The following is a 115,343-nucleotide window of genomic DNA, read 5'->3' as shown; positions in this document are numbered from 1 at the left end:
ACGACGCTGGCGAGGGGCGCGGAGGATGCCGCCAAAAAATCCGGCTACCGCCTCCTCTTCGGCAACAGCGACGAGAGCCTCGAGAAGGAAGCCGATTACGTGACGACGATTCTGACGGCGCGCGTCGACGGCGTGCTCGTCGCGCCCGCGGGCGACCCGTCGCTGCCGCATCTGGAATCGCTGCGGAGGCATCATGTGCCCTTCGTCCTGCTCGACCGCGAGGTGCCCGGCATCGAATGCGACATCGTGCTCGGCGACAGCAAGGACGGCGCGCGGCGGCTCGTCGAGTACCTGATCGAGCGCGGTCACCGCCGCATCGCGATGGTGAACGGCTCCTCGTCGATCTCCAGCGCGCGCCTCAGGCTGCAGGGCTACCAGGAGGGGCTCAAGCTGAACGATCTCCCCTGCGACGAGCGGTACGTGTATGAAACAAGCTTCGGGCCATTGAAGGATCTGACGGAGATGGAGCAGTGGATCGAGCGGATGGACCCGCTCCCGACCGCCATCGTCGCGGGCAATAACGTGCTGGCCATCGAGGCGATGAAGCTGCTGCGCGACCGCGGAATCGGCGTGCCGGACGATATGTCGATCGTCTGCTTCGACGATTTGGGGCCTTACTCGGAGTCCGAGCCGTTCCTGACGGTGGCCGCCCAGCAGGCGTACCAGTTCGGCTATATGGGGATGCAGATGCTCATCGAACGTATCGACGAGCGGGGCGCGGCGGCCGCGCTGCCCTGGAAGAAAATCGTCCTCCCCGCCGACCTGATCATCCGCCGGTCGGTCAAGGATTTGGCGCAATAAGACGCCGCGCGTTGGTCCGCCAAATGAAGAAGGCAGGCAGCCGTTGACCTCCCTACGGCAGCCTGCCTTCTTCTCTTCTTCCCTTGCGGAATTCGGTCGGCGACAGACCGCTCCACTTGTGAAATTGCTTGGTGAAGAACAACGGGTCGTTGTAGCCTACGGATGCCGCGATTTGCGCGATCGTCAGCTCGCCCCCGAGCAGCTCCTCCGCCTTCTTCATCCTTATCTTGAACAGAAACTGCATCGGCGACAAGCCCGTCGCTTCCTTGAACAGCTTCGTCAGATGCGCCCGGTGATAGCCGAGGGTATGGGCGATCCCCTCGATGGAAAGCTGTTGTCCGTACTGCAGCGACAGCAGGCGAATCGCCTGGTCGATTTGCCGGAACGAACGGGAAGGCGGCGCCTCCGCCTCCGTCTCCGCCGGCTGCCGCAGCAGCGCCAGCTCGCTCAGGATGAGCCTCAGCCAGCCCGAGGCTTCCATATTGCCCGCCTTAGGGAAGTCGGCTCTTTGCAAGCTTTTGCGCAAGCTTCGGAACATCCGCTTCATCGCAGGCAGCGAACAGCCTCGGATGACGGTCCGATCCGGCGCGATGCCGATCGAAGTGAGCGATTCCTCCACGATCTCCCCCGAGAAGGCGACCCACATGTATTTCCAAGGGTTGCTCTTGTCGGCTTCGTATTTGACCAAGATGTCCGGGAAGATGACGAATACATCCCCCGTTCCGAGCGTATGCGATTCGCCGAGCGTCTCGTATACGCCTTCTCCGTCCAGCACGAGATGGATCAAGTAGTAGCCGTGCACGGCCGGACCGATGAAATGTCCGCCTACCGGCGCGCCTTGGCCGCTGAATAAAACCGACATTTCTCCTTTTAGCGGCGCCGCGTTAATGCTCATCGATATGCTATGATGCGTCTTCACCACTCTCCCCCCGATCGGCTGCTTCCACCATCATACTAAAGGACGCAACAAATCTCCATATATTGATTCGTTCCTTCCATACCCATTTCCGAGGGGTGTCCTTATACTGAAGGTGTCAGAACAAAACCGAATGGAGGAAAGTGAATCATGTCCAAAATTACGTTTATTGGAGCAGGAAGCACCGTTTTTGCCAAAAACATTCTGGGCGACGTCATGCAGACGCCGGCGCTGCAAGGCTTTGAAATCGCTTTATTCGATATTGACGCGGAGCGTCTGAAGGACTCCGAGACGATGCTGCTTAACATCAGGAAGACCAGCGGAAGCACCTGCCAAATCAAGGCTTACTCCGACCGGAAGGAAGCGCTCCGGGGTGCCAAATACGTCGTGAACGCCATTCAGGTCGGCGGCTACGATCCGTGCACGATTACGGATTTCGAAGTGCCGAAGAAGTACGGCCTTCGTCAGACGATCGCCGACACGGTCGGCATCGGCGGCATTTTCCGCAACCTGCGCACCATCCCGGTCATGCTCGATTTCGCGAGGGACATTAACGAGGTCTGTCCGGACGCGCTGTTCCTGAACTACACGAATCCGATGGCCGTGCTGACGAACGTCATGAACACGCACGGCGGCGTGAACACGGTCGGCCTATGCCACAGCGTCCAAGTGTGCGTACCGCATCTGTTCAAGCATCTCGAAATCGATCCGGCTGGCGTCAAAACCAAAATCGCGGGCATTAACCATATGGCCTGGCTGCTGGAGGCGACGCGGGACGGCGTCGACCTTTATCCGGAAATCAAACGCCGGGCGGCCGAGAAGCAGAAGGAAAAGCATCACGACATGGTCCGCTACGAGCTGATGCTGAAGTTCGGCTACTACGTGACGGAATCGTCCGAGCATAACGCCGAGTATCACCCGTACTTCATCAAGCGCAGCTATCCGGAGCTCGTCGACCGCTTCAACATCCCGCTTGACGAATACCCGCGCCGCTGCGTGAACCAGATCGAAGGCTGGAAATCGATGCGCGAGTCGCTCGTGAACGACCGCAATCTCGAGCACAAACGGAGCCACGAGTATGCTTCGTATATTTTCGAAGCGATCGAGACGAACGTTCCTTTCAAAATCGGCGGCAACGTCATGAACACGGGGCTGATCACGAACCTGCCGAAGGAAGCGTGCGTCGAGGTCCCTTGCCTCGTCGACAGAAGCGGCGTTACGCCGACGTACGTCGGCGACCTGCCGCCTCAGCTGGCCGCGCTCAACCGCACGAACATCAACACCCAGCTGCTGACGATCGAAGCGGCGGTGACCGGCAAGCGCGAACATATTTACCACGCGGCGCTGCTCGATCCGCACACGTCCGCCGAGCTGTCGATGGACGACATCGTCTCGCTTTGCGACGACCTGATCGAGGCGCACGGCAGCTGGCTGCCGAAGTACAACTAATCGCATAGCAAAGAGCCGGGCGGCGCGCGCCCGGCTCTTTTTGCCGTTACAAGCAAGTTGTCTACCGGCCCGGCTCACGCCAACTTCGCCCAGCGGCTGTCGCCGGGGAGCGGGCAAGCGCGGTCCTTGAATTTCGCGGCGATTCTGACGAAGCAGCCGCAGACGGCGCAGGTCGTGCCGAATTGCAGCTTCGGGCAGCCGGCGCACTGACGCAGGCGGCTCTCGTATACCTCGTCCGGAACGCAAATGTCCGAGGCGAACATCGGCGCCGCAAGCATCCGGTCAATCTGTTCGTCCGTCACGCGGTAGTCGTCGCCGCAGCCCTTGCACCGGCCGTTGCCGCTCATGCCCGCGCCGCCTAGACCGCCGACAGCTCGAGAACGGTAACCGACATCGGCGACAGCTTGGCGCTTACCGAAGTGCCGTTCACGGCAAACTCGCGGAATGGCTTCGGCGATACCGCATCAGGCTGCTCGAACGTATTATGCGCGTCTTTCGCCGAAGCGGTCAGCTCGGTTCCCGTTACGGTCAGGCCGCTTGCCGCCAGCCCGCGCAGGTCGATCGCGACCTCCGCTCCGTTCGCGTTGTCGAGGTTGCAGAGGCTGACGTGAATCCGACCTTCGGCATCCTTCGAAGCGGATACGGAGACTTGCGGAATGCTTTGGCCGCCACGGACGTACGGCTCGCTCTCGAACTCCGCCTTAAGCTGCGTCGCGTCCTGATGCACCTTGTACATGTCGAACACGTGATACGTCGGCGTCAGCACCATCTTCTCGCCTTCGGTCAGAATGACCGACTGGAGCACGTTGATCGCCTGCGCGATGTTCGCCATCCGGACGCGGTCGCAATGCTCATGGAAAATATGCAGCGTAAGCCCGGCGACGAGCGCGTCGCGGATCGTGTTCTGCTGATACAGGAAGCCCGGATTCGTGCCCGGCTCCACGTCGAACCACGTTCCCCATTCGTCGACGACCAGCCCGACCCGCTTGTCCGGATCGTATTTGTCCATGATCGTGGAATGGCGCTTGATCAGCTCGTCCATATAGAGCGCCTTATGCAGCGTGACGAACCATTCGTCCTCGCTGAAGCCGGTCGCGGCGCCTTTGGCGTGCCATTCGCCCGGAACGGTGTAGTAATGCAGCGAGATCGAATCCATCATCCGGTGCGCCTCGCGCATGACGACCTCCATCCAGTTGTAATCGGCCACGTTCGGTCCGCAGGCGATTTTGTGGATCTTATTGCCCCCGTAATTGCGCACGTAGGTCTGGTATCTCCGGTACTCGTCCGCGTAATATTCCGGGCGCATGCTGCCGCCGCAGCCCCAGTTCTCGTTGCCGACGCCGAAATATTTCAGCTTCCACGGCTTCTCCCTGCCGTTCTCCTCGCGCCACTGCGCCATCGGCGACACGCCGTCGAACGTCATGTATTCCACCCATTCCGACATTTCCTGCACCGTGCCGCTGCCGACGTTGCCCGAGATGTAAGGCTCGCATTCGAGCATCTCGCACAGCATCAGAAACTCATGCGTGCCGAAATGGTTGTTCTCGACGACGCCGCCCCAGTGCGTGTTGATCATCCTCTTGCGGCTCTCGCGCGGGCCGACGCCGTCCTTCCAATGGTACTCGTCGGCGAAGCAGCCGCCCGGCCAGCGCAATACGGGAATGTTAATGTTCCTCAGCGCCGCCACGACGTCGTTGCGGATGCCGTTCGTGTTCGGAATCGGCGAATCCTCGCCCACCCAAATCCCTTCGTAAATACAGCGGCCCAAATGTTCGGAGAAGTGGCCGTAAATGTTGCGGTTAATCGTGCCTGCCGGCATGTCTGCGTTGATCGTCACGCGGTTTGCCATACTCGTATCGCCCTCGCTTTCGTTCCGTTTGGTCATTGGATTAATATAATTATTTATTCAGTAATAAAATCATTAATCCTATAACCCAAATCATAAAGCGAGCGCAATCATTTTGCAACAAAAAAATGCCCGTTACTCCTTCTCGAGCGGCAGCCAATTCAGAAAACGCTGAATATGCTCGTCCCAATACCCCCACTCGTGGCTCCCCGGCCCTTCCTCGTACGTAAGAAGCGAATAACCGGACTGCTCGCAGGCGGCGCGGAACGCCAAATTGTCGTTGTACAGAAAGTCTTCGGTCCCGCAGCATTGATACAGCGCCGGCTTCGGCGAATCCGACTCCCCGAGGCGCGCGATCGAATGGAGCAGATCGTCCGGCGTTCCGGTAAGCTCCCGGTCGCCGTATATCAGCTTGAAATAGTGCTTCATGTGCGGAAGGCTCGGATCCTTGATATGGTAGGCCATGTCGAGCGCCCCGGACAAGCTGCCCGCCGCGGCGAACCGTTCGGGATGCCGGATCGCCCATTTGAAGGCGCCGTAACCCCCCATCGACAGGCCGGCCACGAAATTGTCCTCTCGGGCTTCGGAGAGCGGGAAGAACGAGCGGGCAAGCAAGGGCAGCTCTTCGGTCAGAAACGTCCAATACTTATTGCCGTACGCCATGTCCGTATAGAAGCTTTGGTGCACGTTCGGCATGACGACCGCGAGGCCGAGCTCCGCCACGTATCGCTCGATCGACGTTCTTCTCGTCCAGATCGTATCGTCGTCGGAGAAGCCGTGCAGCAAATAAAGCGTCTTATGCTTCTTCTGCCCGCCGCGGCTCTCCATCCCGATTTGCGAGGCGGTCTGCTGCGGCAATATGACCGTCATCGACGTGCTGAGACCTAATGTTTCCGAGAAAAAATTGCATGTAAGCAAAGCCATCCTATTTTCCTCCCAGCTATTGTCGCTATCGCATTCCCTCTGTAATGTAGCACCAAAGGAGCATCGCTTGCAATCGATCGAATAGCGCGATTTTAAGAAAGATTTCAAACGCTCGGGTGTAGTTACTGAACTTTTTTTCAGTGCTTATCGCTGCCGGAAGGAACAAGGTATAATAGAGGCGTCAAATCTATTAAATAGGCGGAGGTTGATGCAATATGAAAATGATGCCGCTGGAGCGACGCGGACTATCAAGCAGCCGGCTGGCGCTGGGCTGTATGGGATTCGGCGGAAGCTGGAACGCCGAGGAGGCTTATACGTCCGAGCATGTTCTTCAAGCGGAACGCGCGATCGACGCGGCCTTGTCGGTAGGCATTACGTTCTTCGATCACGCGGATATTTACACGCGCGGCAAGGCGGAGTCCGTGTTCGGCCGCGTCCTGAAGCAGCGCCCCGGACTTCGGGAGCAGATCGTGCTGCAATCGAAGGCGGGCATTCAACTGGCGGAAGACGATCTGCCGGGCCGCTATAACTTCTCGAAAGAGCATATCCTGCCCGCGGTGGACGGCATTCTGGAGCGCCTCGGGACGGAATATATCGATATTCTCCTTCTTCACCGCCCGGACCCGCTCATGGAGCCGGACGAAATCGCCGAAGCGTTCACGCGGCTTAAGCTGTCGGGCAAGGTGCTCAACTTCGGCGTATCGAATATGAGCCCCGGCCAAATCCGGTTTCTGCAGCGCGCGCTGCCCGATCCGATCGTCGTCAATCAGATCGAGATGAGCCTGCTGCGCCACGACTGGATCGATCACGGCATGCACGTCAACCAGAAGGCCGGCCTGAACGACAGCTTCCCGGAAGGGCTTATGGAGTTCATGCAAATGGAGAACATCCAGATCCAGGCATGGGGACCGCTTGCGCAGGGCCGATTCTCCGGGCGAGTGTCCGAGAACGCTTCCGAGGCCGAGCTGAAGACGGCGGAGCTCGTGCAGGAGCTGGCGAAGCGGAACGAAACGACGCCGGAATCGATCGTGCTCGCATGGCTGATGAAGCACCCGGCTCTCGTCCAGCCGGTCATCGGAACGGTCAATCCGGAGAGAATCGTCGCGTGCAAGGATGCCGTACGCCAAGCCGAGCTCATGACCAGGGACGAATGGTATACGCTGCTCCATAACGCAAGGCCGGCCAACAAGCCGAAATAAACGCAGCCGGCAAGGTTGCATTAATTTTTTTTCATTTAATTCTCATAAATGCCCGCTTCCCGTGCGAAAGCTGCACCCGGGCTCTCATTGGCAATAATTGGCCATCCGCGGATATGGTATAGTCAAACACATAATACGAAACGCGGAGGGACATCATGACAGCATGAGAAAATCAAACCTTTTGAAATCGATTGCCAAAGCAGGCTTATGCAGCGCGATCGTCATGTCGGCCATAACGTTCGGAACTTTTGCGCAGAAGGCGCAGGCGGCAACGCCGGAAACGAGAGAGCTCATCGCCACGGGCAAGGAATACATCGGAACGCCTTATAAGTTCGGCGCGCCGGCCGGCGTTACATATGCCTTCGATTGCTCGTCGTTTACGCAATTTTTGTTCAAGGGCTTCGACGTTAAATTGCCCCGAACGTCGACGGCGCAGGCGCAGGTCGGCAAGAAGGTGGGCAAAGGCTCGCTAAGCATGGGCGATCTCGTGTTTTTCAAAACGAACGGCAAGTCCATAAGCCACGTAGCCGTCTACGCGGGCAACAATAAAATCATCCACAGCTCCTCCAGCAAAGGGGTTACCGTTACGAGCCTGGGCAGCAGCTATTGGGCGAAGCGGTACGTCACGGCAAGACGCGTGATCAACTAAGAGCGGCATAAAAGAAAAGAACGGTAACTGCAATCGCGGTTACCGTTCTTTTTTAAATATAAGATTCTATAAGTTTTGCACCTATAAATTAGCTTCTATTTCATCGCGAAACGAGCTTATGCCGCCAAAGGATGGCACCGAACCGAGCTGCGCTAGATGCAGCTTGCGGTTCGTGCGTAGCGTCAGCCGTTTACACTTGGCTTTCCCATACGTTCTGCCAGGGCAGCCCCTTCTCTTGCCGCGCAAGGTCGACGACCTGCTGGATGAAGGCGGTCTTCGCCCGCGTATATTGTTCGCCGTCCGATGGAAATTGTTCGGCCAGCCTTTGCTTAAGCTCGCCGTATTGCCTCACGAAATCCGGATGCGCCCGGAGATAATCGCGGAACAGCAGCTCGTTCCGCTCGTAGAATCCTTCCAGCGGAAGGATATGCAGATGGCCGGTCCGCACGCCTCCCCGCTTCTTCGCGAACAAGTAACGGCCCTCCATCCCCGTCTCGACGTAGGAGTAACCCGCAGGGCTCAGCTTATCCGCATAGACGGATGCTTCCGCGAACGGACGGACGGCCGCGAACATATCGATGATCGGCTTCGCCGCCTGGTTAGGAATGGCCGTGCTCCCCGTATGCTCGACCGCGGCAAGCGCCGGGCCCAGCGCTTCCGAGACGATCCCCCTCTCCCGCTCGAATTGCCGGGACCAGTCCGGATCGAACGGTACGACAACGATTTGCTGTACTTCCTGCTCGGTCATTTCGCATGCTCCTTCCAAAAAAGTTATCGAATTAGTCGCCGGTATGCCGCTGCCTGTATTTGAGCGGCGTCGTGCCCATAACCTTCCTGAACGTCGAAATGAAATAAGAGGGGGTCGCATACCCGACCTGCATCCCGATATGCTCCACCGATTGCGTCGTCGATTGCAGCAGCCTGCAGGCGTGCTTGATCCGGCGCGCGGTCAAATAATCGGATAGGTTGCTTCCCGTCTCCTCGCGAAACACGCGGGATACGTAATATTTGGACAAATGCAGGTCGGCAGCCAGCTGCTCGAGGCCGGCCTCCTCCGCGTAATGCGCCTCGATCCAGCGCATGATCCGCTCGGAATAGCGCAGAGGCCTGTTCCCGGACGCGCTTCCGCCTAGCTCCTTGTCCGCCGCTTGAATGCGGTCAGTCAGCTGCAGCATCAGAAGCGCGATCTCTTCCCGTTCCTGGCCTCTCCCCATGCGGTGCATCTCGTCGTACGCCGCCAGAATCGATTCCACCTGCGCCGCATCTCCGATCAAGTCATAAGCGGGCCCCGCTGTTCTCCCCTGCCAAAGCTTCATGAACAAGCCATGCCTAAGGGGAAATGACATGAGCCCTTCGGAAGCCGTCTCCGGGTCGAAGAAGGCGATGGACCGTTTATACGGCTTATCAGGGGTCACGCTCGCGAATATTTTATGCAGCTGGAACGGCTGGAACAAAAACAGCATTCCGCGCCGCAGCTCGTACGCGTTCTGATCCACGATAACCGAGCCTTCCCCCTCATGGACGAACAGCATTTCCATGCATTGATGCCAATGATAGAAGCCGGGATAAGACGAGATCGTACGGTGGCCGTGCGTCCATTGAAGCGACTGGCCGTCCATCTTGACGGGCTCGAACAAAAAATTCATGCTGCCTCCTGCTCATGGGCAATAAATACGATAGTGTGCGCTCCTCTTAGTATGGCAATTTTTGTCCGGTTTGTGAAGCCGCAGGAGATTTGGCCGCACCGACTGAAAGCGCTTTAGTTTTTTAGGGGGGAAAGACGTAACGATTGAGCGCCTTGAATAGAACGATTGCGGAGGGGCAACCTTATTTTATGCCCCTCCGTCTTACGCGCTGTAATCGGTCAAGCCGTCCGGATGCGGCCGGTTCTTTGCCGCCGCCTTCATGCTCGCGTATTCCGCATTCGGCACCTTCTGCCAGTCTCCGCCGCGTCCCTCGACGTAGAGGCTGTCCTTACGCTTGCAGGCGACGCCTTCAAGCCCCGACCGCTTCACGAGCTCGAACAGCTCCTCGCCCTTCCCGTCTACGAACATCAGCTTCTTGTAAAAGGCGTTATCCTCCAAAATGTCGCCCAGCAGCTTCCTGCGCTCCATGAGCGGCTTCTCCCTCAGATCCTCGCCGTTATAATGAAGAATATCGAATACGAAAAAGGTGACCGGAAACGTCTTCCTGGCGTCCCGTATCCGCGCATCCTTATTCAACCGGTACCGTTCAATCAGCGTATCGAATTCGATGGCGCCCGTACGCGGGTTGAAACAAGCGACCTCGCCGTCAAGGACGACATCGGCGGGCTCGCGCAAAGGAACGTTATGTAATTCCGGGTATTGCCGCGTCACGTCGTTGCGATGCCGCGTGTACAGCTTGGCTTTGTTCGCGAAGAAAGACAACTGCAGACGATGGCCGTCGACGATCGGTTCGAATAGATATCGTTCGTCGTTAAAAGGTTCGTAGCGCTCCGTCATAAGCATCGGATTCATAAACATAACGCCGCCTCCTTTGCGTGTACCCATTTTACCACGGACTTACGCATCGGAACGGCGGTAAATTAAGGTGCAACAAGGCGAATAATCCATTCCCGCGGGAAGCATAATAGGGTCAAAAGGAGGCGAAAACAGATGGCAAACCGATCCAATCAGCTCGTCATCCCGGGAGCTCGCGCCGCGCTTGAGCAAATGAAGTACGAAGTTGCCCAAGAGCTTGGCATCATGCTTCCGCAGGATGGTTACTACGGCAACATGACGACCCGCGAAATGGGCTCCATCGGCGGCTACATCACCCGTCGTCTTATTCAAATCGCGGAACAGCAGCTCGCTGGCCGCTACTAATTCGCTTACATAAATAAGCGCCGGGAAGGCCAGTGCCGCGTCCCGGCGCTTATTTGCGTTCCGATCGGCGAATAAATAATTGCCGGCGGACGCGCCGGGAACTTCCCTTTAAGGGCAAAAATCGGTAAAATGGGATAGAGTTGTCCCGCTACATAACAGGTTTCAAGCCGATTCCACCAGAGAAAGGAATATTCCGATATGATCATTCAACCGAAAACACGCGGCTTCATCTGCACGACGGCGCATCCGGAAGGCTGCGCGAAGCAAGTGACGCGCCAAATCGACTACGCGAAAGGAAAGCCGTCCATCGAAGGGCCGAAGAACGTGCTCGTCATCGGCGCTTCGACCGGATACGGTCTCGCATCCCGCATCGTATCGTCGTTCGCGGCCGGCGCGAACACGATCGGCGTCTACTTCGACAAGGCGGCCGAAGGCTCGCGCACCGCGTCCGCGGGCTGGTATAACTCGGCGGCGTTCGAGGAAGCCGCCGCGGCAGCCGGCCTGAAGTCGTACAGCATCGTCGGCGACGCGTTCTCCGACGAGATCAAGGCGAAGACGATCGACCTGATCCGCACCGAGCTCGGCAAGGTCGATCTCGTCGTGTACAGCGTAGCGTCTCCGCGCCGTACGCATCCGAAGACGGGAGAAACGTTCGCCTCCGTTATTAAGCCGCTCGGCGCAACGTACACGAACAAGACGGTCAACTTCCACAGCGGCGAAGTGACGCAGGCCACGATCGAGCCGGCCACCGAGGACGAGCTTCGCCAGACGATCGCCGTCATGGGCGGCGAGGACTGGCAGATGTGGATCGACGAGCTCCGCGGGGCCGGCGTGCTGGCCGAAGGGGCGACGACCGTCTCGTATTCCTATATCGGACCGGAAATTACGCACGCGGTCTACCGCGAGGGAACGATCGGCGCCGCGAAGAACGATCTGGAAGCGACGGCGCGCCGCCTGAACGATCAGCTTGGCGCGAACGGCGGTCGCGCGTACGTCTCGGTCAACAAGGCGCTCGTCACGCAGTCCAGCTCCGCGATTCCGGTCGTGCCGCTGTATATTTCCGCGCTGTACAAAGTGATGAAGGAACAAGGCATCCACGAGGGCTGCATCGAGCAGATGTACCGCTTGTTCTCCGAGCGTCTCTACGTCTCGGGCGAGACGCCGGTCGACGAGAAGGGACTCATCCGCATCGACGACTGGGAGATGCGGCCGGACATTCAAGCCGAGGTGGCGAAGCGCTGGGCCGACCTCACGACGGAGAACGTATTCGAGCTGTCCGATCTGGAAGGCTACCGCCGCGAGTTTTTCCAGCTGTTCGGCTTCGAAACCGACGGCGTCGATTACGAAGCCGACGTCGATCCGGAAGTAAGCATCCTGAATCAGCGTTAAATTTTCGCACGCAATGAGGCTCATATCGCCCGATAGACGCAATCGGGCGGTATGAGCCTTTCGTTTGCCCGGCTACATATTTCGGCGGTATTGTCCTCCCGCCTCGAACAGCGCGTTCGTCATCTGGCCGAGCGATGCCGATTTTACCGTCTCCATCAGCTCCGCGAAGACGTTGCCGCCGCCAAGCGCCACCCGCTTGAGCCTTTGGAGCGCTTCCGGGCACTCCTTCTCGTGCCGCTTGCGGAAGTCGCGCAGGTTCGCGATTTGGGTCTGCTTCTCCTCTTCCGTCGACCGCGCCAGTTCGATGTCGTAGACGGCTTCCCCCCCGTTCGGGTTAACGAACGTATTCACCCCGACGATCGGCAGCCGCCCCGAATGCTTTTTCTGCTCGTAATCGAGCGACTCCTCCTGGATTTTGCCGCGCTGGTACCCCGTCTCCATGGCCCCGAGCACGCCGCCGCGGTCGTTGATCCGCTCGAATTCCGCCAATACCGCTTCTTCGACGAGATCGGTCAGCTGCTCGATGATGAAGGCGCCCTGCAGCGGGTTTTCGTTTTTGGCGAGGCCGAGCTCCTTGTTAATGATCATCTGAATCGCCATCGCGCGCCGGACCGAATGCTCCGTCGGCGTCGTCAACGCTTCGTCGTAAGCGTTCGTATGCAACGAGTTGCAGTTGTCGTAGCTCGCCATAAGCGCCTGCAGCGTCGTGCGGATGTCGTTGAAATCCATTTCCTGCGCGTGCAGGGAGCGGCCGGACGTCTGGATATGGTATTTCAGCTTCTGGCTGCGCTCGTTGCCATTGTATTTGCGCTTCATGACGGTCGCCCAGATTCTGCGCGCCGCGCGGCCCATGACGGAATATTCGGCATCGAGCCCGTTGCTGAAGAAGAAGGAAAGATTCGGCGCAAAATCGTCGATCGCCATGCCGCGGCTCAAATAATATTCCACGTAGGTGAACCCGTTCGCCAGCGTGAACGCCAGCTGGGAGATCGGATTCGCCCCCGCTTCGGCGATATGGTAGCCGCTGATGCTGACGGAATAGTAATTGCGCACGCGATGATCGATGAAATACTGCTGGATGTCGCCCATCAGCTTCAAGGCGAATTCGGTCGAGAAGATGCACGTGTTCTGGCCTTGATCCTCCTTCAAAATATCGGCCTGCACCGTGCCGCGCACCGTTTGCAGCGTATTCGCCCTAATGCCGTCGTACTCCTCCTGATCCGGCTGACGCCCGCGCTTGCGTGCGAAGGCATCGGTCTGCTGCTCGATGGCGGCGTTTAAATACATGGCCAGCACGATCGGCGCCGGCCCGTTGATCGTCATGGAGACGCTGGTGGAAAAATCGCACAGGTCGAACCCGGCGAACAGCTTCTTCATATCGTCGAGCGTGCACACGCTTACGCCGCTGTTCCCGATTTTCCCGTAAATGTCGGGCCTCATGTCGGGATCCTGCCCATAGAGCGTCACGCTGTCGAAGGCGGTGGACAGCCGCTTGGCCTCGTCGTTCTGGCATAAAAAATGAAACCGGCGGTTCGTCCGCTCCGGCGTCCCTTCCCCCGCAAACTGGCGCTTCGGGTCTTCGTTCGTTCGCTTGAACGGGAATACGCCCGCCGTATAAGGAAAGAAGCCGGGCGCATTCTCCTTGAGCAGCCAGCGCAACAGCTCGCCGTCATCCTCCCAGCTTGGCAGGCTGACCTTCGGAATTTTACTGCCGGACAGCGTTTCCGCATAGAGCGCCGTGCGGATTTCTTTGCCGCGAACGTTCGTGACCAGCTGCTCCCGCCCATAAGCCTTCTTGATGCCCGGCCATTCCGCGAGCAGCTTCCGGCAGTCCGGATGCAGCCCGGATTCGTGGAACGCAATCATCTCGTCCAGCCGGTCCGCCAGACGCTTCGCCTCCTCCTCCGCCAACGGTCCATGGCCGGCTTCCGCCAGACGCTTCGCGCCTCTCAAATGAGCGAGGCGCCTCGCCGCTTCGACCTGCTCATCCGCAAAGCTCTTGTATTCCCGGACCGTTTGCGCGATTTCGCCCAAATAGCCGGTTCGGCTTTGCGGGATAATGTGGCCGCGTTTAGCCGCTCCGCCGATTGCGCCGATTGCGCCGACGACGCCCGCCGCCCAAGGACAGCCGGTCTTCTCCCCGATCCGACGCATCAGGCCGGCGAACAGGGCGTTCGTGCCGGAATCGTTGAACCGGCTCGCGATCGTCGCGTATACGGGCAGCTCCCCGTCCGGCGTCCCGAACAGGCTGCGGCTGCGCTTGTACTGCTTGCGTACGTCCCGCAGCGCATCCTCGGAGCCTCTGCGCTCGAATTTATTCAAGACGATCAGGTCGGCGTAGTCGATCATATCGATCTTCTCCAGCTGGGTCGCCGCGCCGAATTCGCTTGTCATGACGTACATCGACACATCGCACAGCCCGACGATGCCGGAATCGCCCTGCCCGATTCCGCTCGTCTCCACGATGACGAGAGCGTGACCGGCCGCTTTCACGATCTCGACCGCTTCGCGCACGGCCGCGCTCAGCTCGGACTTGGAGCCGCGCGTCGCCATGCTCCTCATATAAACGCGGGGGCTGTGGATCGCGTTCATCCGGATCCGATCGCCGAGCAGCGCGCCACCGGTCATCTGCTTGGTCGGGTCGATGGACAGAATCGCGACGGAGAGGTCCGGGAACTGCTCGAGGAAGCGGCGCACCAGCTCGTCGGTGAGCGAGCTTTTGCCCGCTCCTCCGGTGCCCGTAATGCCGAGTATCGGAACGGCTGTACCCGGGGTTGGGAACGCTTTCCTTAATGCGGCGCCGACGGTCCGGGCCGAGCCCTCCTTCGCCACCGCTTCCTCCGCAAGCGTGATCAGCCTGGCGGCGGCGCCCCAGCCGTCTCCGGTTCGCAGCTTTTCCAGCTCCCGCTCGAGCTGCTTCGGCGTCGCAAAATCGGCCGCCCGGAGCATTTCGTTGATCATGCCCTGCAAGCCCAGCACGCGGCCGTCGTCGGGCGTGAAAATTTTGGCGATGCCGTAGCCGATCAACGCCTTCGCTTCGGACGGCACGATGACGCCGCCCCCGCCGGCGAAGATGCGGATATGTCCCGCGCCGTAATTGACGAGCAGGTCGTGCATATATTTCAAATATTCGACATGGCCGCCCTGATACGAGCTGACCGCGATCCCCTGCGCGTCCTCCTGAATCGCCGCATGGACGACCTCCTCGGCGGACCGGTTATGCCCGAGATGAACGACCTCGGCTCCGGAAGCCAGCAAAATTCTTCGTATGATGTTAATCGTTGCGTCATGACCGTCGAATAAGGCAGCAGCCGTAACAAAACGCACAGGATGTGCCGTTCGGTAAGCTTGCGTTTCCAACGCGCATTCCACCTTTGTTTACCGTCTTGCTTAACTCTACGTGCCCTTCGGGGGGAATATGTGCCGCCGGCGGAATTGGACATTGTCCCGCACTCGGCCAATCTGATAGGATGGGAAATGAAGGGATGGAAAGTGTAATTCCTTACGTGGCGTAAAGGTGTGATTATGTGAAAATACGAAGCGTGAAGCTGTTGACCGATAAGCTCGAGCGGTTGAAAACCTTTTACTCGCAGGTGCTCGGCTTGCCTGCAATAGATGAAGGCGAGCGTGCCTTCACCGTAGGCGCCGGTTCCTCGCAGCTGATCTTTGAGCAGGCATCCGCGGCAGGTGCAAGCCCTTATTACCATCTTGCCTTCGATATTCCAGCGAACAAAACGGAAGAAGCCTTATCCTGGTTGCAATCGCGCGGCATCCCGCTAAACCGGCTGTCCGGTGGCGAGCTTGTCGCGCAGTTCGAAGCATGGAATGCCGAATCCGTCTACTTCTACGATCCTGCCGGCAATATCGTTGAATTCATCGCCAGGCGCAACTTGAACCGCGTGTCGCATGACCCGTTTGCGCCGGGCAGCCTTCTGAACATTAGCGAGATCGGGCTTGCCGTACATGATGTGCCGCAGGCGAAAGCGCTCCTGGCTTCCCGCTTCGCTATCGGCGAATACCGGGACGGAAGCGACGATTTCGCCGCGCTTGGCGACGAGGACGGCTTGCTTATATTGTCTTCGCATAACCGGGTATGGCTGGGTTCCGATAAAGCGGCGTATCGTTTCGGGACGGAAGTCGTCATCGAAGGGGCGGGTCGCAAAGGGGAATTCGAGATGGACGGTTATCCTTATCGGATTGTTTCATTGTGAACAAGACCATTCTATCACTGCTCGTTTTCGTCCTTTCGTGCGTTGCGATGATCTTCTTATATATGAAGCGCATCCCGGTATACGTAACCTTTGCGGCTCTCAACTCAATTGCGATCATGGCAGCGATGGCGTTCAAAAGGATTCGCTTGCTTGATCTCATCGTCATTCTCATTTCGGCGCTTGCTGCTTATCTCGTCTCGGATTGGTTCTGCGACCGGTGGGTTATGTTTCCGCTTTAAGCTTTCATTTTTGCATCAACGATAAAAAAAGCAGCCATTGAAGGAGGTCACGCATGGACACAGCGTTGCTTGAAAGAGGACTCGCCGTCATCTCGCGGTGCAAGGAGCGGACCGGCGATATTTGGGAGGCTCATATCGGAGCGGCGGGAATTGCCGCCTATTTCTTGGTCAAGGAGAACGGATTCGGCGGAGAGCTCGCCGCCCGTATCGTCGCGCAGGCCGGGAATATGCTGGATGCGTATGCAGCCCCGCCGCCGGCCGGGGCGGTGCCCGATACCTCTCCGGCCGACGCCGAGCGGCTCATACTGGAAGCGCTGGAGCGTACGATCGACGGGCTGCACTGGGTCGGGCATAACGTCATTTATTCCGCGGTAAGCCTGATGGCGCTCCGCGAACTCGGCAACACCCGATCAAGGGCCGAGATCGACGGCATCGCCCGGCTCATCCTCTCGTTCGAGAAAACGATTCCCGGACGCTCCTGGATAGGCTACACCGCCTCGCAAGTCAAGCGGTTTACGATCGAGGAGAGCGATCATTTTCCCGACATCCGGAATGCCGCCCGGCTATCGGCCTTTATTCTGGACGAAGTTGCCGCCTTCCCGGTCATTTATCGGGCGGAAGCCCATCATGATTTGATCGGGCATATGCTGACTTCCTCCCATGCGCTTAACATTTTGTCCGACCTCGGCCACGAGGCTTATTTCAGGCGGGGACTCCCTCCCCTCATGAAGCTGGTCAAAGCGCTGCGCGCCGCCAGACAGGTCGATCTCGAACAGCCGCCGCCGCTGCATTCGCCCGTCGACCGTCTGCCGCTCGTCCAGGCAAGCCGGTCGGGCTGCCTGCCGCATGAAACGGCGTACTGGACGGCCGACTATGCGGGCCACGACTGGGATTACGGGCATGTGTTCAAATTTCCGTTCAGCTTCTATAACCATCTCAACCGGCTTCCCGGACCGGCACGAGGCGGCGATCGAAAATTTCCGTTACGTCGTCGCCAACCCTTCCTAGTTTAAAAATAAGCTTCGCATCAATCAAATAAGGGACCGTCGCCCGGCAGCTTGCGCCTTCGGGTTACGATCCCTTCGCTTTATTTTGCCAGTTAACCTTCCATCGTCCGTTCAAGCAAAAAATCGATCATCGAGCGAACCCGAATGCCGCCCGGCGAGGCAGGCTTGCTCAGCGCCTCCCCGGCTTCGCGGCGGCGGAACTCGATCGTCTTCTCGACGCCTGGAATGAGGTCGAAGAAGTTGTCCGAGAAAATGCCCGGCTCTTCGGCGGTCAGCCATACCTGCTTCGCGAGCGCGTCGGACTTCAGCGTGAACTTCGTCCCGCCGCTTCCTTCCGCTTCCTCGATCCGAATCTCGCTGGCGCCTAGAGCAAGCTCCTTCGCTTTGACGAAGTAGAACGCCTTGCCGTCCACCAATAGACCGTCCGCCCATAGCTCCGCGTGCAGCACGACGCTTCCCGCGTCGCGGCCGTTCAGCCACTCCCGCTCGTCGAAGGAGAAGACGACGGACGAGCTGTTGCCTTCGACCGATACGGACGCGACCTCCCGCTTCAGCTCGGCACCGGCAAAATCATGCAAAACGACCCGCAGCTCGCCGGACAGCGCGCTCAGCTCGTCGCGCACGACATGCGCCTCGACCCGTCCGCCATCGGTCCGGTCGAAGGAAACCATCGTGTCCTTGAAGCTGTTCATCGCGTAATACTGCATCGCCTTCCACTTGCCGTAGTAATCCATCCCCGACCAAGAAGCGACCGGCCAGCAGTCGTTCATCTGCCAATAGAGCGTACCCATGCAGTACGGCATCTTCCGGCGATGCGCTTCGATCGCGATTTTCATCGCTTCGGCCTGCAGCACTTGGCTCATGTACAGGAAGGACGGGAAGTCCTTCGGCTCGCTCATGTAAATGTCCATATACTCCTTGATCAGCCGGTTGCCGTCGCCGTTCTTCTGATGGGCGCGCATGACCTTCGAATCGAGCGCCAAATCGCTCTCCGTCGCGAACGTCATGACCGTATCGTATTCGGGGAACGACTGGAAGCCGTATTCGCTCATGAAGCGTCCGATCTTCACGTTGTAATTCTCGAACGGCTCGACCGAGTGCCAGACGCCCCAGTAATGGATGTCGCCTTCCGAGGAAAGCGGATGGGCATGCTGGCTCCTGTCCCCGGTCAACGAGACGAGCGGGGACGAAGGCCAGTAAGCCATTCCCGGCGCGCAAGCATCGACGACTTCGGGCAAAATCCGGTGGAATACGGCTTCGTAATCGGCCCAAATCTTCTTGCGCTGCTCCGCCGTGTAATTTTTCTTCCAGCCCCACCCTCCGTTCTCCTCGTACTCGGACCACGCGGAGTCGATCTCGTTATTGCCGCACCAGAGCACGATGGACGGGTGGTTGCGCAGCCGCTTCACGTTCTCTTCCGCCTCGGCGCGGACGTTGCTTAGGAACGCTTCGTCGCCCGGGTACATGCTGCACGCGAACATGAAGTCCTGCCAGATTAGAATGCCGTATTCGTCGCATAGCTCGTAGAACGCCGGCTGCTCGTAAATGCCGCCGCCCCATACGCGCAGCATATTCATGTTCGACTCGGCCGCCGTCGCGATCTCGTGCCGGTAGCGCTCCTCGGTCACTTCCGTAAGGAAGCTGTCGTTCGGAATATGGTTCGCCCCTTTGGCGAACACGGGCACGCCGTTCAGCTCAAAGTAGAAGCTCGCTCCCGCCGCGTCCTTATCCCGGACAAGCCGTACCGAACGCAACCCTGTGCGAGCCGAACCGGCGGCAACCATCTCCGCCCCGCGGTACAGCTCCGCCTTGATGACGTACAAGTAAGCTTCCCCCAAGCCTCGGCTCCACCACAGCTTCGGCCCGATGATCGTCGCCGGAATTTGCACGACGTTCGTTCCGCGCTTCAAGCTGACCGCTTGTTCCCAACAATGTCCTTCCGCGCTCAGCCGGACGACGCTGTCGAAATCCCGATCGGCCTCGATCGTAACGCCGACCGTTAATGCGGCTTCCTCAACGGTGACGCGGTCCTGCCGCACGAAGACGTCGCTCACTTTGGCGTCCGACCAGCCTTCGAGCCTCGCTTCGCGCCAGATGCCGCTCGTCACGAACCGCGGGCCCCAATCCCAGCCGTAGTGGTACGGCGCTTTGCGGGCGAAGACGCTTATTTTGTCTTCCCCAAGCCCGCCAAGCTCGGATTGATCGTTAGACGCCGGCAAGTTGTAGCCGAGCTTCTTGATCTTGGGCAGGTCCTCGCTTACCGGCGAGCGGAACCGGACCGTCAGCACGTTGTCCTTCTCCGTTACGATCCCCAACACGTCCGCCTTCCACGTTCTGAACATGTTGTCCGCGGACAGCACATGCTTGCCGTTCAGGTAGACATCCGCATACGTGTCCAGACCGTCGAATACGAGCTGCAGGTTCGAAGAGGCGAGCATGCCTCCGTCCGCGTCGAAGCGGGTTTCATATTCCCAGTCAAGCTTGTCGATCCACTGCAAATCATGCTCGTTCGTCGCGCGGAACGGATCGGCGATCGTGCCGCAGCGAAGCAGATCGGTATGGACGCAGCCCGGCACGACCGCATCCATCCATTTTTCGTCCTTGCACGCTTTAAACTTCCAGTTGCCCAGTACTTGTTTGTTCTCTCCCATAGCTTCCTCCCGTGAGGCCCGCTCCGGCAGCCGGCCTGTCCTTGCTTCCAATTTGCTCCAACCGCGCTACACCTGTTTTGCATACCATTTGTTATTCACATCCTACCTTTTAACATAACAAACAATAGCATCAATCCATATTTCGGTCAATTGTTTTTCTTGTTAGGTACATTGAGAAAGAAGGCCAGTAGGAGATACTGTTTCCTATTCCAAATTACAATTCCTCTCAAAGAGTGCACCTTGCTCGAAGAGCACCCTGCTCGCAATATCATGAAATCCCTTTTTAACCTAACAAAATGTTAGGATATATTGAACGCATAACAACCTAACAAGACAAACAGACCCTATGAATTAAAAGTAATTGAAAATAAAGATAGAGGATGATCATCGTGCGAAGCAAAGTGACGATCCAGGAAATCGCGGATGCCCAAAGCTGCTACGAACGTTGGCTCGGCTTCGGCGCCGCCCTCCAAGCGCACAAAATAGCCCAGAAACAAATCCCTGAGCTTCTCGATCATGACCTGAACGATTATTACGTTTCCTACACGTCGATGCGTTCGCGCGGTTAGGCGTGAACGCATCCGACACATGCGTCTTCACCGGCTTCGACAACACGGACCCGTCGCTGCCGAGCAAAGCAACCGTGAACGTCGACAAGGAGCTGTTCGGACGCAGGTCGGTATACCAATTGCTGTGGCGGATTCTGAATCCGAATTCGTGCTACGAGAAAAAAATGATTTTGGGCGATGTGATAGTTAAAGACTTGTAGCAGCCGCTAGCCGGTCAAAGACCGAAAAATTCGCCGCCGTTGACATGAACGGTTTGCCCGACCATGTACGACGAATCGTTGGAAGCCAAATATAAGTATGCGGGCGCCAGCTCCATCGGCTGCGCCGAGCGTCCGATCGGCACATCCCTTCCGTACGTGGCGTACACTTCGGGAGGCAGCGTCGCAGGGATAAAAGGGGTCCACGTTCTTCCGGGCGCGACCGCGTTGACCCGGATCCCCCTTTCGATCAGCGTAACCGCCAGCGAGCGCGTAAAAGCGCATACCGCGCCTTTGCTGGCCGAATAATCGATGAGCCCCTTAAAGCCTTCGACCGCGGCGATCGAACTCGTATTGATGATCGCGCTTCCCGGCTTCAGATGGGGCACGGCCGCTTTGGCGAAATAGACGTAAGAAAACAGATTCGTTCTGAACGTACGTTCCAGCTGCGCCGCGGAAATCTGTTCGATGTCGAATTGAACGTGCTGTTCCGCCGCGTTGTTGACCAATAGGTCGATCCGTCCGAGCTCGGCCAGCACCCGCTGGACGGCGTGCCTGCAGAAGGCTTCGTCCCCCACGTCTCCGGCGATCGCGAGGCTTCTGCGGCCCAATTGCCGGATCCTTTCCGCCGTTTCCTCGGCATCCCCGTGCTCGTTCAAATAAACGAACGCGATATCCGCGCCTTCCTTGGCGAACAGATAAGCGACGGCGCGGCCGATCCCGCTGTCTCCGCCGGTAATGAGGGCCACCTTGTTCCATAATTTGCCGGTTCCGACCCATTCGGGGTTTTCCGACAACGGCCTGGGCACCATTATCGATTCGATGCCGGGCTGCCCGGGCTGGTATTGCGGCGGAAATTCAATGGGCATCTCATCGCACTTCGTAACGCTCCCGTAATACGGCTGCATGCTTTGTCCCCCATATCAAGGATTTACTTACATACTATTCCATATTAAAGGCAGTGTTACCAGAGAGTGATTCATTCCGTTCCATAAATCGCTCGATATCCTGGTCAGCCTTCGATTGGTTGCATGCGTTACAGGCGCATACGCAGTTATCGGGCGTCGTGTGCCCGCCCTTCGCCCTCGGCAGCATATGATCGATCGTATCGCCCGGCTCGCCGCAAAAGTAGCAGGTGTAGTTGTCCCTCTCCAAAATGTACCTGCGAAAGTCTTTGTTGCTGTATAATCGCCTGATCGTAGACCGATTCACGAGCACGGCCATGCGTTCCTTGACGAGCGTCATCGCGAGCTCCAAATCGATTTCTTGACGCCATCTCCGTCCTTTGTCCGTGCGGCCGTGCATCCAGACCGTACCTTTGCGCGTCGTATTCAGCATGGCCGCTTCTTCCGCCGCCTGCGCGCCAGAACGCAGCAGCGGCTTTGGCGCCTTCCTGGCCGCGCCGCGGGCACGCGCGCCCGCGCGAGGCGCGTGCCTGTGAGGGCGTTCCCGCTTCGCTTGAGCCGAAGGAGCGGTTTGGACGGGTTGAATGGTTCTCAGCGGAGGCTGTTTCAGCGGGGGCTCCCCGTTCTTGCGGCACTCCCGGCATGTGCCCCTGCGCGCGCCAGCGCCGGACCGCCTGCCGGTTCTGCGCAAAAAGGACGAAATCGGCTTGCTCTCGCCGCATATTCTGCATAATTTTGTTGATTTCTGTTCCGTTCCCTGTACCGGGGCGTCTTCTCCTTCAACGTTCACGCGCGTTTCCCCTCAACGTTTTTCTATCATTGTAGCATTAATTCGACGCGCAAGCGAAGCCTGGTTGTCTAATTTGCCGAATCCCCGCTCGCTTGCTTTGCGTAATATAGACACCCCGGCACGGTTCCCCTTCTTCGCCAACGTTTTTCTGCGGGATGGCTTGCTAATTTCAAAAAATGAAACTGTTTCGCTTTTTCAGCATTTTGAAACCGATTTAGTTCACTATTTGAATTTATACGGCGCCAATAGGCCCTCCTCGTTCGGTAAAAGCCAGATTGTTTCAATATTTGAAATTAAAAATCACTTTTTCCTCCTTCATTCGCTTTTAATTTCAAATTTTGATTCAAATCCCAATCGGCTACTGCCCCGGAAAAGGTGGATAACGACCTCATGCTAACCATTGAACGACAAAAAAATAGCGGTGCCGGGAGTTCATCCCTTGGCACCGCCATTTCTTTTTGTCGCGTCTTAGAATCCGACCGCCGCTTTCTCGGCTTGCGCTACGCCGTCCGCGATAATCGTTTCCGCTTTGTCTTGGAACTGGTTATGGCCTTCGACGATGATACTCTCCAGGTTTTTGACGCCGAAGAAGCCCATCACGTTGCGAATGAAGTTGTAGGACATTTCCGCCGCCACCATGGGGCCTTCGGAATAGACGCCGCCGCGCGCGCTGAGCAGCGCGACTTTTTTGTCCGGAATGAGCCCTACCGGACCTTCGGACGTATAGCTGAACGTTTTGCCGGCTTGGGTAAGGTAATCGATGTACGTATGAAGAACGGCCGGCACCGTGAAGTTCCACAGCGGGAAGGCAAATACGACCTTGTCGGCTGCCAGGAATTGATCGATGTACTTGCTGGAAACCGTAACCGCCGATTGCTCTTCCGGCGTCAGGTCATAGCCGCGCGCCGCCTTGAAATTGCCGTTGATCATGTCGGCGTTCATATAGGGCAGCTCCTCCTGGAATAAATCGAGCTCGATAATCGTATCCTGAGGATGACTCGCTTTGTAGCTGTCCAGGAAAGCGTGATATAGTTTGACGCTGACGGCTTGCTCGATCGCGCGATCGTTTGCTTTGACGAATAATACGGTACTCATAGTAGGTTTCCCTCCGCAAATTTAATTTACTTTTTGTAAGTACCTTTATTGTATTTAGTTTTGATGCGCGCGACATCGGCAATTAGACGGAAATATCGGCTTAAATCATCCGCCGAAGGCGGAGGACCGGTCTTACGTCCATCGTCTTACGACTCCTGCCCGTCCGAGCCCAGGGCATGCACCGCATAGAGAGCGGCCTGCGTCCGGTCCGACAAATTCAGCTTGCCGAGAATGCTGCTCACATGCGATTTCACCGTTTTCTCGGCGACGGTAAGCGCCCCGGCGATCTCTTTGTTGCTCATGCCTCTGGTCAGCAGGCGAAGCACCTCCATCTCCCGGGGGGTCAGCGATTCCGCGAGACCGCGGACAGGCTGCTCGGGCAGCGGCTTCGTCTCCGCCGCAGAGGCGGAGGAAGGCGTCAGAAGCGCGCTTGCAATATCCGGATGAAGCTGGATATTGCCCTTATAGGCGCTGCGGATCGCTTCGGCCAGCTGGTCCGGCTCGACGTCCTTCAGCATGTAGCCGATCGCTCCCGCCTGCAGCGCGGGCATGATATGGCTCCGGTCGGAGAAGCTCGTCAGAACGAGCACCTTAATGTCCGGATTCCGCTGGGCGATCAGGTTGCTCGCCTCGATGCCGTCCATGATCGGCATATTCAGATCCATCAATATAATGTCCGGCTGCAGCTCGGCCGCCTTCTCGACCGCTTCCTTGCCGTTATGCGCTTCGCCGACCAGCTCGAAGTCCGGCTGCATGGCCAGGAAGAACGATATGCCCTTCAATACGATTTGATGATCGTCCACAAGCAATATTTTTATTTTCATGCTGCTCCTCAATCCTCTTCCCATGCTTCCGGGCTGCTCCCGACCGGTATCGTCGCCTTGACGATAGTCGGTTTCCCGAAGCCGCTCGTAATCGTCAGTTCCCCGCCGAGCGTCTCTGCCCTCTCGCGCATCGTCAGCATGCCCATCGTCAGCCTGCCCTTCTGCGTCTCTTCGGCAAACCCTCTGCCTCTATCGGCAATTTCCAAGCTTGCGTACTCCTCGGTCCTCACCAAATGAATGAACACCGTATTCGTGCCCGCATGCTTCTTCACGTTGTTCAGCGCTTCTTGCCCGATGCGCCATAACGCCTCCTCGATCGCGCGCGGCAGCTCCCGCACGCCCGTCGCCTGCTCGAACACCGTCAGCTCCATGCTGCCCGCGTATTGCTTGAGCGCCGTGAGCAGCCCATGTTCGAGTCCGGCCGGGCGCAGCTGCCAGATGAGGGTTCGCATTTCCTTGAGCGCTTCCTGCGACAGAAGCCGGATCTCTTGCAGAGACCGCTCCACGACCGGTTCTTTGCCGGCGATCACCGTCTCCGCTCCTTTGGCGAGGAAGGACAGCGAGAATACTTTCTGAATGACCGAATCGTGCAAATCCCGCGCGACCCGGTTGCGTTCCTCCATCCGCGCAAGCTCGCGCCGCTGCTCGTAGACGCGCAGGTTCTCGACGCTCAGCGTGAAGTGGTCGCCAAGCGAATACATGAAATCCTCGTAGAAGTCGTCGAACTGATGCATCATGGGACTGCTGATGAACAGCACGCCGATCGAGCGGTTCCGGATGCGGAGCGGGACCGCGGCGGCCGACGCGAACGGCGGAATGCCGATCGGCGACAAGGAGCCGCACTGCTCCGAATGGTGGTCGGACAGGATGATCAGCCGATTTTCCCGAAAAGCCGCTCCGACCGGTCCCGCTTGATCGACCTCCATCGTCTTCCATTCCTTCTTCACTTGATGATCCGTATAATGCGCCCGGAGCGAGAGCTTCTGCTGCTCGTAAATAAAGAGCGCGACATGCTCCCAGCCGAACGTCTCGCCGATCAGCTTGACCGCGAGCAAGGGCAGCTGGTTAATGTCCTCGAAGGCGTTAAGCTGCTGAATGACGTCGCCGAGCTTGGCATAGAGACCCGCGTTCTTCTCCTGCGCCTGATAGAGTCGGACCCGCTTCATCGCCGTGCCGATCTGATACGCGACCGCTTCGAGCAGCGACAGCTCTTCCTCGGTGAAATGCTCCCTTCCGGCTTCCGCCACGTTAAGCAGGCCGAAGCGATCGCCCCCCGCTTTGAGCGGCACGGTGGCATGATGGGTAATCCCCCCGGTATCGCCAAGCCTCTGCTCGGCGGCATAGACGATGCGGGAGCACTCGACGATATTGACGGCCCGGTCCAGCTTGTCCTGAATAAACCGGGTGACGCACCAGCAGCCGGAGCCGCACATGACCGACCGGTTATCCGCGTTCAACGCCTCGGGAAGCTCATGCGCCACGACGCACCGGATATCGCATTTCTCGTCGTTCATGAAGATCCAGCCGGTGGAGAACCCCGTCACCTGCAGCAGCTTGGCAAGGACGTCGTTCAACATTTGCTCCATATCGTTCGTGCCGTTCAGCGTCTCGGCGATTTCCTTCAGCGCGATCAGCTCGTAGGCTCTTATTTCCCGCGACATGACGTCACTTCCCTTCCGTATTCCCATTATACACCTATCGGTTCCGTGCCATAAGGCGCGGCATGCCAAGTCCAAGGACAGCGGACCGATAGCCGATCAAATGCCGACCATCAAGCATTACGCCGACCGCGTTCGCGGCCTCGCTTGCTTCGAGGCCGCCCTCCGGCAGCGCTTCGATACGCCCCTTCCTGCCGCACGTTCTTATCGGTTGACGGATTCGTTTGTTCTCCAGGGCCAATTTTTGTTATGATGGTGTAAAGAATTGGTGCTAGGAGGCAATTATGCAAAAGGTAAAAATATTTTCGGGCTCGTCGAACCGGCCGCTCGCGGAGGCGCTCTGCCGGCAGCTTGAGCTCCCGTTGGGGGACGTAGCCATATCCAGACAGGAGAGCGGAGAAATCCACGTCTCCTACCGGGAAGCGATCCGAACCTGCGACGTGTTCATCGTGCAGTCGCTGTCCCACCCGGTCAACGAGCATCTGATCGAGCTGCTCGTTATGATCGACGCGGCCAAGCGGGCGTCGGCCAAGACGATCAACATCGTCATGCCTTATTACGGCTACGCCCGTCAAGAGAGAAAATCGGCGCCGCGCGAACCGATTTCGGCCAAGCTCGTCGCCGACGTGCTTACGACCGTCGGAGCGAACCGGATCATCACGGTCGATTTGCATGCGGATCCGATTCAAGGCTTCTTCGATATTCCGGTCGACCATCTGACGGCGCTTGACCTGATCATCGACTATTTAGGAAGCCAAAGCATCCATAACCCGGTCGTCGTCTCCCCCGACGCCGGACGCGCGACGACGGCCGAGAAGCTGGCCGGGCTGCTCGACTGCCCGTTCGCCATTATGATCAAGAACCGTCCGGCCCACAACCAATCGGAAATTACCCATATTATCGGCGACGTGGAAGGCATGACGCCGATTATTATCGAGGACTTGATCGATACCGGCAGCACGATCGTCAACGTAGTCGAGGCGCTCAAGAAGAAGGGCGCGCATGACGCGTTCATCTGCGCGACGCACGGCCTGTTCTCCGATAACGCGCTCAAGAAGCTGAGTCACCCGAATATCCGGGAGGTCGTCATTACGGATACGATCTCGATCGACGATTCGCGATCCGGCAAGTTCGTCGTGCTGCCGATCTCGCCGCTGCTCGGCACGGCGATCAAGATCATCACCGAGGGCGGCTCGATCGCGACGCTGTTCAAGTCGGACAGCAAGAAAATAAGCGGCTGACGGAAGAAGGTTCCTCCTTCGCCGGCCGACAAACAAAACACCGCCAACGGCAGCCGATGAGCGCGGCCGCGGGCGGTGTTTCTTGTCTCTTATCGCGCTTGACGGAACAGCAAGCCGTGCTTGCGCGGCGTTGCCCTTCGGTAAGCCTCCGAAATTCCCCATTTGGCGACATCGGCCTTGCTTACCTCCCTATAGACGATTGACGTCTCCACCTCGCGCATGAGGGGATAAGGTGCCAGCGCGATCGTATGCTCGTCCGTCCAATCCGCGGCAAGCGTCGTTTGGCCCGGCGGGCCGAACCAGTAGGCGAAGCCGCCGGCGAACCACTCGTAACGCGACCTGTTCGTGCCGGGCGCTTCCATGCACGCGAACAAGGACAGCTCGTCGCACAGCAGCAGCGCTTTCGCATGCGTCTGAAGCAGCTTCACGTCGACGCCCAGCTTCTCGATAATCGCGCTTTGCCGCGCGAATTCACGTTCGACGAACGGCACCGTGTCTTCGTTTCGTATTCGCTCGGCCAGCGTCGTGTACAGAATGCTGCCGAGCAGGGCGGCGTACTCGCTCGATCGCTGAAGGTCGTCGAGCGCCCGTTCGTAGAACACGAACCGGATGTTGCCCGGGTAGTCGCGGAACGTATACGGGCTGCCCGCCGCGTCGTTCCAAAGCGGCACCCGGTCCAGCTCGAGCCAGCTGGCGTCATGCTCGTAAGCGGCTCTCGTCATTTCGTCCCGCAGCGCTTCGCCGCCGAACAGCTCGCCCCGCCAAGCCGAAGCAAGGTCGCCGGAAATCCGGGCGTGATCGTGCTGTGCAATGAGAACGTAAGCATCATCCTTCTCGTATACAATCATCGTTGCCGCCCTCCTCCCAAGCCTGAGCTCGGATTATCGCGCTTACGAGGCGCCGATCCGGTTCCGTTCCTCGTATGTCCGCCTTAGCTCCGAATGACGCGAAATGACGATGTCCATCAAGCATCTGTAAATCGCCGTTGCGTAATCCGGATTTAACGAAACGTCGTTCGACAACCGCGCGATTTTCTCGAATTGCTTCGATTCGCGCAGCGAATCCTGCGGCTCCAGCCGATTCGCCGCCTTGTAGAGTCCGACATCCTCCGTCAACTTAAACCGTTCGGCTAACAGCGCGATAATTTCCGTGTCCAACCGGTCGATGTCCCGTCTTAATTCATCCAGTCTGGAAGATTCCATGACTCTCTCCCTTGTTTTTGATTTCCTATCATTGTACCATCTTCCACGGCCGCATGACCATACTTGGACCGGCTTAACGTTTCTTCTTCAGCTCCCGCCGCACGATCGGCGCGACTTCGGCCGCCAGCAGCTCGATCGAGGCCGCGATCTTCCGAAGCGGCATGCCGCCGATATCGAATTGGGCCATAAAGCGGGTATGGCCGAACAGCTCGTGCTGCGCCAATATTTTCTCGGCGATCTGCTCCGGGCTGCCGACGGCAAGCGCGCTTGCGGGATCGGCAAGACGCTCGAACCTCTCCCGGGTTAACCGGTCGCCGCGCGCCTGCCCTCCCATGAATCGCCAGTCGTAATTGGCGTAATAGGGGTAGTATTCGTCTTTCGCCCGCTCGGGCGTGTCCGCGATATGCCCGTGGCTCGTAATCGCGACCTTGAGGCTGCCGGACGGATGCCCCGCTACCGCCGCGGCGGTCCGGTACGCGTCGACGAGCGGCTTGAATCTCGCCGGATCGCCTGCCAGGATGGCCAGCGCCATGCCCGCCCCATGACGTCCGGCCAGCGCCGCGCTTTCCGCCGTCCCTCCAACGCCGATCCATAGCGGGATGCGCGGCTGTAAGGGCCGCGGGGCGATCTCGGCGTCCCGAAGCGGCGAACGGAGCTTGCCGCTCCACGTCGCCCGCTCGCTCTCGCCCAGCCGCTGCAGCAGGTCGAGCTTCTCCCGGAACAGCTCCTTGTACTGCTTGAGCTTGTACCCGAACAGAGGAAAAGATTCCAAATAGGCGCCCCTGCCCGCGATCATCTCCGCCCGGCCGTCCGACAGCAGGTCGAGCGTCGAGAAATCCTCGAACACCTTGACCGGATCCGACGTGCCGAGCACGGTGGTGGCGCTTGTTAGCCGAATGCGGTTCGTCGCCTGCGCGATCGCGGCAAGCACGACCGGAGGCGACGATACGGCGAAATCGAGGCGGTGATGCTCGCCGACGCCGAATACGTCGATGCCTGCTTCGTCAGCCAGCTTGGCCGCCGCCACGATCTCCTTCATCCGCATCGCCGCGCTTGCCGTCGCCCCGGTCACGGGGTCGGCGCTTATATCCCCGAGCGTATATATGCCGAACTCGAACGATTGTTCTTGCTGCAAACCGTCATGCTGCCCTCTCATTCCAGTATCCTCTCCTTCATGCGAAACAACGTGCTGCTAGTATTATATAAGGCTGGACGGTCCATCGTGATTTCGCCGAGCCGTCAACCTATCCTATGCTAAACTTCCGTTCGTCTATCAAAAATAGCCGGAGCGACCTCGCCGCCCCGGCTTCTCAATCGAACTTCTATTCCTTAATAATCAACACGCCCCAAGGCGCAAGCTCCAGCCTCTGCCCGCTTGCGACCGCGGCGCCGCCGAGCAGCTCGATGCCCGCTCCGTGCGGATAGACGAAGGTGGCCTCGTCGCCCGAATAGTTGAAATAGTAGCGGATCTTCCTGCCTTCCGCGTTCGTGCCCGATCTTGCAATGACCGGGAATGCCAGCTCCTGATCGGCTCCGCCCAGCCCCGCCTCGCGGACGGCGCCTTCCAATATTCGGCTGACGACGGCGGCTCCGGGCATGCAGCCGATATAGGTCGCCGTCCCGCTGCCGTATCGGTTGCGCGTCACGGCCGCGTATTCGCCCCAATGCGGATGATCGTAGTACGCCAGCGCTTCGGCCGTCGTCGGGGTGATCAGCTCCATCCACGATTCTGCGCGCGTCTCCCCGTCCATGCCCGCAACCAGCTCGCCCTTAAGGCCGACCCTGTTCGGCGTGACGAACATGCTGTACGTCATGCCGCATGCCTCATGGATAATGCCGGGCTGTTCGGATGCGCGAACCTTGATCCGCTCGTCGGCGAAGCCGCTTTTGAACGAATAGACGACATGGCCGCCGCCTCTGACGTAATCGTTAAGCCTCTCCAGGCAATCGTCGGCCACGGCATAGAGCGCGGGAACGACAATAAGCTTATAAGCGTTCAGACGGTCCGACGACGGCTGAATAAAATCGCATTCCACGTTCATCTTGAACAGCTCGTCGTACAAGGCGCGCACGACGTCGTTATACGTCCGGCCGTCCGGCAGCTTGAACCATTCCATCGCCGTCAGCGCTTCGTTGCTGACCATCACCGCGACTAGATTGCTCTTCTTCAAATTCAGGAGGTCGCCGCTCAGGCGGGCGAAATCGGCTCCGATCGTCTTCGCTTCGTTATAGACCGGATTCGGCTTGAAATCGTGGCTGAGCAGACCCTTCCAATACGTCTCGAACGAATTGTGGATGGAATGCCAGTGCCAGTAAGCGACCATGTTCGCGCCCGACGCCAGATGGCTGAACGCTTGCAGGCGCAGCTGGCCCGGATACGGAGTCCAATGCGGAAAAGCTTGCGCCTGCGTCTCGAGCACCAGGTAGCCGCGGCCCTTCAGCGAACGCGTCATGTCGCCGCCGAAGGCGATCTCGATGCCGGTCAGCTCGTCCTGCGACGGATGGTAAATATCGACGCCGGCTACGTCGAACGGCTCCGACGCGGCGAAGTGGTCGATCGCCGGCTGAACGCCGTACGAATAGCCGCGCCATTCGAAATCGAAGTTTTGCGTGACGAACTGGCCGGGCCGCTTGTATTCGTTCACGATCGCAGCCTGCCACGCGAGAAAATCGGCCGCCAGCTTGCGCTGGAACTTGGCGAATTCCGCGCCGAGGCTGCCGTTGATCGTGCCGACGACGGAAGGGAAGTCCTCCCACGCATTGATCCGGTTGCTCCAGTAGTCAAGGCCGAATAACCGGTTCACCTCATCGAGCGATCCATAAGTATCCCTCATATATTTCACGAATAGCAATTGCACGTTCGGCCCGGCCGTGTCGTAATGCTTCGTCTCGTTGTCCGTCTGGTAGCCGATGACGGCCGGATGGCCGCATACGCGGCCGATCAGCTTGCGGATGATGCGCTCGGCGTAGAACAGGTAAGCCGGGTTTGCGATGTCCATAATTTGGCGCGCTCCGTATTTGCCGGGTCCGCGCGCCGTGACCGCCAGTACGTCGGGATGCTCCTTCGCCATCCAGGTCGGCACCGCGTAGGTCGGCGTGCCGACGATGACGCGAATGCCCGCTTCGTGCATGGCGTTCAGCACCCTGTCGACGGAAGAGAAGTCGAATACGCCGTTTTGCGGCTCATGCGTGCTCCAGGTGGACTCCGCGATCCGCACGACGTTAATGCCCGCTTCCTTCATCATCCGGATATCCTCGTCCAGCCGGTCGTAAGGCATATATTCGTCGTAATAAGCGACGCCGTACAATAATTCCTTCATAACGAGCAGCCCCTTCATAATCGGATCGTGTCTTGCGGCACCGTCAGCCTTTGACCGCGCCCTCGGCAATGCCGTGCATAATGAACTTTTGGAAGAACGAATAAATGACGATGACCGGAATCGCCGTCAGCACCAGCGAAGCCAGAATAAGCGACCAGTCTTTGTTGTACTCGCCGAACAACGTATTCGTCGATAAGATAAGCGTAAAATCGCTCGAATCCGTCAGCATGAGCAGCGGCAGCAGGAAGTCGTTCCAAATCCACAGAAAATCAAGAATCGCGATCGTGACCGTAATCGGGACGAGGAGCGGGAAGATGATCCGGAAGAAGGTCTGAAATTCATTGCAGCCGTCGATCTGCGCGGCCTCCTCCAGCTCCCTCGGAATCGACTTCACGAACCCGTGATACAGGAAGATGGCCATATTGACGCCAAGCCCGATATATATGATCGCCAATCCGTACGTGCTGCCTTGAACCGATAAGGATTTGGCCATTCTTGTCAACGGAATCATAATCGAATGAAACGGAACGAGCATGGACGCGACGAACAGGAAAAAAATAAGATTGCTCAGCTTGCCGTGGGTACGCGACAGCTTGTAGCCCGCCAGAGCGGCGCACAGCACGATGCCTCCGATGCCGAGCACCGAAATAATGACCGAATTGAGCGTGCTGCCGAGCAGGTTGATTTTTTCAAAGGCGTCGGCATAGTTGCCGAAATGAATTTCCGTCGGCAGCGCGACGAACGAGCGGAACATTTCGCCTTGCGTCTTGAAGGAATTGATGACGGCCAGGTAGATCGGAAAGAACGATACGGCCGCGCCGATCGAAAGCATGACGGTAATGAGCAGGGAGGTTGTTTTACTCGGTTTCATGCTTCCACCTCTCTTTTCTTCATGACGCGAATTTGGATGAACGTGAAAATAAGGATGATTACGAACAGGATAACCGACTTGGCGCTTGCGTAGCCGTACCGGAAATTGTTCGAGAACGCCTCCTCGTAAATATTCATCGTAATGACCTGCGTGCTGCGGCCCGGTCCGCCGCCCGTCAAGCCGTATACGACCTCGAACACTTTGAACGCGCCGTTCAGCGTCAAGAAGAAGCAGATCGTAATCGCGTGCGTGATCATCGGCAGCGTCACGTTGCGGAAGGTTTGAAGCGGCGTCGCGCCGTCAATGAGCGCGGCTTCCTTCAAGCTTTGCGGCACGCCCTGCAGACCGGCCAAATAGATGATCATCATATAGCCGACGCCGTTCCAGAGCGAAACGATCAGGATGGAGTAGAACGAAACGTTCGGGTCTCCGATCCAGGCTTGATCCAGAAAGGCGATCGCCGTCTTCTCGGCCAGCTGCGGCAGCACCTGGGCGAATACGAACGTCCACATGAACGCGCTGATAATGGTGCTGATCATGTTCGGCATGAAGAAGACCGTGCGGAAGAAGCCCTTGCTCCTGCGCCGCGATTCGATGAATACGGCCAGCGCCAGCGCGAATACGTTCTGAAGCACGATCATGAACAGCACGTATTTTAACGTGAACCACAGCGAGCCGATGAAATCGGGGTCCTCGCTTAGCGCTTCGGCGAAGTTGCCGAAGCCGATGAATTCGTAGCTTCTGTTAAGGCCATTCCAATCGGTGAAGCTGTAGTACATGCCGCCGATCGTCGGAATGAGCAGAAATACGGCGTATAACACAAACGCGGGCGCGACAAACCCGAATAATGAAACATATTTTTTGTAGCTCTTAACCGGCACTTGTGCTCGCTCCTTCCCTGATCCGTATCAACATCAAACCGGGAGTCAGGCCAGCTGGCGCCTCTTCCTTCCTCCCGGTTCATGTGCCGTCGTTACTTATTGACTTTGTTGAAAGACTTCCATGCCTTGTCGAGCGCCTGGAGCACATCGTCCTGCGACATCTGTCCGGCGTAGTAAGCTTGCAGCCCTTTGCCCACTTCGTCCTTGACGGACTGAGGAATGGCCGGGTCTTGGTACGATTTGCCTTCCTTCACGAATACGGTCGCGTCATTGACCCACGGATAGCTGTCGTACGTGTGGACGGTCGAGATCGGATTGAACTTGAGCGCCTGGAAGAAACCGCCCGATGCCTGATCGTCGAGCACGTAGTTGATGAAATCGAGCGCCACCTCCTTGTTCCCGCTCGATTTCGAAACGGCCAGCGACGTGGACGCGCTGAGATTGATCAAGGTCGCTTCCGGGTTGTCGTTGATCGGCAGCGGCGCCACGCCGAAATCCATCTCCGGATTGGACTTCAGGATCGTCTCCGCGTACCAAGGGCCTTGCAGCCACATCGCGCCTTTGCCTGCGGCGAACGCGGCCGCGCCGTCGTCGCCGCCTACTTCCGTCGCCTTCTCCGTGCCGTTCGCGTTGATCAGGTCGAAGATGTCGAACATCGCTTTCATTTCGGTGAACGAGCCCTCATCCTTGTTCATCCGTTCGATGAAATCGGCATTCTCCGTATTGATGAGCGCGCCGGCCGCAAGCGGCAGCACGAGCTGCGGAATCCAGGCTTCCTTGTACGAAAGCACGAACGGCGTAATATGATTGGCCTTCAGCTTCTCGATAACCGCTTTCATTTCCGTGATCGTCGTCGGAGGCGTCATTCCCAGATCGGCGAATATCGTTTTGTTATACAGGTAGCCCCAAGACAACGTCTCGAGCGGTACCGCTACGACCTTGCCGTCCGTCGTCGTGACGGAAGGCTTCACGCTGTCCAGAAGCTTGCCCACGAACGGCTGATCGGACAAATCCTCCAAGTATCCCGCTTTGTAATACGAAGGAATTTCATTAATGGCATGCAGGGCGAATATATCGGGCGCATCGTTCGACGCGAGGCGGGTCTTCAAAATTTGCGCCGCGTTGTCCGCCGTCGGCATTTCGAGCTGGACGGATACGTCGATGTTTTTCTCCGCCTTTTCCTTGGCGACGAAATCCGCGATATACTTGTCGTAATGCTCCTTCAAACGGGGCTGGGCGATGAACATTTTCAGCTTGACGCTTTTGGCTGCGCCCGGAGCGCCGCCCTCCCCTTCCGCATTGCCCGGCTGGCTGCCGGCATTGCCGCATCCCGCAAGCATGGACGCCGTCAGCGCGGTAACGAGTAAACCTTTCCATATCTTTTTCATTCCGATTTGACCTCCCGATGACTTGTTTTTGTTTACGCTTTCATTGTAGCGAATTTATGAAAGCGTTTAATTGGACGGAATTAGGCTCTCGGGTTGTACATTTTTAAACCTCGCCGCTCTTCCTCATTTCCCCCGGCGCGATGCCGAAATGCTTCTTGAATACTCGGTAAAAGTAGGCGACGTCCTCGTAGCCCGCCATTTCGGCCACGGACTTGATCGGGATGCTTCCGTCGGCCAGCCATTCCTTCGCCTTCTCCATGCGCAGGTGCAGCAAATAGTCGGTTAAGGTTTGGCCGTACTCGAGCTTAAACGCCTTGCTCAAATATTCCTTGCTCACGAAAAAAACTCTCGCGAGCTGATCCAGCGTCACCGGCTCCGTGTAGTGCTTTTGCATAAACAGCCGGACCTCGTCCAAATTCAATTTGTTTTTGAATTTGCGCTGCGCGACGAGGCGCTCCAGCGCTTCATCGTAGCGGCTCGCAACGTACAATACCGTGTCCCCGCTCGACGCGAGCGCGTCCCGCCCGTATGCCGTCTGCGTGCTCCCTGTGCCGAGCGAATTGGCGGCCGTCAGTTCCTTGAGCAGCAGCAGCAGCTCCTGCGCGACCTGCTCGAGCATGACCGGCTTCGTCATCCCGCTCCGCTCGAGCTCGCCGGCCAGCTGCCGGAACGCCGCGTCGGCTCCTTCCCGGTTCAGCTCGTTAAAATGGGAACGCAATATCGGCTTGTATGACGCCAGCAGGTAAGAAATATCGATGTCGAGCGACAGCGGCTCCCGCTCCGGCTGCGCCGCTTCCAGCTCGTTCTTGCATTTGAGCAGCGCCGCGTTAAGCTCCTTCGGATCGACCGGCTTAAGCAAATAATCGACGGCCCGGTAGCGCAGCGCGTGCTTCGCGTATTGAAAGTCGTCGTAACCGCTGACGACGACCGCTTTCATGCGCGGATAACGGCCGTTCAGCTGCTCCAGCAGCCGTACGCCGTCCGTTCCGGGCATCCGCATATCCGTAATAACGATATGCGGCTCCAGCGCCTCCGCGAGACGGAACGCCTCCTGCCCGTCGTTCGCCTCGCCGGCGATTTCCATGCCAAGCCGCTCCCATTCTCCGAAAGCTTTAATAATGTCCCTCGTCCAGCTTTCATCGTCAACGATCAATACTTTGATCAATTAAGGCCGCCTCCGCCCTCTAGTGGAATTCGCACCGCGACGAGCGTGCCCTCGCCCGGTTCGCTCTCGATCTCGATGCCGTATGCGGGGCCGAAATGGATGCGGATCCGGGACGCGACGTTCCGGATGCCGATCCGGCTGCCGTGCGTCCATATCTGGCCGTTCTGGCCCCTCAGCTTCATCCGAAGCTCCGCAAGCTTGTCCGCCGTTATCCCGACGCCGTTGTCGCGGATCCGGATGCAGATCCCGTCCTGCTCGCGCTTGACGGATACCTCGATCGTCCAGCCGCCGAGCTTCGAGTCCAGGCCGTGGAAAAAAGCGTTCTCCGCGATCGGCTGCAGCGTAAGCTTGGGCAAGCTGCAGCCGAGAACGGATTCGTCGACATCCGTCACGTAGGTCAACCGATCCGAGAAGCGCTGCTTCTGGATGAGCATATAATGGTTCAGATGGTCAAGCTCCGCCCGCAGCGACGCAAGATCGTCGGGATCCCGGACGACGTAGCGGAACATTTCGCTTAACGAACGGATGATTTCGTAGCTTTCGATCGGTTTTCGGGTGAAGAGCATGCTCCCGATCATCTGCAGCGTATTTTGCAGAAAATGGGGATTGATCTGCGCTTGGAGCGCCTTGAGCTCGGCCGTCTTCTTCTCGAGGCTGATGCTGTATTCCGTTTTAATATGCTCCTTGATCCGGTGCGACATGTTATGGAGCTTCGTCTCCAGCAGGCCGATCTCGTCCACCCGGTTGCTGAGCGGGATCTCCGCCTCCTTGATAAGTCCGAGTCCCTGCATCGACCTTGCCAGGTTGACGATCGGCGTCGCCATCCGCCAAGCGAGCAGGACGGCGATCAAGACGGACAGCGCCACCGAGATCGCCCCCACGATGATGCCGAAGCGCATCGTGTCCAGCGCGCTCTTGTTGATGAAGGCGGTCGGCACGATCGTCACCAGCTTCAGGCCGACGGGATCGATCGTATGGTAGAACACGTATTCGCCGGGCAGCTGCATGTAGCCCTGATCGTCTGCCGTCTCTTTGATCCGCTTCAGCGCTTCGGCCGACGGCGTCGCGCCGCCCGGCTGATACAGAATCGTGCCGTCCGCTCCGGCGATCAGCACCGTATGCTCTTGCCCGCGCCGGATCAGCTCGAGCGTCTGATCGAGCAGCGACCACCGGATCGTCAGGGCTATGCCGCCGAGCTTATCCCGGTTCTCGAACCGGTTGATGCTCCGGATGAGCCGGAATTCGTTTTTGTCGCCGTCGCTCGTCTGAATGACGAAGTCCTTGTCCTGCTCGAAGAGCTGCGTATAGGGCGCAGGAATGCCGGACACGTTCCTTATATCGTTTTGCGACGCGTTGATCGTGAACAGCTTATTCGTATCCTTCGCGTAGAGCTCGACGCCGATGACGTGGTTGCCCGCCGAATAAAACAGGTTGAACATCGTATCGATAATGTTTTTTTGCATCGTAAATTGGCTCGACAGGCTGGCTTCCCCCGCATTGGCCAAATAGTCGCTTAAGTGGGGGCTGATCAGCACCGAATAAATCAAATTATTGAGCTGCGCGAACTGATCGCCCAAGTAATTGCCCGTCCATTTCATATTGGACAGGTTCGTGTTGATTACTTCGTCCTCCATCGATTTCCGATTATTTTCCGCCGCAAGCCCCGTGACCGCGACAATGGGAAGGACGGACAAAAAAATCATCGTAAAAATCAATTTGTTGCGGATGCTTCGCCTGAACGGATCCGTCACCGCGCGCATAAGCCTTGTCCACATACGTGCCGTCGCCTCCTCCCGCCTCTCGCCTCTCGCCTCTCGCCTCTCGCCTCTCGCCTCTCGCCTGAATTATAAACTTACCTTACGGCCGATGGAAACGTATGAATAAAAAACAAACGCCCCTTTACATAAGCGGGCGCTCGGTGCCGTGCCTAGCCATTTCGCTAGGCGACGACGATCGTATGGAAGGATTCCGGCTCCAGCCGGAAGCTGTGAATGCCCGAACCGGCCTGAAGGCGCAGCTCCCGCGCGTCCGCGAACGGATTGGCCAGGACAATGACGCGCGTGCCGTCCGGCTTCTCGAAGGAGACGGCGTTGCCCGACCAAGGCCCCTTCAGGCCGATCCTTGTGTCGCCCGGCGCCGTCAAGGAGGCAAAATGCTTCATCACGTAATATTCCGGATTGCGCGTCAGCCGCCCCGCTTCGGGATCGACCGTCATCATCGCGTTCTGTTCCCAGCCCCAGGTGCTTCTTCCTTTCGGTTCGAGCAGCATGTTCCAATAAATATACGCGTTCACGCCGTTCGTGAAATAATGATGGAATAGACTGAATACATACCTTGCGTAAAACCACGTATTCTCGCCGTCGCCGCACTCGTTCTCCGTCTGCATGTAGCGCAGCTCCGGATAGCTTTGCACCGTGCGCTGGATCGCATGCTTGCCCGCCCACTGGTACCCGACGCCTTTCACGTATTTGTAAGCTTCCGGGTCGCTAAGCACCGTATTCGCATAGGCGTCGAAGCCGGTCGCCTTCTTCTTCAGCCATTCGTCCCAAGGCTCCGGCGCATTGATCGTGCCGAGCCATATTTCCGTATCGAGCCCGCTCCTCTCGAAAGCCGGACCCAAATAATCGCGGATGAAGACGCGGAGCTGCTCCCCCGTCCATACGCAAGACGGAAATTTCTGGTCCGCGACGACTTCGTTTTGCACATGCACCTGGTGGATCGTAATGCCTTCCTCCCGGTACGCCTCGACGAACTTCACGAAATAGAGCGCGTACGCCTCCAACACTTCTTTCTCCCAGCGAAGCGTGCCGTAGTTGTATGCCTTAGGGTGCTTCATCCAGGTCGGCGGGCTCCAAGGGGAAGCGAACAGCTTCAAGTCGGGATTCAGCCGAAGCGCTTCTTTCATATAAGGAATCAGAAGCTTGCGGTCGCGGTCGATAGAGAAATGCTCCATCGCGTAGTCCCCGTCCGTCTCGTTATGGCTGTACCAATCCAATGCGTAATCGCTCGCGCCGATCGGCAGGCGGCAAATGCTGAATTTATGCTCGCCCTCCGGATGGAACAGAGCGTGAAACGCCTCGCGGCGGTCCTCTTCCGTCAAATGGCTTAACGCCAAATAGCCGAGCTCGTTGAAGCAGCCGCCGAAGCCTTCCAGCCGCTGAAACTTTTCATCCGTAAACGCAAGATTAGCTTCCCCGGACGCCGCCTCCTTTATTTGCCTTTCTTCCCAAAAGTTCGATTGGTTGCTTGCGATCCATCGTACCGGTGTCGGATTCATCGTCATTGTCCCCTCTTCCCATGCAGCATGAACATTTAAAATGTTTGCGCTTTCATTATAGCGCTGCCGCCGCTCGGATAAATTGGACGATTTTAGAGCGTTCGATTGGACAAATTTAAACCGGCAGATCTACTGCGGAAAATAACGGACATATTGGGTCTTATTCCGCAATCTCGAACGGTTAAACGAAGAAATAAGGGAATAATTTGGTTTTATCGAGGCTCATTGCGGATCCCGGAACCGATTATAGACGGAATAAGGGACTATTTTTCCTCTATTTCAAAATAAACGAGCGAAACGAGCCGAATAACGCCGCTTTATTCCCTTACCGAGATCCGGTGAGCAAAAAAAAGAGGCGCCCCGGCAACAGCTTTCACTGCTTTCGGGACTGCCTCTCTTCGATTAGATAGGATCCGACGACGCCTTCTCCCACACCTGCTCCGCGAGCCGCTTGAGATACAGCGACTGCGTCCAGCGATCGCCGATTTCCGACTTTCTTCCGCCGGCTTCGTCCGTCGTGATGGCGTACGAAGGCGGGCCAAGCTCGGCGACGACGGGAAATGCCGCCGTCCTCCGGCGCTGGGCATGAAGCCAGCCTCGCATCGCGCCCTCCCACCATCTTGCGAAATGGGCCACCATCGGATGCTCGCCCTCCTCGCCCGGATCGATCTGTACCTGCTCCCCGTTCGAGATGCGCATATGGATGCTGGCCGCATGGGGAAGCAGGTTCTGCAGCAGCGCCTCCGCTTCGTCCGATACGGTGTGCAGCTCCCCCGCCACGACGTAATGGGAATAATCGATCGTAAGCGGCAAAGCGGGCAGCGCCCTGGCGTACTCGGCCGTGCGGATCAAATCCTGCGTAATCGTACCGCGGTGCGTCTCGAAAAATACGGGGATGCCCGCTTCCTCCGAAAGCCGATTCATGCCGGCAAGCAGCTCCTTCGCCTCATCCCCCGTAACGAACGGCTGCATGACCTGCGCGTTGACGTATTCGATATCGCCGAACGCGCTCGCCCGCTCGAGAAACGCCGACAAATCCTGCAGCGTTCTCGGATAAGCGTTCACGCTGAAAGCCAAGCCGTGCCCGCGGAGCAGCTCCTTCCACCTCTTCTCCTCCTCCGGAGAAGGAATGGCCCCATTAATGCCGCCGAAGCCGCTCTCCGCGATCAAACGAACCTTCTCCTCCGTCGTCGCGGCGCGTCCGGCCGCTCCTTGCAGCCCCTGCATTCCCCACCACGACATCTCAACGAGCAATGTATGCTTCATCGTAATCCTCCGATTATTATTAGTGCGGATAAGCCTTGTCGAATTCGATGCCGCAAGGGCCGCCGTCCGTATTGATTTCAAGATCTACCTGCGTGCCGTCCGCCCGGTAGAGCGGCCGGTAATAGTTGCTGATATGCGTTGCCGAAGCATTCGCGTAATGGCATATAAAGGCGCGGCGGAATTGATCCTTCGTCTTGTTGCGGTAGGAGCCGTGAATCAGGTTCCCGTTGAAAAACAAGACGTCGCCCTTGTCCATCACGGCGGGAATCGCCTTCTGGTCCTTCGGCGGCTTCACGTAATGCGTCGTGAACGATTCGGCGGAATCGGCCAGCTCCGGGCAGCTGATCTCGTATTCGCTCGTTTTCGGGACGACGAGCAGGCCGCCGTTATCCATGCTGGCCGCATCGACGGCGGTCCATGCCGCAATGCAGTTGCCCGGCTCCACCTTCAAGTAGAAATTGTCCTGATGCAGCGCCTGGCCGCGGGAGCCGGGGGGCTTGTAGTAGAACATGCTCTGCGCCGCAAGGGCTTCTTCCCCGTACAGGTCGTGCAGCACGTCGAGCACCGGCCCATGCAGCATGTACCGCTTGGCCGTTTCATTGAACCGGTGCGGATGCATCACCCTCGGGTAACGCTTCAGCGGATCGTCCGATCCGCCGTCCAGATCCGGCTCGAAGAAGCCCGGCACGACCGTATTGCCGATCGCCTCGAACGTATCCTCGATCGCGCGAAGATCCTCCTCCGAGAACAATCCCTTCACGATCAAATATCCTTCGGTATGAAACTGATTCAACTGCTCTTCCGTCAACGCCTTCAAAGCTTCCGTCATCCGGTACCTCTCCTTTATTCGTAATCTATCGCTCTTGACATCATCATAGTGCTTTGCGTAAGTTGGAGGAAGAAAGAGAACTGCTGAAAACTGCCGGAATTCTGCTATTCATCATTTTAAGGGGATGCTTGCCATGATCGGGAAGAACGAGAAGGAAATCCGGCGCGATGAGCCTCAGGGAACTTTGTTCGGCGGCCATTACGACGAAGGCGGCACCTACCGGCACCGCCGGCCGCAAGGCATGAACGACTGGCTGCTCTTCTTCACGCTGGAAGGAGAAGGCTATTTGCGCACGCCGGAAGGGGAGCGGCGCTGCGGTCCCGGCTCGGTCGGACTGCTTCGCCCGGGCATTCCCCACGAATACGGAACCGCCGCCGGCATGCGCTGGCACTTTTATTGGGTGCATTTTCAGAAACTACCTGAAATCGACTATTTGCCGAATGACGAGACGATCGTCGCGTCATTCCCGGAAGGGAACCTGTTCGAGCGCGTCCGTCACGCCTTCTTGAATATTTTAAGCGATTCCCGCGAGCGTACGGGCTTCTGGCATACGCTATGCGAAAATTCGCTGCGGGAAATTATCCTGCTCTCCGCCCAGCAGCTGGAGCAGCGGCTCGATCCGAGGATCGAGCTGGCGCTTCGCCATCTGTCCCGCCGCATGAGCAGCCCGCTTCGGATCGAGGAGCTGGCCGGCGAAGTCGGCCTGTCGGTCTCCCGATTGTCGCATCTGTTCAAGCAGGAGACCGGCGAGAGCGTGGTTGAGCATCTGAACCGGCTGCGGCTCGGGCAGGCTGCCCTGCTGATGGAGCACATGGGCAGAACGGCGACCGAAGCCGCGCTTGACGTCGGATTCAACAACTACAACCATTTCGCCGCGTTGTTCCGCCGCGCGTACGGCGTCAGCCCCCGCTCGTACAAAAAAGGAAAAGCCGCCCCGCCGGAGCAGCCTTTCCCTCGATGATGATGCGTTATCTTATACCGTCTGAGCGGTCAGATCGAGCCAGTCCATTTCTTCGCGCGACAGCTTGATCCGCGAACCGACGTCGCAGGAAGCCAGCTCTTCCGCCGTCTGGGCTCCGATCAGGGCGCAGGTCGGGAACGGCTGGTTCAGCACGTACGCGAGCGCGATCTGGATGGCGCTGACGTTCTTCTCCGCGGCGAGGCGCTTCGCGCGTTCGAACCGCTCCCAGTTGTCGTCGCTGTAGAAGACGCGGACGAGGTCGGCGTTCTCGCGATTGTCCGGCGTGAACCGGCCCGTGAAGAAGCCGCGCGCCTGCGAGGACCACGACAGGAGCGGGATTTGGTTCTCCTCGTGCCAGCGGCACGTCTCGGCGTCCGCGGATACGCAGCCGCGCCAGAACGGCTCGTTCGCTTTGGCCAGGCTGAGGTTCGGGCTGCTGAAGGAGAACCCGACGAGCCCTTTGGCCGAGGCGTATTCGTTCGCTTCCTGAATCCGCTGCCACGTCCAGTTCGATACGCCGATCGCTCGAACGGCTCCGGAGCGGATATGCTCGTTCAAAATTTCGATCACTTCGCCCGCCGGCACGGCCTCGTCGTCCCGATGCAGGCCGTACAGGTCGATATAGTCCGTCCGCAGACGCTCGAGGCTGGTGGTCAAATCCGAGCGGATCGCGGCCTCGCTGACGCGGGGACCGTTCTGGTCGTGGTGGGCGCCCTTCGTCAAGATGACGATCTGCTCGCGGTTGCCGCGCTCTTGCATATACCGCCCGAGCACTTCCTCGCTCTGGCCGCCGCAATAAATATGCGCGGTATCGACCGAATTGCCGCCGATGGCAAGGAAGGCGTCCATATTGGCCGCGGCCTTCTCGTACGAGTCGTGGTAGAAATAGTCGGTGCCCTTCATCAGTCGGGATACCGGTTTCCCGCAGCCTTGAATGTCAATGTATTCCATAATCGAATCGCTCCTTTTCTTCGCGTAATAGCGTAATTCTGACCCGCTCGCGGGCCGATTGCAGACAAGCGTCGATAATCTTCATGTTGAGGACGGCGTCGGAAGGCTCGTACTTCAGCGGCGTGCCGTTCACGATGGCCTGCGACAGGTGGTCGGCTTGCAGCGTGTATTGGTTCACGTCGGGAACCTCGACCTCCCTGCGCTCCCCTCTGGCGCTGACGAAGAAGTTAGCGCTGCCCGGTGCGCCCGTCACGAAGGCGGACGGAACTTCGATGACGCCGTCCGTGCCGAGCACTTCGAGCGGATTGCGGAACGCGGCCCACATGCCGCAATCGAACTGCAGGGAGACGTTGCCTTCGAATTCCAGCAGGCCGGCCGCCATCATATCGACGCCGTCATGCTCCTCCGAGAAGAACGCCTGAACCGTAACCGCTTCCGGTTCATTGCCGAGCAGCAGCCGCGCGGCCGTAATCGGATAACAGCCGACGTCGTAGATGGAGCCTCCGCCCCATTCCTTGCGGTACCTGACGTTGCCTTTGTTCGCCGCGTTGTTGAAGGTGAACGCGCTGCGGATGCCGCGGATCTCCCCGATTTCGCCGCCGGCGATCACGTCCCTGATCATGTCGTAGCGCGGATGGTACCGGTACATGAACGCCTCGGACAGCAGCACGCCCGCCTTGGCGGCCGCTTCTGCCATTTCCTCCGCTTCCTTCGCCGTCAAGGCGAGAGGCTTCTCGCACAGAATATGCTTGCCCGCCTCGGCGGCGCGGATCGTCCATTCCTTGTGTAAATGATTAGGCAGCGGAATATATACAACGTCGATCGAATCGTCCGCCAGCAGCTCTTCGTAGCTGCCGTATGCCTTGCCGATGTTCAGCTCCTCGGCCGTCCGCTTCGCCTTGTCCCCGTCGCGGCTGGCGATGGCCGCGGCCTCGTTCCATTCGGACAGGTGCAGTCCGGGAATGACCGCCCGCTTCGCGATGCCCGCGCAGCCGAGAATGCCCCATTTCAGCTTCTTGTTCGACATGTCGTCTTCACCTCAAAAAAATTATTTATGACTATATTGCGATTATAAATCGATGAATTTAAAATTAAAATAATATTATTTTGTTATCGATTATAACAATATTGTCATTGGAGGTGCTTGCCGTGCAGAGGCAGAGCCATTTGCTTACCCTTCCGCATAACCCGTACTTTTGTTTCCCCGAATCGGTCGGGAACTACTGGGACCATCCCGAGCACTATACGTTCCGGTCCGCCGGGGCGCTTAACAATTTCAATATCCATTACGTCGTCTCCGGCAAAGGCTATGTCGAATGGGACGGGGTCGCCCATCCGCTGGAGGCGGGCGAGGCGGTACTCTATTTCCCGCTGCAGCGGCAGCATTATTACAGCAGCTCGGACGATCCGTGGGACATCCGGTGGGTGCACTTCTACGGCAACGGTCTGCAGGACTACATGATCGATCGAAGCTTTCACAAAAGCCAGCTTTGGACCGTCCGCAACCCCGCGGTCTGGGAGCAGGCGCACGAGGAGCTGCTGGCCGAAGCCGAGACGCACCGGATGCTGCGCCCGACCCGTCTGTCCGCGCTGACCTACGCCATCCTTGCCGTGTTCGTCGAGCAGGCCGTTCCGCTGTCCGGAAGCAAGTCGTCGACATCCGGCAACCGGATTCTCGAGCTGCTTCCGCTCATGCAGCAGGAAGCCGCGAAGCCGTTCATCCTCGAGCATTGGTCCGAACAGGCCGGCGTCAGCCCGCATTACTTCTGCAAGCTGTTCCGAAGCGCGATGGAGATGACGCCGATGGATTTCATCACCCGCTGCCGGCTCCAGATGGCCAAGCAGTGGCTGCTCGAACGCAAGGAAGCGAACATCGGCCAGATCGCGGCGGATGTCGGCTACCCGAGCGTCAGCTATTTCAACAAGCGTTTCATGGAGCATGAAGGCATGACGCCGACCGTATACCGGAAGCTTTACGGCGTTTGAATCAGGTGCCGTACTGCGTCAAGTCGAGATACGGCGATGGATGCAGCTGCAGCTTTATATTCGACGGCTTGGCGCCTGTCGGCTTGGCGCTTGTCGGCCTGGTGCCGGTGACGGGCTTGATCGGCTTATTGACGTAGCTTCTGAAATCGTTCGTCCCGAATACAGCGACGTTCTTGCCCCCGAACAGCGTCTTCTCCGATACTTTCCACGTGTGGGAGTACGGATTTTCCCTGCGGATCGCCGCGAAATTGTACGGGCTGCTCGTGTGGATACGGCAGCCTTTCTTCACGCAATCGTTCAGGAAGCGCCTGTCCGAGCCGCTTCTCAAATTCGTCGCGAACTTCACTTTCCCGAATATCCGCTTGTTCAGCATGATCGTCGCGCCCGCGACCTTCCGGCAGCGGCTGTTCGGCTTCAGCCACGTTTTGCGCTGGAGCAGCACCGATTTATGCGGAAAATAAAAAAAGAAGCCGTGCTTCCCGACGACGTCCGCGTTTGTGCGCCTGAACACGTTCATTGCTTCCGTCAAATAATTGGGACCGTAGTAATCGTCGTCGTCGAACTTCGCCACATGGGCGTATTTCGCGCGCTCGACGGCGTAGTTCAGGCACGAGCCGAGGTTTTTTTTCTCCGGTAATTTATAGACGGTGACATTCGGAAAGCGTCTTGCCCAGTCTCGATATTTGTTAATGGAAATGTCATCCTTGTTAATGACTACGATTAATTCCTTCTTTCTCCAAGCTTGGCGAACGTAATTGTGAAACACGTTCTGGATTAAGGATTGTCGGAATGTCGAAGTTACGACCGTTACGCCTTTGTTCGATTTGGCCATGGCAGTCTATTCCCTTCTGGAAGCAGATTCTATCAGAGCATTATATGTCGCCGTGACATTCCGCCGTGTGGGCTTTCGTGCCGATGATGACCGGGCAGCCGGGGAAGCTTGTCGCAATTTTGGACAATCCTTGTCCTTTTCTCATCATTTCAAGCCTGCCATCCTTGTGCTACAGTAATAAAAAAAACGATGAAAGAAGGACATGGAACCTATGCCAGAAACGATACGAATCGGCATTATCGGAAGCGGCGGCATCGCCCGCGCGCACGCTTCCGCCTACAAGAAGCTTTCCAACTTGGAGATCGTCGCGGTCGCCGACAGCATCGAAGGCAAGGCGCAAGCGTTCATCGACCAGGAGCAGCTGCACGCGGCGGCCGCTTTCGACGACCACCGGAAGCTGCTGGAGCTCGAGCTGGACGGCGTCAGCGTCTGCACGCCGAACTTCGCCCATCACGAAACGTCGGTGAACGCGCTGAACGCCGGCAAGCACGTGCTTGTCGAGAAGCCGATGTCGGTCACGCTGGACCAGTCCATCGACATGGTCGCCGCCGCGAAGCGAAGCGGCAAGATGCTGACGGTCGGCTTCCAGCCAAGATACGACCCCAATATGTCGCTCATCAAGGAGATCGTGCAATCCGGCCAGCTCGGCAAAGTCTACTTCGTCGAGACCGGCGGCGGCCGGCGCCGCGGCATGCCGGGCGGTACCTTCATCAGCAAGGAGCTCGCGGGCGCGGGCGCCATGGCCGATATCGGCTGCTACTCGCTCGACATGGCCCTGAACGCGCTCGGCTATCCGAAGCCGCTTACGGTATCGGCTTATACATCCAATTATTTCGGCACGAATCCGAAATACCACCGGGAAGCGGACTGTTTCGAGGTCGAGGATTTCGGGGTCGCCATGATCCGCCTCGAAGGCGACATCGTGCTCAATTACAAAATCAGCTGGGCGATGCATATGGATACGCTCGGCGCGACGATGTTCCTCGGCACCGACGCCGGTCTCAAGGTTACGCCGGCGGGGTCGGGCCCTTGGAGCGGCGTATGGGACGGCAGCGTCGGCTCCATGTCGCTCTTCCATGATGTCGCGGGCCAGAACACGCAGACGACGGTTCCCGTCATCCAGCACGGACTGAACCTATTCGACGAGAAGGTGAAGGACTTCGCGGCCGCGATCCGGGACAACCGACCGGCGCCGATCGACGGCGCGGAAATTTTGTACAACCAGGCGATCATCGACGGCGTCCTTCGTTCCGCGGCAACCAAGCGGGAAGTGACGATCGAGCTGCCCGAGTAAAGCTTAAAAGGTCCGGCCGCAAGGAAGGTTACGCCTTCCGCAGCGGCCGGACCTTTGTTGTCAGATCACGATTCGGGCCTTGAATTGGACGATTTCGACGATGATCGGAGTGCCTAAGTATACAATGTCGCCGTTCAGGAACAAGGTAAGCCCGTCTTCTCTTAACGAATACAGGCTTCCCTCCTGCATGAGACCGTTTATATATAAGTTGGCGTAGCTGCTCGCGCCGAGCCCTCCGAAGCCGGCCGCCGCGGCTCCTTCATCGTTCGTGAAGCCGCTCGCGGGGATGACCGCGGTTCCGGTCATCGCGGCCTCCGCAAAGTAAAAGTACCGCTGCGCGTCCGGCAGGACGATGACCGCCGCAACCGGCGGTCCCGGCGGTCCAGGCGGTCCTTGCGTTCCTTGCGGTCCTTGCGGACCTGCCGGACCTTGCCCCCCGGTCTCGCCTTGCCGCCCCGGCGCGCCGGGCAATCCCTGCATGCCCGCGGCTCCCTGCTGCCCGGCTGCGCCCTGCGCGCCCTGATGCCCTGCCGGCCCTTGCTCTCCGGGGGCGCCGGGCAGCCCCCGCGGCCCGATCGGACCGCGTCTTATTTTACCCGCGCACTTGGATCGATAAGGCTTGCGCCTCCGTCGCCTGTCCGTACCCGAATGCCTTCGATGTCTTCTCCGTCCGCTCCGCTTTCGCTTCCTCTTCCGCTTCCTCTTCATTGTTCCGGACGACTCCGGCATTAGAATGACTAATTTTGTCAATCCATGCACCCCCTTCCAACTCGCTTTAATAGGGTATGCCGGACGACCTTGCCCCGGTTTGGACCATTACCCGCGTACATCCCGTCTAAATCGCTGCCGGCCGGTGGATGCGCCGTTTCGCTATAAATTCCGGCAGCATCTACTAAATAGGAAGCCGAATCTAGCATTCGGTTAATCGTAGAAGAAGGAGGTGATAGAATGCCTGTAATTAAACCCGTCATTGTTGCGATCGCCACCGCGCCCGTCGCATCGGGCGGCGCCATTACGACGACCGTGAGCCCCGTCGTCACCCGCTACTACGCGGTACTGACCCAAGGTATGATCGGAGGGACGGAGACGACCGTCCCCGCGGCGAGCTTCCTCGACGACGCCGACGCGCCGGTCGCCGCGCTGCCGGCGTTAACGGCCGGCAACTACGCGAACGTCTACCTGAACGGCATGCTGCAGCAAGGCTCGCTTTCAACGCTCACGACCGCCTCCCTCGTGCTGGATACGATCGACGTCACGGCCGGCTTGCCCGTCATGATCGAGTACGGAGATTTCAGCGGCGCCTCTTCGGTCATCACGACCCAACCGACGATATCCGCTCCCACGATCCAAATCATCACGTAATGTCGCCAACGGCAAGAGGGCTGTCCCGAAGGCCGGGTCCATAACCCGGCGGGACAGCCCTCCTGCTATTCCTCGCGGTCTACCACTCCGCAATGCTGCCGTCCGCGTTCCGCCATACGGGATTGCGCCAGTTGTGGCCGATCGCGGACATCTCGCGCACCTTCTCCTCGTTGATGTCGATGCCGAGACCCGGCTTGCGCAGCTTCGCCACGTAGCCGTCCTCGTACTGGAATACGGCCGGATCGATCAAATAATCGAGCAGGTCGGAGCCTTGGTTGTAATGGATGCCGAGACTTTGCTCTTGGATGAAGGCGTTCGGCGTGCAGAAATCAAGCTGGAGCGACGCCGCCAGCGCGATCGGTCCGAGCGGGCAGTGCGGAGCGACGGCGACGTCGAACGCTTCGGCCATCGCGGCGATTTTGCGCGTCTCCCAAATTCCGCCTGCATGGCTGAGATCCGGCTGAATGATATCCGCCCAGCCGGAGGCGAGCAGCTGCTTGAAGCCCCAGCGGGTATACATCCGCTCCCCGGTCGCGATCGGAATCGAGGTCATCCGCGCGATTTCGGCCAACGCTTCGTTGTTCTCCGCCAGTACGGGCTCCTCGATGAACATCGGTTTGTATGGCTCCAGCTCCTTCACGAGCGCCTTCGCCATCCCTTTGTGCACGCGCCCGTGGAAATCGATGCCGATCTCGAGCTCGCCGCCGACCTCCTCGCGAATGGCCGCGATGCGCTCGACCGCCTGCTCGATCTTCTTGTGCGAATCGATCCAGTCGAGCTCCTCCGTGCCGTTCATCTTGACGGCTTTATAGCCGGCCTCCAGCTGCCTCCTTGCGGCGGCGGCGGTATCGGCCGGACGATCGCCGCCGATCCACGCATACACCTTCACCTTCTCCCGCACCGCGCCGCCGAGCAGCTCGTATACGGGAACGCCGTACCGCTTTCCCTTCAAGTCCCACAGCGCCTGCTCGATGCCGGATATGGCGCTCGTCAGAATCGGTCCGCCGCGATAGAAGCCGCCGCGGTACAGCACCTGCCACAAGTCCTCGATATTGCCGGCTTCCTTGCCGATCAAATATTCGCTCAGCTCCTGCACCGCGGCCGCAACCGTGTCCGCGCGCCCTTCGACGACTGGCTCTCCCCAGCCGACCGTTCCGTCATCCGCCGTTATTTTGAGAAACAGCCATCTCGGCGCAACCTTGAACAGCTCCAGCTTCTGAATCTTCATAATTCAAATCCCTCCAAAATTCATATGATGAATAACGATTTATATCAAATATATCATATGATTAAGTGAGGATAAATAAGTCGCCGGTCATTTTTTTTCGATCCCGCGCCGGCAAGCCGGCAAGCTTGGGCATAAAAAAAGAAAGGCCGCCCACGCCATTCGCGTCAGCGGTCCTTCCTCTCCTCCGATGCTTCCCCGTCCACGGCGCCGGTCAGCTCGCGGATCATATCCTGAATGTGCAGCCGCATCAGCTCCCTTGCCTGCTGCGGGTTGCGGGAGGCGACCGCTCCCGCGATCAAGGCGTGGAACGAGGCCGCCTTCTCGTCCATGCCCGGCAGCGCCATCGTCAGCCTGCGGCTGTCCACAAGCTGGTCGCTGATGACCCGGATCATGTTCACCAACACCTCGTTATGCGAAGCCTTCGCGATTAGCCGGTGGAACGAGAGGTCCTCCTTCAGAAAATCCTCGCCGGCCTGCTGCTTCTTCTGCATCCGCTTCGCCGTTCGCACGATCTCGTCGGCCTCGGCCGTCGTCGCCTTATCGGCGGCCAGCGCCGCCAGCTCCGGTTCGATGACGAGCCGGGCTTCGGCCAGCTGCAGCCAGGACGCCTGCTCGAGGAAATGGAGATGCTCGTCCACGACTTCCCTGGCCGGCAGTTCTTCTCTGACGTACGTGCCCCTGCCCTGCTCGACGAGCAATATTTTCTGCTTATGCAGGATGCGCACCGCTTCCCTGACGGACGAAATGCCGACGTTCAGCTCGCTCGTCAGCTCCTCCAGCGTCGGCAGACGGTCGCCCGGCTTCCATACGCCTGCGCGGATCCGCCGCTTAATTTCCTCGTACACCGCTTCATAAGTCAATTGTTTGCGCATTTACGGCCCATCCTCGCCTGTAGGTTCATCCAAAATTTTATAGCCAAACAAAAAAAACTTCAAGGAACGTTCTCCTTGAAGGCACCTTGCGCGTATCCGCTATACCGACGTAATAAAACCGCGGTTGTTGTTTTTGGCGTAATTGATAATGGACTCGTACTGCGTTTTGGCTATGCGGCGGTCCGACATCGGAAGGTGAGGGTTTTTGACTATCTCGGCTAATTTTTTCAGCTCCTGCATTTCTTGGGGCGTAACCTTAACCGTCTTTTTCCCCACGCGCTCCACCCTCCTTCACTATAATGCATTATTATACGCGCCTCGCGGCCAAAATTGCTTAAGGATCGGACGGCGTTCGCGGATTTTGCGTCTCCATTTCCTCGGGAACGAGCTCGGCAAGCTCCTTGTTTTGTTTCCCTTTCAAATAGGACAGGCCCGCGTATCCCGCGAGCAGCGAGCTGCTCACGACGGCGAAGCTGTCGGTCGTATTCGCCATCGATAGCGCGGTTTTGGCGAGAATGCCCGTTCCGATCGCGATCAGAAGGTCGCCGAGGAAGCCGAGATCGAAAAAAATTTTTTTCTTCGCATTGCGGTGATTCCGGAATCCGATCATAAAGACTAGGAAGAAATAAATCCGCTGCATGAATTTGTAGAACCGGTTCGGAGACAGAGCGAGGCCTTCCTCGTCGTATTCTATGACCAGCTTCGGCAGTTCGACAATGCCGTTTTTCACGAAATGGCCGATTAACCCGCCGATTAGGCTCATGGAAATCGGCAGCCCGAAAACCTCGAAGAATTCGCGAACGGTTGATATGACCACGGCCTATCGCCACCTTTCAGGAAACATACAGCTCCGCTTCGTGAAATAGCGCTAATTCCACTGTATGCCTCGAAGAGGCGGTTCAACACTATTATTTTTGACGGTCGTCTTCGAATAAGCCTAGGAGCGCCGGCGGAAGGGACAGGTTTTGCTGCCGGAGCAGCAGCCCCACAAGCTCGTCGCCGCCCTCGTCCTCCTGCTCCTCCTTGATCGCTTCGATCTCCTTCTGCAGCCGCTCCATCTTGCGGTCCAGCGCCGAAGCGGAATCCGCCGCCTCCTTGAGCTCCCGAAGCAGATGGAGAGGAACTTCCTTCTTGTATTTATAAAAAATTTTGTGCTCCAGGCTTGCCCAGAAATCCATGGCGATCGTCCGGATCTGCACCTCTACGCACACATGCTCCGTCCGGTCGGACATGAATACCGGAACCTCGACCAGCAGATGCAGGCTTTGATAGCCGTTCGGCTTCGGTTCCTTGATATAATCCTTCACCTCAAGCGTCCGCAAGTCGCTTTGGCCCGTCAGCATGTCGCTGATGCGGTAAATGTCCGAAACGAACGAGCAGGTAATGCGGAGGCCCGCGATGTCCTTAATGTTTTGCTTAATACTGGTCAACGACAGCTCGTGCTGCTTCCTAAAGAGCTTCTCCGCGATGCTTTGCGGCGACTTCAAACGGGAGGCGGTATGCTCGATCGGGTTATAGTCGTGCAATAATTGAAATTCCTCCTGCAAAATTTCGATCTTCGTCTCCAGCTCTTGCAGCGCGAACTTGTAGAGCATCATGAACCGGGTCAGCTCTTGCTTCATTTGCTTCATGACTTGCATCTGATTGTTTATGGCCATTTGCGAACGGCGCCCCTTCCGGCATTTATGCGTTACGACGTTTTGCTGCCTGCCTCGTCCGTCAGCAGCGCGGCGATGCGCTTCAGATGCCGGATATCCTCCTTCGAGATCCGGCTGCCGATATAGCGAATAGCGGCTTCTTCGTTATTTCTGAACGTGTCCAGGTAAGCTTGCTTTCCTTCTTCGGTAATTTCGAGGTAAACGACGCGCCGGTCCTCCTCGCCTCGCTTCCTGCGCACGAGCCCCATATCGGACAGCTTGTCCGTCATGAACGTGACCGCGCCCGCGGTGATCATCAGCTTCTCGGCCAAATCCGTCGATTTCATCGGGCTTTGCCGGCTCAGCTCGTACAGCATCCGGCTCTGATTCGGCGAGAAGCAGTCGCCTGATCCGCCGCTCCATTCCGCCTTCAGCCTTTTATAGGCTCCCTTGAGCAGAGGGTATATTTCCTTCCATTCCTCGTAGTCGTTCATCGTGCACCTCGTTTCGGGAAGGCTTGGTTGACTAAGCCACCGGATGAAAACTATAATGGCGTTAATTCATTCGTGAAAAAAAGCATTCGCCGAGGTGAAGCAATTGAGTGCGGATAAATACGAAAATGTCGGCGAATTAATGGACGTGTTTCAAAAATTCGCGAGAGCCGACTGGCGCAAAAAAACGATGTGGGGGCTCAAGGCCAGCGAATTGCGCGTCCTTGTCGGCATGAAGACGGGCAGCGACCGGAGCGGCTCCGCCATGACCGTCTCGGAAATCAGCAAGGCGCTGCAGGTCACCTCTCCGACCGTTACGCAGATGGTGAACAGCCTCATTGCCTCCGGGTACGTGGAGCGGTCGTCCATCCCGAAGGACCGGCGGATATCGGAGGTCAGGCTGACCGAACGGGGCGATCAGCTCGCGCAGAAGGCGGCCGAGCGGTACCGAGACCTGTTCATGGGCATGATCGATCACCTGGGCAAGGAGAGGAGCGACGCGCTCGTCGGGTTATTGAACGACGTCTTCCGGTTCCTTGAACGGAGCGCCGATCTGATCGAACGGCAATAAATACGAACAGGATTTCGCCGGTCGCTGCCGACCGGACGAAATCCTTCGCGGGAAAGAGCGGCTTTTGGCGATTAACTAAGAGCAGGCTCTTTTTTTAATGGATCGGTCTCGGCTCCGCTTTCCGCGGGGGCTTTCTTGTCGCTTGCGCTCCGCAATGGAATTTCCTTCAGGAACATGACCAGGACGAACGCGACGACGAGCAGCGACATGCCGGACAAAAAGACGACCGTAAGCGAATCGCTGAGCACCGAGCGCACCATTTCGATAATATGGGTAAAGAGCGGCTGCAGCTGTTCGGGAAGCGTCGCGTGCAGCTCCTTCAGCTTCGGCTGGTCAAGCAGCATTTGCGGGTTCAGAAAGCTGGACAATTGCGTCGCCGTCTCGGGGTCGAGCTGCGACAAATCCGGTCCCTCGCCCGACTTGACGGCAGCCTCCAGCTTGCTAGACATGCCCGAGTTCATAATCGTGCCCAGCACCGCGATGCCGATTGTGCCCCCGAGGTTGCGGAACAGCGTCGCCGTTGCCGTCGCAACGCCGAGCTCGGTCGGTTTGACCGCATTTTGCACCGTAAGCGTGAAGACCGGCATCGATATGCCGAGCCCGACGCCGAATACGATCATGCTCGCGATGGCGACGTAGACGTTGTCCATGAACGCCATCAGCAGCATACCGGCCACCATGAACGGCATGCCGGCCACCGCGAATCGCTTGTACTTGCCCGATTTGGAAATCCAGCGGCCGGAGAGCGTGCTCAGCACGATCATCGCGATCGACATCGGCATATTCACGAAGCCCGAATTCGTAGGCGAAATGCCGAGCACCCCTTGGGTGAAGAACGGCAGGTACATCATCGCGCCCATCATCCCGGCATTCATCAGGAAGCCGACCGTATTGGAAACCGTCACGATGCTGTTTTTGAACATCGACAGCGGTAGCACCGGACTGGCGGCGCGGCGCTCGATCAAGAGCAGAACGATGAGAAATACGACCGCGGCGGCCAGCAATCCGATAATTTGCGGGGATCCCCAATCGTACTTCGTGCCCGCCCACGAGAAGCCGAGAAGCAGTGAAATAAGCATCAAGGTCAGGAACAGCGAACCCGCATAGTCGATTTTCTCGGCCGCCTTGCGCTGCGTTTTCGGGAACATCGACCAGATCATCGCAAAGGCGATGACGCCGAGCGGCAGGAAGATCCAGAATACCCAATGCCAGGCGATATGATCGACCATAAAGCCGCCGAGCGTCGGTCCGATGACGCTCGAGAAGCCGAAGATGGCCATCATGATGCCGGTCCACTTCGCTCTCTCCCTCGGGGCGAACAAGTCGCCTACCGCCGTGACCGTGGCGGACATCAGTATGCCTCCGCCGAGGCCTTGTATGCCGCGGTACGTAATCATTTGAAAGATGGTCGTAGACGTGCCGCTAAGAAACGCGCCGATAATAAACAATACGATACCGAAGAGAAGGAACGGCTTGCGTCCGTAAATATCCGACAGCTTGCCGACCAGCACGGTCGCGATGGTCGACGTCAGCATATAAATCGTAATGACCCACGTATAATATTCGATGCCCCCAAGCATGGCGATAATGCGCGGCATCGCCGTGCTGACGATCGTCTGGTTGATGGCGGCGAAGAACATCGCGGCCATCAGGGCGACCATGATCGTGACTTTCTTTTTGTGTGTTAGATCCTCCAAGGTCTCCGCACTCCTAACTTCAAAAAATATTATGTCCAGTCAGCAGCGAAACTACAACGAGCGAATAGTTAGGTTGCCTACCTATTTTAAGATGATACAATAACTTTAGTACTAAAACAACTGTTATTTTCTTCGCCATTCGGAACGTAATCTGTCTTTCATGACACGTGTAACTGTAGTCGAGCCACCAGGTCTAATTTCTAGACCTGATTCGCCTAAACGAGCTCAATTTTGCGCATCAGATCTAACTTTTAGATCTGATTTGTCACAGGGCCGCCGCTTGAGACCATTTTCCGCCGTTTCCAAGTAGTCAACTGTTCCATGATCGCTTTAGGCGGGATTTTATTTCAGAAACTGAAATAAAAAAGCGAGTTAGGGAGGGAGTACGCGAATTAGTTTCAAATTTTGAAACAAAAGCAGCTAAAATCGAAGGAATAGATCGAAATGCACGTTATAATCTCAAATAATGAATCTATTTCATAATGGAAAACGATTAAGCTCAATTTCGTTTCATTTTTTGAAAGTAGCATCACCAGATTTCAAGGGATATCAGCGATATGGCCTGGATTTAACTCCTTAGACCAACCCGTCCTCCAGATTACCGCCCGCCGCCATCGCATAACGAACATAAAAAAGGCCAACCAGAACGTTCCGGCTAGCCAAAAATACGATATGGAGCTAACGCTCAAGCTGCTTCATGATCTTATGGGAACGACTCCTGTCAATCGCACAGTCTGCCTACTTCGCTGCGGAAGCCGGCTCATTCGCACGCTGCTTCGCCGATCGGCCAATCCGGCTGAAGGAGAAGAAATACAAGGCGGCGATTGCGGCCGCCAGCAAAGCGAGCGCGAAGAAGATGTCGCTGTAGATCCCGGCGCCTTCGTAGAGAGCGAGCGGGTTCAGCTGAATCGTCGAATCGCCCGCGTCCAGCAGCTTCCCGATAATGCTGGTCGCCATCGCGCCGGAAATAAAGTTGAGCAGCGACATCAGCCCCATGCCGACGCCGGTCTGATCCTTCGCCAGCGTCGTCGAAATCGTGTTCGACAGCGCGATTTGAATGAACGTCTGACCGATGTTGCCGAAGATGAGCATGAACAGGATCAAGTACGGCGACGCGCCTACGAATACGGATAGAAGCACAAAGCAGATAAAGCTGAGCGACACGGCTGCATAAGTAAGAAAGGAATTGCCCTTCTCGTCCGCCAGCTTGCCCCCTCTTCTGCCCAGAAGCGCCGAGGTGATGGCCGCCGGGAACATGACCAGCCCGATGACGGCAGGCGACAGCCCGTTAAGGCCGGACAGAAATTGCGGCGTCAGGAAAGGCATGCCGAAGCTCATCGCCGTCGCGAGGAACGTAATGAACAAGCCGAGGGAATATTTCTTGTTGCGGAACAGCTTCGGCTGAACGAACGGCTCCGCCGCCGTCCGGATTCGAATAACGAACAGAATCATCGCTGCAAGTCCGGCAATCGCCAGCAGCCAGCGGCCGAGGGAAATCGACAGCAGCAGGAGCGCGACCGAGCCGCCGAGCAAGACGCCGCCAAGATAGTCGATCTTCTGAGCGCCGCCGCGTTCGTCGTTCAAATATTTGCGGAAGAACGGCAGCGCGAGCAGCGGCAAGACCGACAGCAGAAACAAAAACCGCCAGCTGGCGAAGCCGGTAATAAGACCCGATACGATCGGCGCGATCGCCGTCCCCAGCGCAAGGCCCGACGCCATCACGCCAAGCGCCCTGCCTCTCTTCTCCGGCGCGAAATAACGGACCGGCACGAGCATAGCGGTAGCCGGTATAACCGCCGCTCCGGTTGCCTGCAAAATCCGGCCGAGGACGATCATCCAGTACTGCGTTGCGATTAGTCCGACGACGGAGCCGAGCGCGAAGAATAGCAATCCGAACGTGATCAAATCCTTCAGGCGGTATTTGTCGGCCAGCTTGCCGTAAGTGACGGAGCCGACCGCATAGACGATCATATAGCCGGTTAGGAGCCAGCTGACCTGCGACGGCGAAATGGCGAATTCCTTGCCGATGACCGGCATGACGACATTGAACATCGTGGCGTTCATGACGGAGAAGACGAGGGTGAACGCCAATACGCGCATCAGCTTGTCGCCGTTATTTCGAATCGTTTCCGTCTCCATAAGTAAAGCACCTTCCTTTACGCAATTGAATAGTTTGAATTCCAACTAAGTGTCCGAAAAATAATCGCCGATACGCCATTATGGTTGCTCGTAGGCGGCGAGAATTTTTTTGAGCAGCGATCGGAGCTGCAGCGACTCTTCCGCGGTCAACCGATCGTTAGCGCCCTCCTTCGCCTTCTTGACGGCTTCCGAGGCAGCCTCGTACAGGGCCATCCCGGTGTCCGTCAAATAAATCCGCTTCACTCTCGCATCCTCCGCAAGCTCCCGGCGAACGGCCCACCCCCGCTTGACCATGCCGTTGATCAGGCTCGTGACGCTTGATTTATCAATAAAGAGGGCCCGCTCGAGATCGGCGTTCGTCGCGCCGGGAGACATGGCGAGCATATGGAGCGACTGCGATTGCTGCGGGGTAAGCCCGAGCGGCCTTAAGGCGGTCTCCACCTCGCGCCGAAGCGTCCGTTCCACAAGCTTGATCATCAGCGTGTTGGACTCCTCCATCTCCCAAGGAAAACGGCCAGGTCCGCAATCCCTCTTCCGCAATGCGCTTCCTCCTCCATTTTGTTTGAATTCAAACTAATAGTAGCGCCATAGGGAGCGAATGTCAACGGGAAAATGAGTCGGACGGCTTCTGCCTCCCTTACCCATTCACGAGATTCGAACTGGACGGAGCCTTTATCGGCTGCGAATGCGTCCATCCCGAGCTGCAATCCTTCCCGGTCTTTGATGAAGAGCTCGTCGTCGTATCCTCCGCGGCCATCAAGGATTTGGAGGAAGCGGCGGCGAAGCCCATTCTCGTTTACGGCATGGGCTGCTCTTACCGGGTCGTTCTCGAGAAATGGCTGCACGAAAGCGGCGTCACCTACCCGGTCAATATGGAATTCGGAACGCTGGAAGCCATTATCGGCGGCGTCTCCGCCGGGCTCGGCATTTCCTTGATGCCGCGAATCGTCGTGCAGAAGCAACCCGCGGAAACCTCGCTTCGCGCCCATGACCTGCCGGCTTCCATGAACCGGATGAAGACGGCGTTCATTACGCGCAAAGACTCGTATGCCAGCAGCGCGCTGCGCGCCTTCATCGAAGCTTTGCCGCGCGTTTGACCGCGGTCGCGGCTATTCGACCAGCTTGAGGCCGATGACGCAGCCGATAACGCCGAGTATGCACAGCATCCGTACCGGGTTGCGGGATTCCTTGAAGAACAGCATGCCGACCAAAGCGGCGCCAACCGTCCCGATTCCGGTCCATACCGCATAGCCGGTCGAGAGCGATATCGTCTCAAGCGCCTGCATCAGCAGCTGAAAGCTGACAATGAAGCCGCCGAATAAAATAAGGTTGTTGGTCCAATTGTTATTGACGGCAACCCGTTTGATGCCGATTACCCCAATGACCTCGCATAAGCCTGCGGCAATAAGAAATAACCAAGCCATTAGTGCGCCTCCTTCCCGCCGGACAGCTTTAGTCCGATAATGCACAGCAGCAGCAAGAGGACGAGTCCGATTTTAATGAAACTGATTCCCCCGTTCGAGAATACGGCTTCGACGATAACCGTGCCGACGGTGCCGATCCCCGCGAATACCGCGTAGGTCGTCCCGACGGGCAGCACCTTCGTCGCCCGGATAATCAAATCGAAGCTGACCAAAATCGCGATTAACACGACGATGGACGGCACCTCCTCGTATTTGAAGCCCGTTGCCCATACGATTTCGAGCAATCCCGCAATCAGTACGCAGGCCCAAGCCTGATTTTTGCTGATCGTTTTTTTCTTTTGTTTCGCTACCGCGGTCATGTTCCGCTCCTCCTCTTCAAGTTGTCCAAATAATTCGTTAGAAGCTTCTCCACCTTCGTATCGTCGAACGCCTTCGGATAAACGTTCGCTTGCAGCGTGATCCCGTCAATGAAGGAATGGATGCTAATCGCCTCCAGCTCTTCATCAAGGCAGGCGCCCAGATAGCCGCTCTTACGCAGCGCGTCTAGCATGCTCGCCAGCAGCTCCCTCGTCACCTGGAAGAGCTTGGTGCTGAGCGCCTCAAGCGCGGGATCCCGCAGCGCCATGACCGTAAATTCGAGCCACGCTTCTCCTTCCATCCGCTCGTTCTCGCCTTCGTAGGAAATGAGCTGCTTCATAATATTGACGGCCCGCTGCTCGATCGGCAGCCGCTCCCGAACCGCTTTTCGAATTCGGTCTTCTATCCGGTGCGTGATTAATTCCATGGCATAAATATATAAATCTTGCTGGGCAGGGAAATAATATTGGACGGTCCCCACCGACAAGCCGGCCTCGTCGGCGATTTTGCGAACCGTCGTTTTCTCCAGCCCGACATGCTTAATGGCCCGGATCGTAGCGTCCGCGATTAATCGCTTGCGTTCTTCATGGTCAACGATCTTCGGCAAAGGCATCCCCTCCTTTATTTCATACAATCATATTACAATGTTTTAAGTCAGTCAACTGTATTAAAATAATTCAGGAAAAAGCGACCGGTTTGTTCCGCTTGAACAAGGCCCGGTCGCTTTTATACGGGACATTTGTTAATCGGTGCGTCCTACGACTCCTCGTTAGGATAGCCGATGCGGGAAATTCTGACTCTCATCTCGCCGGACGGAATGGCTACGGGAATCACCTCGTCCCTATGGCCCATCAGCAGCTGCATGCCGACCGGAGATAGAAACGATATCCGATTCCGGTCCGGTTCGGCCTCATGCGGGAATACGATCTCGAACGTATCCGTCGTCCGGTACTCCAAATAATCGATCGTGACCTCGCACCCTACGAATACGGAAGCTTCCAGCTCCTCGTTCGAGGCGGATAGCCGATCTTCCGTAAAAGAAACGTATTGCGTAATGAACCGATGGGTTTGGATGCGCTCTTTGCCGTGCATGGGAAAATAAGCGTCGAGAAACGACTGCTTCTCTTCGCCCAGTACGATGAGCTGACGGACAAGCCGCTCGCGCAAAGCGGAGCTATGAATGCTATGGCTCATAGTAAATTTCACCTCCCATAGGCATGCTCCGATCGCGCAGCGGATTGACGCTCGATTTGTTCATTCCAACTTCCTCCTCACGACTTTTTGTTCAGGCGAATCCGCGAGTCCGCGTACGCCCTTAAACAGAAAAGACCTCTCGGTAGAGGCCTTAACGCTATCTTACCAAACTTTGGGCGGAAGTCCACCTCTATTCGCGCTGCGGCAAGAGCGAAAAAATCGTATAGCGGTATTCATTCCACGCGACAGCGGTATCTTTGTACGCGATTTTAATCCGGATGGCGCTCTTTCCTTCCGTGTATGCCGGCGGAATGAGGAAATCGTCGTCTCGCCAGCTGTGCGAGCCGTTGCTGCCGGCACGGTACCAGGTTCCGACGAGCTTGCCGTCGACGTACACGTCGGCCGATTGATTTTCCACCGTCTGATCGAACCTGCGGCGCAGCACCGCCCCGTCATTATCGGGATCGAGCTTGAGCTCGAAGGCGCTGTAGCCGGTATGCGCGCGCCCGTTATCCGTAATCAGCTCGCCGCCCTCCGCGCCTTCATACGGATGAATGCTGCTGCCTTCCCAATAAAGCCGCTCAAGCTCGTAGCCATGGCCGAGCTCGCTCTCTTCGTTGCCGACATCGAGCATATCGGTTTCGACCATTTGGCTTTCGGGGCGATGATAATAGTAAGCCAGCAGCCATACCTGCTCAGTCACGTCATTGAAGCCGCCATGCTCGAGCCTCACCTGAATTCTGCTCCGGAACGGGATCGCGTCATGGGTCATGAACCGGTACATCGTCGTGGAATCGAAGTTGTCCGAAATTTGGAACGCGGTATAGCCGGCCAGCGGCTGCGTGAACAACCCTCTGTTGAAATACCAGCCTCCGTTGTAGAAGTCCTCCGTCCCCGTGCCGTGCACCGCCGGGCTTAAGCTCCCGTCGACGAATATTTTCTCGTCGCCTTCCAAATGCCAGCGGTCTACCGGGCCTTGGTTCAGCTCGGAACGCAGCGATTGCACGACGCCAATGAACTTCCCGGCTCCCTCTACATCGAGCGCAACCAAATCCTTGTTGTCGTACGCCTCCGCCTGCCATTCCGAGAATCGGGTTTTGAAATAGCCGATCCGATCGAACGATCCGGCAAACGCCCGGTGACGAATTTCGTACGCGATCCCTCGGGCCGCCTCGGCGCCTTCGTTCGCCAGCTCCACTCTCGCGGAGCGCTCGAACGGCATCGGGAAGTAGGCATACATGACGCCGGAATCGTCCATTCCGGCCGGCAGCGACCGCGTGCCGTACGGCCCGAACTGCCCCATTGCGAAGAAGGCGCCGAGCGGCGCGTCGACGGACGGCTCCGCCTCCCCGTCCCAATACAGACGCAGTCTCACATCGTTCAGCGCACCGTTATCGCCCGAGAGCGGCGTTACGCCCGGTATGCTCAGCTTCAGCGAAGTCATTTCGCGCGGACCTTCCAGCTCCAGCAGCGTTTGCGCTGAGCCGGCAGCCAAATCGGCCGTGCCCGCGCTCAATTCGGTACCTTCTTCGTTTACGGGGTTCGTACCCGCGCCGCTCCATATGCCGCGCACGGCCGCGCTGTCTTCCGTACCGTCCCAGCTGGCGACCTCGGTATCCGGGGAGAACGTATGATACCCGAAATTATAGAAGAAGCTTTCGCCCGCTCCGTTCGTCGTCACTTTGATCGACTCCGCATACGGAAGCGGCAAATAGCTGACGAAGCCGCCGCTTGACGCCGAATCGTTCACGACCAGCGGGGAGAGGAACGGCTCGTTCGTCCCCGCGAGCAAATCCATCAGCATCATATCGACGCGGGGCTCCGTCTCTCCGTCGAAATAAATTTTGATCGTCGCCTCGATCGGATTAAATCCGGTGAACCACATCCGGTACACCGTCCCCGGCCCTTTCGCGTCGAGCATCACCTTATCGCCATGCTCGTCCTGGTAGAGGAAGTTGCTTTCCCCGAACCCGTCGTAATTCCCTTCGCTCCGGTCGTAGCTGGACGCGCCGCCGGCGAGCGTATGCGGCGTCAAATAAGGGAGCCGGTCGAACCGGCTCATCGCCTCAAGCCCGTATGGCTCGGGCGCCGCATTCGGCTCGGGGGCGCTATTGCTTGCAAGCACGGCGCCAACGGCCGCCACGACCGCGATCCATATCCATGCCGCCTTCCGGCTGCCAGCCTGCTTCTGCATGTCGTCTTCCTCCTTTGCCCTATGGCATCAAGCCCGCTCGGCGGATGCTACCGCCCGCGGGCGAACGCCGGTCCTTCCTTCTCCCCCGTGCCGGGCACCGCTCCTTCGACCGATGGCCAGCCCTCGTCCCAAATGAGCTTATCGATCATAAGCGGACGCCTCGTCGCCCCATGGCCGAATTTCGGATAGCCCGCGTCCACCGCGTGGTAGACGATCCAATCGTCGCCGTTGTCGTCGATAATGACCGAATTGTGGCCCGGACCGACGAACGGCTGCGTCTCGTCCGCGGGGAAATAGCCGCCGAGTATCGTGTCGCCGTCCGCATAATTGATGTCGGTGCCCGCCTTGTTCAAATACGGCCCCTTGATCGATTCCGCCCGGGCGACTCCGACGCGGTAGGTGCTGTCCGCACCTTCGCAGCAGGCGCCTGCGGAGCCGAAGAAGTAATAGTAGCCGCCGCGCTTGATGATGTAAGGCGCCTCGTAGCCTACCCCCGAGATTTGGAACTTGTCTCCGACGATGGAGCGGCCGTCCTCGGACAGCTGCACGCCGAATATGCCCGACGTAATGCCCCCGAAGAACAAATAAGGCGTGCCTTCGTCGAGGAAGAAGGCGGCGTCGATCGAATAGGCATTCATATCCTCGCTGACGAACAGCTTCCCCTGGTCCACGAACGGTCCTGCCGGAGAGTCGGCGATCGCGAGCCCGATGCCCGGGTTTTGATCGCCCCAGACGGACATCGTGTAATACATATAATAGTTACCGTTATAATTGACGACGTCCGGCGCCCATACGCCGCCGTCCTTCCAGGCAGGCTTCTCCTCGAAGGCTTCGCCGATATATTCCCATTCCGTCATATCCTTCGAACGGATGACAGGCACGATGCGCGAGCCTTCTCCGTCCCCCCAGTCGTCTTCCGTGCCGTACGCGTATACGTAGCCGTCGTCCCCGCGCAGTACGGCGGGATCGGCCAGCACCGGCTCGAATACGGGATTCGTATAGGTAGAAGCCGGCACGTCTTCGGGCCTATTCCAGGCGTAAAGCAGCAACGCCGTTGCCGCGGCCAGCAGGATGAAGCCTGCTGCGGCGATATACCGCCTTTTTGTTCTCGTTACGTTAAGCATCGCGTATCCCTCCTTCGATCAGCCCTTCATTCCGGTCATCGTAATGCCTTCGACGAAGTACTTCTGCGCGAAGAAGAACAATACGATCGTCGGGATAAGCGCAAGCACCGAGCCGGCCATGATCAAGGTCCATTCGGCATTGTAATTGTCCTGGAACGTCGCCAGGACGAGCTGAAGCGTATATTTCTCGGGAGAATTCAAGTAAATAAGCGGTCCCATATAATCGTTATAGCCGCCGAGAAAGCCGAAGATCGCCTGGGTAGCCAGCGCCGGCTTCGAGAGCGGCAGCATGATGCGGACGAAAATGCCGAACGGCGACAAGCCGTCGATCTTGGCCGCATCCTCCAGCTCGCTTGGAATCGTCTTGAAAAATTGCCTCAGGAAGAAGACGGTTCCGGCCGCGCCGAACATTCCCGGGATGATAAGCGGCTTCCAGCTGTCGATCCATCCCAAATATTTGTACAAAATGAAGGACGGAACCATGAGGACGACCCCTGGAATCATCATCGTGGCGAGCAGCGCCATAAAAAAAGCGTTTTTGCCCGGAAACTGCATTCTTGCAAAGGCGTACGCCGCGATCGCGCTCGCGAACAGCCCCACGATCGTGGGAGGCAGCGTAACCGCAAGCGTGTTCAGGAAGCCGCCAAGCAGGTTGGATTCGGTCACGACAAGCTTGTAGTTGTCCCATATGATCGTCTCGGGAATCCATTCCGGAGGCATCTCGAACACGACTCCAGGCTCCTTAAGCGATGTCGACAGCATCCACAGAAACGGGACCGCCATGACGATCGCGCCGCAAACCAGAAATAAATAGGCTATCGTTTTTTTGAAATAATCGCCGTTCTTATGCCTTCTAGGCACCGGCTTAACCGTATCGGCAGCCATGATGACCCTCCTTATTCGTAATGCACCCAGCGCCTGGACAGATAGAAATTAAGCAGCAATGATGACGATGCCGAGCACCCAAGCCATCGCGGAGGCGAAGCCCATGTTCATGTAGCGGAACGCGTTCTCGAACAAGTAATAAACGACGGTCATCGTCGAGAAATTCGGACCGCCGCCGGTCATGATCCGGAACCGGACGAAGTCCTGCAGCGCGCCGATGATCGACGTCACCACGATGAAAAACGTCGTCGGTGAAATGCCCGGTATCGTAATAAACCGGAACTTCTGCATAACGCCCGCGCCGTCGATTTCCGCCGCTTCGTACAGGGTTGACGGCACGCCTTGCAGCGCGGCCAGGTAGAGCACCATATTGAAGCCGAGTCCGCCCCATACCCCCTGGATGATCATCGCCGGCATCGCCCATGCCTCTTCGTTCAGCCAGGCCGGTCCGGTTATGCCGACGTAGCCCAGAAGCTGATTCAAGATGCCGAAGTCCGAGTTGAACACCCACTTCCAGAGCAGGGTGAGCGCGACGACGGAGCTGATCGCGGGCAGGAAGAACGCGGTCCGAAAAAAATGGATGCCCGCGATTTTTTGATTCAACGCGATGGCGATGCCGAGCGAGATCGCCATTCCGATCGGAATGCCGAGCGCGGCGTAGAACGTGTTCGCCGTCGTCTTCCTCATTAACGGATCCTCGAACAGGAGCCGATAGTTGTCGAGCCCGTTCAGCTCCGGCGACGAGAAGCCGTCGAACTTGGTGAAGCTGATATAGACCGAATAACAGATCGGAATGAAGCCGAAGATCATGAAGCCGATAATCGGCGCCGAAATAAACAAATAAGCCCAGAAGTAATCCTTCTTGAAGCGGCGACCCGCGCGTGCGGCCGCTATGTTCGTGCTGTGGCTGTGGGCCATGCTGCTCCCCTCTTTCTTGAAGAGGGAGAGGGGCGTGCCCTCCCCCTTCCTCCATTATTGAAACAATTCCGGATTTCCTTCGCGGAGCGCCTTCTCGACGTCGGGCTTGATTTTCTCCATCAGATCTTTGGCCGTCGTTTTGCCTTCCCACATCTGCCCCAGATTTTGATTGATAATATCCCACCATTTGTTGTTCGGCACGTACGTCCAAGGTCCCGCCTGCTCCGTTTCGACCGCTTTCAGAAATACTTGCGCGTTCTCCGGCTTCGTGCCCGGCGTCAGGAAGACGTCCGAGTTCGCCATCGATTTGTACACGGGCATCGTGAGGCCCTGCTCGCTGCGGATCCGGTTTGCTTCCTCGCCGGCGAGGTAAGCCGCGAATTTAAACGCTTGGTCCGGATATTTCGTCTTCGCGTACACCGAGTAACCGGTCGATGCGCTCCAGCCGCTCCAAGCGCCGTTGGCCGGAATCGGCGCGACGTCCCAATCGAACTTCAGGTTGCGGAATACGGGAACGGACCATCTGCCGCCGATCATCATTGCGAGCTTGCCCGTCTCGAACATTTGCCCGTCGTTCATCGCCTGCAGCGCGCGGGCGTCGGGGCTGATCTTATGCACGTTGCGCATATCGGCCGCGAATTGAAGCGCCTCGACCGCCTTGTCCTCGTTCAGTACGAACTGCGTCCGGTCGTCGCTCAGAATTTTGCCGCCATTGCCCCAGACGAAGCCTTCCCACCAAGCCGGCCCCATGCCGTATTGATCCGGCTTGCCGTCGCCGTTTGAGTCTTTGGTCAGCTTCTTGCCGACCTCGACCAGCTCGTCGAACGTCATCGGCGTCTCGGCGCTCGGATACGGAACGCCAGCCTCGTCGAACAGCTTCTTGTTGTAGTAGAGCACCGTTCCCGCGACGTCCATCGGAAGCGCATACAGATCGCCCGTGCCCATCTTCATGCCGTCGTAACGGTACCGGTCGACGGCCGATTCGTACATGTCGCTCATGTCGAAGCCGGACTCGTCCACCTGCTGCTGAATGTTTTTGATGACGCCGAGCTTGATCCAGCGCGCGACGTCGCCGTCACCGGCGTAGAAGACGTCGGGCGCGTTGCCGCCCGCGAGGACGGTGTTCATTTTGCCCGCGTAGTCGGCCGGTATATGAATGTACTGCACTTTAATATTCGGATTTTGGCTTTCGAAGTTTTTGATCAGGTCCTCGTACAGCTTCTTCTCGTTGGGCTCCCCCCAGCCGGAGAACTTGATCGTCACCTTCTCGTCCGTACCCGCCGGAGCATCGCTTGCTTCGGAATTGGAACCGGCCGCGTTCGACGCATCTCCGCCGTTCTCCGCATTCCCTCCGCCTCCGCCGCCGGCGCAGCCGGCCAGCAAGCCGGCGACAAGACCTACGCTAAGCAGCATCCATACGCTTTTCTTTTTTTCAAATACTCCCATTTTTTTGTATCCTCCTTCAATCTTGTTGCCGTTAAATAACTTCCAAGTCATCTTTGTCCGGCAGCGGCCGGAACGTCGCGTGCGGCTCCGCCTGGTACCAGTAAGCGACGGAGGCGATATCGTCCTGCTGCGGCAAATAACGTCCCTCCGACCGCCAGCCGAGCGCTTGGACCGTCACCTTCAAATCCTCTTCGAACCGGATCGGGTCCATAATATGCCATCTGTACATCCCGAAGCGCGTCTGGCTCCGGTACAAGCCGTCCGGCTTAAGCACCTGCGGCAGCCCGAGGAACGGCGTCGAGAACGCGCAATATTCGCCCTTCGGCTGCTCGAAGTTCCACGCCCCGCCGAAATAATCTTCCGTTCCCGTGCCGCAAATCGTCGGAAATTCCTTGTCGCCGTCCATAAAGAATTTCAGCTCGCCTTCGCCCCACCAGCCCGAGTTGTTGACCTGCCAAGCCAAATAGGTGCCGACGTAATGTCCTTTTCCTCTAACGCCGTCCACAATCGTATGCACGTCCTTGTATTTCACCGGATTGCTGCGGTTCCACTGCGCATGGAAGTAGGCGGCGTCTTCCGGGACGTCCGTCAACGTGTAGTCGATCTGATAGTAGAGCACGACGTCTTCGGACGCCCGATTCTCGATCGTCAGCTTCGCGCGCCCCCGGAACGGCATGAGCCAGTAGCTGTTCATGCCGCCAGCCGGATTGACCGCCACCGGCATCGAGTTGACGTTCGTCCGCTCGCACCAGCCGTTGCAGAAGAAATCGCCGAACGGCACCTCGACCGAAGGCGCCTCCTCGTCGTCCCAATAAAAACGGAGAATCAGGTTGCGCCAGTTCGTCGGAAACGTGGTCATCCAAATATGCTGAATGGCGCCCGGGCCCGCGATGTCCGCGAGCGTGAACGTGCCGCCCTTCGGAAGGATAACGGAAGGCGATATTTTCCAGCCCTGCCCAAGCTCGCGGCCGGCTTGCGCCCCCGTACCTTCCGTCGCCATCGCCGCTTTGCCCTTCTCGCCGGTAAAATTTTCGGCGCTGATCGACCGGGTGACCGCGTTCGACAACAGCGGCAGGCTCCCCATGCCCATGTTTAATCCATTAAAAGCCGTCATAGTGTTCTCCTTTCGATTGTAAGCGCTATATTGCTATCCTTCATTGAGCTTCGTTCGACAAATTTCTCGGCTCAGTTAAGATTCTAAATAAAAAGATACGGGAATGACAGCTCGCTCCTGTCCAACTTTTTAACCCAAATTGCTCAAAATATCTCCTCATTGGAAAGCGCTTATATTATAATGAAGGCAGGAGGGAAAGCCATGAACATGAACGCACTTTCGCCTTACGTTCGCGTCGCCTGGGACAGCATCATCGATCCGCCGTTCATCATTTCGGAGAGGGTCATCTTCGATTACGAGCTGCTGTACGTGAAGGAAGGCGACATTAAAGTCACGGTCGAGGATCAGGTTTATTACGGCATTCCGGGGGATATCTTTCTGTTCAAGCCGATGCAGGCGCACTCGATCGAGCTGATGAACAACAAGCGGCTTCACCAGCCGCATATCCACTTCGATCTGTTCTACCAGCCGGACAGCCCGTCGGTCAAAGTGTCGTATAAGCCGCTGAAGGCGATGAGCGAACAGGAGCGGGGAGCGTTTCGCGAAGACGTTACGCCGTTCATGGATTTGCCGCTTCCGAACCATATCCGGCTGAACCGGCCGATTGTCATCGAGAAGCTCATCTTCGACATTATTTTCGAGCTGGAACGGAAATTTCCGTATCACGACATCGCGGCCAAGGGACTGTTCATCCAGCTGTGGATTCAGCTGCTTCGGGAAATCCATTGGCAGAACAACGCGCATCTGCTGTCCAAGTGGGAGCAGCTGGACCGCGTCAAAAACTACTTGAGCCACCATACGGATCACGAGATTACGCTGGACGAGCTGTCCGATCTCGCGAACCTCAGCAAATATTATTTATGCCGCCTGTTCAAGGAAGCGTACGGCATGACGCCGATTCAATACCATGTGGCGATCCGGCTCGAGAAGGCGAAGCAGATGATCCAATTTACGAATCTGCCTTTGTCCCATATTGCGGAGAAGCTCGGCTTCCAAAGCATCTACGCGTTCAGCCGCGCCTTCCGAAAGGTGGAGAAGGTTCCTCCGTCCTTCTACCGGAAGAAGAGCTGACGGCGGGCTCTCCTCCTATAAAATAAGCCGGCGCCGATTGTCCATCGGCGCCGGCTTTTTCATAACTTATCCCCTACTTGATCCCGCTCATCTTAATGCCTTCCACCAAATACTTCTGGGCGACGAAGAACAGGACGAAGGTCGGAATCGCGACGATGACGGCGGCCGCCAGCACGACGTTCCACGGCGTGAAGTAGCCTCCGCCTACCAGATGCGCGAGCTTCTGCTGCACGACCCATAAGTTCTCGTCCTGCGTAATGATCAGCGGCCACATGTAAGCGTTCCAGTTGGTCAGGAAGAAGCCGATCGTAAGCGGAACGACGATCGGAACCGACAGCGGAAGCGCGAGCCGGAAGAACGTCCCCGCCAGGCTGAGCCCCTCCATGTAGCCCGCCTCCTCCAGCTCCTTCGGAAAGTCCATGTAAAACTGGCGGAACAGGAAAATGCCGTAGGCGTTAAATATAGACGGAATAATAAGGCCGGCATACGAATTCGCGAGCCCTAAATTTTTCGTGATCAGGTACAGCGGGATCATAATGACGGCGAACGGCACCATAAGCGTGCTCAGCATCCATGCGAACATGACCGTCTTGCCCGGAAAACGGAACCGGGCCAGCGCGTAGCCCGACATCGCATGGAAAATCATCGCGACGACGGTAACCGTGCCGGATACGATTAACGAATTGACGATCGTGCGGGGCAGCCCCGAGCCGATCCAGGCATCCGCGAAATTGGCGAACGCGAAGCCGGTCGGCAATAGATTGAAATCGAACACGTTCGTTTCGGTACGCAGCGAGCTGATAACGAGCAGGTAGATCGGAAAGATCATCGCAAGGCCAAGCAGCACGGCAACGGACGGCAGGATGATTCGTTGGTTTATTCTCAAGGTCTTCACCGCCTAATTTCTCTTGGAGAGAAGCTTTAACTGGAATATCGATACGCTGAAAATGATCAGGAACAGGACGAAGGCCAGCGCGGACGCGTATCCCATGTTCAGCAGCTCGAAGCCCTGCTTGAAAATATAAAGCACGCTCACTTCCGTCGCGCTCGCCGGACCGCCCTTCGTCATGACGACGATCTGGTCGAACGCCTGGAACGAGCCGATCATCGTGACGATCAGGATGAAGGTGCTCGTCTCCCGAAGCAGCGGAAACGTAATGTGGCGGAACGCCTTCCAGCCCGTTGCGCCGTCGATTTCCGCCGCTTCATAGTAATCGCGCGGAATTTCTTTGATCGCCGACAAAAAGATGATCATATTGTAGCCGATGTTGATCCATAGAATGACGCCGATAATGCTGAGCATCGCCTGCGACGTCGAACCGAGAAATTGCTGCGGTCCGATGCCCGCGAACCCGAGCAGGTGGTTGATGACCCCGTTGCGCGGATCGAGCATGTACATGCCGATGATCGCGGAGATGATCGACGTAATCGCGAACGGCATCAGGAACATCGTGCGGACCGGACCGACGACGCGTCCTCTCAGGACGTTTAACAAAAGCGCGGAGCCTAATGCCAGCACGTATAGCGCAGGTACGTAGACGACGCTGAACAGCAGCGTCTTCAAGACGGAGTCCCACCATAGGCTGTCGTGCAGAAGCTCCTTGTAGTTGGCGAATCCGGCGAATACCTTCGGGCTCAGCGCGTTCCAGTCGTGCAGGCTGACATAGAAGGCGTAGACGATCGGAATAAACACGAAGGTCAGCAAGCCTAACGTATTCGGGAGCAAAAAGGCGTAAGCCGTGACCCACTCGTTCCTCGTCCTGGCGCTTATTCGTTTTGGAGTCACTGTACTTCCTCCTTCAAACGGAGAGGGGGTGGCGCCGGATAAGCCATTTCCGTCCGGCGCGCAGCCCCCGCATCCTCATCGTTTAATGAACGGTTTATTTATTTGCCGCTTTAATCGCTTCGTTAATTTTGGCGTCGACCTCCGCGGCCGCTCCCGCCCCGTCAAACTTATCGAACATGACGTACTGCATCGCGTCTCCGACCACGTCAAGCACTTCCGACGGGTAGCGAGGCTCCGGAATCGCGGAGTCGTAAATTTGCTCCGTGAACACTTTGCGCATCCCTTTGCTGTAAATCTCCTTGCCCTTCTCGACGACGGATGCGCGAGGGGAATACGCGAATTTGATTTCCGTGCACCATTTCAGGGCGCGTTCCGGATCTTCGGCGAACGCCCACATGACGAATTTGGCCGCTTCGTCCACATGCTCGCTCTTGCCGTTCACCGCAAACTTCCAGCCGCCGGCATCCGTCGCGGCTTTGCCGCCTTCCGGAATCGGCAGCGGCGCAACGTTGATCGGCACGTCGCCGAATACTTCTTCCGCTCGGTTGATCGCCCAAGTGCCAACGATTTGCATCGCCGCCGTCTTTTTGCCGAGATGGTCGATCTCCCACGGACCTTGCTGCAGCTTCGTCGGCGAGATGCCTTCCTTGAAGAAGCGGCCCCAGAAGTCGAGCGCCTTCGCCGTTTCCGGCGTGTTGAACGTCGAGGTCGCGCCGTCCTCGCTCAGCACGTTGCCGCCTTGCTGCCACAGGAACGGGTACCAGATAAAGTTGAAATAAGGGCCTTTGTCAGGAGGCAGAATAAGGCCGGCCACCTTGTCCGTCGTCAGCTTCTTCGCCGCCGCGTACAGCTCGTCCCACGTCTTCGGCACCTCCACGCCCGCATCCTTCAGCATCTGCTCGTTGTAGTACAGGCCGAGAAGCTCGAGCTCGTAAGGCAGCGCCAAAATTTTGCCGTCCACCGTTACCGCGTCCAGCGACGCCGGCAGGAAATCTTCCTTCGCCCCATCCGGGAAGTACGGCGTAAGGTCGGCCATCAGGCCGGATTTGGCGAACTTCATGAAATCCCCGGGGCTGATCATATAGATGTCAGGGCCTTCGCCGGACGCGAAGCCGGTCGGAAGCTTCGTCGTCGTATAATCCGTCTGGTTGAACGTCGAATATTCGATGACGACGTTATCCTGGATTTTGTTGTATTCATCCACCAAGCCTTTGAAAAATTCCTCTTCCTTCTCGGAATGGAAGTCCCAGAACTTCAGCTTCACCTTCTTGCCGGAGCCTGCGTTCTCCGTCTGTTCCGCGCCTTCCGGCGCGTTCGAGCCCGCGCTTTGCCCCCCGCCGCCCGAATTGCCGCATGCGGCCTGCAGCAGCATCGTAAGCGTCAGCACCGCAACGCCTAGCCCTTTCCATCTCTTTTTCATCGTGTCTGTAACCCCTTTCAACAGCTGTGTAATAAGAAGATAGCCCAAGTGTAATCCACTTGGGCCGGGGTACATAACGGGAAATATTTAAGGTGGGTGGACTATTTTTGGACGCCGGCCAAATAGTTGACGATCCGCGCGTCGGCCCGCTCCTTGATCTGCCGCGCGCTCTGATCGCCGAATAGCAGCTGCTGCAACGAATCGGAGAATATCCGGTTCAGCTCCTCGGGCAAATACGGCTCCACCCGCTCCGTACCGTAAATTCGGTCGGTAAATACCGCGCGAAGCCCTTGACGGAACCGTTCCGCTCCGGCTTCCATCACCGAATGGCGCGGCGAATAGGCGAACTTCGTATCGATCGCCCACTTCAACGGAACGGAAGGATCTCCGGCAAACGCCCACATCATGAACTTCGCGGCCTCCTCCGCATGCTCGCTCCGCTTGCTCGCGGCCAGCTTCCAGCCGCCGGCGATCGTGAGCGGCTTCGTTCCGGACGGAGTGGGAAGCGGCACGACGCCGATCGGCTTATCGGCGAACTCGGTCTCCAGCGTCCGGATATTCCATGTGCCGCTCACCTGCATGGCGGTTTCGCCGTTCGCGATGATGCCGATGTCCGTTACCGGGCGCGACGGCCTCATATTGAGCAGCCCTTCGCTTGCCATGCTTTTGAAGAACGAATACATGCCGAGCGCGGATTCGCCGGACATGGCAGAGCCTTTGCCGTCTTCCGTCAGCAGGTCGGCGCCGGTCTGCCACAAGAACGGCAGCCACGAGAAGTTGTGAAATACGCCCTCGTACGTTTCGACGGTCAATCCGCTTACGCGGGACGTCGTCAGTTTCTCCGCGGCCGATTTCATCTCCTCCCACGTCTTGGGCGGCTGTATTCCCTTCCTCGCGAACATTTCCGTATTGTAGAACAGGCCGAGCAGCTCCGTCTCGATCGGAACCGCGTATATATCGCCGCCTATCGTAACCGATTCGAGAGCGGATGGATAGAAATCGTCCCGGATCCGCTCCGTGAAGAAATCCGTCAAAGGATATAAAATATCCGACTGCGCGAACCGCTCGATCGTCGCCGGCGACACGAAGAACAAATCCGGCCCTTGTCCCGAAGCGAACGAGGACAGCAGCCGTGTGCGCGAGAAATAATCGTCGCTCGTCAGAAATTCCACCTTGATCGAGATATTGCCGTGCTCCGCTTCGTATTCCCTTGCAAGCTCCAGCCAGAAGTCGTATTCGCGGGATTGATGGAACGACCAAAGGCGCAGCTCGATTTTGTCCTTGTCCGGGACGGCCGCGGACGGCTCCTTGAGCAGCTTGTCGACGATCGGCCCTTCCGAATCGACGTACCGGCCGCACGAGGCGAGCAGCAGGACGAGCAGGAAGCCGATCCACGCGATGCGGCATCCTTTCAATCGGTTCCCCATCACCATCACTCCTCCTTGCGGTAAAAGAACTGCCGATATTCGGCAGGCGTAACGCCTACAACGCGCTTGAACAGCCGGGAAAAATATTTGACGTCCTGGTAGCCGACCAACTGCGCGATTTCGTACAGCCTCAGCTGGGCGTTCATCATGAGCGTCTTCGCCTTGTCGATGCGCAGACGCGTCAAATATTCGATAAACGTCTCGCCCGTCTCCTGCTTGAAGAAGGTGCTTAGATAGCTGCTGCTCATCTGGGCGTGCACGGCGACGTCATCGAGCGAAATGTCTTTGGCGTAATTTTTGCGAATGAAGTCGACCGCCTTCTCGATCGTCCGGTTCTGCTTCTGCCTGACGCTCCATTCCATCGATTCCACCGTCGAGCGGATCAGCTCCCCCATAAAGCCGATAAATTCCTCCGCCGTGAAATCGCGATGAAACAGGTCTTGCGGATGATCGATCCGCTGGCGAATCATTTCGTTTAGTTTGTGCTCGTATACGACCCGGAATACGGACGACAGAAGCTGCAGGCAGAAACGGCGGAACAGCCGGAACGGAACGCTCTCCGCTTTGATCCGCTCCACGAATTCGGCCAGCCCGATCAGCGCCTGCTCCGCATCGCCGAGCCGCACCGCCCTGACGATCGACTCGTCGATCTCGGTAGGGTAGCCCCGGTCCTCGCTGCCCGGCGAAACGACGTCGTCGTACGAGCTGACGATGCCGTCTCCGTAAATCCACTTGTTCCGCAGCGCTTCCTTCGCCTGCCCGAGACCTGCCGGAAGCGACTCGAACGATTCCAGCTTCGCGCTCAGGCCTACCGAAATCGATATTTTCACCCATTTGCGCACCTCCCCGAGCAGCTTGCCCGATAGCTCCGAACCGCAATCGCAATCATAGGTCAAATAATAGAGCTGCGGGCCGCTCGCGAACAGGAAGTGAGAACCGGTCGCCCCGAGCGCGGGAAGCGCCTCGTGTACGACATTCCGGACGGCGAACAGAACGAGCTGCTTGTCGCCCCACTGGTCGTCCATGATCAGCTCGTCGTAACGGTCGATCTCGATGGCCATCAGCCGGAAGCAGGCCGCACCGGGCGGCAGCTGCGCCTTCAGCTTCTCGCCGTAATCCTGTCCCTCCTCCGTTTCCGATAGCCATTCCTTCCACCATTTCGAATAATTGACCGGACTCGACGGGACGGAAGGCGCCGGTTCGTTCGACCGCTTGCGTTCCTTCGCCCGCTGAAGCAGGCTTTTGATCTCGGCCGGCTTGACCGGCTTGAGCAAGAAGTCGAAGGCGCCGAATTTGACGGCGGTTTGCGCGTACTCGAAATAACCGTATCCGGACAAGATGACGACCTGAACCGGATACTCCCTCAGCGCGCTGAGCAGATCGAGCCCGTTCATCCGGGGCATCCGGATATCGGTGATGACCAGATCCGGCATTTCCTTGCGGACGAGCTCGATCGCTTCGACGCCGCTCGCCGCCGTTGCCGCTACCGTCCAATCGGCGTCCAGCTGCGGAATAAGCGACTGCAAGCCCCTTCTTACTCTCGGCTCGTCATCGACGACGATTACTTTGTACATGGGTCTCCTCCTGTTGTCAGTGCTCCCGGCCGGCCTTGCTTTCCGGTTCGATCGACGGGAGAACGATCGTGACGACGGTCCCCTTCCGCCACTCCGAGGCGATCGTTACGCCATAGGCGCTGCCGTACTCCAGCTTCAGCCGGTCGTCCAAATTGTAAATGCCGATGCCGTGGGTTCGGCGCAGCCTTATGTCAAGCAGCTCGTCTTCTTGAATGCCGGCGCCGTTATCGGTCAATACGACGCGAATGCCTCCCGTCTCCGGATCCGGCGAGGCGGTTACGGCAATTAATCCGCCGGACTCGATCTGCTCCATTCCGTGCAGGATCGAGTTCTCGAGGTAAGGCTGCAGGAAGAGGCGCGGCACCTTGCGCGGAAGGAGGGACGGGTCGACCTCGAACGTAATATCGAACCGCTCCTCGAACCTCATCTTCTGCAAATACGCGTAGTTCTCCGCCCATTTCAGCTCTTCTCCGAGCGCGATCCACGGCTCGCCGGGGCGAATCGCATATCGCATAATGTCGCTTAACGCCGCGATCATCGAGCTTATATCGTCCTGCTGCCGCTCGATCGCCATCCAGTTGATCGTGTCGAGCGAATTATAGACGAAATGGGGATTGATCTGCGCCTGGAGCGCCCGCACCTCCGCCTCCTTCTCCTTCGCGGAGACGACGCGGACCTCATGGATCAAATCGTTGATCCGCCTGCGCATGCTATTGAAGGCAGCGTTCAGCAGGCCAATCTCGTCCTCGGAGGCGACGGGCAGCTCGAGGTCGACGTTTTCCTTGTGAATCTGCTTCATAGCCACCGCCATCTGCCGGATCGGCTTCGTAATGAACCGGGATACCCAGAGCGCGAGCAGAATGAACGACGCGCCGAACGCGAAGATCGTCACGAGCAGAAATTGCCTCAGATCCTTCGATTGCTCGCTAAGATCCGATTGCGGGATTAGCGATACGTAGTACCAGCCGTTGTAGGCGGATCGAACGAAGCTCATCTGGTACGGCTCGCCTTTCATTTTGACCAGGGAAAAAGGTTTTTGGCGCGTCATCAGCTCCTCATAGAACGGAATCCCCTTCAGCGATTCCTGATACGCCTCGGGGTTGCGATTCCAGATGACCTGGCCATCCGCGCCGACGATGAGCAGCGTGCCGCGCGGGCTTACGCGCACCTCTCCGGCCAGCCTGTCCAGCGCGCTGATTTTGACGTTCAAGTACAACGAGCCGAGCGTCTGCATGACGTCGGCGACGTTCTTCACCTGCATCCCTACCGAGAAATAGTGGGTGGGCGCGAACGTATACCGGTTGGTCGGCAGCTCGTACGTCGGGATCCAGACCGCCCGCCCGTCTCCCGCCCGCACAACCTGCTGCCATTCCGGGTGCTTGCGGAATACCGCCCGGTAATAGTCCGAGCCTTTGAAATCGGCGAAAAACAGCTTGTCACCGCTGAATAAATAAATGGAATCCAAATCGTCCTTCCCGCGCAAAAAGTTTCGCAAAAAGCGGTTCACCGAGTCGGAGGACAGCTGCTTCGCGGCCTCGGGCAGCCGGCTCTCTTCGCTTAGCTGCAGAATGACGTCCTCGTTCTCGTAAATATCGTTCAGCTGCGCCTCGTATTCGTTCAGCAGCCGGTCGACGTTCTGATTGACGAGCTGAAGCAGCTGATTCGTCTCCTTGTTCGTCCGGTCCGCCGCGAACTCGATCGATCGCTGGTAGAAAAGATAACCGAACAGCGTCAGCGGGATGAAGATCGACAAAACGAGAAGAAGCGTAATTTTTTTCTGAAGGTTCATCTGGCCGATCAGCTTCAGCTTCATCATGTTGCGCGCAACCCCCCGGGGTTTCGTAGGATTTATCCGTCCTGCGTCCGGCTGCTCGATTGCCGGACGACCAGCTTGGGCATAATTTTGACCGCTCGGTCATAGACTTCCCTTCCATGCAGCCGATCCATCAAAATTTGCGCGGCTTGCCGGCCGATGTCCTCCTGCTCGAGGGATACCGACGTCAGCTTCGGATGCACCCGCGACGACAAGTCGAGGTTGTCCATGCCGACGATGGCCACGTCGCCGGGAACGGACAGTCCCGCTTCCTCGCACGCGTGCATGACGCCGATCGCCATCAAATCGTTGGCCGCCACGACCGCCTGCGGACGGCTTGTCCGCCTTAGCATTTCCCGAGCGGCAAGATAGCCGCCCTTCTCCGTATAATCGGATTCATAGACGAGGCCGTCCTCGAAGGGCAGTCCGGCATCAAGCAGCGCCTCGCGGAAGCCGCAGTACCGCTGGTAGCCGGTCTGTTCGCTCAGGCTGCCGCCGATGTAGCCGATGCGGGTGAGCCCTTGGCCGATCAAATGCGCGGTCCCCTGCTTCGTTCCCTCGAACGTATCGACGTACACATAATCGAACCGGTCGCCGCCGCCAGGCGAGTCGTACCGGTTGGTAAGGACGACCGGCGCCGACAGCTCGTTGATCGCGCCGATGTTCTCCTCGCAGAAGTGGAACGATACCATGATCATGCCGTCCGCCACTCGCTCCTTCACGTTCTGAATCGCCTTCAGCTCCTCCGATAGGCGGTGCTTCGTGTAAAATAAAATAAGTAAATAGCCATGCTCCTCGACGACCTGGTTAATGCCGTTGATCATGTCGAAGTAGAACGGGTTGCAAATATCGGGGACGGCGAATATAATTTTATTCGTTCTCCTCGTCTTCAATATTTTCGCGGCGTGATCGGGCGCGTAATTGAGCGCTTTCGCCGCCTCCATGATTTTCGCTTTCGTCCGCTTGCCGCAATAGCCGTTGCCCGAAAGCGCTCTCGAAACGGTCGACGGCGATACGCCGACTTGCTCCGCGATTTGATAAATCGTGCTTTTGCTCATATTGGCCTCCTGCCTGTATAAATATGCGTCAATTTGATCTGCAATCGATTCCATAACCTCACCTTATCACGTTTTACTAACGCCGTCACCTATTAAATGGTGCTTCTGACAGTATGGGCAAGAACGGATTTGACCAGCCAACCTGCGCACAAGCACAATATTCCGCCGATATCCGAGCAGTCGATCCGATAAGGGCACCACGATGCAGATTTACTTTTAAAAATTGACATTAAGCTCAAATGAAGAAGGCGAAATGTGTGTTTAGTTTCAAATTTTGAAACTGCTCGGGTAAATATCAAGTGGAGATGCTCTTACGGAACCGTTAAATTCAACTATTGAAACTAAATCGATAGTGAATGGGGGCATGAGCGATTTAGTTTCATTTTTTGAAATTAGCGCCACCTTACCGGGGCTAACTTCATCAAAGCAGGGGAGCGTGTTCTCGATTGACCGTGTTTCGAGTGACCTTATAAGGGAGTGCGAAAGTGAGGGACTCGAGGTTTGTTCAACAAGTGAGCGAGGGGTTGAGCCAAATAAAAAGAACTGTCTCGCAGGTCACATAATGACCCTGCGAAACAGTTCCTCTTGGCCTGATTATTTCAATTCGGCTACCGCGGATATCGGCCGCAAATCCGAAAGCGAGCTGGCCACGAATACTTTCAGCCTGTATCCGGAATTGTTGCCCGGCATCGTAAATCCGCCCGTGAACGTCTCCTTCGCGCCCGAAGCGATCGATTTCGTAACGCCGGATACGTTCACGATCTCGCCTTTTTTGTTGAACAACGCTGCGACGACCGTAACGGTCTTGCTCTCGCCGGTGTTGTTCCTGACGTCCGCGCTAGCGGTGACGAGACCGTTCTTCGGAAGCTTCGTTATCGTTCTGCCTAAGATATCTTTGAAGACGGCGCCCGTGACGCTGTAAGCCGGACCGGTCACCTTGACCGTACGCGTGACGGGCTCCGCGGCATTCCCGTCGGAATCCGACACCTTGTACGTCAGCGTATAGGTGCCGACGATTGTCGGATCGACTGCGCCCTCGACGGCGATTTTGCCGGACAGGTCGCCGTCGATCGCGTCAAGCGCCGCAGCGCCGGCGTCGTCGTACGTACCGCCAAGCGGAACATCGACCGCCGCAGCGCCGTTCAGCGTAATGACGGGCGGCGTCGTATCGACCTTCAGCAGCATGTAATCGTCGACCTGCACCCAGGTGTCGCCGTTAGCGTGCATGCCGGTGAATATTTTGACCTGCGTATTGTTGCCCGAGTTGAACCGGACGCTCAGCTTCGAATAATTGTCGTTTCTTTCGAACTTCGTTTCCTTCAAAATATCGTTCGCGGAGCCTCTGACCCCGAAATAGCCCCCATTGTTGTTCTGCGACGTTCTGACGAAGCCTTGCAGGACGTATTCCGTATTCGCTTCTACGGCGACGTCCTGCGTAATCGCGTTCCAGCCGGACGAATTGCGGAGCCATACGTTCTGGCTGCCGCCTCTGCCGAGGCCGGCGCGGTCAATGCCGCCTTTGCCGTTCTCGAGCGTCCATGGCGCCGAGATCGTATCCGAAGTCTGCATCTCGAAGGAAGGATCGGCGACCAAATTGCTTTGCGGCGTGCCGACGTCAAGCGTCGCTCGCATCAGAATCGAGTTATAGGGTCCCCATTCCGAGACGACCATGTACAGCTCTCTTCCGTCGTTCGTCCACGGATGGATGAAGCCTCCGTACAAGCCCGGGTACTCCGCGCCGCGCACGACTTCGGTCTCGGCCGACCAGCCGCCGGTCAAGCTCGAGGAGCTGCGCATGACGATCGCATAGCGGTTCTCGTTCAAATACGTCATGATGTATTTGTCATAATACGAATTGTAAGCGACGGACAGCTCGCTGACCGGAACGTCCACGACCGCGACGGCCGCCGCTTCGTCGTTCTTGGTCCATCCCGTGCCGTTCCAATATTCGTACTGCTCCTTCACGAGCATGTCCGCTTCCGCCGCCCGCGCCAAGTAGGCGTTGTCGAAGCGTCCGGCAGGCGTGCCGAACATATAGACGTAGCCGTCCTCCTTCAAGTATGCGGCCTGCGCGAACTTGCTCTTGGCGCCCCACTGCACGCCCGATTTCGTCCAGTTCTGCCCTTCGTCGTCGGAATAGGCGATTTCGGAAAAATTCGTGTTCCAGCGTCCGTTCGCGCCCCAGTTTTTAATTTGCATGTAATGGATATAATGCCTGGACCCTACCGTTACCCCCGCCGTCGGAATCGCCGTAAAGTCGCCGCTTCCGGACGTATCGTGCTCGGAGCCGATCACTTCCTTCGAATAGCCGGGCTTATTCTCGTCCATAATCATCGAGGAGAAGGCCATGCCGTCCGAAAGATCGGCATCCTTGGAGATCGCCAGCAGATTGCTCCGCCAGCCGGCCGGATCGCCGCCGCCGCCGAAGCCGCCCCATCCGTCATCGTACGAATCGCCGAAGGCGACCATCACCTTCTTGTCGTTCGGGTCGGTCGTCGCGTCCCAGACGATGCCGAGGTCGGTTGCCCTGAGCGCATAGTTGACATGGGTCCGGTTCGGGTTCGGAACCGTCTCCCCTTCGAGCGTAGGTCCGGTTACGCGGGCGACCTTCGCCGCCTTAGTGGCGGTAAGCTCGAACGCGGCGGGCTCGGTCGCAGCGGCGGAGCCGCCGTCGGCGAAAGAAGGCAGCGCCGACGTCGCGAGCAGCGCCCCTGCAAGCATGGTAGATCCGAACAGCTTCAACTTGATTCGTTTCACTTCGAATTTCCTCCCGGTTAAGTAGTGTCTTGTTTGTGAATGATGCCGGGCGCCTTCCGACTTGAGGAATGGACGACGCCCGGCGCCGCAGCCTGTCCGCATTCGGCCGCGTCAAATCCGGATTTGCACCTTGAGCAGCTCCGGATCCTTCGGCTTGGCGAGGAATTCGGCCGTCTCCTCGAGCGATATGACCTTGGATACGAGCGGTTCGAGCACAATTCTGCCTTCCTTCACCCACTCGAACGCCGGCAGGAATGTGTAATTGATCGCCATGGAGCCGAGGATCGTCCAGTCTCGATGGTACAGATCGAACGGATTGAGACGGATCTGCGCATCCTTAGGCGTCACGCCGAACTGCAAATACGTCGCCGTCTTCCCGAGATAAGAGAAGGCATCCTCGATAACGGCCGGGATGCCTGTCGCGTCGACGACGACGTCGAACTTCTGCCCGGCCAGCCGCGCTTTGTCCCGGACGTTCACCGTCTCCGTCGCGCCAAGCGTTCTGGCAAGCGCCAGCTTCGTCTCGGACACGTCGACGACGGTCAGCCGCGACGCGCCGGATCTGGCCAGCGTCTGCACAAGCTGCTGGCCCATCGCTCCCGCGCCCAGCAGCAGGACGGAATCTCCCGCCTTCAGCCGCAGTCTGTTCATCGCATGAACGACGCAGGCGATCGGCTCGATGAACGCCGCCGTTTCGAAGGACATCGAATCCGGGATGCGGACGACGTTGCGCGCGGGAACCGCCACGAATTCCGCCATGCTCCCGTTCACCGTGTTGCCGAGCGCTCCCCAATTGTCGCACTGGTTGCCGCGGTTCGTCAGGCAGTAGACGCAGCGGCCGCAGAAGAGGGAAGGATCGGCGGTTACCCGCTCGCCGATCCGGAAGCCTTCCACCCCTTCGCCGCATTCATGAATGGTTCCCGATAACTCATGGCCGGGTATAATCGGGTACGGGGACAGAAACTCGCCTTCGAAAATATGAAAGTCGGTGCCGCAAATGCCTACCCGCTCTACGCGAATGACGACCTCTCCCTTACCCGGGGACGGGTAAGGGACCTCCTGTACGGATGCGTGATGCGGACTTTCGATGACAAGCGCTTTCATGATTGCACACCTTCTTGTTGTTAGTTTTTGGTAACCGTGAAATCGTCGGCCTGAATCCACGTGTCTCCGTTATCCGCCCACATGCCCGCGAAAATTTCCACGCTGCTTGCGCCGCCCGAGTTGAACGTCACGGTATGCTTGGTATAACCCGGCACGCTGGCGAAGGACGTCTCGTTCAGGATCGCCCCGCCGTTCATGAGCCTGGCCCCGAAGTAGCCGTCGGCGTTGTTCGAGGAGGTGCGGATCCAGGCGGACAGCGTGTAGCTCGTGTTTTTCTCGACGAAAATTTCCTGCTTGACCGCGTTCCAGCCCGAATCGTATCTGGCGAAGGCGTTGTTCGCTCCGGTATGGGCGAAGCCCAGGTTCCGGTCGATGCCGCCGTTGCCGTTCAAGTACCACGGCGAGCTAACGGTAGAGGACGGCTGCGACTCGAAGCCGGCATGCCCGACGAGGTTCGCTTCCTTCACCAGGCTGACGTCGTCGACCTGCACCCATGTATCGCCGTCCGCCCACATGCCCGTAAACAGCTCCACGAAGTTGTTATTGCCGGAATTGAACTGTACCGTCAGCTCGGTGTAGTTCGGAAGCGATGCGAACGGCACTTCGCTTATGACGGCGCCGTTATTCGGCACGCGCGCGCCGAAGAAGCCCGTCGTGTTGTTGCTTGACGTCTTCACCCAGCCCTTCAGCGTATAATTCGTGTTCGGCTGCACGACGACGCGCTGCTTGATCGAATTCCAGCCGCTGCCGTTGCGCACATAGCCGTTATCCTCTCCCGTACGGGCATGGCCGAGATTGCGGTCGATGCCGCCTTCGCCGTCCACGTGCCACGGAGCCATGACGGGCGTCGCCGTCTGCGTCTCGAAGCCGGGATCGGTCACGATGTTGCTGCCGAGCATATCGGCTGTCAGCGTCGCTTTCATAAGATGCGTATTGTAGTCCGGGTACCATGTCGACATGATGAAATAAAGCGTGGATCCGTTGTTTGACAGAGGGTGCATGAAGGCGTTATATTGCCCGAGTCCCGTGAAGTCGCCCGGCACCAATATTTTCTCGCCGCTCCATGGTCCGACCGGCGTCGGCGCATCCCGCATGACGATCGATTGGCGATGCTCGTTCAGGTAGGTCATAATATAACGGTTGAAATGCGAGTTGTACGCGACGGACACCTCCCCGGCTACGCCGTTCGCGACCGCATCGGCACCGGCCTGGCTGGCGGACCAGCCGTTGCCGTCCCAGTAACGGTACGCGTTAATGTCCAGCAAGCTGTTCTCCGGCACGCGAGCGAGATAGACGTCGCCGAAGCGTCCGTTCGGCGTCGCGTACATATACACGAATCCGCCGTCCTTGACGAAGGCGGCCATCTGGAATTTGTTATCCCAATTCGTCGTGTTGTTGTACCATCTCGCCGTCGGATGCTTCGTCCACGTCGCGCCGTTATTGTCCGAATAAGCGATGCCCGAGTAATTCGTGGACCATACGCCGGCGGGGCCCCAGTTGTTCACGGACATATAATGGATATAATGCCGGTTGCCGACCGTGACGCCAGCCGTCGGGATGACGGTAATTTCATCGAAGTTGATCTTTTTGGACGGCAATATTTCCTTGGCATGCCCGGGCGTGTCCTGAATCATCGTGTCGAACGACAAGCCGTCGGCCAGATTCGTGTCCGACGAGATCGCGAGCGTGTTGCTCCGCCAATCGTTCGGTCCGTGGCCGTTCGTATCGCCGAAGAGAACGAAATATTGCCCGCCCCCTTTGTCCCATACGATGCCGAGATCCGTCCCGGTAATCGCGTAATTGGTGTCCGTCTGGTTCGGGTTCGGCATCGTCTCCCCGGCAGGCTTGACGCCGGTTACGCGCGCGATCATCTCCAGATTGGTCGGCGTTACCGCTTCGGCCGACGCGATGAGCAGCGTACAGAATGCCAATTGAAAAACCAGTAAAGACAAAAGCAATTTCTTCCTCATTCTTCTTGCACCATCCTTCTCCACATGATTTGATGATTCATGTCGGTCTGACCGGATGCTTTGCCTGCAAGATAAGGAGCTTTTCTGGAAAATCTGCGCCGCCCAAGATGATGAAAGCGTTATCTTGCGCCGAATATATTAACGAACTTCGAGCAGGATGACCGTTCTTGGCGGAATGTCAAGCACGAGAGTGCCGTCTTCCCGCGGCGCGAACGCCGTCCCCTCTCCATTCGAATCGGCCGTATGGAGTACGTACTTGTACCCGGAGCCCTTAAGACCAAGGTCAGCCGGATCGACCGCGGTCTTCACAGTGCGGCCCGCGTCGCTTACGTTGGCGAAGAACAAGCCCGCGCTTTCGTCCTTGAACCGCCATGCGGCATGGACGATCGAATCGACGTTCAGCTCGCCGGAATCGTTGTATTCCTTCGTTTCTTTGCCATGGTTGTAATGGAACCAATCTGCGCGGATCTGCTCGCGGTCGAAGGCGAGCGGCGGCAGCATCGTGCCGTAAGCCAAATAGTTGTTGCCGGCGCCCGTCCGCAATGCGGCGAATTGCGCCAGATATTCCGCCCGCTCCTCCGAGAAGGCGTATCCTCTCGGCTCGAACGGATAATAGTGCTCCTCAGGCGCATTCTCAACGCCGCCGTCAAGCGCTTCCATCGGACTGTATTCGTAATTCAGCTCGTATAATCCGCCCCACAAATACGTCCTCGCGACAGTGAAATAATAGAGCGATCCGATCTCTTCGACCAGCTTGCCCCAGCCGTCAAGGCGTAAGGCGCCATACTCGTGATAGACGTAAGCGAACATCGGGATGAGTTCCGCGTCGCCGGATTTGAGCAAGTCGCGCAGCGGGTAACCTTCCAGCGGCGCCGCCGGCTGACCGCCCGCGCGGGATTGGTAATAATCGAGCACGTCCAGCAGCGTTTCGTTCATCATCTCCGTGCCCATCGGCACGTAACGCCCGGCCGTCTCGATCATCCCGGCTTTCGTGCGGATATAATTATCCCGGTATGCCTCGTTGATCGCCTTGCCCGCGCCGACCGGATGACCGTGCGAATCGTCCAGGCATATTTTCATAATGTTATTGGCCGAAATATCGTAATAAATCGAATCGACGTCGTCGCCGCGCTGCAGCGCCACATCGCGTTCGACATGGAAGTCCCGCGTATATTCGGCAGCCGGGCAAATGAACGGGAACCGGTACCCGTCGATCGATTTCATCCGCTCCTTCTCCGGGAACTTCTGCGCCGCCGCCTTCCCGCGATCGCCGTCCGCCCCTTCCATATGGAACAGGTAATCGAATTCGAACGGCGCGTATTTGTCGCCGTAACCTTTCATCGCTTCGAGATTGGCCTTGTTGAAGCGCGTCGGGAACCAGTCGTCGAAGCCGCCCGGAAAGCCTTTGTAGAACGTCTGCGGCTCATTCGTCCAATCCGGCCCGAGAATGTGGAACATCGGGGTGCGGATGTGCTTGTGGTATTGGGCCAGCCATGCGGTGCGGTCCGCCCCGGCGTTGATGCCGAACGTGGCGACGCCCATGTCCTCATGCAGCCAGTCGCAGCGTTCTTCCGCCTGCCGCTCGGTCAGTCTGCCCTTCGAGCACCAGCTTTGCCGCTCCGCCCACGCCTTGTACATATCCGCCGCTTCGTACCAGTCCCTTCCTTCAAGCAGGCGGACGACGACCGGATAGCCTGCGGCAAGTCCCTTGCGGGGACCCATATCCTCGCAGCCGTGAATGAATGACGCTTCGAGCAGGCCGGAGTCGCCTTTGTAGAAATTGAGCCACTTCGCCCAGCCTTCCCCGTCGAGCGCCGCAAAGTATAAGCCTCTCTCGCCTAAGCCGTAATAAGCGAAAAACTGCATCGAGGAGCCGGAGAAGCTCTCCGGATAAGGAGCGAACCGGAAGCCCGCGCCGCCCTGCTCGAAATGCTTGAGCGGATTGCGCACCTTAAGGCCCGTCGCGAAGCTGTGAGCCGCATAATCCCGCTCGCCGCCGTCCGTGATCGCGCCCATGCCGCCGATGACCGGATATTCGAGGCTGACGATCGTCTCCTCCGATTCGTTCAGCGCTTCGCAGCGGAATTCGATTCCGCCGTCCCCTTCCTCAAGCCGGATCGACGCTTTGATCGTTATCCCCGCGGAAACGCGCCAGTTCAGGCGCGCATCCCGTCGCTCCGCCGAAGCCTCGGACGAAAACCGCTCGAACGCGCTGGTCGCGCCGCCCGCGGTTTCCAGCCGGAACGGCTGGACGACCGCTCCGGCTTCAATAAATTCCTTGCCTGTGCGTAAGTCCAGAATACTTTGAATCGAACCGTCCGACTCGCCGATGCCGATCCGGATCCGGTCATTCGCAAGTACTATCATGAAGAGACGCCTCCCGTTATTTCAAACCTGAAATTTTGATGCCTTTGATAATGTACTTCTGGAAAACAAGGAACAAAATAATCGTCGGTATAGCCGCGAGCGTGGACCCTGCCATTAGCAGACCGAGCTCCGTCGAGCGCTCGGAACGGAACGTGTTCAGGAACTGCATGATCTGGAACAAATCCGGATTCGTGATCGTCATCGTCGGCCATACGAAAGAGTTCCAATAACCGAGATACGAGCCGATCCCGACGATAACGAAAACGGGATAAGACATCGGGAAGAAGATGCTGGTGAAAATTTTCCAGCGATTCGCCCCGTCGATAAGCGCGGCTTCCTCAAGCGCAAGCGGAATGTTCAAATAAAATTGGCGGATAAAGAACATGTGACCCGCCGACGCGACGCCCGGCAAAATAAGAACGGCCATCGTGTCCAGCATTTTCATTTCGGTCACGACGATGAAGGACGTAAGCAGAATCGCCATGCCGGGGATGAACATCGTGCAGATGACGAACACCCATAACGTCCGTTTAAACCGGAATTCGAGACGGGCGAACACGTAGGCCGCCATCGAATTGATGATTAAGCTGAGCGCCGCGAAAATAACCGCGCCCGCGAATGTGACGGCCATCGACTTGCTAAACATCGGATCGGCCAAAATTTCGCTGTAATTCGCAAACTGCCATTTCTCCGGGAAAAACCGGAACGGCGTGGCAAGCACCTCGGTCTTCTCCTTGAAGCCGGCGATTACCATCCATGCGAGCGGGAACAGCGCCACGACCGCTATCAGGATGCCGATGACGTACATGATCGTTTTTACCGTTTGCTCCTTTAAGTTCATCGCAATCTCTCCTCCATTCGCCGGCTCGCTTAGCCGTCAACCGCTTTCTCCGAATTAAGCACCTTGAATATGATCGCCGATATGCTGCCGAGCACGACGAACAAGAGCAGCGCGGAAGCAATGGAATGGCCGACGAGCACGTCGTTGCGGAAGTGGTTGAAGATATACAAATTCGGCGTCGTCGTTTCGTTCAGCGGACCGCCGCCCGTCATGACGAGCGACAGCTCGAATTGCTGGATCGCTCCCGTAAAGCCGGTAATGAGCAAATACAAAACGACGTTTTTGAGCAGCGGTATCGTAATATGGATCATCTTCGTCCACGGTCCTGCCCCTTCAAGATCCGCCGCTTCATAGTAGCTGTCCGGGATATCGAGCAGTCCGGCGAGCATAATGAGCGACGTGATGCCGAAGCCGAGCCAGATCGCGGGGAGCGCGATGCTCGGAAGAGCCGTCTTCACGTCGGCCAGCCACGCCTGATTCTCGACGCCGAACCAGTTCACGATCACGTTGGCGAGACCCGCGTTGTAATCGAAAATAAAGACGAAAATAATCGATGCGATAATGCCCGAAATGATCGTCGGGATATAAATCGACGTTTTGACGAACCCGGAAAGCTTCGAGCCCATGGACCGAATGACATGCGCGAACAGAAACGCGAGAATCATTTGGGCCGGAACGACAAACAATGAAAATTTCAAGCCGGTAACGACCGCCTTCATGAACAACGGATCGTTAAGCACATTGACGAAGTTCTGCCAACCGACGAACTTGGACTCCTGATAGAAGCTCCAGTCGTAGAAGCTGACGATAAGGGCGTACACAAACGGGATGATGACAAATATGGTCAGCAATACCACGATCGGTATGAGCATGGTATAAGCGGTTAAATTGTCAAGCCGCATATTTTTTTTCTTCATTCACATTCACCGCCGTCGTATGGAAGTGCGGGGAGGCTCCATCCGGAAGACCGGCTTCCGGATGGTTCTTCCCCGTCATTCGTTATTGCGGGTTCGTGCCCGCAAGCTTGGATTTTGCGATAAAGTCGTTGATCGTTTTCTCGGCCGTCGCAAGCGCTTTGTCAACCGATTCGCCCTTCATGGCCGATTCGATCGCCGTCGCGAACGCGATGCTGATGTCCCACGGGTAAGCCGGCTCCGCTTTCGCGTAAGGGATGACCTTCTCCGCGATCAGCTTGCGCCATTCGTCAGCGGACGCCGCCGGATCCTGGTTCATGGCCTCGTCTACCGATTTGCGCGGCGAGAATTTCGAGAACTGGCTCGTTTTGAAGAAGTCGATCATGATGGCCGGGTCTCCTGCCAGCAAGTACTGGATGTACTGCGCCGCCGCTTCCGGTTTTTTCGATTTGCCGTCGATGACGAGCGTCCAGCCGCCAAGCGTCGCGGTCGGTTTCGTTTGGTCGCCGTCGATGGATGGCATCGGCGCTACGCCGATTTTGTCGAGCATATCCTTGTAATCGTTGCGGAACAAGCCGATCGACCAGGAACCGCTCACCGTCATGGCCAATTTGCCTTGACCGAACGGAGCCGCATCCGCGTAGGCGGACAGCTGCTGCTTCGGAATGATGCCTTCCTTGTAAAGCGTCGCGTAGAAGTTAAGCAGCTCTTTGTACTTGTCGTCCATGACGTCCGCTTTGGACCAGTCGTCCGTAATCGGAAGATGGCCTGCGGCGTTGTACTGCAAGCCCCAGCTCGACCAGCCAAGGTCCGGAGCCGTTTGCGCGATCGATGCGCCGAAGATGCCTTTTTGCGTCAGCTTCTTGCCGTATTCGATGAACTCGGCCCATGTCACCGGCGGCTTCTCGGGATCGAGTCCGGCCGCTTCGAACAGGTCTTTGCGGTAGTACAGAACGGCGGACGGCTCTACGAGCTTCGGATAAGCGTAGTATTTTCCGTCGACGGTAATAAATTCTTTTACGTTGTCGTACAGATCGTCGAATACGGCCGGATCCATGTAGTCGTTGAGCGCCATAATTTCGCCGTTCTTCGCTCCCGGCGCGATGCCGGAGTAGTTTCTCGTCATGACGTCGGGCGCCTTGCCGGCCGCCTGCGCCGCCTTCAGCTTCTGCGTCCATGCATCGCCGGGAACGATCGTCAGCTTCACCTGTACGTTATCCTGCGATTTGTTGAATTCGTCCGTCCACTTCTTGAACCAGGCGTCGGTCGTGTCTTCGAACTTCTGCGCCCAGAATTCGATCGTCACCTTCTCGGCCGGCTTCTCGCCCGCGTTGCCGTTGTTTGTCGCTTCATTCGTGCTTCCCTGATTGTTCGCGTTGCCTTCGTTCGATCCGGAGTTGCCGCAGCCGGACAATACGAACGAGAACGTCATGGCCGCCGCGAGTACGCCCGTCAAAACCTTTCCACGATTAGCCTGCATGTGTGAATCCTCCCTTTTTTTGAAAAAAATTTTTGTTTTTTATTTAAACGCCGAAGCGTTCAAACCAAAGTGAAGAGGACTTGCGTTGAAGCGCTTTCATTTGTTCAGCGTCGCCTTGAACCAGAAGACGTTGTAAGGCTCCCACAGCGACAGCGTGAAATAGATCGTCCTGCCGTCGTCTTCCATATATTGCGGATTCATATAAGGGCCGTACAAGCCGGGATATTCCGATGCCGGTACGAGCATCGTCGTCTCGCTCCAGGGCCCCCACGGGGTTTTCCCCTCGCGAAGCACGATGCCTTCGCCTTCCTTCAGGTACGTCATGATCCAGCTTTCAAGATAAGGATTCCAAACGACCGACAGCTCGCCGACCGTATCGTCCACGACCAAGGCCGATTCGGCGATGTCCTTGCTCCAGACCGACTTGCCGGAGTCGTCGGTCCCCGCATAATAAACATACTCGCCCGGTTTTTCAATGGAAGCTTCGTCCACCTTCATCAGCTTCACGCCGCCGAAGCGGCCGGACGGAATGCCCCAGAAGTAAATATCGGAACCGCCGTCGCTCCTCGGCACCTTATAGGGGCTGACTTGAATGAAGTGGCTGTCGGCCGGCCATTTCAGTTCATCCAGGAGCATCCAGTTCTGCCCGCCGTCCGTGGACTTGGCGACGCCGCTGTAATTGGCGTCCCATTTGCCGGGGTCTCCCCAGTGGTTGACCGACATATAGTACAAGTACAGGCTGCCGTTCGCGTAGACGCCATGCGTCGGTATTTTCGTCATTTCGTCAAAATCGATTTTCTTCGAAGGCAGCAGCTCCTTCGCGAGCCCGATCTCGTCCGTGATCATCCCGTCGAACGTAATGCCGTCCGACGGGTCCTGATCGGTGGAGTGGGCGAGCACGTTGGATCGCCAGTAGCTGCCCCCGGCGCCGGTCTGACCGTCAGACCGCTCGCCGAAGGTGTCTCCGAAGACGAAATACGTTTTGTCGTCCGCCTGGATCATCGATCCGAGATCCGTACCGTTGACCGCGTATTGATCCGTGGCGTTCGCGGATTCCTTGCCCGTTAACTGGGCAACCTGCTGCAGGCCGGATATGCTTTTCAGGCGGAATTCCTTGTCCTTGCCGTCCAGCATTTGCTTCGCGGCGTCGTCGCCGGTTCCGCAAGCGCTAAGCAGCATGGACAGGACGAGCAAACTTCCCGTCAACGTTTTGCGCAGCTTCATCATCTCCTTGCGTCAATAGGTGCACTGGAAGCGCGGTTAAGGGTTCGGGTGCTTGAAAATTTCCTTCAGGCTTTGCTCGTTGAACGGCTTGATGTCCGGCAGCGGCAGCCGGTCCTTCACCTTCGGGAGCGGCTTGAACGATTGATGCGGCTCCTGCTGGTACCAATAAGCCGTCGATGATACGTCGTCGCTGCGATGGTTGTTGTGGCCGTGCTCGATCGTGACCTTGATGCTTTGGTCGAACATGATCGGATCGAGAATATGGTAGCGGTAGGTGGAAATTTTGCCGCTCCAGTTCGGTCCGCCGCCGAGAATGATGCCATGGTACGGCGTGCATACTTCCTGCTGCGGGCACCATGCCGTATTGAAGTAATCCTCCATGCCCGTACCGTGCAGCGTCGGCGGCCAAGGCTCGCCGTCGATGAAGATCATGTCGTCGCCTTCGCCATACCAGTTCCACTCCCTCGTCTCGCGCAGGTTATGCACGTTGAAGTTGCAGCCGACGTAATGACCTTTGCCCTTCGCGTCGAGGATGACATAGTTGCCGTCGCCAGTCGTGTTCTTTCCTCCGAATTCGTAGTATGCGTTATCGACGCTATTCTCATCAATGCCGTCCGTCGGACATTCGCGGTTCCACTGGGCGTGGAAGCGGAGCTCGTTCTCCGGAAGCTTGTCGTACGCTTCGTAATCGATGTAGAAATAGAACTTGATCGGATGATCCGCTTCGCTTTCGATTTCGATTCTGGCATCGATTGCATACGGCATGCGGAAAAAGCTGTTGAACGCTTTGCCGTCTTCCGGACTCATCATGAGCAGCGCGGATTCATAGTTTTTGGTGACGCCGTGGCCAAGGCCGAAGAAGTCGCCGATCGGCGCTTCCACGCTCGGTTCACTCTCGCCGTCCCAATACATGCGAAGCACGATTTTTCTCGGCAGGAGCGCCTCTTCCGGCGCGCCGTCGGTCGCCATCGTCATCCAAATATGCGTAATGGCGCCCGCTCCTTTCATATGGCAAATTTCCGTCTTGTCGCCCGGGTTGATCGAGAAGTAGTCCTTGTTGCCTCCCGTGCGGTCGTAGCTGGATTCCCGCTTGCGCTTGCCCGGTCTAAGCTGGCTGAGCGATTGGATCGATTGCTGCAATTCCATGGTAGTACCACCTTTTCTATGTCAAAATATGGGATCGATTGCACATTTTTCGCAATAAAGCGGCGAGCGCTTTATTAGGTATGGCGTTTCATCGTCTTCAACGTCTTCATGACCCGATTGCCGCCGCGGCCGAAATAGTCGTGCAGCTTCAAGTAGTTCTCGTACAATTGTTCGTAAACGGCCGAATGCTCGGGGATCGGCTTAAACGATTCCTCGCGAACCCTCGCCATCTTCTCCGCCGCCTCGACGATCGTGGCGTAGCCGCCTTCCTCCGCGCCCGCCGCGACCGTCGCGAACATCGCCGCGCCAAGCGCCGCCGTTTGCGTCGAATCGGCGATCTTAATCTCCCGGCCCGTCACGTCGGCATAGATTTGCATAAGCAGCCTGTTGCGCTGCGGCAATCCTCCGCACGCATACAGTTCGTTCACTTCGACGCCGTTCTGATGGAACGCTTCGATGATCCGTCTCGTGCCGAACGCGGTCGCCTCGAGCAGCGCCCGGTAGATCTCTTCCGGCTTCGTCTGCAGCGTCAAGCCGACGATGAGGCCGGATAAATCCGCGTCGACGAGAACCGAACGGTTGCCGTTCCACCAATCGAGCGCCAGCAATCCGATCTCGCCGGGAGCGTAGGCCGAAGCTTGGCGTTCCAGCCATTGATGAACGCCGGTTCCTTCCTCCTGCGCGGCTTGCCGGACGTATTCCGGCACCGCTTCGTCCACGTACCAGGCGAAAATATCGCCGACCGCGGATTGCCCCGCCTCGTAGCCGTAATAGCCGGCTACGATGCCGTCCTCCACGACTCCGCACATGCCTTCGACGGTGACTTCCTTCTCGCTCAGCAGCAGATGGCAAATCGAGGTGCCCATCGCCATCACGAGCTTGCCCGGCGTTACGACGCCGACCGCCGGTACGGCCGCATGCGCGTCGACGTTGCCGACCGCCACCGCAATTCCCGGACGAAGACCTATCGCTTCGGCCAGCTCGGCGTTCAGCTCGCCGGCCTTGGAGCCGAGCGCGGCAATTCCGCCTCGGAGCTTGGTCTCGGTAAGCGTCTCGAGCCTCGGATCCAGCGCCGCGAAAAATTCGTTCGACGGGTAGCCCTGTTCCTTGTGCCATACCGCCTTGTATCCCGCCGTACAGCTGTTTTTCACCAGATTGCCCGTCATTTGCATGACGACCCAATCCGCCGCTTCCATGAACAAATCCGTCTGCGCGTATACTTCCGGCGCTTCATTTACGATTTGCCAAACTTTCGCGATCATCCACTCGGAGGACAATTTCCCTCCGTATCTGGCCAGGAACGTCTCGCCCCGCTGCTCGGCGATCGCGTTCAACTTATTCGCTTCCTCCTGCGCGGCGTGATGCTTCCATAGCTTCACCCAGCTGTGCGGATTGCCGCTCCATTCCGGCTTCAGGCACAGCGGCACGCCTCGTTCATCGAGCGGCATCATCGTGCATGCCGTAAAATCGATGCCGATGCCGATGACGTCTCCGGCATTCACGCCGGCTTCGCGCAGCACCGCCGGTACCGAACGTCTCAGCACCTCCAAATAATCGTCCGGGTGCTGGAGCGCCCAGTCGGGACCGAGCCCGGTCCCGTCCGGCAGCTTCTCGTCCATGACCCCGTGCGGATAAGGCGTGACATGCGTCGCGATCTCCGTTCCGTCCGCGATGTCGACGAGAAGCGCTCTTCCCGATTCGGTGCCGTAATCGACGCCTATTGCATATTTGGCACACATAGATTACTGCCCCTTTCCGTTATTTGTAGAGCGGTCCGAAGTTTTGGCAGGCGCGGTAGTCGGCGCCGACCGGCTCCATCTCGCCGAAAGCGGCCCACGCGCTCGGCCTGAATACCCGCTCGTCCGGAACGTTATGCATCGATACCGGAATGCGGAGCATCGAAGCCAGCGTAATGAGATCGCCGCCGATATGGCCGTAGCTGACGACGCCGTGGTTGGAGCCCCATTTGTTCATCACGGTGTACACGTCCTTGAACATGCCCTCGCCCGTCAAATTCGGCGCGAACCAGGTGGTCGGCCATGTCTCGTTGCTGCGCTTGTCAAGCGCGTCATGCACGTCGTCCGGCAGCTCGACGGTGTAGCCTTCGGCCAGCTGCAGCACGGGACCGAGTCCTGCGATCAGATTGATGCGGGCCATCGTTACCGGCATGCCGGCGCGGGTTGTGAAGTCGGTCGAGAAGCCGCCGCCGCGGAAGAAGTCGACCGCCGGGCACCATTCCGTGGCGTCCAGACATTTGTTCACTTCGTCTTCGGTAATTTCCCAGAACGGCTTCATGACCGGCTTGCCGTCGCGCGTCTGCTGTCCCGTTCCGTCAAGCGCGGCCGGTCCGGAGTTGATCAGGTGAATAATGCCGTTCGCGGCTCTTCCGGTCAGCTCGTGGCCGGTTACCCGCTTGACCGCGTCCGGGCTCCAATAGGTGCGGACGTCGGCGAATACTTGCGCCGCGTTCGTCAGCAAATGTCCGAACAGCATCGTGATGCCGTTCAGCGTATCGTTCTCGGTCGCCAGCATGAACGGCTCGCGAATGCCGTTCCAGTCGAAGGACGAGGACAGTATCGCCTCCATGAAGTCGCCGGTCGGGTAGTAATCGGTCCAAGCGCGCTGGCCCTGGAAGCCGGCGGCGATCGCGTTGTGTCCGAGCGCCTCCTCGCCGAAGCCCATTTCGTCCAGCTTCGGATTGCCGATCATCAGGTCGCGTCCGATGAGCGCCATCTTGACGACCGTTTCCCAATCCTTCTCCTGCTGCTCGGCGGAACGCTTCAAGTGATCCGGCCTTACGTCCTTGCCTTCCTTGCAGTTGGCCTTCGTCCATGCAAGCGCCCGCTCGTATTCCTCGCGGTCGTAAATGCCGAGCCCCATCCGTCTTACGAATTCGGTCATGTCGACGTATTCGTTGCGGATGCCGAGATATTTCTGGAAGAACGACTCGTCGACGATGCAGCCTGCGATGCCCATCGAGACGGAGCCCATCGACAAATACGATTTGCCTCTCATCGTCGCGACGGCCAGGCCGGCGCGGGCGAATTGCAGCAGCTTCTCCTGAACGTCGGGGGTGATCGTCGCGTCCCCGATATCCTGCACGTCGCGTCCGTAAATGCTGAACGCAGGAAGCCCTTTCTGATTATGCGCGGACAGCGCTGCCGCCAAGTATACCGCGCCCGGGCGTTCGGTGCCGTTGAAGCCCCAGATCGCCTTCGGCCTTGTCGGATGCGTATCCATCGTTTCGGTCGGATAGCACCAGGAAGGGGTAACGGAAATCGTGACGCCTACGCCTTCCGATTCGAACTTTTGCTCCGCGCGGGCCGCTTCGGCCACGCCGCCGATGCACGTATCGGCAATGACGACTTCGACAGGGAGTCCGCAGCTGTGTTTCAGGTTTTCGGACAAGAAAGCCGCGGCCGTCCGCGCCATCTCCATCGTTACTTCCTCGAGCGATTCGCGGATGCCTCCGCGGCGTCCGTCGATAATGGGACGAATGCCGATTTTCGGCAGGTTGCCTTGCAGTCGGTTTACAGCTTTTGCATTTGTCATTTTGCAACACCTCTTCTATCCAAGTCGGTCGATTTGCGACGCTTAACGGTCTATTAGGGAATGCATTTGATTTGATGGCTGAATATTTCAAGGTGAGGATCGGCGTTTTGGTTCTGCTTATCCATTCGGCTGAGCAGCAGTTCGCCGGTTCTCTTCCCCATGTCGTAAGGCTGCTGGTCGATATAGTACAGCTTCGGATTTTTGAGCAGCTGTCCCGCTTCCACTTCGCCGAACGAAGCGATGGCGACGTCCGTCGGAATATGCTGTCCCTTCCGGATGAGCTCGAGCAGCACGCCGAACGTCATCCGGTTATTGAGCGAGACGATCGCCGTCGGCTTTCTGTTCGACTGCCAGAATCGGCGAACCGCCCTTACGCCGCCTTCGACCGTAAAATCGCCGTTGTACACGAGCGGAGGCTGCTCGATGCCGAATTCGTTCAATGCCCGAAGGACGCCTTCGTAACGCTCCCTCCCCGTGCTTACCCAGGAAGGGCCGTTGACGACCCCGATCGCCGTATGACCGTCCTCGAGCAGCCGCTTCGCCAGCATGTAAGCGCCGGCCGCGTTGTCTTCGGCAATCAGGTCGAGCTCCGATAAGCCGTCGACGTTCTCCAAGGTCCGATCGATCAGCACGACCGGCAGCCCGGAGCGGGACATGCCCGCGATCTTGCTTCCGTTGCCGCCCGCCGTCGCGACCACGACCGCATCGACCCGTTTCTCGTTGAGCAGCTGCAGCAGCCTGCTTTCCTTATCCGTGTTTTCATCCGAGCTGCAGAACATGAGCTGGAAGCCGCTCTGACCGACCGTATCCTCGATCCCCTTCGAAATTTCCATAAAATACGGATTCGTAATATCGGGTACGATAACGCCGATCATAAAGGTTCGGTCCTGCTTCAAGCTTCTTGCGATGGCGCTGGGCTCGTAATTCAGCTTCGCGATCGCGGCGTTGACGCGCCGCCTTGCCTCTTCGCTCACCTTCAAGCTGTTGTTAAGGACGCGGGACACGGTCGCCGTCGATACTTCCGCTTCCGCAGCCACTTCTTTAATCGTAGCTTTGAGCAAAGCAGATCACCTCGGGCGATGTATAAAATTCGGATGGCCGGTTAGGATTTAAATAACTTCCCGCTCGTCGTTGCCCGGCAATTCCGGATGCGGCGCGTGCGGCTCCAGCTGGTACCAGAACGCCGTGGAAGCGATGTCGCTCTGCTGCGGCAAATACCTTCTGCCGGAGCGCCAGCCGAGGTCCTGGATCGTCACCTTCAGGTCGCTCTCGAAGCGGATCGGATCCATGACGTGCCAGCGGTACATGCCGAAGCGCGTCTGGCTGCGGTACAGCCCGTCGGGCTTAATGAGCTGATGCATCCCGAGATAGGCCGTCGAATAGGTCGAATATTGCCCGATCGGATGCTCCCAGTTCCACGCGCCCCCGAAGTAATCTTCCGTCCCCGTTCCGCAGATCGTCGGAAATTCCTTGTCGCCGTCCATGAAGAACTTGATTTCGCCTTCGCCCCACCAGCCGGTATTGTTCACCTGCCAAGCGAGGTACGTTCCGACATAATGGCCCTTGCCCGTCACGCCGTCCAAAATCGTATGAACGTCCTTGTAAGCGACCGGATTCGATCTTCTCCACTGCGCGTGGAAGTACGCCATGTCGTCCGGCACGTCCGTGAGCGTATAGTCGACTTGATAATACAGCACGACTTTGTCGGATTCTTTGTTCTCCACCGTGATCTTTGCATGTTTGCGGAACGGCATCAGCCAGTAGCTGTTCATGCCGCCGGCCGGATTAACGGCGACCGGCTGCGAATTGACGTTGACCCGCTCGTTCCAGCCGTTGCAGAAGAAATCGCCTAGCGGCACTTCGACCGAAGGCTGCTCTTCGCCGTCCCAGTACATGCGGAGGATCATGTTGCGCCAATGCGACGGGAAGCAGGTAAGCCATATATGCTGGATCGCGCCGGGGCCGTCGATTGCCGCCATCGTAAACGTTTCGCCTGGTCCGATCTCGACGGAAGGGGATACCTTCCAGCCTACGCCGAGGTCGCGAGCGCAATTGGCGCCGGTTCCTTCGGTTGCCATGCCGCCCTTCCCTTTCTCCCCGTTGAAGTTTTCCGCGCTGATCGAGCGGGTTACGGCGTTCGACACTCGGGCAAGGCTTCCGATCCCCATTTCAAGTCCATTGAATTGACTCATGTTCGATTGCTCCTTCCATGCGTTTAAAGTCGTTCGGCTGTCTGTGCGATCAGGCCTCGCGTTTCCTGCGATGAGGCGGTCATAATATAATAGAAGATGCTATTTGACGTCTGACCTCAATTTCGTGTTAACGATTACATTGCTTATGTTATCACAGTTCATTTTTGACTTCTTTATTTGAACTTGTTATTATTTATCCAATCTTGCTATATTGGAGTGATTTCGTGGAAGCGCTTCCCATTTCTAAAAAATCATTGCTCATGCAGCTGTCCCCGAATGTCCGCAGAGCCTGGAACCACCGCGAGACCGAAATGCGGCTGAAGGCCCGCATTATATTCGACTACGAGCTGCTTTACTTGGAGAAAGGCGGCCTCACCATCCGCATCGACGATACGGTGCATACGATCGGGCCGGGCGACGTCGTTCTGTTCAAGCCGGGCAAGGAGCATGAATTCATCGGCTCGGAGGGGGAATGCTGGATGCCCCACATTCATTTCGATGCGATGCACGAGGAGGATTTCGAAGAAATTCCGATCAATTACAAGAAGCGGTCGGAATGCAGCGAGCAGGAGCTGAAGTGGATCCGCGAAGACGTGCTCGGGAACGTTCTGCAAATCCCGGACGTCATCCGGATCGAGAACCACGGCGAAATTTTAAAATCGCTGCAGCAGCTCATCCACGCGTACGAGCGGCGCGACCTCGACTTTTACCTGTTTCAAAAATCGGTCGTGCTGAAGCTGCTGTACGTCATCGTCAAAGGGCTGGAGGCGAGCGAGGCGAACCGGCTCCGCGCGCATCACAAATCGCTAGACGCCGCGGCCACGCTGATCATGGAGCGGTTCGACGACACGATCCTGCTCGAGGAGCTGTCCAAAACCGCGACGCTCAGCGTCTTCCACTTCTCCAGGCTTTTTAAACAGAAGTACGGGCTGACACCGCATCAATTCCAGATGCGCTACCGGATCGAGAAGGCGAAGGACCTTATGATCTACAGCCCGCTGACGGTCTCGTCGATCGCCGAGAAGGTCGGATACGGCAGCGTCTACGCGTTCAGCAAGGCATTCAAGCAGATCGAAGGCGTCTCGCCGCGCAAGTTCATTCAAACGTTCATCGGCTCTGAGGATGGTTAGCGGGGCGGGGCCGTTCTGCTCGGCTGCGCGGCCATCAGGTCTAATTTTTAGACCTGATTCCTAAAATCTCGCCGATTGGGGCGGATCAGATCTAATTTTTAGATCTGATCGCACGATTTCAGCCTCCGAGAAGCCATTCCGCGCAGCAGCGGGACTAGACGATCGGGTTCGCCCCACCATTCCGATTCCATCCCGAGCAAAAAAACGAAGGCCGCCCCTTGCGACGACATGATCCGCCATCGCCGTGGAACAGCCCTTTCTACAACTTGCTATCCTGTCGTTAAGCCAGCCCCGCCAGCTCCTCCGGCCGCATCGCCTTCAGCTGCTGCTCGTACAGCTTCCGGTACAGGCCGCCTTCGCGCAGCAGCTTGCCGTGGCTGCCCCGCTGGACGATCTCGCCGCCGTCGACGACCAAAATTTGGTTCGCCCTCACGACCGTCGCGAGCCGGTGCGCGATGACGAACGTCGTTCTTCCCTCCATCAGCCGCTCCAGCGCTTCCGTCACCATCGCTTCCGATTCGGAGTCGAGCGCGGAGGTCGCTTCGTCCAATATCAATATTTTCGGATCCTTCAGTATCGCCCTCGCGATCGCGAGCCGCTGCTTCTGCCCGCCGGACAATCTCATGCCCCGCTCGCCGATGATGGAATCGTAGCCGTCCTTGAAATCCGTAATGAATTCATGGGCGTTGGCCGCTTTCGCGGCCGCAACGACCTCCTTCATCGTCGCGTCGGGCCGGCCGTAGACCAGATTGTCCTTGATCGAGCCGGAGAACAAAATATTGTCCTGCAGCACGAGCGCGATATGCTTCCGCAAATCATCGATACGATATTCGCGGATGTCGCGGCCGTCGATGTAAACCTCTCCGCAAGCCGGCTCGTAAAATCGCGGAATCAGGTTGATCAGCGTCGACTTGCCCGCGCCGCTCGGTCCGACGAGGGCGATGACCTCGCCCGATCGGGCCTCGAAGGAAATGTTCTTGATCCCCTGCCGCTCCTCGATCGTAATCTCCGGCGGGACGGGGCGCACGCTCGTCGGCTTCCAGAAAAACCGCTTCGGCGCCTTCTCCCGCTCGACCAAATCCGGATTCGCCGGGCCGCCGCCGTTCTGCGGGTACGCCAAGTTCCGGGCCGAATACGTGTACGAAACGTTCCGGAACACGATATGGCCGTCGCATCTCGGCATGGACATCGCGTCTTCGGATTCCTCGATCGACGGCTTCTCATCCAGAACCTCGAAGACCCGTTCGATGTTCGTGATCGAGTTCTGAATCGTAACGTTCACGTCCGCGAACCGCTGAATCGGCCCGTACAGATTGCCGAGCAGCATTTGGAAGGCGATGATTTCCCCTGCCGTCATCTTCCCCGCGAGCACCATGCTTCCCCCGACCAGCCAGATGACGATGCCGCCGGTATGCGCGAACGTCTCGCTCAGCCTGCCGAGCACGTTCGAGAACAGATGCGCCGACAGCGTATGCTTATAGTGCTGCTTCGTCTGCCCGGAGAACCGCTCCTGCTCCTGGCGCTCGCCGTTGAACGCCTGAACGATCCGAATGCCGGCCATCCGCTCGACGAGCGTTCCGGATATCCGCTCCATCTGCCGGTGCACGGAGCGCCAGGCGAGGCGGATATGGACGTTCATATTGGTGAACGATAAATAATAGAAGGGCAATATCGCCAGCGACAACGCCGCGAGAAACGCGTCCATCCGAAACAGCAGGAAGCCCGCGAACAGCACCATGAACAGATCGAGGACGAGATTGATGATGCCCCCTCCGATCAAATTTTGCGCGCCGCCGATATCGTGGATGACGCGGGAGGAAATGCCGCCGACCTGCCGCTGATCATAGAAGCTGACCGGCATTTTTTGCAGATGCGTATATAGCTGCTCGCGCAAATCCTTCATCATTCGGTTGCCCAGCAGCGCCGAGCAGTAATGCCGGAAAAAATTGACGACGACCCCGAAAAACAAAATGGCGGCCATGATGCCGACGACCGGATACAGCCCTAAGTCCCCTTTCCCGGCCAGCACTTCGTCGATCAGCAGCTGCGTGTAAATCGGCGTCGACAGCGGCGCGACGAATTGAACGATGCCGAGCGCGATAATAAGCCCGATCGTCCACCAATACGGTTTTGCCCACAACAAATAACGCTTGACCGGACTAATCGTAATCCCCCCTAAACCGAACCGTTAATTGAAACCTTCCCCATATTAGTTCATGGTGTAAGGGATTACAAAGGTCGTTCTGTAAAGAAAACCCAAGGAATCGAATGGAATAAAGAGAAATGACTGCCCGTGAAGGCAGTCATCAAGGCTCTCCCATTAATCTAACGATACAGGAGGGAATATCCGGCAATTCAAAATTTACATAGCAGGTAAATTGCGGTTTAATTAAAGGTTACTCGCTTATCGGCCAATGGCCGCACGTATGCCGCCCGCCTCGTTCCGTTACTCGCTCCGCATCGCGACGAACAGCTTGGCGTGATAGGACAAATTCAGCTTCGCGCGCTCGGAGACGCGATCCCGCTTCGACGGTGTGCCGAGCTGATCGAGGAATTTCTCCATCGCTTTCACCGCATTTCTCGCCGACCCGCGATCCATATCGCGCATGGCCTGCTTGAGCGTATTCGCAAGCTGCGAAGCAAGCGGCCCCGTCAGCTCGCCGGAACCCGCGTACCCCTTCAGCAGGCGCTCCGCCGCCGCCAGCAAGCCCGGCATCCGGACCGCCGGAAGCGGTACGAGCGACCAGTCGATATCGGAGGCCATATAGAAGCTCGTATACGCCGGCTGGTTGTATGACGTGTTCTGCCTTGCGATCTCCGCCCGATACTGGGCGTCGTGCATGAGCGTATACAGCTTGCGGTCCGTTACATCCGTGCTCATGTACATGCGGATAGCGGAGCTGTCGGCCGTCCGGACGAGCAGCTCCTCCCGCCAATCGCCGAATAGATCGGCGACGAGGCCCGGATTGCCCTTCGTATGGTTGTTCGTCCTCGTTCCTTCCGCCGTCAGCAGCCTGCCCTTCTTCCAATCGTCGATCGTCGGCGTCGCGTCAAGGGCGCCGCTTACGATCTGCGTCGTCATGTCCGCGGACCATTTGATGTTCATGTTCGTGCCCGGCGCACTCGAGCCGAGCGGGGCGCCGCCGGCCGTCCACAGGCCGACCGCCCATGTCTCCATTCCCCTGCTGCCGGGGTCGACGTCGCCGATCATGCCTCGCCCGGTATCCTTGCCGGTATAGCCGCCGTAGATGACCTCTCCGGTTGCCGCGTCGCGCATGGAATAACCGTACGGAGCCCAAGCCCCGCCTTCGTGCACCATGAATATTTCCTTGCCGGGCCGCTCCGGGTCGATATCCGTCACATGCATCGCATCGCCATGGCCCAGTCTCGCGGTCGTGCCCGGCGCCGCGCTTTGCGGCGGCATGACATCCGTCGAGCTGTACAGGAGCGAGCCGTCATGGTCGATCGTCGCCGATCCGTAGACGATTTCGTGCCTGCCGTCGCCGTCCACGTCCGCCGCGCTCAAGGAATGGGCGCCCTGCGTCGTGATCGTGCCGAATACGGGATCTTCGCCGTCCCGGCCGTGAGGACCGTCGTTGAACGGATTCGACATCGGCGTCCAGCCGCTGTCCACGAACCACCGTTCCTTCAGATGCTTGCCGTCCCAGTCATAGGCGATCAGCGTCGATCTCGTGTAATACCCTCTGGCAAATACGGCCGATGGGGTTTTCCCATCCAGATAGGCGACGCCGGCGAGGAACCGGTCGACCCGATTGCCCGGCTCGATTCTGGCCATCGCGTAATCGCCCCACATCAGACCGTCGTCCGTGCGTCCCGGCTTGTACGGAACCGTCTCCAGTTCGGCGCCGCTGTCGCCTTCGAATACGGTCAAATATTCGGGCCCGTCCACGATAAACCCTTCGAACGCGCGCAAGTTGTTCCGGCTGCTGCGGCTCGGCGCGTAGACGTCCATGAAGTAATCGACCAAGCTTTCCGCATCGACGCGCGACAGCGGATATTCGTATGCCGGCTCGATGCCGAAGCTCTCCTCGAGCGTGGCCGGCCAGCTGCCGTTCTTTACTTCCGGATGGTCCGTCCAGCCCATGAACATTCCGACCAGGCGCTCATAATAATCGGCGCTGCTCATCCGGTAATCGTCCGTATGGCTGTATCCGGCTTTCCGGTCCTCCTTCGGCATCGTGACGTACTTTTCGGATTTCACGCCGCCCTGCTTGTCGTAGGCGATGATCTTCGTGCCCGGCGCGGTTTTGAGCATCGTCTCCGCCTTGCCGTTCCCGTCGAAATCGTACACCATGAACTGCGTGTAATGGGCGCCGGAACGAATATTGACGCCTAGATCGATACGGTACTTGAGCGTTCCGTCCAGCTCGTAGCAGTCGATGTACGTCACGCCGGTATAGCCGACCTGGGACACGTCCTTCGCATTGGACGGCTCCCACTTGACGAACAACTCGTACTGTCCGTCGCCGTCGACATCCCCTGCGCTTAAGTCGTTGGCGGCATACGTATACGCCTCTCCGGCGGGCGTCGTGCCATCCGCCGGCTTCCTCAGCGCCACGTCGGAATACGCATGGCCCCAAGGCGCGACCGCGGCGCTCCGATCGACCTCCTCCCCTTTTACGACAGCGCTTACATAATAGCGCGAAGCGGAAGTGCCGTCCTTGTCCAAATAGTTGGTGCTGTCTTCGATCGTCGCGAGCTTGACGCCGTCGCGGTACAAATGAAAGCTCGCCCCGGTCAGGCCGGCTTTCGAATAGCCGGTCGCCTCATTGGCGAGCAGCCTCCAGCTTAGAAAAACGCCGTCGGCGGTCGAGGCCGCCGTCAAGCCGCGGTCGAGGTATTCCAGCTGAATGCCGCGGGATTGCCCGACGTCGCCTTTCTTGTCGATTCCTTCGGCCGAAGCCGTAACGACGCCCGTAAGCAGAAGCGGTACGGCCAGCGCGCCCTTTAACAGTTTTCCCGCTAGCGGGGCATTTTTTAATTTCATTACTGCATCACCTTCCGCGAATGAGTTGTTTATGCCTGTAATCGCCGAACTTGTCCATGCGCCCCCTTTCCACGACTACATTATAGTCGGAATATTCCGACCCAAATAGGGAAATAACCGATGTTTTCCACTAAAAAACAGTGATTTTCGCCTGCACACGATGGTAGACAAGCGCCTTTTCCTATTTTCCGTCGCGCATGCCCAATCTACGAAAGCGGATTTTTCATAGAATAAACTATTGCTAGAGTCGGATGATTTGCTAGAATTCCAACGAGCATTCACGCCCTGGCAATCAAACGGCGATCAAGGAGGGATTAGCATTGAGCGGAAGGAATGCAAAGAAAAGCGTCGTGAAGAAGCGATCCGTCACCTTCACCAAGACGAAAACGGTCAGCACCGGCATCGTGAAGAAATACGCGACGAAAATGCGGAGCGCGCCGGGCAAAACGGTCGATTGCGGGCGGAGAAAACGCAAGAAGAGCGTCCTCGGCAAATTCTCCGCGTTCCGGGCGCTCGCGGAGCCAGGCCAGACCGTACCGGTGAATACGGCTGCACGGCTTCGTTTTCCGGCGGAAATTTTGGATGTCAACCGAGAATACAATCCCGGGACCTCTACCTTCCGTCCGAGAAGGAACGGCGTGTACTCGCTCGCGGCATCCGTCGGCTTCGTGACGACAAGCCCGATTAACGCCATTCTCGAAATCAGAGTGAACGGGCAGGATCAAATTTCCGATTTCGAATCGTTCAACACGCCGACCGGCATTATCGACGCGTCCGGCATTATTCCGCTGAAGGCTGGAGATCGGGTGCAAGTATTCGCGACCTTTACGGGGAGTACCGATCCGATCGGCATCTTCCCGGGTTCGGCCACACGGTTCGAAGGAGCGAGATTCCGTTAACGACAACATCATCAACGAGGGGGATTAACGATGGTCAAAAAGGTGGTCAAAAAAAGCGTCGTGAAGAAGCGCTCCGTCACCTTCACGAAATCGAAAACGATCAGCACACGCATCGCGACCAAATGCAAGACCAAAAAACGGTCCGCGCCGAAACGGGCGTTCAAACGCAAATGCCGCAAAATCGTCATCCGGAAAATCGCGCTCGGCAGGACTTCCGCGTTCCGCGCGCTCGCCAGTACGGCTCAGACCGCAACGACCAACGGCATAGACGTCCAGGTACGTTACCAAAACGAAGTATTGGATATAAACAATGAGTACAACCCGCTCACCTCGACGTTCCGCCCGCAGCAAAGCGGCGTATACTCGCTCGTCGCCGCTGTTGCCTTCATTAGCGGCGAGGAGACTTCGGTCAATGTATTTCTGTCCATCCGCGTGAACGGAATCGAACAAATCTCGGATTTCGAGACCTTCACGCTCGGCGGGTTGATCGACGCGGCCGGCATTATTCCGTTAAACGCAGGCGACACGGTACAAGTATTCGCTTTATTCAGTGCGGAGCAAGAAAGAGCAATCTTCATAGTCCCGGGTACGTTCACCCGCTTCGAAGGCGCAAGAATCCGTTAATCGGACAATGAGCAAACAGCCTTTTTCATATTAATGTGCATCTGACGATCGAGGGGATAAGTCATGACCAAACAGATGGTAAGAAAAAACATCGTGAAGAAGCGGTCCGTCACCTTCAAAAAGACGAAAACGATCAGCGCCAGCATCGTGACCGAATTCAAATCCAAAAAACGGTGCGCGCCGAAACGGGCGGTCAAATGCGTACCGTGCAAACACTTCGTACGCAAAAGCGCCGTCAAACGGACCTCCGCATTCCGGGCGACCGCAAGCCAAGTTCAAACCGTGACCGCCGGAGGCCCGTCCGTCCAGGTTCTTTTTCAAAATGAAGATTTTGACGTCAATAGGGAATATAACCCGCTCACGTCGACGTTCCGTCCGAGAAAAAGCGGCATCTACTCGTTAAGCGCGGCAGTCACTTTCGCTCTCGTTACTGCAACGCCTCCAATTAACGTCCAACTGACCATTAGAGTGATAGGAACGAATCAAGCGATTACGGATTTCGAAGTTTTCAGCACCGCGGCGGGAATCATCGACGCGTCCGGCCTTCTGCGGTTAAACGCGGGAGATTCCGTGCAAGTCTTCATTGGATTCAGCGGAACTGCTCCCGGAGGCAGCATCGGCATCCTTCCGGAAAGCTTGACGCGCTTTGAAGGAGCCAGGATCCGATAAAGCCGTTGCCGCGCTGAAGACGAGCATGAAAGTAAGGGGCAGCCCTGCAAGCCGTTATGGCTTAGGGACTGCCCCTCTATTTTCAACCTTTCCTTATTCCGCCTGCCGATAACTGACAAAAGCGATCCGCCGGCTGTCGGGCGACCAGGAATTGACGTTGATCGTCCCCTGCCCGCCGAACAGACTGACCAGCGTCCGATAGCCGCCGCCTCCGCTCGGCATGAGGCGGATCTCGACGTCCTTGTTCGCGGGATGGTCGCCTGGCGCAACGTCCCCCTTCCGGTAGGCAATATAGGCGACATGCCGACCGTCGGGAGAAACATGCGGAAACCAGCTGTTGCTCTCCTCGAACGTCATTTGCGTCTGCCCGCTGCCGTCCGCGTTCATCCGCCACACCTGCATAAGGCCCGTCCTGACCGAATTAAACCAAATATGATTGCCGTCCGGCGAGTATTCGGGTCCGTCGTTCAAGCCCGGCGAATCGGTCAGCCTCGTCTCGACGCCGCCTTCGGCCGGGATGACGTAGACGTCGTACTGCCCGGCCCGCTCCGCGCAGTAAGCGAGCGTCTTGCCGTCCGGCGACCAGCCGTGCAGGTAGCTCGGCGCAAGCGCCGTGACGAGAGTCGGATGCCCGCCCTCCATCGGCAGCACGTAGATTCGCGACCGGCCGTCCTCCTGCGTATGGTGGCTGACCGCGATGCGCGTATGGTCCGGGGAGAGAACGTGATCGTTGTTGCACCGGCTCGCGTAGCCGGTATCGATCACGCTGTTTGCCCGCGTTTCAAGGTCGAACGAATAGAGCAGCCCTTTGCTGTTATAAATAAGCCGTTTCCCGTCGCCCGTCCAATTCGGCGCTTCGATCAGCTCGCCGAATTCGGCCAAGAGCTCGATTTCGCCCGTTTCGATATCCACCGCCTTAAGAAAGCTGACCGTCTTGCTTTGCTGAATGTTTGATCCTAACGTTTCCGTCACTGCCGTTCCACCATCCTTGACCCGAATTTGTGAACGCGCGTTTACAAGTAGTTGAACATTCTGGCTGATTCATGCCCGTTCCTCTCATCGGGTTCATCATACTGAATCGGTGATAGCGCTGTCAATCCTCTTGTGCGTATGGGGCAGGCCAAGCGGAAATGCTGCGATTGATGCTTCGGAACGAGAAGCGCTGCCTGATGGCAGATCACGATGCGCGAGGCGATTTAGACGCATGAAGCATCATTCAAACCGGCAGAAAATCGGAAATGGCGATGCCGGGGGATAATTCCCTGGCATCGCCATTTCCGATTTTACGATTTAGCGAATCGTCAATCAAGCAAGCAACCTGCTTTTTGGATAGCCTCTTTCTTGTTAAGCGGGATTAGCCCCCGAATCCGAGCGCCTTTAACTGCTCCGTCGCGCTGTCCATGAGCGCCTTGTAATTCATGGAGGACTCCAGCGTCTTGACAAAGTCGTCGTACTCGGCGATCGGCCGCTTATTGTAAATAAACTTGGCGAACTCCTCTTCGATATAACGGTCCCCGTCGGCCGGATTATAGCCCTCCGGATTGTCGATGAAGCCGCCCAGCGTCTCGATGCGCGGCTGGTCGTTCGAGAACTGGATCTCCTTCGATTGCAGGGCGAATTTGGCTTGCAAATATTCCATCTCCGGCCTTCCCGTGAACTGGTACAGCCAGGAGTGCCCGACCTCGCCTGCCTTATCCGTCATCTTCGGCACGTCGCCTTCAAGCGTGTAATGCGTATCCTTCACCCCGAACTGCACGAGCATCGAGCCGCCGGCCGGGTCCGAAATATAGTTCAGCAGGTCGAAGATGCGCTGCAGCTTCTCCGGATCCTTCTCGAGCGCCTTCGGAATCGCGAACCGTCCGGGAGACGCGCCGATGTCCCACGTGCCGTCGAACTGCCCGCCAGGACCTGCCGGCGCCGCGATTTGCAGCCACTCGGCATTCGGATTGACCGTTTTGATCTGCTCCACGAACTGCTCCTTCGTCATGTTCGGCCAGTCGAGATATACGATGCCCGCTTGTCCTTTGATCGCCTTCTCCTGATGCTGCAGTCCGCTGTTGGCGAGCAGCTCGGGATCGACCGAGCCCGCGGCGACCATCTGCTGAATGAACGTTAGCGCGTCCTTCATGGCCGGATCGTACAAGGAATTGACGATCGCGCCGTCCTTCTCGTAGAACGTGCCCGGCCCGCCGACGCCGAACGCCCCGAATACCGGCCCGAACGCGCCAAGCTTGCCGCCGGTCAGGCCGATCGTATCCGGCTTGCCGTTTCCGTCGGGATCCTGCTTCGTGAACGCCTCGGCGGCTTTCGCCAGCTCCTCGATCGTCGTCGGCACGGCGAGCTGCAATTTATCCAGCCAATCCTTGCGGATCCAATAGGTGTTGTACGGGATTTGCGGCGATTTCGATACCGCGAACACTTTCCCGTCCACCGTCCCTTTCTTGACGCTGTCCTCGCCGATGAAATCGACCGTCTTCTGCAGTTTATCCAAATACGGCGTCAGATCGAGCAGCAGGCCCTGTTTGGAAAATTGGATGAGCTGCTGGCGGTCGACCATGAACAGATCCGGAAAGTTGCCGGAAGCCATGCGGACGTTCAATTGGTTTTTGTAATCGTCGCCGGAAGGATAGACGGTCAGGTTCAGATCGATATTGAGCGCTTTATCGAGCTCTTGCTTGATCATGTCCTTGTCCGGAGACGGCAGGTTGTTGCCGGTTTCGATCACCTCGAGCTTAATCGACTTCCCGCTCGCCTCCCCCGTCGGTTCGGCGGCGTCGTTGCTCGGCTGCGAAGCGTCGCTCGGCGGCGTATTGCCTCCCGTGTTGTTGCCGTTTCCGCTTCCGCCGGAGCAACCGGCTAGCATAGCGCCAAGCATCGTAACCGTCAGGATCAAGCTGTACACTTTTCTCATCTTCATGTCCCCTCTCAATAAGCAAGCTATTGAAAATAGAGGCCGCGCGGCTGGCCAGTTATCCGCGCAGCGCCTAGATCAACCTTTGATGGAGCCGAGCAGCATGCCTTTCGTAAAGTGCTTCTGAAGAAATGGATAGACGATAATGACCGGCAGGCTCGCGATCATGACGGACGCCATCTGCATCGTCTGCGTCGGCATCATGTTCTCCGCGTTCTCGAGCGGCTGCTGGCTCTGCATCAGAATTTCCCTGACGACGACCTGCAGCGGGAACAGCGTCCGGTCCGTCACGTAGAAGATCGCCTGAAAAAACTCGTTCCAGTGGCCGACCAGGTAGAACAGGCCGACGGTGAGCAGCACCGGTATCGACAGCGGCGCGACGATCTGCAGCAGGATGCGGAATTCCTTGGCGCCGTCCATTCTCGCCGATTCGAACAGCTCCTCGGGCAGCCCCTCGAAGAAGCTCTTCATGATGAGCACGTTAAAGCTCCAGATGGCGTTCGGCAGGATCATCGCCCAGATCGAATCGAGCAGCCCGAGCGATTTGACGACCAGGTAAGTCGGAATGAGGCCGCCGCTGAAGAGCAGCGTGAATACGATCATCAGAAGAAAGACGTTTCTTCCCGGCAAGTTTTTGCGGCTTAGCGGATAGGCCATCAGGCCGGTCAGCACGATGTTGACCGCCGTCCCGATGACCGTGATGAGCACGGTGACCCGGAAAGCCGACGGAATATTGGACTCCGTCAGCAGCGTGCGGTAGGCCGAGAACGTAATTTCCCTCGGGAACAGAATGAACCCGCCGTTGCGCAGCACTTCCCCGAAGGGGGTGATGGATACCGATACGACGTACAGAATCGGCAGGATCGCCGCCAGCCCGCATAAGCCGAGGATGACGTATACGATCGTATTGAATATTTTATCGTCCCAGCTTCTTACCATATGCTCTCGCCCCATTTCTTCGCGACGCGGTTCGCGCCGAGCACCAGGATCAGCCCGATGACGGACTTGAACAACCCGACCGCGGACGCGAGGCTGAAATTAAGCTGCTGCAGGCCGGTCCGGTAAACCCATGTGTCGAGAATGTCGGCGACCGGATACACTTGAATGTTGTACAAAATATAAATTTGATCGAAGCCCGCGTCGAGCAAATGGCCGAGCTTCAGCACGAAGAGCAGGACGATGATGCTGCGGATGCCGGGAAGCGTAATATGCCAGATCATGCGCATTCGGCTCGCGCCGTCCACCTTCGCCGCTTCGTAGAGCGTCGGATCGATGCCCGCCATGGCGGCCAGGTAAATGATCGCGCCCCACCCTAGATTTTGCCAGATTTCGGACCCGACGAGAATGCTTCGGAAGTACTCCGTGGAAGTGAGGAACGGAATCGATTCGCCGCCCATCTCCACGATCCACCGGTTGACGAGGCCCCCGTTCTGGGAGAACAGCGTCAGTAGAATGCCGAAAATAATGACCCAGGATAAAAAGTGAGGCATATACGTAAGCGTTTGCACGATCGACTTGAGCCATCTGATCCGGCATTCGTTCAGCAGGATGGCCACGATGATCGGCGGGAACGTGCCCCATATCAGCTTATAGCAGCTGATCAGCAGCGTATTCGTTAAGAGTTGGCTAAAGTACGGCGACTCGTAAAACGCTTGAAAATGCTTAAACCAAGGGTCCGCCCACGCGCTTCCGGTAATGCCGTCCATGATCGAGAAGTCCTTGAACGCGATGATGACCCCGTACATCGGAAAATACCGGAAGACGATAAAGTAAATGACGCCCGGGAGCAGCATGACGTAGAACGCCCGAAATCGCCAAAACGCTTTGAGCGCCGATTGCAGTTTCGTTTGCGAAGCGGGCTGCATGCGAGGGGCGTTGGTTTCGAGTTGACCCGTTCTCATAGATTCCCTCCTTTGATGAATGCGCTTCCATTTCTTGAATTAAGTATAAATCGCCCCCCTGCTGGTCCGATATACACAAAAACGTAAATAATGTAACGAAATAAACAATAAGGAGCCGCCGCTACCATCGTCGATGATGGTAGGAGACGGCCCGGTTTGTTCCGATTTGTGCAGCCCGTGCTGCGAATAACGGTCATTTATGGTCTTATTTCATTAGCTTATGCTGGGCTAACGGCAAATAAGGGAAACGATTGGCCTTATTCCTATCGATTAAGGCTCCGTAGGGCGATGAGCGGCTGAATAACGCCATATCTTTCCGCTATTTCGTGTCCTGGCGAGGAAAAAGGCTGCATAACGCCGTTTTTTTCCCTTATTCTGCTACGTGGCTGTTCTCCGCCCGACCGCCATGGCAAGCCTTAACTCAGAACGCCCATCTGCTCGTCGGTCTCCGTCAAAGCGGGAATCGCGACGCGGATGACCGTCCCGGCGCCCCGCGCGCTTCCGATCCGCAGCCCGTACGGCTCGCCGTAATGGATGCGGATCCGCTCGTGCACGTTGCGCAGTCCGATGCCGGTGAACCGGTACTTCGAACGCTCCTGCTCGCGCTCCTCGTCCAGCAGGCGCCGCGCTTCCCCGCAAGACATGCCCACGCCGTCATCGCGGACGTAGAGACGGATGATCCCGCGTTCCAGCCTGCCCTTGATCGTGATTTGGCCGCCGTTCCGAGGCGCGATGCCGTGAAACAGCGCATTCTCGACCAGCGGCTGCAGCGTTAGCTTCAAGATCCGGTACGCATGCAGGCCGGGATCGAGATCGAGGCGGTACCGGTATTGCTCCCCGTACCGCACTTGCTGGATGTGCATATACATGCGCAGCCCTTCCAGCTCCTCTTCGATCGACACGTATTCCGATTGCTTGTCGAAGCTGAAGGCGAGCAGCTTCACGAGCGAACGGATCGTCTCCCGCACCTCGTCCGTCCGCTGCTGCCTCGCCAGGCTGCTGATGCAAGCGAGCGTATTGTACAGGAAATGGGGAGCGATCTGGCTTCTCAGCATTTTGAGCTCGTATTCCTTCTTCTGCTCCTCCGCCGACTTCGTCTTCTGCAGCAGGCTTTGGATCCGCTCGAGCATCGCGTTGTAGCTTTGCGTCAGCTTCCCGATCTCGTCCTTTCTCGTCACCGGCAGCTTCGCCACGACCTGCACGTCGTTCAAACGATCCATCTTCTCGACGAAGCGGCGGATCGGATTCGTGAACGAGCGGCTAAGCAAGAACGCGCTGAACAAAAGGATGATCACCCACACGACGCTCGCCGTCCTGTAGTTGTAATTGAGCTGCTGCAAATCCTTGTAGAAGTATTCCTCCTCGATAAACGCCGCGAGCGACCAGCCAAGCCGGTTCGTCGTCGTCTTCACCGCCACGAGCGGCTTATCCGATACGCCCCGTATGCTGCTTACCCCGACCTTAAGGTCGGAGAGCCGCTCCCGGAAACCGTCCTGCAGCACGGGCGGGAATTCGCCCTGGCGGATAGGCAGCAGCTTGTCCCGCGAATCGAGCCGGTTAATGATGTTGCCGTCCTTGGAGAACAAAATGTACGATTGATAGATCATCGGAGCGATGCGCTCGGTCAGCGAATCGAGGTTGAGCTCGGCCGCGACGACCCCTTTGACCTGCTTCTTCTCGTCGGTCACCGGCAGCACGTAGGCGAGCGTATGGCCGGACATCGGCGAATAATAAGGCTCGCTCACGTTGATGGCGCCGTAATTTTGCAGCGCGAGCTCATATAGCTCCGGCAGCTTGGGGTTGCCGATAATCTCGTAATACACCTGCGTATTGGCGAGTACTTGGCCGTCCGCCCGGATAATATAGAGCGACTTCGCGAGCGAATTGTTGTAATTCGCGAATTTGCGCAGCGTATCGAACGCTTGCTCCTCGTTGCCCGGCTCGAGCAGGTCCGCCCGGGTGGAGAGCAGGAGCAGCATGTTCTCGACGTTGTCGAGGCTGGCGTCGATGTACTGGTTGGTCCGGCCGACAAGCAGCTCGGCGTCGCGTACGACCTGATTGCGCAGAAGGCTCTCCGCCTCGTTCAGATTGCGCCAGGCGAGCACCATGACAAGCAGCAGCGTTACGATGAATAGGTAGATGAATTGCTTGGTCGCAAGACCAAGTCTGCCGTACCAGCCGAGCAGCTTCGACATGTTCCCACTTCCCCGCGTTAGAATGGCTGATCCGATTAGTGCTGTCGTTTGAAATCCGTCGGAGATACCCCCGTCCAATTGCGGAACGTAACCGTAAAATAACGGTAGCTCGGAATGCCGACCTCCTCCGCGATCTCGTATACCTTCTTGTTCGTGCCGCGCAGCAGCTCGACCGCCCGCTCCATGCGCAGGCGCGTTATATATTCGCCCACCGAATAGCCGGTCTCCTCGCGGAACAGGCGGCTGACGTACTGCGGGCTTAAACCGACATGCTCGGCAAGGATCGGCAGCGAGATCGGCTGCTTCATGTTTTCCTGGATCCACTCGGTCGCGGCGCGGATTTCGAACCGCGGACGCCTGGATCCGCTTTCAATCGCTTCGATCTCGCCTTGCAAGGCCGCCGTCATCTCCCGCAGCGTGCCGGCCTCTAGCAGACGCTCGATGCCGGCGCCGCCGAGGCCTGCGGCGTCCTGCGCCTTCAGCCAGTCCACCCGCCAGCCCAGCATGCGCTGCTTCAGCTGCTGCGGACGGAAGCGCCGCTCCGCGCACCATTCGAAGAAGCCGTTCTGCAGGCAATCCTTCAGGCTTTCCGGCGACCGGCCGGATTTGCGCAGCATCTCTTGCATCTCCTTGGCGTGCTTATCCGTCATGTCGGCAAGCGGCAGCGGACTTCCGGCGAAGACGCCGCCCGCGTCCGCTCCGTCGTAGAACAGCGCTTCCTTCCATTCGTTCGTGCGCGCGAGCGCAAGCGCGAGCTCCTTGCCGCCTGCGAAGGGACCGCTTACGATCGCGTGAGCCGCCGCCGCATGCTCCGCTTCCCGAAGCCCCTCCTCGAGGCACGCCGTCAGCGCTTGCAATATCCCGCGCATCGTCTCCGCTTGCGCGTCGCCCGCCTCATCCGCGGGAAGGAGCACGAAATATTCCTTTTCCGTCACCGACAGCCAGCTTATCCCGCTTCCGACCGTTCCCTCGATGTCGTTGAGCGCATGCTGCAGCCGCTGCTTCGCCGCCACGTAGGCCGGATTCGGCGCGTGCAGGACGATACGGGCCAGGACGCGCCGTCCCGTTCCGTCCAGGCCTAGCTGCCGCCATTCGGCTTCGTCCGGCTCGCGGCCGTGCAGCAGCTTGCCGAACAGCGCCGCCTGCTGCAGCCGGCGCTCGGATTTCTCGCTGTCGCGGGAATGGCGATCCTTGGCGATGGCCGCCCTCACCTTCTCGAGCGCCTGCTTCATCTCCACTTCGTCCATCGACACCTTCAGCAAATATTCGAGCGCGCCGAGGCGGAGCGCTTCCTGCACGTAACGAAAATCGCTGTGGCAGGTCAGCAATATGATTTGAACGGCGGGATGCCGCCGCCGCAGCTCCCGTATAAGCGTAATGCCGTCCATGATCGGCATCGTAATGTCCGTGACGACGACGTCCGGCGCCTGGGACTCGATTTGCTGCAGCGCCTCCTCCCCGTTGCCGGCTTCCCCGATCAATACCGCGCCGCATTCCTCCCACGGGAATAAGCGCAGCTCCTGCCGCAGCGGCATTTCGTCGTCGACGATCAGAACGTTCAAAGCTTTAGCCGCCATAACATCCTCTCCCTTCGTGAATATTTATTATATTAGGGGCGGGACGTCCGGATTCCTCCGTGCGGCACCGAAAATGCAGCTGCCGGTTTAAGCCAAAAAAGGACGGCGCAGGTAACCGTCCCGAACAACTCTTCGATGCGAACAGGTAGAGACGATAAAAAAGCGGCCTGCCCGCAAAGGCATCCGCTTCATTCCGTCTATTCGCATCATGCCGGCAAGAACGGAGCGCTTTTCGCTTTACGCAAGCCCCGACTTCTCGAGCAGCGCCGCCGTCTCCAGCAATATAATGCCGCTTAGCTGCGAGCTGAGCTCCACGTCCCCGGACGGCGCTTCGTCCCATCGCAGCCCGAACAGGGCGTCCTCCTCGCCCGAGACCGCCTCCCATAACGCCTCCGCGTTTTTGGTCAGCTCCGCCGCGACTTCGCGCCCGTCTTCCATCGCGAGGGCAAGC

Annotated in this window: 99 protein-coding genes and 3 pseudogenes (2 of these 102 running past the window's edge); 23 read left to right on the top strand and 79 right to left on the bottom strand. The window is 57.7% G+C overall.

Annotated features, from left to right (window positions below; translation table 11 throughout):
- Positions 1 to 801: the 3' portion of a LacI family DNA-binding transcriptional regulator gene (locus tag IDH41_RS02685; protein ID WP_190858036.1), read on the top strand. It extends 222 nt beyond the left edge of the window; only the last 801 of its 1,023 coding nucleotides appear in the window; the start codon falls outside the window, past its left edge; its stop codon occupies positions 799 to 801.
- A 52-nt stretch (positions 802 to 853) separates the two neighbouring features.
- Here IDH41_RS02685 and IDH41_RS02680 read toward each other — a convergent pair whose 3' ends face one another.
- Entirely contained in the window at positions 854 to 1,720 is an 867-nt protein-coding gene (locus IDH41_RS02680) for an AraC family transcriptional regulator (RefSeq protein WP_317890671.1), read from the bottom strand.
- A gap of 147 nt (positions 1,721 to 1,867) precedes the next feature.
- Between IDH41_RS02680 and melA the strand changes: the two genes are divergently transcribed.
- Positions 1,868 to 3,166 (top strand): alpha-glucosidase/alpha-galactosidase, encoded by a 1,299-nt coding sequence (gene melA / locus IDH41_RS02675; protein ID WP_190858034.1) that lies wholly within the window; start codon positions 1,868 to 1,870, stop codon positions 3,164 to 3,166.
- 74 nt (positions 3,167 to 3,240) lie between these two features.
- Here melA and IDH41_RS02670 read toward each other — a convergent pair whose 3' ends face one another.
- The 3 genes from IDH41_RS02670 to IDH41_RS02660 all read right to left on the bottom strand — a co-directional run bounded on the left by IDH41_RS02670 (position 3,241) and on the right by IDH41_RS02660 (position 5,936).
- Positions 3,241 to 3,513 carry a DUF6171 family protein gene (locus IDH41_RS02670; RefSeq protein ID WP_190858033.1) on the bottom strand — a complete coding sequence of 91 codons (273 nt, stop codon included), beginning with the start codon at positions 3,511 to 3,513 and terminating at the stop codon, positions 3,241 to 3,243.
- Positions 3,514 to 3,524: 11 nt separating this feature from the next.
- Entirely contained in the window at positions 3,525 to 5,015 is a 1,491-nt protein-coding gene (locus IDH41_RS02665) for an alpha-N-arabinofuranosidase (RefSeq protein WP_190858031.1), read from the bottom strand.
- Positions 5,016 to 5,147: 132 nt separating this feature from the next.
- Entirely contained in the window at positions 5,148 to 5,936 is a 789-nt protein-coding gene (locus tag IDH41_RS02660) for an alpha/beta hydrolase (protein WP_190858030.1), read from the bottom strand.
- Between the two features lie 215 nt (positions 5,937 to 6,151).
- On the opposite strand from IDH41_RS02660, the gene IDH41_RS02655 reads away from it, so the two are divergent.
- Together IDH41_RS02655 and IDH41_RS02650 are read left to right on the top strand one after the other, a co-directional pair.
- The gene (locus IDH41_RS02655) at positions 6,152 to 7,135 is read left to right on the top strand and encodes an aldo/keto reductase (protein ID WP_190858028.1); all 984 of its coding nucleotides are present in this window, start codon (positions 6,152 to 6,154) and stop codon (positions 7,133 to 7,135) included.
- Positions 7,136 to 7,298: 163 nt separating this feature from the next.
- The gene (locus IDH41_RS02650) at positions 7,299 to 7,784 is read left to right on the top strand and encodes a C40 family peptidase (protein WP_190858026.1); all 486 of its coding nucleotides are present in this window, start codon (positions 7,299 to 7,301) and stop codon (positions 7,782 to 7,784) included.
- A 190-nt stretch (positions 7,785 to 7,974) separates the two neighbouring features.
- On the opposite strand, the gene IDH41_RS02645 is transcribed toward IDH41_RS02650, so the two are convergent.
- The 3 genes from IDH41_RS02645 to IDH41_RS02635 all read right to left on the bottom strand — a co-directional run bounded on the left by IDH41_RS02645 (position 7,975) and on the right by IDH41_RS02635 (position 10,288).
- Positions 7,975 to 8,532, bottom strand: coding sequence for a GrpB family protein (locus IDH41_RS02645; RefSeq protein WP_190858024.1), 558 nt, complete (start codon positions 8,530 to 8,532; stop codon positions 7,975 to 7,977).
- A gap of 31 nt (positions 8,533 to 8,563) precedes the next feature.
- Positions 8,564 to 9,430: a helix-turn-helix domain-containing protein gene (locus IDH41_RS02640; RefSeq protein WP_190858022.1), complete on the bottom strand. Its 867-nt coding sequence runs from the start codon at positions 9,428 to 9,430 to the stop codon at positions 8,564 to 8,566.
- A gap of 201 nt (positions 9,431 to 9,631) precedes the next feature.
- Positions 9,632 to 10,288: an ATP-dependent DNA ligase gene (locus IDH41_RS02635; RefSeq protein WP_190858020.1), complete on the bottom strand. Its 657-nt coding sequence runs from the start codon at positions 10,286 to 10,288 to the stop codon at positions 9,632 to 9,634.
- 132 nt (positions 10,289 to 10,420) lie between these two features.
- Here IDH41_RS02635 and IDH41_RS02630 point away from each other — a divergent pair, with 132 nt between their 5' ends.
- The gene (locus IDH41_RS02630; RefSeq protein ID WP_190858018.1) at positions 10,421 to 10,630 is read left to right on the top strand and encodes an alpha/beta-type small acid-soluble spore protein; all 210 of its coding nucleotides are present in this window, start codon (positions 10,421 to 10,423) and stop codon (positions 10,628 to 10,630) included.
- Positions 10,631 to 10,828: 198 nt separating this feature from the next.
- Positions 10,829 to 12,019 carry an enoyl-ACP reductase FabV gene (fabV, locus tag IDH41_RS02625; protein ID WP_190858016.1) on the top strand — a complete coding sequence of 397 codons (1,191 nt, stop codon included), beginning with the start codon at positions 10,829 to 10,831 and terminating at the stop codon, positions 12,017 to 12,019.
- A 72-nt stretch (positions 12,020 to 12,091) separates the two neighbouring features.
- Here the strand turns inward: fabV and icmF are convergent, their stop codons facing one another.
- Entirely contained in the window at positions 12,092 to 15,379 is a 3,288-nt protein-coding gene (icmF, locus tag IDH41_RS02620; RefSeq protein WP_190858014.1) for a fused isobutyryl-CoA mutase/GTPase IcmF, read from the bottom strand.
- 167 nt (positions 15,380 to 15,546) lie between these two features.
- Here icmF and IDH41_RS02615 point away from each other — a divergent pair, with 167 nt between their 5' ends.
- From IDH41_RS02615 to IDH41_RS02605, 3 genes are read left to right on the top strand one after another with little or no spacing between them, the layout of a single operon-like run.
- Positions 15,547 to 16,230: a VOC family protein gene (locus IDH41_RS02615; RefSeq protein ID WP_190858013.1), complete on the top strand. Its 684-nt coding sequence runs from the start codon at positions 15,547 to 15,549 to the stop codon at positions 16,228 to 16,230.
- Positions 16,227 to 16,469: a hypothetical protein gene (locus IDH41_RS02610; RefSeq protein WP_190858011.1), complete on the top strand. Its 243-nt coding sequence runs from the start codon at positions 16,227 to 16,229 to the stop codon at positions 16,467 to 16,469. Before IDH41_RS02615 ends, IDH41_RS02610 begins: the two co-directional genes overlap by 4 nt.
- Positions 16,470 to 16,522: 53 nt before the next feature.
- Positions 16,523 to 17,482, top strand: coding sequence for a hypothetical protein (locus IDH41_RS02605; protein ID WP_223829382.1), 960 nt, complete (start codon positions 16,523 to 16,525; stop codon positions 17,480 to 17,482).
- An 86-nt stretch (positions 17,483 to 17,568) separates the two neighbouring features.
- On the opposite strand, the gene IDH41_RS02600 is transcribed toward IDH41_RS02605, so the two are convergent.
- Complete coding sequence (locus IDH41_RS02600) at positions 17,569 to 20,127, bottom strand: beta-mannosidase (RefSeq protein WP_190858009.1); 2,559 nt, start codon at positions 20,125 to 20,127, stop codon at positions 17,569 to 17,571.
- Between the two features lie 389 nt (positions 20,128 to 20,516).
- On the opposite strand from IDH41_RS02600, the gene IDH41_RS02595 reads away from it, so the two are divergent.
- Positions 20,517 to 20,696, top strand: a complete 180-nt coding sequence (locus tag IDH41_RS02595) for a hypothetical protein (protein WP_190858007.1) — start codon at positions 20,517 to 20,519, stop codon at positions 20,694 to 20,696.
- A 2-nt stretch (positions 20,697 to 20,698) separates the two neighbouring features.
- The gene (locus IDH41_RS02590) at positions 20,699 to 20,896 is read left to right on the top strand and encodes a type 1 periplasmic-binding domain-containing protein (RefSeq protein ID WP_190858005.1); all 198 of its coding nucleotides are present in this window, start codon (positions 20,699 to 20,701) and stop codon (positions 20,894 to 20,896) included.
- Between the two features lie 14 nt (positions 20,897 to 20,910).
- Here IDH41_RS02590 and IDH41_RS02585 read toward each other — a convergent pair whose 3' ends face one another.
- From IDH41_RS02585 to IDH41_RS02565, 6 genes and pseudogenes are all read right to left on the bottom strand, one after another.
- A complete protein-coding gene (locus IDH41_RS02585) occupies positions 20,911 to 21,801 on the bottom strand; it encodes an SDR family oxidoreductase (RefSeq protein WP_190858003.1) in 891 nt (296 codons plus the stop codon).
- Positions 21,802 to 21,835: 34 nt separating this feature from the next.
- Entirely contained in the window at positions 21,836 to 22,588 is a 753-nt protein-coding gene (locus IDH41_RS31890) for an HNH endonuclease (protein WP_190858001.1), read from the bottom strand.
- Between the two features lie 468 nt (positions 22,589 to 23,056).
- On the bottom strand, positions 23,057 to 23,683 hold the full coding sequence (locus tag IDH41_RS02575; protein WP_190857999.1) for an FMN-dependent NADH-azoreductase: 627 nt from the start codon (positions 23,681 to 23,683) through the stop codon (positions 23,057 to 23,059).
- Positions 23,684 to 23,829: 146 nt separating this feature from the next.
- Positions 23,830 to 24,042, bottom strand: a pseudogene (locus IDH41_RS32085) (response regulator transcription factor); the annotation flags it as partial.
- A gap of 60 nt (positions 24,043 to 24,102) precedes the next feature.
- A pseudogene (locus IDH41_RS32080) lies at positions 24,103 to 24,507 on the bottom strand (response regulator); the annotation flags it as partial.
- 8 nt (positions 24,508 to 24,515) lie between these two features.
- The gene (locus tag IDH41_RS02565; RefSeq protein WP_190857997.1) at positions 24,516 to 26,168 is read right to left on the bottom strand and encodes a sensor histidine kinase; all 1,653 of its coding nucleotides are present in this window, start codon (positions 26,166 to 26,168) and stop codon (positions 24,516 to 24,518) included.
- Between the two features lie 281 nt (positions 26,169 to 26,449).
- Here IDH41_RS02565 and IDH41_RS02560 point away from each other — a divergent pair, with 281 nt between their 5' ends.
- Positions 26,450 to 27,406, top strand: coding sequence for a ribose-phosphate diphosphokinase (locus tag IDH41_RS02560; RefSeq protein WP_190857995.1), 957 nt, complete (start codon positions 26,450 to 26,452; stop codon positions 27,404 to 27,406).
- 89 nt (positions 27,407 to 27,495) lie between these two features.
- Here the strand turns inward: IDH41_RS02560 and IDH41_RS02555 are convergent, their stop codons facing one another.
- The 12 genes from IDH41_RS02555 to IDH41_RS02500 form a co-directional block, all read right to left on the bottom strand.
- Positions 27,496 to 28,254: a DUF3891 family protein gene (locus tag IDH41_RS02555; protein WP_190857993.1), complete on the bottom strand. Its 759-nt coding sequence runs from the start codon at positions 28,252 to 28,254 to the stop codon at positions 27,496 to 27,498.
- Between the two features lie 42 nt (positions 28,255 to 28,296).
- Complete coding sequence (locus IDH41_RS02550) at positions 28,297 to 28,608, bottom strand: chorismate mutase (RefSeq protein ID WP_190857991.1); 312 nt, start codon at positions 28,606 to 28,608, stop codon at positions 28,297 to 28,299.
- A 73-nt stretch (positions 28,609 to 28,681) separates the two neighbouring features.
- Complete coding sequence (locus IDH41_RS02545) at positions 28,682 to 29,764, bottom strand: LLM class flavin-dependent oxidoreductase (protein ID WP_190857989.1); 1,083 nt, start codon at positions 29,762 to 29,764, stop codon at positions 28,682 to 28,684.
- Positions 29,765 to 29,930: 166 nt separating this feature from the next.
- Positions 29,931 to 31,928, bottom strand: a complete 1,998-nt coding sequence (locus IDH41_RS02540; protein WP_190857987.1) for a beta-galactosidase — start codon at positions 31,926 to 31,928, stop codon at positions 29,931 to 29,933.
- 43 nt (positions 31,929 to 31,971) lie between these two features.
- Positions 31,972 to 32,799, bottom strand: a complete 828-nt coding sequence (locus IDH41_RS02535) for a carbohydrate ABC transporter permease (protein WP_190857985.1) — start codon at positions 32,797 to 32,799, stop codon at positions 31,972 to 31,974.
- Positions 32,796 to 33,680 (bottom strand): carbohydrate ABC transporter permease, encoded by an 885-nt coding sequence (locus IDH41_RS02530; protein ID WP_190857983.1) that lies wholly within the window; start codon positions 33,678 to 33,680, stop codon positions 32,796 to 32,798. Before IDH41_RS02530 ends, IDH41_RS02535 begins: the two co-directional genes overlap by 4 nt.
- A gap of 92 nt (positions 33,681 to 33,772) precedes the next feature.
- Complete coding sequence (locus tag IDH41_RS02525; RefSeq protein WP_190857981.1) at positions 33,773 to 35,068, bottom strand: ABC transporter substrate-binding protein; 1,296 nt, start codon at positions 35,066 to 35,068, stop codon at positions 33,773 to 33,775.
- Between the two features lie 103 nt (positions 35,069 to 35,171).
- On the bottom strand, positions 35,172 to 36,233 hold the full coding sequence (locus tag IDH41_RS02520; RefSeq protein WP_190857979.1) for a response regulator transcription factor: 1,062 nt from the start codon (positions 36,231 to 36,233) through the stop codon (positions 35,172 to 35,174).
- Positions 36,230 to 38,008, bottom strand: a complete 1,779-nt coding sequence (locus IDH41_RS02515; protein WP_190857977.1) for a sensor histidine kinase — start codon at positions 38,006 to 38,008, stop codon at positions 36,230 to 36,232. Before IDH41_RS02515 ends, IDH41_RS02520 begins: the two co-directional genes overlap by 4 nt.
- A gap of 164 nt (positions 38,009 to 38,172) precedes the next feature.
- Positions 38,173 to 39,510 carry a glycoside hydrolase family 30 protein gene (locus IDH41_RS02510; RefSeq protein ID WP_190857975.1) on the bottom strand — a complete coding sequence of 446 codons (1,338 nt, stop codon included), beginning with the start codon at positions 39,508 to 39,510 and terminating at the stop codon, positions 38,173 to 38,175.
- A gap of 402 nt (positions 39,511 to 39,912) precedes the next feature.
- Entirely contained in the window at positions 39,913 to 40,776 is an 864-nt protein-coding gene (locus tag IDH41_RS02505) for a sugar phosphate isomerase/epimerase family protein (RefSeq protein WP_223829381.1), read from the bottom strand.
- A 19-nt stretch (positions 40,777 to 40,795) separates the two neighbouring features.
- Positions 40,796 to 41,605: a phytanoyl-CoA dioxygenase family protein gene (locus IDH41_RS02500; RefSeq protein WP_190857972.1), complete on the bottom strand. Its 810-nt coding sequence runs from the start codon at positions 41,603 to 41,605 to the stop codon at positions 40,796 to 40,798.
- Between the two features lie 133 nt (positions 41,606 to 41,738).
- Here IDH41_RS02500 and IDH41_RS02495 point away from each other — a divergent pair, with 133 nt between their 5' ends.
- Positions 41,739 to 42,566 (top strand): helix-turn-helix domain-containing protein, encoded by an 828-nt coding sequence (locus IDH41_RS02495; protein WP_190857970.1) that lies wholly within the window; start codon positions 41,739 to 41,741, stop codon positions 42,564 to 42,566.
- A 12-nt stretch (positions 42,567 to 42,578) separates the two neighbouring features.
- Here the strand turns inward: IDH41_RS02495 and IDH41_RS02490 are convergent, their stop codons facing one another.
- Both IDH41_RS02490 and IDH41_RS02485 read right to left on the bottom strand, forming a co-directional pair.
- Entirely contained in the window at positions 42,579 to 43,517 is a 939-nt protein-coding gene (locus tag IDH41_RS02490; protein WP_190857968.1) for an aldo/keto reductase, read from the bottom strand.
- Complete coding sequence (locus IDH41_RS02485) at positions 43,504 to 44,544, bottom strand: Gfo/Idh/MocA family protein (RefSeq protein ID WP_190857966.1); 1,041 nt, start codon at positions 44,542 to 44,544, stop codon at positions 43,504 to 43,506. Before IDH41_RS02485 ends, IDH41_RS02490 begins: the two co-directional genes overlap by 14 nt.
- A gap of 122 nt (positions 44,545 to 44,666) precedes the next feature.
- Between IDH41_RS02485 and IDH41_RS02480 the strand changes: the two genes are divergently transcribed.
- Positions 44,667 to 45,503 carry a helix-turn-helix transcriptional regulator gene (locus IDH41_RS02480; protein WP_190857964.1) on the top strand — a complete coding sequence of 279 codons (837 nt, stop codon included), beginning with the start codon at positions 44,667 to 44,669 and terminating at the stop codon, positions 45,501 to 45,503.
- 1 nt (position 45,504) lies between these two features.
- Here IDH41_RS02480 and IDH41_RS02475 read toward each other — a convergent pair whose 3' ends face one another.
- The gene (locus IDH41_RS02475; RefSeq protein ID WP_190857962.1) at positions 45,505 to 46,335 is read right to left on the bottom strand and encodes a glycosyltransferase family 2 protein; all 831 of its coding nucleotides are present in this window, start codon (positions 46,333 to 46,335) and stop codon (positions 45,505 to 45,507) included.
- 211 nt (positions 46,336 to 46,546) lie between these two features.
- Here IDH41_RS02475 and IDH41_RS02470 point away from each other — a divergent pair, with 211 nt between their 5' ends.
- Complete coding sequence (locus IDH41_RS02470) at positions 46,547 to 47,629, top strand: Gfo/Idh/MocA family protein (RefSeq protein ID WP_190857960.1); 1,083 nt, start codon at positions 46,547 to 46,549, stop codon at positions 47,627 to 47,629.
- A 60-nt stretch (positions 47,630 to 47,689) separates the two neighbouring features.
- On the opposite strand, the gene IDH41_RS02465 is transcribed toward IDH41_RS02470, so the two are convergent.
- Entirely contained in the window at positions 47,690 to 48,379 is a 690-nt protein-coding gene (locus tag IDH41_RS02465; protein WP_223829380.1) for a DUF4183 domain-containing protein, read from the bottom strand.
- A 198-nt stretch (positions 48,380 to 48,577) separates the two neighbouring features.
- On the opposite strand from IDH41_RS02465, the gene IDH41_RS02460 reads away from it, so the two are divergent.
- Positions 48,578 to 48,991, top strand: coding sequence for a DUF4183 domain-containing protein (locus IDH41_RS02460; protein ID WP_190857958.1), 414 nt, complete (start codon positions 48,578 to 48,580; stop codon positions 48,989 to 48,991).
- A 79-nt stretch (positions 48,992 to 49,070) separates the two neighbouring features.
- Here IDH41_RS02460 and dgoD read toward each other — a convergent pair whose 3' ends face one another.
- The 6 genes from dgoD to IDH41_RS02430 all read right to left on the bottom strand — a co-directional run bounded on the left by dgoD (position 49,071) and on the right by IDH41_RS02430 (position 53,222).
- The gene (dgoD, locus tag IDH41_RS02455) at positions 49,071 to 50,219 is read right to left on the bottom strand and encodes a galactonate dehydratase (protein ID WP_190857956.1); all 1,149 of its coding nucleotides are present in this window, start codon (positions 50,217 to 50,219) and stop codon (positions 49,071 to 49,073) included.
- A gap of 164 nt (positions 50,220 to 50,383) precedes the next feature.
- Entirely contained in the window at positions 50,384 to 51,091 is a 708-nt protein-coding gene (locus IDH41_RS02450) for a FadR/GntR family transcriptional regulator (RefSeq protein ID WP_190857954.1), read from the bottom strand.
- 99 nt (positions 51,092 to 51,190) lie between these two features.
- Positions 51,191 to 51,367, bottom strand: coding sequence for a hypothetical protein (locus IDH41_RS02445; protein ID WP_190857952.1), 177 nt, complete (start codon positions 51,365 to 51,367; stop codon positions 51,191 to 51,193).
- Positions 51,368 to 51,425: 58 nt separating this feature from the next.
- Complete coding sequence (locus IDH41_RS02440) at positions 51,426 to 51,908, bottom strand: hypothetical protein (RefSeq protein ID WP_190857951.1); 483 nt, start codon at positions 51,906 to 51,908, stop codon at positions 51,426 to 51,428.
- 91 nt (positions 51,909 to 51,999) lie between these two features.
- Complete coding sequence (locus IDH41_RS02435) at positions 52,000 to 52,749, bottom strand: GTP pyrophosphokinase (protein WP_190857949.1); 750 nt, start codon at positions 52,747 to 52,749, stop codon at positions 52,000 to 52,002.
- A gap of 32 nt (positions 52,750 to 52,781) precedes the next feature.
- Positions 52,782 to 53,222 carry a MarR family winged helix-turn-helix transcriptional regulator gene (locus IDH41_RS02430; protein WP_190857947.1) on the bottom strand — a complete coding sequence of 147 codons (441 nt, stop codon included), beginning with the start codon at positions 53,220 to 53,222 and terminating at the stop codon, positions 52,782 to 52,784.
- Between the two features lie 103 nt (positions 53,223 to 53,325).
- Between IDH41_RS02430 and IDH41_RS02425 the strand changes: the two genes are divergently transcribed.
- On the top strand, positions 53,326 to 53,790 hold the full coding sequence (locus IDH41_RS02425) for a MarR family winged helix-turn-helix transcriptional regulator (protein WP_190857945.1): 465 nt from the start codon (positions 53,326 to 53,328) through the stop codon (positions 53,788 to 53,790).
- 71 nt (positions 53,791 to 53,861) lie between these two features.
- On the opposite strand, the gene IDH41_RS02420 is transcribed toward IDH41_RS02425, so the two are convergent.
- The 3 genes from IDH41_RS02420 to IDH41_RS02410 form a co-directional block, all read right to left on the bottom strand.
- Positions 53,862 to 55,487, bottom strand: a complete 1,626-nt coding sequence (locus tag IDH41_RS02420; RefSeq protein WP_190857944.1) for an MDR family MFS transporter — start codon at positions 55,485 to 55,487, stop codon at positions 53,862 to 53,864.
- A 738-nt stretch (positions 55,488 to 56,225) separates the two neighbouring features.
- Positions 56,226 to 57,626 carry an MFS transporter gene (locus IDH41_RS02415; protein WP_190857942.1) on the bottom strand — a complete coding sequence of 467 codons (1,401 nt, stop codon included), beginning with the start codon at positions 57,624 to 57,626 and terminating at the stop codon, positions 56,226 to 56,228.
- Positions 57,627 to 57,704: 78 nt separating this feature from the next.
- Complete coding sequence (locus IDH41_RS02410; RefSeq protein WP_223829379.1) at positions 57,705 to 58,166, bottom strand: MarR family winged helix-turn-helix transcriptional regulator; 462 nt, start codon at positions 58,164 to 58,166, stop codon at positions 57,705 to 57,707.
- A 110-nt stretch (positions 58,167 to 58,276) separates the two neighbouring features.
- Here IDH41_RS02410 and IDH41_RS02405 point away from each other — a divergent pair.
- Positions 58,277 to 58,723, top strand: a pseudogene (locus IDH41_RS02405) (LysR substrate-binding domain-containing protein); the annotation flags it as partial.
- A 12-nt stretch (positions 58,724 to 58,735) separates the two neighbouring features.
- Here IDH41_RS02405 and IDH41_RS02400 read toward each other — a convergent pair.
- The 10 genes from IDH41_RS02400 to IDH41_RS02355 form a co-directional block, all read right to left on the bottom strand.
- A complete protein-coding gene (locus tag IDH41_RS02400; RefSeq protein WP_190857941.1) occupies positions 58,736 to 59,050 on the bottom strand; it encodes a DMT family transporter in 315 nt (104 codons plus the stop codon).
- The gene (locus IDH41_RS02395; RefSeq protein ID WP_190857939.1) at positions 59,050 to 59,409 is read right to left on the bottom strand and encodes a DMT family transporter; all 360 of its coding nucleotides are present in this window, start codon (positions 59,407 to 59,409) and stop codon (positions 59,050 to 59,052) included. Before IDH41_RS02395 ends, IDH41_RS02400 begins: the two co-directional genes overlap by 1 nt.
- Positions 59,406 to 60,014: a TetR/AcrR family transcriptional regulator gene (locus tag IDH41_RS02390; protein ID WP_190857937.1), complete on the bottom strand. Its 609-nt coding sequence runs from the start codon at positions 60,012 to 60,014 to the stop codon at positions 59,406 to 59,408. Before IDH41_RS02390 ends, IDH41_RS02395 begins: the two co-directional genes overlap by 4 nt.
- 149 nt (positions 60,015 to 60,163) lie before the next feature.
- On the bottom strand, positions 60,164 to 60,601 hold the full coding sequence (locus tag IDH41_RS02385) for a GreA/GreB family elongation factor (RefSeq protein WP_190857935.1): 438 nt from the start codon (positions 60,599 to 60,601) through the stop codon (positions 60,164 to 60,166).
- Positions 60,602 to 60,791: 190 nt separating this feature from the next.
- Positions 60,792 to 62,795 (bottom strand): glycoside hydrolase family 172 protein, encoded by a 2,004-nt coding sequence (locus IDH41_RS02380; RefSeq protein WP_190857934.1) that lies wholly within the window; start codon positions 62,793 to 62,795, stop codon positions 60,792 to 60,794.
- A 47-nt stretch (positions 62,796 to 62,842) separates the two neighbouring features.
- Positions 62,843 to 63,919, bottom strand: a complete 1,077-nt coding sequence (locus tag IDH41_RS02375) for a family 43 glycosylhydrolase (protein ID WP_190857932.1) — start codon at positions 63,917 to 63,919, stop codon at positions 62,843 to 62,845.
- A gap of 18 nt (positions 63,920 to 63,937) precedes the next feature.
- Positions 63,938 to 64,804, bottom strand: coding sequence for a carbohydrate ABC transporter permease (locus IDH41_RS02370; RefSeq protein WP_190857930.1), 867 nt, complete (start codon positions 64,802 to 64,804; stop codon positions 63,938 to 63,940).
- A 48-nt stretch (positions 64,805 to 64,852) separates the two neighbouring features.
- Positions 64,853 to 65,722 carry a carbohydrate ABC transporter permease gene (locus IDH41_RS02365; protein WP_223829378.1) on the bottom strand — a complete coding sequence of 290 codons (870 nt, stop codon included), beginning with the start codon at positions 65,720 to 65,722 and terminating at the stop codon, positions 64,853 to 64,855.
- A 54-nt stretch (positions 65,723 to 65,776) separates the two neighbouring features.
- Positions 65,777 to 67,168 carry an ABC transporter substrate-binding protein gene (locus tag IDH41_RS02360; protein ID WP_190857928.1) on the bottom strand — a complete coding sequence of 464 codons (1,392 nt, stop codon included), beginning with the start codon at positions 67,166 to 67,168 and terminating at the stop codon, positions 65,777 to 65,779.
- A 31-nt stretch (positions 67,169 to 67,199) separates the two neighbouring features.
- Positions 67,200 to 68,282: a glycoside hydrolase family 172 protein gene (locus IDH41_RS02355; protein ID WP_190857926.1), complete on the bottom strand. Its 1,083-nt coding sequence runs from the start codon at positions 68,280 to 68,282 to the stop codon at positions 67,200 to 67,202.
- 201 nt (positions 68,283 to 68,483) lie between these two features.
- On the opposite strand from IDH41_RS02355, the gene IDH41_RS02350 reads away from it, so the two are divergent.
- Positions 68,484 to 69,353 carry an AraC family transcriptional regulator gene (locus IDH41_RS02350; protein ID WP_190857924.1) on the top strand — a complete coding sequence of 290 codons (870 nt, stop codon included), beginning with the start codon at positions 68,484 to 68,486 and terminating at the stop codon, positions 69,351 to 69,353.
- Positions 69,354 to 69,426: 73 nt separating this feature from the next.
- On the opposite strand, the gene IDH41_RS02345 is transcribed toward IDH41_RS02350, so the two are convergent.
- The 20 genes from IDH41_RS02345 to IDH41_RS02250 form a co-directional block, all read right to left on the bottom strand.
- A complete protein-coding gene (locus IDH41_RS02345) occupies positions 69,427 to 70,239 on the bottom strand; it encodes a carbohydrate ABC transporter permease (RefSeq protein WP_190857923.1) in 813 nt (270 codons plus the stop codon).
- 12 nt (positions 70,240 to 70,251) lie between these two features.
- Positions 70,252 to 71,139 (bottom strand): carbohydrate ABC transporter permease, encoded by an 888-nt coding sequence (locus IDH41_RS02340; RefSeq protein ID WP_317890670.1) that lies wholly within the window; start codon positions 71,137 to 71,139, stop codon positions 70,252 to 70,254.
- A gap of 94 nt (positions 71,140 to 71,233) precedes the next feature.
- Positions 71,234 to 72,559: an ABC transporter substrate-binding protein gene (locus IDH41_RS02335; RefSeq protein ID WP_190857922.1), complete on the bottom strand. Its 1,326-nt coding sequence runs from the start codon at positions 72,557 to 72,559 to the stop codon at positions 71,234 to 71,236.
- 101 nt (positions 72,560 to 72,660) lie between these two features.
- Positions 72,661 to 73,986, bottom strand: coding sequence for an ABC transporter substrate-binding protein (locus IDH41_RS02330; protein ID WP_190857921.1), 1,326 nt, complete (start codon positions 73,984 to 73,986; stop codon positions 72,661 to 72,663).
- A 5-nt stretch (positions 73,987 to 73,991) separates the two neighbouring features.
- On the bottom strand, positions 73,992 to 75,560 hold the full coding sequence (locus tag IDH41_RS02325) for a response regulator transcription factor (RefSeq protein WP_190857919.1): 1,569 nt from the start codon (positions 75,558 to 75,560) through the stop codon (positions 73,992 to 73,994).
- Between the two features lie 16 nt (positions 75,561 to 75,576).
- The gene (locus tag IDH41_RS02320; RefSeq protein ID WP_190857917.1) at positions 75,577 to 77,376 is read right to left on the bottom strand and encodes a cache domain-containing sensor histidine kinase; all 1,800 of its coding nucleotides are present in this window, start codon (positions 77,374 to 77,376) and stop codon (positions 75,577 to 75,579) included.
- Between the two features lie 32 nt (positions 77,377 to 77,408).
- The gene (locus tag IDH41_RS02315) at positions 77,409 to 78,431 is read right to left on the bottom strand and encodes a LacI family DNA-binding transcriptional regulator (protein ID WP_190857915.1); all 1,023 of its coding nucleotides are present in this window, start codon (positions 78,429 to 78,431) and stop codon (positions 77,409 to 77,411) included.
- A gap of 594 nt (positions 78,432 to 79,025) precedes the next feature.
- Positions 79,026 to 81,188 (bottom strand): DUF4185 domain-containing protein, encoded by a 2,163-nt coding sequence (locus IDH41_RS02310; RefSeq protein WP_190857912.1) that lies wholly within the window; start codon positions 81,186 to 81,188, stop codon positions 79,026 to 79,028.
- A gap of 111 nt (positions 81,189 to 81,299) precedes the next feature.
- Positions 81,300 to 82,292 carry a zinc-dependent alcohol dehydrogenase family protein gene (locus tag IDH41_RS02305; protein WP_190857911.1) on the bottom strand — a complete coding sequence of 331 codons (993 nt, stop codon included), beginning with the start codon at positions 82,290 to 82,292 and terminating at the stop codon, positions 81,300 to 81,302.
- A gap of 20 nt (positions 82,293 to 82,312) precedes the next feature.
- Positions 82,313 to 84,244, bottom strand: coding sequence for a DUF4185 domain-containing protein (locus IDH41_RS02300; protein WP_223829377.1), 1,932 nt, complete (start codon positions 84,242 to 84,244; stop codon positions 82,313 to 82,315).
- A 156-nt stretch (positions 84,245 to 84,400) separates the two neighbouring features.
- Entirely contained in the window at positions 84,401 to 86,629 is a 2,229-nt protein-coding gene (locus IDH41_RS02295) for a DUF6259 domain-containing protein (RefSeq protein ID WP_190857908.1), read from the bottom strand.
- A gap of 16 nt (positions 86,630 to 86,645) precedes the next feature.
- Positions 86,646 to 87,470 carry a carbohydrate ABC transporter permease gene (locus IDH41_RS02290; protein WP_190857907.1) on the bottom strand — a complete coding sequence of 275 codons (825 nt, stop codon included), beginning with the start codon at positions 87,468 to 87,470 and terminating at the stop codon, positions 86,646 to 86,648.
- 29 nt (positions 87,471 to 87,499) lie between these two features.
- Positions 87,500 to 88,387, bottom strand: a complete 888-nt coding sequence (locus tag IDH41_RS02285) for a carbohydrate ABC transporter permease (protein ID WP_190857906.1) — start codon at positions 88,385 to 88,387, stop codon at positions 87,500 to 87,502.
- Between the two features lie 82 nt (positions 88,388 to 88,469).
- Positions 88,470 to 89,864: an ABC transporter substrate-binding protein gene (locus tag IDH41_RS02280; protein WP_190857905.1), complete on the bottom strand. Its 1,395-nt coding sequence runs from the start codon at positions 89,862 to 89,864 to the stop codon at positions 88,470 to 88,472.
- Between the two features lie 96 nt (positions 89,865 to 89,960).
- Positions 89,961 to 91,088, bottom strand: a complete 1,128-nt coding sequence (locus IDH41_RS02275; RefSeq protein WP_223829376.1) for a DUF4185 domain-containing protein — start codon at positions 91,086 to 91,088, stop codon at positions 89,961 to 89,963.
- A gap of 36 nt (positions 91,089 to 91,124) precedes the next feature.
- Entirely contained in the window at positions 91,125 to 92,234 is a 1,110-nt protein-coding gene (locus tag IDH41_RS02270; RefSeq protein WP_190857903.1) for a glycoside hydrolase family 172 protein, read from the bottom strand.
- Positions 92,235 to 92,308: 74 nt separating this feature from the next.
- Positions 92,309 to 93,973, bottom strand: a complete 1,665-nt coding sequence (locus IDH41_RS02265) for a ribulokinase (protein ID WP_190857901.1) — start codon at positions 93,971 to 93,973, stop codon at positions 92,309 to 92,311.
- Between the two features lie 19 nt (positions 93,974 to 93,992).
- On the bottom strand, positions 93,993 to 95,786 hold the full coding sequence (locus IDH41_RS02260) for an L-fucose isomerase (protein ID WP_190857899.1): 1,794 nt from the start codon (positions 95,784 to 95,786) through the stop codon (positions 93,993 to 93,995).
- 53 nt (positions 95,787 to 95,839) lie between these two features.
- Positions 95,840 to 96,847: a LacI family DNA-binding transcriptional regulator gene (locus tag IDH41_RS02255; RefSeq protein ID WP_190857897.1), complete on the bottom strand. Its 1,008-nt coding sequence runs from the start codon at positions 96,845 to 96,847 to the stop codon at positions 95,840 to 95,842.
- 48 nt (positions 96,848 to 96,895) lie between these two features.
- Positions 96,896 to 97,978 carry a glycoside hydrolase family 172 protein gene (locus IDH41_RS02250; protein ID WP_190857895.1) on the bottom strand — a complete coding sequence of 361 codons (1,083 nt, stop codon included), beginning with the start codon at positions 97,976 to 97,978 and terminating at the stop codon, positions 96,896 to 96,898.
- 224 nt (positions 97,979 to 98,202) lie between these two features.
- Between IDH41_RS02250 and IDH41_RS02245 the strand changes: the two genes are divergently transcribed.
- Positions 98,203 to 99,108, top strand: a complete 906-nt coding sequence (locus IDH41_RS02245) for an AraC family transcriptional regulator (protein ID WP_190857893.1) — start codon at positions 98,203 to 98,205, stop codon at positions 99,106 to 99,108.
- Positions 99,109 to 99,388: 280 nt separating this feature from the next.
- Here IDH41_RS02245 and IDH41_RS02240 read toward each other — a convergent pair whose 3' ends face one another.
- Both IDH41_RS02240 and IDH41_RS02235 read right to left on the bottom strand, forming a co-directional pair.
- On the bottom strand, positions 99,389 to 101,248 hold the full coding sequence (locus IDH41_RS02240) for an ABC transporter ATP-binding protein (RefSeq protein WP_223829375.1): 1,860 nt from the start codon (positions 101,246 to 101,248) through the stop codon (positions 99,389 to 99,391).
- A 306-nt stretch (positions 101,249 to 101,554) separates the two neighbouring features.
- Positions 101,555 to 104,116, bottom strand: a complete 2,562-nt coding sequence (locus IDH41_RS02235) for a rhamnogalacturonan lyase (protein WP_190857891.1) — start codon at positions 104,114 to 104,116, stop codon at positions 101,555 to 101,557.
- Between the two features lie 320 nt (positions 104,117 to 104,436).
- Between IDH41_RS02235 and IDH41_RS02230 the strand changes: the two genes are divergently transcribed.
- From IDH41_RS02230 to IDH41_RS02220, 3 genes are all read left to right on the top strand, one after another.
- Positions 104,437 to 105,015, top strand: a complete 579-nt coding sequence (locus IDH41_RS02230) for a complement C1q domain-containing protein (RefSeq protein ID WP_190857889.1) — start codon at positions 104,437 to 104,439, stop codon at positions 105,013 to 105,015.
- 30 nt (positions 105,016 to 105,045) lie between these two features.
- Entirely contained in the window at positions 105,046 to 105,639 is a 594-nt protein-coding gene (locus IDH41_RS02225; RefSeq protein WP_190857887.1) for a complement C1q domain-containing protein, read from the top strand.
- A 63-nt stretch (positions 105,640 to 105,702) separates the two neighbouring features.
- A complete protein-coding gene (locus IDH41_RS02220; RefSeq protein ID WP_190857885.1) occupies positions 105,703 to 106,308 on the top strand; it encodes a hypothetical protein in 606 nt (201 codons plus the stop codon).
- Between the two features lie 93 nt (positions 106,309 to 106,401).
- Here IDH41_RS02220 and IDH41_RS02215 read toward each other — a convergent pair whose 3' ends face one another.
- From IDH41_RS02215 to IDH41_RS02185, 7 genes are all read right to left on the bottom strand, one after another.
- Entirely contained in the window at positions 106,402 to 107,280 is an 879-nt protein-coding gene (locus tag IDH41_RS02215) for a TolB family protein (RefSeq protein WP_223829374.1), read from the bottom strand.
- Between the two features lie 382 nt (positions 107,281 to 107,662).
- Complete coding sequence (locus tag IDH41_RS02210) at positions 107,663 to 109,219, bottom strand: extracellular solute-binding protein (protein ID WP_223829373.1); 1,557 nt, start codon at positions 109,217 to 109,219, stop codon at positions 107,663 to 107,665.
- Positions 109,220 to 109,297: 78 nt separating this feature from the next.
- Positions 109,298 to 110,158, bottom strand: a complete 861-nt coding sequence (locus tag IDH41_RS02205) for a carbohydrate ABC transporter permease (protein ID WP_190857883.1) — start codon at positions 110,156 to 110,158, stop codon at positions 109,298 to 109,300.
- Positions 110,152 to 111,084 (bottom strand): ABC transporter permease, encoded by a 933-nt coding sequence (locus IDH41_RS02200; RefSeq protein ID WP_397327373.1) that lies wholly within the window; start codon positions 111,082 to 111,084, stop codon positions 110,152 to 110,154. The genes IDH41_RS02205 and IDH41_RS02200 overlap by 7 nt, the downstream gene beginning before the upstream one ends.
- Positions 111,085 to 111,536: 452 nt before the next feature.
- A complete protein-coding gene (locus IDH41_RS02195; RefSeq protein ID WP_190857879.1) occupies positions 111,537 to 113,315 on the bottom strand; it encodes a cache domain-containing sensor histidine kinase in 1,779 nt (592 codons plus the stop codon).
- Between the two features lie 35 nt (positions 113,316 to 113,350).
- A complete protein-coding gene (locus IDH41_RS02190) occupies positions 113,351 to 114,892 on the bottom strand; it encodes a response regulator (RefSeq protein ID WP_190857878.1) in 1,542 nt (513 codons plus the stop codon).
- A 237-nt stretch (positions 114,893 to 115,129) separates the two neighbouring features.
- On the bottom strand, positions 115,130 to 115,343 hold the end of the coding sequence (locus IDH41_RS02185; RefSeq protein ID WP_190857876.1) for a glycoside hydrolase family 76 protein. 848 nt of this gene lie beyond the right edge of the window; the window shows 214 of its 1,062 coding nt (coding positions 849-1,062); its start codon lies beyond the right edge, outside the window; its stop codon occupies positions 115,130 to 115,132.

The sequence above is a fragment of the Paenibacillus arenilitoris genome (assembly GCF_014705655.1).
Taxonomy (GTDB): domain Bacteria; phylum Bacillota; class Bacilli; order Paenibacillales; family Paenibacillaceae; genus Pristimantibacillus; species Pristimantibacillus arenilitoris.
Note: the sequence above shows the minus strand (reverse complement) of the source record. Positions and strands in the feature narration are given on the sequence as shown.

Excerpts from the sequence above, each read along its gene's own strand:
- melA (WP_190858034.1), top strand. The coding sequence starts at position 1,868 with ATGTCCAAAATTACGTTTATTGGAGCAGGAAGCACCGTTTTTGCCAAA.
- IDH41_RS02670 (WP_190858033.1), bottom strand. The coding sequence starts at position 3,513 with ATGAGCGGCAACGGCCGGTGCAAGGGCTGCGGCGACGACTACCGCGTG.
- IDH41_RS02665 (WP_190858031.1), bottom strand. The coding sequence starts at position 5,015 with ATGGCAAACCGCGTGACGATCAACGCAGACATGCCGGCAGGCACGATT.
- IDH41_RS02660 (WP_190858030.1), bottom strand. The coding sequence starts at position 5,936 with ATGGCTTTGCTTACATGCAATTTTTTCTCGGAAACATTAGGTCTCAGC.
- IDH41_RS02655 (WP_190858028.1), top strand. The coding sequence starts at position 6,152 with ATGAAAATGATGCCGCTGGAGCGACGCGGACTATCAAGCAGCCGGCTG.
- IDH41_RS02650 (WP_190858026.1), top strand. The coding sequence starts at position 7,299 with ATGAGAAAATCAAACCTTTTGAAATCGATTGCCAAAGCAGGCTTATGC.
- IDH41_RS02645 (WP_190858024.1), bottom strand. The coding sequence starts at position 8,532 with ATGACCGAGCAGGAAGTACAGCAAATCGTTGTCGTACCGTTCGATCCG.
- IDH41_RS02640 (WP_190858022.1), bottom strand. The coding sequence starts at position 9,430 with ATGAATTTTTTGTTCGAGCCCGTCAAGATGGACGGCCAGTCGCTTCAA.
- IDH41_RS02635 (WP_190858020.1), bottom strand. The coding sequence starts at position 10,288 with ATGTTTATGAATCCGATGCTTATGACGGAGCGCTACGAACCTTTTAAC.
- IDH41_RS02630 (WP_190858018.1), top strand. The coding sequence starts at position 10,421 with ATGGCAAACCGATCCAATCAGCTCGTCATCCCGGGAGCTCGCGCCGCG.
- fabV (WP_190858016.1), top strand. The coding sequence starts at position 10,829 with ATGATCATTCAACCGAAAACACGCGGCTTCATCTGCACGACGGCGCAT.
- IDH41_RS02605 (WP_223829382.1), top strand. The coding sequence starts at position 16,523 with ATGGACACAGCGTTGCTTGAAAGAGGACTCGCCGTCATCTCGCGGTGC.
- IDH41_RS02600 (WP_190858009.1), bottom strand. The coding sequence starts at position 20,127 with ATGGGAGAGAACAAACAAGTACTGGGCAACTGGAAGTTTAAAGCGTGC.
- IDH41_RS02585 (WP_190858003.1), bottom strand. The coding sequence starts at position 21,801 with ATGCAGCCGTATTACGGGAGCGTTACGAAGTGCGATGAGATGCCCATT.
- IDH41_RS02575 (WP_190857999.1), bottom strand. The coding sequence starts at position 23,683 with ATGAGTACCGTATTATTCGTCAAAGCAAACGATCGCGCGATCGAGCAA.
- IDH41_RS02565 (WP_190857997.1), bottom strand. The coding sequence starts at position 26,168 with ATGTCGCGGGAAATAAGAGCCTACGAGCTGATCGCGCTGAAGGAAATC.
- IDH41_RS02560 (WP_190857995.1), top strand. The coding sequence starts at position 26,450 with ATGCAAAAGGTAAAAATATTTTCGGGCTCGTCGAACCGGCCGCTCGCG.
- IDH41_RS02555 (WP_190857993.1), bottom strand. The coding sequence starts at position 28,254 with ATGATTGTATACGAGAAGGATGATGCTTACGTTCTCATTGCACAGCAC.
- IDH41_RS02550 (WP_190857991.1), bottom strand. The coding sequence starts at position 28,608 with ATGGAATCTTCCAGACTGGATGAATTAAGACGGGACATCGACCGGTTG.
- IDH41_RS02545 (WP_190857989.1), bottom strand. The coding sequence starts at position 29,764 with ATGAGAGGGCAGCATGACGGTTTGCAGCAAGAACAATCGTTCGAGTTC.
- IDH41_RS02540 (WP_190857987.1), bottom strand. The coding sequence starts at position 31,928 with ATGAAGGAATTATTGTACGGCGTCGCTTATTACGACGAATATATGCCT.
- IDH41_RS02535 (WP_190857985.1), bottom strand. The coding sequence starts at position 32,799 with ATGAAACCGAGTAAAACAACCTCCCTGCTCATTACCGTCATGCTTTCG.
- IDH41_RS02525 (WP_190857981.1), bottom strand. The coding sequence starts at position 35,068 with ATGAAAAAGATATGGAAAGGTTTACTCGTTACCGCGCTGACGGCGTCC.
- IDH41_RS02515 (WP_190857977.1), bottom strand. The coding sequence starts at position 38,008 with ATGTGGACAAGGCTTATGCGCGCGGTGACGGATCCGTTCAGGCGAAGC.
- IDH41_RS02510 (WP_190857975.1), bottom strand. The coding sequence starts at position 39,510 with ATGAATCCGACACCGGTACGATGGATCGCAAGCAACCAATCGAACTTT.
- IDH41_RS02505 (WP_223829381.1), bottom strand. The coding sequence starts at position 40,776 with ATGAAGCATACATTGCTCGTTGAGATGTCGTGGTGGGGAATGCAGGGG.
- IDH41_RS02500 (WP_190857972.1), bottom strand. The coding sequence starts at position 41,605 with ATGACGGAAGCTTTGAAGGCGTTGACGGAAGAGCAGTTGAATCAGTTT.
- IDH41_RS02495 (WP_190857970.1), top strand. The coding sequence starts at position 41,739 with ATGATCGGGAAGAACGAGAAGGAAATCCGGCGCGATGAGCCTCAGGGA.
- IDH41_RS02490 (WP_190857968.1), bottom strand. The coding sequence starts at position 43,517 with ATGGAATACATTGACATTCAAGGCTGCGGGAAACCGGTATCCCGACTG.
- IDH41_RS02485 (WP_190857966.1), bottom strand. The coding sequence starts at position 44,544 with ATGTCGAACAAGAAGCTGAAATGGGGCATTCTCGGCTGCGCGGGCATC.
- IDH41_RS02475 (WP_190857962.1), bottom strand. The coding sequence starts at position 46,335 with ATGGCCAAATCGAACAAAGGCGTAACGGTCGTAACTTCGACATTCCGA.
- IDH41_RS02470 (WP_190857960.1), top strand. The coding sequence starts at position 46,547 with ATGCCAGAAACGATACGAATCGGCATTATCGGAAGCGGCGGCATCGCC.
- IDH41_RS02460 (WP_190857958.1), top strand. The coding sequence starts at position 48,578 with ATGCCTGTAATTAAACCCGTCATTGTTGCGATCGCCACCGCGCCCGTC.
- dgoD (WP_190857956.1), bottom strand. The coding sequence starts at position 50,219 with ATGAAGATTCAGAAGCTGGAGCTGTTCAAGGTTGCGCCGAGATGGCTG.
- IDH41_RS02450 (WP_190857954.1), bottom strand. The coding sequence starts at position 51,091 with ATGCGCAAACAATTGACTTATGAAGCGGTGTACGAGGAAATTAAGCGG.
- IDH41_RS02435 (WP_190857949.1), bottom strand. The coding sequence starts at position 52,749 with ATGGCCATAAACAATCAGATGCAAGTCATGAAGCAAATGAAGCAAGAG.
- IDH41_RS02430 (WP_190857947.1), bottom strand. The coding sequence starts at position 53,222 with ATGAACGACTACGAGGAATGGAAGGAAATATACCCTCTGCTCAAGGGA.
- IDH41_RS02415 (WP_190857942.1), bottom strand. The coding sequence starts at position 57,626 with ATGGAGACGGAAACGATTCGAAATAACGGCGACAAGCTGATGCGCGTA.
- IDH41_RS02400 (WP_190857941.1), bottom strand. The coding sequence starts at position 59,050 with ATGGCTTGGTTATTTCTTATTGCCGCAGGCTTATGCGAGGTCATTGGG.
- IDH41_RS02395 (WP_190857939.1), bottom strand. The coding sequence starts at position 59,409 with ATGACCGCGGTAGCGAAACAAAAGAAAAAAACGATCAGCAAAAATCAG.
- IDH41_RS02385 (WP_190857935.1), bottom strand. The coding sequence starts at position 60,601 with ATGAGCCATAGCATTCATAGCTCCGCTTTGCGCGAGCGGCTTGTCCGT.
- IDH41_RS02380 (WP_190857934.1), bottom strand. The coding sequence starts at position 62,795 with ATGCAGAAGCAGGCTGGCAGCCGGAAGGCGGCATGGATATGGATCGCG.
- IDH41_RS02375 (WP_190857932.1), bottom strand. The coding sequence starts at position 63,919 with ATGCTTAACGTAACGAGAACAAAAAGGCGGTATATCGCCGCAGCAGGC.
- IDH41_RS02370 (WP_190857930.1), bottom strand. The coding sequence starts at position 64,804 with ATGGCTGCCGATACGGTTAAGCCGGTGCCTAGAAGGCATAAGAACGGC.
- IDH41_RS02365 (WP_223829378.1), bottom strand. The coding sequence starts at position 65,722 with ATGGCCCACAGCCACAGCACGAACATAGCGGCCGCACGCGCGGGTCGC.
- IDH41_RS02360 (WP_190857928.1), bottom strand. The coding sequence starts at position 67,168 with ATGGGAGTATTTGAAAAAAAGAAAAGCGTATGGATGCTGCTTAGCGTA.
- IDH41_RS02355 (WP_190857926.1), bottom strand. The coding sequence starts at position 68,282 with ATGACGGCTTTTAATGGATTAAACATGGGCATGGGGAGCCTGCCGCTG.
- IDH41_RS02350 (WP_190857924.1), top strand. The coding sequence starts at position 68,484 with ATGAACATGAACGCACTTTCGCCTTACGTTCGCGTCGCCTGGGACAGC.
- IDH41_RS02335 (WP_190857922.1), bottom strand. The coding sequence starts at position 72,559 with ATGAAAAAGAGATGGAAAGGGCTAGGCGTTGCGGTGCTGACGCTTACG.
- IDH41_RS02330 (WP_190857921.1), bottom strand. The coding sequence starts at position 73,986 with ATGGGGAACCGATTGAAAGGATGCCGCATCGCGTGGATCGGCTTCCTG.
- IDH41_RS02325 (WP_190857919.1), bottom strand. The coding sequence starts at position 75,560 with ATGTACAAAGTAATCGTCGTCGATGACGAGCCGAGAGTAAGAAGGGGC.
- IDH41_RS02320 (WP_190857917.1), bottom strand. The coding sequence starts at position 77,376 with ATGATGAAGCTGAAGCTGATCGGCCAGATGAACCTTCAGAAAAAAATT.
- IDH41_RS02315 (WP_190857915.1), bottom strand. The coding sequence starts at position 78,431 with ATGAGCAAAAGCACGATTTATCAAATCGCGGAGCAAGTCGGCGTATCG.
- IDH41_RS02305 (WP_190857911.1), bottom strand. The coding sequence starts at position 82,292 with ATGAAAGCGCTTGTCATCGAAAGTCCGCATCACGCATCCGTACAGGAG.
- IDH41_RS02295 (WP_190857908.1), bottom strand. The coding sequence starts at position 86,629 with ATGATAGTACTTGCGAATGACCGGATCCGGATCGGCATCGGCGAGTCG.
- IDH41_RS02290 (WP_190857907.1), bottom strand. The coding sequence starts at position 87,470 with ATGAACTTAAAGGAGCAAACGGTAAAAACGATCATGTACGTCATCGGC.
- IDH41_RS02285 (WP_190857906.1), bottom strand. The coding sequence starts at position 88,387 with ATGAAGAAAAAAAATATGCGGCTTGACAATTTAACCGCTTATACCATG.
- IDH41_RS02280 (WP_190857905.1), bottom strand. The coding sequence starts at position 89,864 with ATGCAGGCTAATCGTGGAAAGGTTTTGACGGGCGTACTCGCGGCGGCC.
- IDH41_RS02275 (WP_223829376.1), bottom strand. The coding sequence starts at position 91,088 with ATGAAGCTGCGCAAAACGTTGACGGGAAGTTTGCTCGTCCTGTCCATG.
- IDH41_RS02270 (WP_190857903.1), bottom strand. The coding sequence starts at position 92,234 with ATGGAATTGCAGCAATCGATCCAATCGCTCAGCCAGCTTAGACCGGGC.
- IDH41_RS02265 (WP_190857901.1), bottom strand. The coding sequence starts at position 93,973 with ATGTGTGCCAAATATGCAATAGGCGTCGATTACGGCACCGAATCGGGA.
- IDH41_RS02260 (WP_190857899.1), bottom strand. The coding sequence starts at position 95,786 with ATGACAAATGCAAAAGCTGTAAACCGACTGCAAGGCAACCTGCCGAAA.
- IDH41_RS02250 (WP_190857895.1), bottom strand. The coding sequence starts at position 97,978 with ATGAGTCAATTCAATGGACTTGAAATGGGGATCGGAAGCCTTGCCCGA.
- IDH41_RS02235 (WP_190857891.1), bottom strand. The coding sequence starts at position 104,116 with ATGAAATTAAAAAATGCCCCGCTAGCGGGAAAACTGTTAAAGGGCGCG.
- IDH41_RS02225 (WP_190857887.1), top strand. The coding sequence starts at position 105,046 with ATGGTCAAAAAGGTGGTCAAAAAAAGCGTCGTGAAGAAGCGCTCCGTC.
- IDH41_RS02220 (WP_190857885.1), top strand. The coding sequence starts at position 105,703 with ATGACCAAACAGATGGTAAGAAAAAACATCGTGAAGAAGCGGTCCGTC.
- IDH41_RS02210 (WP_223829373.1), bottom strand. The coding sequence starts at position 109,219 with ATGAGAAAAGTGTACAGCTTGATCCTGACGGTTACGATGCTTGGCGCT.
- IDH41_RS02205 (WP_190857883.1), bottom strand. The coding sequence starts at position 110,158 with ATGGTAAGAAGCTGGGACGATAAAATATTCAATACGATCGTATACGTC.
- IDH41_RS02200 (WP_397327373.1), bottom strand. The coding sequence starts at position 111,084 with ATGCAGCCCGCTTCGCAAACGAAACTGCAATCGGCGCTCAAAGCGTTT.
- IDH41_RS02195 (WP_190857879.1), bottom strand. The coding sequence starts at position 113,315 with ATGTCGAAGCTGCTCGGCTGGTACGGCAGACTTGGTCTTGCGACCAAG.
- IDH41_RS02190 (WP_190857878.1), bottom strand. The coding sequence starts at position 114,892 with ATGGCGGCTAAAGCTTTGAACGTTCTGATCGTCGACGACGAAATGCCG.